Source organism: Paraburkholderia sp. EG287B, from assembly GCF_040965595.1.
In the GTDB taxonomy this organism is placed as follows: domain Bacteria; phylum Pseudomonadota; class Gammaproteobacteria; order Burkholderiales; family Burkholderiaceae; genus Paraburkholderia.
Genome location: NZ_JBFRCG010000018.1, coordinates 110,985 through 217,150, shown reverse-complemented (window position 1 = coordinate 217,150; position 106,166 = coordinate 110,985). Strand labels below are relative to the sequence as shown.

Below are 106,166 nucleotides of genomic sequence, written 5' to 3'. Positions count from 1 at the left end.
ACTACCCGGGTTACGACTGGCGCGTGCTTGGGCACTACGCCGCGAATGGTGCGAATGAATTCAACCGGATGCTGATGGAAGGCGCGCCGGTACTGCGCGAGATCCTCGAACTCTACGACTGGACGCCGGACGATGCGGTGCCGCAGCGCATTGACGCGATCAGGACCGTGCATTTTTCCCAGGACCAGGAAATCCTGCGAAGCGGCTATGTGTTGCGGATTGCATGTATCCACGTTGACCTTGACCCAGGCGGCTTCGATGGACCCGGCGACGCGGTGCTCTTCGGCGACGTGCTGAGATACTTCCTCGGGCGCTACGCAAGTATTCAGTGTTCCATGCAACTGGTGCTGAGCATCGGCGGCAAGGAGACGGTCTATCCGCGCACCGATTTCACAGGGGCGTCATTCTGATGTGTAGCAGGATCATACGGGCCGCGCTCGGCGTCGGCCTCGCGCTCGCCGTCTCGGCGTCCGGCATGTGGCAGTCCGTCAAGGACGGAACGGTCGCGGCGACGCAGGCCGTGTTCGAGACGAAGGTCAAGCAGATGAACCTCACCGTTGCGGCGCGTAGCGCGCTGAATCAGGATACGCGCGGCGTATCGCTGCCGGCCGTGCTGCGCATCTACCAGCTCAAGGACGACAAGCCCTTTGCGACGGCGACCTACGCGCAGTTACTAGCAGGCGGCGATGCGCTCAAGGCCGCGACGCTGTGGAGCCGCGACCTGACGCTCCGGCCGGGGCAGACATTGAAGGTGACGGCGAGGTAAGTTCGGCCAGACGGCTGAGCAGTTGAAAAGATTCAGCTATACGGCAAACACGCCGGCTGAGGGGGCGTCAACTCGTGCTCCGTCGAATCCAATGGGACGACGTGTCGATACCGCACCGGACGTTCAGTCTTTCTCCAAACGACGATCCGCAAGTCATCGCACCGCCCGCCCAGCTCGCTGACCGATTCACCGGCCGCGCGCCTGCGGCTGAGTGCGCAAAAAGCCCGCTTTCCGCAAACAGCCTTCGACGACCCCGCCTCAAACCGTCGCCACCAGAATCGACTCCCCGCTAGCCGGCTTCAGCCCATCGCTTCGTCTTGCGAAGTAACGCGCAGTGAGATCCGCGGTCGAAACATGGCGCGCCGCGCGCAACCCCGCTTCGCTTGCCAGCGCAAGCATCTCGTCCGGCGCAAAAAAGCTCACGAACGGCGTACCCGCCGCCTTCGCGCGTTCATACACGGCGGCATGCTGCGAGCGCTCGGGCTCGTCGATGAGTTCGAGCGGCAAAAGGAAGGTCATGACGAGCGTCGAGCCCGGTGCGAGCTGCGCGATCTGCCGCAGCGTCGCGAGGTTCGCTTCGCGCGTGAGATACATGGAAACGCCCGTCGAGGCGATCACCGCGGGACTCGCGGCATCGAACCCGGCCGCGGCGAGCCGATCCCACCACGTTTCGCCGCCTTCGAAATCGACCGGCACGAAGCGCAGCCAGGCCTGCTCGCGATACCCCAGCTCCATGAGCCGCTGACGTTTCCATGCCTGCGTGCCCGGCTTGTCCACTTCGTACACGTGCAGGCGCGAGGCGATTTCGGGGTGGCGCTGCGCGAACGTGTCGAGTCCCGCGCCGAGAATCGCGTACTGCCGCGCGAGCCCCTTCGCGGTCTGCTCGGCCACGAGGTCCTCGACAAACCGTGCCCGCCCGACGATCGAAGCACGATAGCCGCGCGTCCCTTCCGGGTGCATATCGGGCCGCTCGCGCCAGTTCGTTTCCGGCGCGGCGATCTGCATGCCGGTTTCGTCTTCGAGCACGTGGGGCGCATCGTCGACCTGGACGTGCAGCGCGCGCCACAGCGCGACGCGAATGGCGGTGCTGTCGGGAGCGGCGGGATGGCTGGCGGGCATGGTTCGGTCCTCTAGCGCGGGTTTCGTCGCACGATTATCGCGCGCCTGGCTCGCCGCCGTGCGTGCCGTAAATGTCGGCGCTCACCTGCCGCAGCGCCTCGATCATCACGCTCGCCGCCGGCGTGAGGAGGCCGTCCGCACGCGTGATGATGCCGAAGTCGTCCATCTGGCAATCCATCGGCACGGGCAGGATCGCGACCATGCCGTGCGCCGCGTAGTAGCGCGCCACGTCCTCGGTGAGCACGGCGATCATGTCGCTTTGCTCCAGCACGCGCGTGATGAACAGCAGCGCGGGCGTCTCGACCACGTTCGATGGGGGCGCGAGGCTCGCACGCTGGAACATCAGCTCGAAGCGGTGGCGCAGCACGCTGCCGACCGGCGGCACGACCCAGGTGGCGCGCGCGATGTCGGCGAGCGCAATCGGCCGGGCTTCGTCCTGCGCCGCCGCGAGCATGGGGTGCCCGGGGCGGACCACGGCGCACACGGGCTCGCCCGCGAGCGGCTCGTAACGCAACTGGAGCTTGTCGTGCTCGGCGGCAAGGCGGCCCAGCACCACGTCGAGCTTGTCTTGCGCCAGGTGTTCGAGCAGCACGTTGCTGGCGTCGATCTCCACGGAGACGCGCAGGTTCGCATGCGTGCGCTTGACCGCCGCAACGGCCGCCGGCAGCACGCGCACGCCCGGCGAGGTGATCGCGCCCACCGCCACGTGGCCCAGGCGCCCGGCCTTGAGCGCGCTCAGTTCCTCCTGCGCCTGGTCCAGGCTGCCGAGCACGGCGCGCGCGTGGCGGATCAGCGCGTCGCCGTATAGCGTGGGCCGCATGCCGCGCGGCATGCGCTCGAACAGCACCGCGCCGAGCATGTCCTCGAGCTCGCGCAGGAGCTTCGAGGCGGCGGGCTGCGTCATGTTCAGCGCCGCCGCCGCGCGGTGAATGTTGCCTTCCTCCGCCAGCGCCACGACGAGGAGCAGTTGCCGCGTTTTCAGCCGCGTGCGTACGTACCAGGGGCTCGTATCCAGCATGTCTCCGCCTGATTTCCCAAATAGTTTTAGGTGTTTATACTAATGCCGATTTCGATATCGGAAGCGTCCATTATTTCATTAGAAGGTTATCAGACTTCTCCCTAGACTGTCCCGAATCCATCGCTCTAAGCACTCGGCGAACTAACTCGCTCTACACAACGAACACGATGTCGGATACCAAACCCAAACTGCGCTCCCAAGAGTGGTTCGGCACCACGGACAAGAACGGCTTCATGTACCGAAGCTGGATGAAGAATCAAGGCATTCCCGATCACGAATTCGATGGTCGCCCGATCATCGGCATCTGCAACACCTGGTCGGAACTCACGCCCTGCAATGCGCATTTCCGCAAGCTCGCCGAGCACGTGAAGCGCGGCATTTATGAGGCGGGCGGCTTCCCGGTCGAGTTTCCGGTGTTCTCGAACGGCGAATCGAACCTGCGTCCCTCGGCCATGCTTACGCGAAATCTCGCCTCCATGGACGTGGAAGAGGCGATTCGCGGCAACCCCATCGACGCCGTCGTGCTGCTGTGCGGCTGTGACAAGACCACGCCCGCGCTGCTGATGGGCGCGGCGAGCGTGGACGTGCCCGCCATCGTCGTGACCGGCGGCCCGATGCTCAACGGCAAGCACGAAGGCCGTGACATCGGCTCCGGCACGGTCGTCTGGAGGTTGCACGAGGAACTGAAGGCGGGCGAGATCAACCTGCACCAGTTCCTTTCGGCCGAAGCGGGCATGTCGCGCTCGGCGGGCACCTGCAACACCATGGGCACCGCCTCGACGATGGCCTGCATGGCCGAATCGCTCGGCGTTTCGCTGCCGCACAACGCGGCGATTCCCGCCGTCGATTCGCGCCGCTACGTGCTCGCGCACATGTCGGGCATCCGCATCGTGCAGATGGCGCTGGAAGACCTGAAGCTCTCGAAGGTCCTCACGCGCGAAGCGTTCGAGAACGCCATTCGCACCAATGCGGCGATTGGCGGCTCGACCAACGCCGTGATTCACCTGAAGGCGATTGCCGGGCGCATCGGCGTCGATCTCGAACTGGAAGACTGGCAGCGCATTGGCCGCAACACGCCGACCATCGTCGATCTGCAGCCGTCGGGCCGCTTCCTGATGGAGGAGTTCTATTACGCGGGCGGCCTGCCGGCGGTGCTGCGCCGGCTCGGCGAAGCGAACCTCCTGCCGCATCCCAATGCGCTCACGGTCAACGGCAAGTCCATCTGGGACAACGTGCGCGAGGCGCCCAACTACAACGACGAAGTGATCCGTCCGCTCGACAACCCATTGATCGCAGACGGCGGCATCTGTATCCTGCGCGGCAATCTCGCGCCGCGCGGCGCCGTGCTCAAGCCTTCGGCGGCCACGCCCGAATTGCTCAAGCATCGAGGCCGCGCCGTGGTGTTCGAAAACTTCGACCACTACAAGGCGACGATCGCCGACGAGTCGCTCGATGTCGACAAGGACTCCATCCTCGTGATGAAGAACTGCGGCCCGCGCGGCTACCCCGGCATGGCCGAGGTCGGCAACATGGGCCTGCCGCCCAAGCTGCTGCGCCAGGGCGTGAAGGACATGGTGCGCATTTCCGATGCGCGCATGAGCGGCACGGCTTACGGCACGGTGGTCCTGCACGTGGCGCCCGAAGCGGCGGCGGGCGGGCCGCTCGCGGCGGTGCGCAACGGCGACTGGATCGAGCTGGACTGCGAATCGGGTCGCCTGCATCTGGACATCAGCGACGAGGAACTCGCGCGCCGTCTGAGCGATGTCGATCCGGCGGCCGCGCCCGGCGTGGCGGAGCAGCTGGGCAAGGGCGGCTATGCGCGCCTTTACGTCGATCATGTGCTGCAGGCCGACGAGGGTTGCGACCTCGACTTCCTCGTGGGCAAGCGCGGGGCGGCGGTGCCGCGGCATTCGCACTGAGCGGTTGATGCAATGAGTCAGGGCGCGCCGGCGCCCTGAGCGCGGCAAAAGAGAAGAAGCGAGCTTGGAGACACGATGACGAACCCGCAGGTGCTGCAACACGAAAGCCCCGCTGCACTGGCAAGCGCCAGCAGCGAGGAAAGGCACATCGTCGGCCATATCGCGCGCCGGCTGCTGCCTTTTCTCGCGCTGATCTACGTGGTGGCGTACGTCGATCGCACCGTGGTCGGCTTCGCGAAGCTGCACATGAACGCGGCCGTGGGCCTTTCCGACGCCGCCTACGGCCTGGGCGCAGGCCTCTTCTTCATCGGTTATTTCCTCTGCGAAGTGCCGAGCAATCTCGCACTTGCGCGCTTCGGCGCGCGCGTGTGGTTCGCGCGCATCCTCTTCACGTGGGGCGTGATCACGATGCTGATGGCGCTCGTGAGCGGCCCGAAGAGCTTCTACGCGCTGCGCTTCCTGCTGGGCGCGGCCGAAGCGGGTCTCTACCCCGGCATTCTGTATTTCCTCACGCAGTGGTTTCCCATGCGCCACCGCGCGCGCGTGATCGGCATGCTCGTGCTCGCGCAGCCCATCGCCGGCATCGTCACGGGCCCGATCGCGGGCGCGCTGCTCGAAACGCACGGCTTTTTCGGCATGTCGAACTGGCAGACGCTCTTCGTCGTGAGCGGCCTGCCCGCCGTGCTGCTGTGCATTCCCACGCTGCGTCTGTTGCCCGAATCGCCCGCGCACGCGCGCTGGCTCGACGACACCGAGCGCCGCTGGATCGCGCGCGAACTCGCCGCCGACCAGCGCGCCTACCAGCTCGACACGCATCGCAACCCGTTTAGCGCGCTCAAGGACCGCCGCGTGCTGCTGCTTGCGCTGCTGTTCCTGCCGTTTCCGCTGTGCATCTATGGTTTGTCGCTCTGGTTGCCTACCATTATCAAGGCGTTCGGCGTGAGCGATTCCACGGCGGGCCTGCTTTCCGCGGTGCCGTATCTGTTCGCGGTGGTGGGCCTGCTGATCGTGCCGCGCCATTCGGACAAGCATCGCGAACGCTACGGCCACATCGTCGTGGTCTCGGGCGTCGCGGCGCTGACGATGGCCGCGAGCGCGTGGTTTCACGCGCCGGCGCTGCAACTGCTGTTCATCTGCCTGACCGCTTTTTCGATCTACTCGATTCAGGCCGTGGTCTGGGCGCTGCCCGGCGAGTTCCTCACCGGCGCGAGCGCGGCCGTGGGGATCGCGACGATCAACTCGCTCGCGAACCTCGGCGGCTATCTCGGCCCCTATGGCATCGGGCTCATCAAGGACGCGACGGGCAGCCTGGCGGCCGGGCTTTACTTTCTCGCGGCCACGCTGGTGTTCGCGGTGCTCGTGACGTTCGCCGTGCGCGCGGTGCTGCGCAAGCCCGGGCGCGGCGCTGCAGAGCTGGCGAGCGAATCGTGAAGGCGCGGCCTGACACCCTTTCTCAAGCAGGACTGAAGACATGACTACGAGCCGTACGCCCCGCTTCCGGGGCATTTTCCCCGTCGTGCCGACCACGTTCACCGAAACGGGCGAACTGGATCTGGCAAGCCAGAAGCGCGCCGTCGATTTCATGATCGAGGCCGGTTCCGACGGCCTGTGCATTCTCGCGAACTTCTCGGAGCAGTTCTCGCTCTCCGACGACGAGCGCGAACTCATCACGCGCACCGTGCTCGAGCACGTGGCGGGCCGCGTGCCCGTGATCGTGACGACCACGCACTACGGCACGCCGGTTGCCGCCGCATGCAGCAAGCGCGCGCAGGAGCAGGGCGCGGCGATGGTGATGCTCATGCCGCCGTATCACGGCGCGACCTTCCGCGTGCCCGAGCAGCAGATTTACGACTTCTACGCGCGCGTGTCGGATGCGATCGACATTCCGATCATGATCCAGGACGCGCCCGCGAGCGGCACGGTGCTTTCCGCCGCGTTCCTCGCGCGTATGGCGCGCGAGATCGGGCAGGTCTCGTACTTCAAGATCGAAACCCCGGGCGCGGCAAACAAGCTGCGCGAGCTGATCAAGCTGGCGGGCGAGGCCGTCGAAGGCCCGTGGGACGGCGAAGAAGCCATTACGTTGCTCGCGGACCTGAACGCCGGCGCGACCGGCTCGATGACGGGCGGCGGCTTCCCGGACGGCATTCGCCCGATCATCGTCGCCCACCGCGAAGGCCGCGCCGACGACGCATTCGCGCTTTACCAGAAGTGGCTGCCGCTCATCAATCACGAGAACCGCCAGGCGGGCATGCTCGCCTGCAAGTCGCTGATGAAGGAAGGCGGCGTGATCGAGTGCGAACTGCCGCGCCACCCGCTGCCCGCGATGCATCCCGCGACGCGCGCCGAGCTGATCGATATTGCGCGCCGCCTCGATCCGCTCGTGCTGCGCTGGGGCAAGTAAATCATTCGTCATGCAGAATAAAAAATCTCCCTGAAAAGAAGGGGCGGAGATACGTCATGAAAGCGTCCTATACGTTGGGTATCGTCGGCGTCGGCAAGATTGCGCGCGACCAGCATCTGCCCGCCATCGCGGGCAATTCGGGCTTCGAACTCGTTGCGGGCGCGAGCCGCAACGCGCAGGTCGAGAACGTGCGCAACTACAAGGACATCGGTGCGCTGCTGGCCGCCGAGTCCGATCTCGACGCCGTCTCGCTGTGCGCGCCGCCGCAGGTGCGTTACGCGCAGGCGCGCGCCGCGCTCGAAGCGGGCAAGCACGTGATGCTCGAAAAGCCGCCCGGCGCGAGCGTGAGCGAAGTCGAGGCGCTGCGTGAACTCGCGCAAAAGCGCGGCCGCACGCTGTTCACCACGTGGCATTCGCGCTGCGCGAGCGCCGTCGAACCCGCGCGCGCGTGGCTCGCCGAGCGCACCATTCGCGCCGTGCACGTGCGCTGGAAGGAGGACGTACGCCGCTGGCATCCGGGTCAGCAGTGGATCTGGGAACCGGGCGGCCTCGGCGTGTTCGATCCGGGCATCAACGCGCTGTCGATCGTCACGCGCATCCTGCCGCGCGAAGTGCTGTTGCAGGGCGCGACGCTGCATGTGCCGAGCGATTGCTCGACGCCCATCGCGGCGGAACTCGATTGCATCGACACCGATGGCGTGCCCGTGCGCGCCGAGTTCGACTGGCGCCACGGTCCGGTCGAGCAATGGGAAATCGATGTGGAAACCACGGACGGCCTGCTCTCGATCGCGGAAGGCGGCAAGCGCCTCGCGATTGCGGGCGAGCCGGTCGCGCTCGACGCGGAACGGGAATATTCGGCGCTCTATGAGCGTTTTCACTGGTTGATCGCCCACGGCACCGACGACGTGGACGTGCGCCCGCTGCGCCTCGTGGCGGACGCGTTCCTGCTCGGCAGGCACGTCGAAGTCGAGGCCTTCGGCCACTAACGACGCTTCTTTCAAGCATTACACACGCAGCACACCACACCTGAGGAGACAGGAGCATGACCAGCAAGATTCGCCGTTTGACCCTTCGTGCCGCATTCGCGGCGATGTGCATTGCCCCGCTCGGCATGAACGTGGCGGCGCACGCCGACTCGCCCGTGAAGATCGGCTTCCTCGTGAAGATGCCGGAACAGGCATGGTTCATCAACGAGCAGAAGGCCGCCACGGCGCTCGGCCAGAAGGAGAACTTCTCGGTGGTGAACATCGGCACGCCGGACGGCGAGAAGGTGCTTGCCGCCATCGACAACCTCGGCGCGCAAGGCGCACAAGGCTTCGTGATCTGCGCGCCGGACGTGCGTCTCGGACCGGCCATCCAGGCGCGCGCCAAGCGCTACAACATGAAGTTCGTGACGGTGGACGACCAGCTCGTCGACTCGTCGGGCAAGCCGATCGCCAGCGTGCCGCACCTCGGCATGTCGGCGCTCAAGATCGGCAATCAGGTCGGTCAGGCGATCACCGACGAAATGAAGCGCCGCGGCTGGAAGCCGGAAGAAGTGGGTGCGCTGCGTATCACCGACTATGAACTGCCCACGGCGAAGCTGCGCACGGACGGCGCGACGCAATCGCTGCTGGCCGGCGGCTTCAAGAAGGAAAACATCTTCGACGCCCCGCAAAAGACCACCGACGACGAAGGCGGCTTCAATGCGGCGTCGCCGGTGCTCGCCCAGCATCCGAACATCAAGAAGTGGGTGGTGTTCGCGCTCAACGAAGAAAGCGTGCTGGGCGCCGTGCGCGCGACCGAACAGCTGCACATCCCGTCGGCTGACGTGATCGGCGTGGGCATCAACGGCGCAGGCGAAGCGTTCGCCGAGTTCCAGAAGAAGCAGCCTACGGGCTTCTACGGCACGATCGCCGTGAGCTCGACGAACCACGGCAAGGAAAGCGCCGAGAACCTCGTCGAGTGGATCCGCGACGGCAAGCAGCCGGCCGCCGACACGCAGACCACCGGCAAGCTGATGACGCGCGACAACTGGACGGCCGTGCGCAGCGAGCTGGGTATCTAAGCACTGCGTAGAAGACTGAGGCGAAGCAAAGGGCAGGGATGCAATGACTGAAACCATGACTGACGCGAACGTGCAGGCGAACGCGGTGAAGGGCGCTCAACAGGGGAATCGCGCGTATCTGGAGCTCGACGGCATTACCGTGAGCTTCCCGGGCGTGCGCGCGCTCGACCGCGTGGCGCTGGAAGTGCGTGCCGGCGAAGTGCACGGCTTGATGGGCGAGAACGGCGCGGGTAAATCCACGCTGCTCAAGGTGCTCTCGGGCGTGAACCAGCCGCAGGAAGGCACGCTCGAGCTGGGTGGCGTGGAGCACCGCTTCACGACCACCAAGGCGGCGCTCGAAGCGGGTATCGCGATCATCTATCAGGAACTGCATCTCGTGCCCGAGCTGACGGTGGCGGAAAACCTGATGCTCGGGCAGTTGCCCAACCGCCTCGGCGTGCTCGACGAAGGCACGCTCGTCAAGCGCGCGATGGATGAACTCAAGCGGCTTGGCGAGCGCATCGATCCGCGCATGCCGGTGAAAAACCTCTCCATCGGCCAGCGCCAGATGATCGAAATCGGCAAGGCGCTCATGCGCGACGCGCGCGTGATCGCCTTCGACGAACCGACCAGCTCGCTCTCGGCGCGCGAGACGGAGAACCTCTTTCGCATCATCAACGCACTGCGCGCGGATGGCCGCGCGATCATCTACGTCACGCACCGCATGGACGAGGTCTATGAGCTCTGCGACCGCGTGACGGTGTTCCGCGACGGCAAGCGCATCGAAACGTTCGACTCGGTGGCCGATCTCGACCGCAATCGCCTGATCGCGGCGATGGTGGGCCGCTCGATCGAGGACGTGTACGGCTATCGCCCGCGCCAGGCGGGAGACGTGCTGCTCGAAGCGAAGGGCCTGCTGGGGCCTGGACTGGCCGAGCCGGTGTCGTTCGCGGCGCGGCGCGGCGAGATCGTCGGCTTCTTCGGGCTCGTGGGCGCCGGGCGCTCGGAACTCATGAAGCTGATCTACGGCGCGACGCGCGCCAGCGCGGGCCACGTCGAACTCGACGGCAAGCGTGTCAATTTCGCAAGCCCGCGCGACGCCGTGCGCGCGGGCCTCGCGCTCTGCCCCGAGGACCGCAAGCAGGAAGGCATCGTGGCGATCGCCTCGGTGGCCGACAACCTCAACATCAGCGCGCGCCGCCACTTCAGCCCCGCGCGCTTCCTGCTCGATGCGCGGCGCGAGCGCGATCTCGCGCAGGACTACATCAAGAAGCTCGCGATCAAGACGCGCAACGGCGACACGGCCATCGGCACGCTTTCGGGCGGCAACCAGCAGAAGGTGATTCTGTCGCGCTGGCTCGCCGAACGCATCGAGGTGTTCCTGATGGACGAGCCCACGCGGGGCATCGACGTGGGCGCGCGCGCCGAGATCTACAACCTGCTGTACGAGCTCGCCGAAGCGGGCAAGACCGTGATCATGGTGTCGAGCGATCTGGCCGAGGTAATCGGCGTGTCGGACCGCATCATCGTCATGCGCGAAGGCCGGATCGCGGGCAGCCTGCCGAAGGCCGAAGCCTCGCCCGACGAACTGATCAAGATGGCGCTGCCGCGCTGAAATCCCTTTTGTAACGATGAACCAGAAATGAGTGAAGCCATGCAGCCACAGGGCACGCCTACCGTCAACGAAGCCGCCGCGCCGATTACCCCCCAGCGCGCGCGGGCCTGGGACATGATCAACAAATCGGGCATCGCGGTGGTGTTCGTGGTGCTGTTCGCGGTGCTATCCGCCACGGTGCCCGACTTCCTCACGACCCGCAACATTCAGGGCCTGCTGCTCTCCGTCACGCTGATCGGCTCGATCGCCGTCACGATGATGTTCGTGCTCGCACTCGGCGAGGTCGATCTTTCGGTCGCCTCGATCGTGGCGTTCGCGGGCGTGGTGGCCTCCACGGTCATCACGCAGTCGCATAGCGTGCTGCTCGGCATTACGGCGGGCGTGCTCGCGGGCGGCGCCGTGGGGCTCGTGAACGGCGTGCTGATCGCGCGCTTCAAGATCAACTCGCTGATCGCCACGCTCGCGATGATGGAAGCGGTGCGCGGCCTCGCGTTCCTCACCTCGAACGGCGACGCCGTGATGATCTCCGAAGAGCGCTTCTTCGATCTGGGCGGCGGCTCGTTCCTCGGCATCTCGTTCCCGATCTGGAGCAACATCATCGGCTTCGTGGTGTTCGGTTTCCTGCTCAAGAAGACGGTGTTCGGCAAGAACGTGCTCGCGGTGGGCGGCAATAGCGAAGCGGCGCGGCTGGCCGGCCTGCCGGTCACGCGCATCAAGATCACGGTGTTCGTGCTGCAAGGGCTCATTACGGGCTTTGCGGGCGTGATGCTGGCCTCGCGCATGAGCCTCGGCGACCCGAAGACCTCGGTGGGTCTCGAGCTCGGCGTGATCTCGGCCTGCGTGCTGGGCGGCGTGTCGCTCACGGGCGGCGTGGCGACGATCTCGGGCGTGCTGGTGGGCGTGCTCATCATGGGCTCGGTGCAGGACGCCATGAGCCTCATGAACGTGCCGACGTTCTATCAGTACCTGATTCGCGGCGGCATTCTGCTGCTCGCGGTGCTGTTCGACCAGTACCGCCGCAGCAAACGCGCAGTGTGAGGGAAGGGCACGTCGACGCGCCGCAATGCGCCGCTGGCGCGGCGGCGCGTCAGTAGTCGGCGGGCCTCAGGTTTCCAGCCCCGCCCCGCCCAGAATCGACTTGGCGTCGGCGCGCGCATTGTCGAGCTGCACGACGCTCGCCTGCCGTGCCGCAAGCGCGTCGCCGTGCTCGATCGCCGTGAGAATCGCCTTGTGGCGCGGCAACGAAAGCGCATGCGTGTTGGGATGGCGGCTCGTGAGCTTGATCGACTCGGAAAGCGCGAGCGAGAGCATGTTGCCGATGTACGCCAGCATGTTGTTGTGCGTGGCCGCCATGATCGCGCGGTGGAATTCCAGATCGGGCTCGAGCAGGTCGGCAGCGGTTTGCGCCTGCTCCATGCGCGCGTAGGCCGCGGTAATGCGGGCGCGGTCTTCGTCGTTCGCTGAAATCGCGGCGAGCGCGGCGGCGGCGGGCTCGATGATCTGCCGCACGGTCATGAGCGAGCGGAAGAACTCGCCTTCGGGAATGCTGTTGACGGTCCAGTACAGCACGTCGGGGTCGAGCATGTGCCATTCTTCGCGCGGCCGTACGACGCTGCCCACGCGCGGCTTCGAAACCACGAGGCCCTTGGCGACCAGCACGCGCGTGGCTTCGCGCAGCACGGGGCGGCTCACGCCGTAGGTTTCGCACAGCGTGGGTTCGGGCGGCAGGCGCTGCCCTGGGGCGAGCGTGCCGCCTACGATCTGCATGCCGAGCTCCTGCACGATGCGCGCGTGCATGCTCTTGCGTTTCTCTAGATTGCGGTAATCCATGATTGTCCGGCCGGGGGCTACCCGATCGGAGCGTCCCCCTGATTGTGGGAACCACTACGCGCTGGTGGCGCGCATGGCCCGATATTCCCGCCGCACGATATCCATCAGTTCAGCCACCGATGTATTGGCGCTGTGCTGCTCGTATGTCACGCGGCCTCGCTGCATCAACATGATGCGATCCGCAATATCGAGCGTCTGCGCATAGTTGTGCATGATCATGATAATCGATAGGCCGCCTTTTTCCTTCAAACGCATGATGAGATCGATGATCAGACCCGCTTCGCGCGCTCCCATCGCGGCGAGCGGCTCGTCGAGCAACAGGATCTTTGCGTTCGAATGCACGGCGCGCGCCACCGCGATCGCCTGGCGCTGACCGCCCGAAAGCCGCTCCACAGGCAGGTCCACGGAAGGCACGTGCACGCCGATGTCGTCGAGCAGCTGCGCCGCGCGCTGGCGCATCTGCTTGTGGTCGAGCAGTCTGAAGGGCCCGCGCCGCACGATCTCGCGGTTCAGGAACATGTTGTGGTAAATGCTCAGCGAATTGGCGAGCGCGAGGTCCTGATAAACGCATTCGATGCCGAGCGAGCGCGCATGGTCCACCGAGCGCAGCAGCGTTTCGCTGCCGTCGATCTGCAGCGTGCCGCTCGTTTGCTGGTGAAAACCCGTGAGGATTTTCACGAGCGTGGACTTGCCCGCGCCGTTGTCGCCGAGAATGCCGAGGATTTCGCCGCGGCCTAGCGTGAGCGACACGCCGTCGAGCGCCGTGACCGCACCGAAGCGCTTGACGATGTTGTCGCCCCGCACCGCGAGCGGCGCGTTGGCCGTGGCGGTCGCGCCGCCGGGGGAGGCTTGCGATTCGTCCATCATCGGCTCCCTTTGCGGCGCAGGCGCCCAACGTGGATGTTGAAGACCATGGCGGCGAGAATCGCGGCGCCGAGGATGATGTTGAAGGTGAACGCGTTGATGCCGATGAGCGTGAAGCCGTCGTTGAGAATGCCGAGCACCGCCGCGCCGATCAGGCCGCCCACGATCGTGCCCGAGCCGCCCGTGAGCGGCGTGCCGCCGATCACGGCCGAAGCCACGGCGAGGAACATGATCTGGTTGCCGCCCGCCTGCGGGTCGATCGAGGTGATGCGAAAGCCTTCCAGAATGCCGGTGAAGCCCGCGAGCACGGCGGCAATGATGAAGTTGCCGAGGCGCAGCCGGTTCACGTGAATACCGGCCTCGCTCGCGCCCAGCGGATTCGCGCCGGCCGCTTGCGTATGCAGGCCCCAGCGCGTGTGGCGCAGCAGCACGTGCATGGCAAACGCGATCACGATCGTCCAGAGGATCTCGCTATAGCCCCACGCGCCCATGAAGGCCGCGAATTCGGGCGAGCCCGGCGTCTGCACCGGCGTGCCGCGCGAAATGGTGAGCGTGATGCCGTTGATGAGGAAGAGCGTGCCGAGCGTCGTGACGAACGAGGGCAGGCGCAGCCACACGGTCACGGCCCCGTTCACGAAGCCGACGATACCCGCGGCCACGAGCCCCGCGATCACGGCGAGCCACATGGGCGCGCCCGCATCGTTGGCGAACACCATCATGAACGGCGCGAAGGCGAACACCATGCCCGCCGAGAGATCGATGTCGCCGCCGATCATCAGCATGATTTCGCCGAATGCGATGATCGCCACCGGCGCGATGAACTGCGAGAGGTTGACGAGACTCGCGTTGGTGAGCAGGAAATCCCGGTTGGAAAATTCGAAGTACGCCGCGAGGATCATTGCCACGAGCAGAATACGCAACTCGGGCGCCCACGCGGAGAGCCATTGCCCGCGCGGGCGGGCAGCAGCCCGCGCGGAGACTTCAGCCTTGCCAGTTTCGTTCACAGAGTTCATCACTCGTCGTTCGTTACGCGCTGTTTGTTAAGACTTGATCGCACCGCTCATCGGCACGATTTGCGGCTTGGTGGTCTTGCCTTCGAAACGCGTCGAGGTGTTCAGGTACGGCTCGACCGTTTCCTTCGTCACGAACTTCAGGCCCGTGTTGGTGTCGGCGGGGCCGACCAGACCGCCCGAGGCGAGTGTCACGAACGCCTGCATCACCGTGTAGAAGCCCTGCACGTACGGCTGCTGGTCGATCGTGAAGTCGAGATAGCCTTCGTGAATGAGCTGGACCGTGGTCGGCAGCAGGTCGAAGCCGCCGCCGTGCACGCCTTTCGAAGGCAGGTTGTTTTCCTTCATCACCTGCGCGACGCCCTGCGTGCTGCCCGCATCCACGGCGAACATGCCCTTCAGGTCCTGGTGGCCCAGGTAGAACGACTTGATCTTCGAAAGTTCTTCGTTGACGGTCGCGCCCGTGGCCACGGTCTGGATCTCGATCTTCTTGCCGGACTTCTTGATGGCGTCGCTCGCGCCGTCCAGACGCGGCTGGATATTGAGCTGGCCCGGGGTGGCGATGAACAGGCCGACGAGGCCGCTGTCGATCAGGCTCACGATGCGCTCGCCCATCTGGTAGCCCGAGAGATACAGGTCCTGGCCGATATAGGCGAGGCGCGGGTTCTTCTTGCCGCGCGGCGCGTCGGCGTTATAGGCGAACACCGGAATGCCCGCGTCGAGCGCCGCCTGAATGGGCTTGTCGAAGGCGGTGGGGTCGACGATCGGCACCGCGATCGCGTCGGCCTTCGCGGCGATGGCCGCGTTCACGGCACGCACCATTTCGCCCGCGTCGGACGTGGCCGAGCCGGTCCACTGGTAGTCCATGTTGAGCAGCGAGCATGCGTCCTGAATGCCGTATTGCGTTGGCACGAAGAACGGATTCGTGGTGACGTGATTGACGAACACGATCTTCCACTTCTTGTGCGAAGGAAAGCCCGATTCGGCGGCCTGCGCCGTGGAAATGAAGCCGCCGCCGCCCACCGCACCGAGCAGCGAAAGCGCCGCGCCCAGTCCCGCACCCTGCATCAGGCCGCGCCGGCCCGTGTCGATCAAGCTCTTACCGTCTTTTGCGTCATCCCGATCCTGCGCCATGTTTTCCTCCGGTCTTGTCATCGTGGTCGATGTAGGCGACTTTTCGTCGAAAAGCGTGCAGATACTGGCCAGTACCGGGGGAACGCGCGAGACATCCGCAGCGAACATGAGTTCGCCAGGCGCCGACGGTACCGCAAAAATCTTAGTGCAGCGTGATGAGGCCTCCTAATCCATGTATACCCCTAACTACTCCATAGGCCCTGCCGTGGCGAGGATCGTCCATGACAAGCGGCTTACGCACCGCCTTTCGCCTCCTGCATGTGCGGCGGCGGGCTGGCGAGCTTGGCCTGATCCATCGGCGCGGCGGCTTGCGGCCGCGTGGTGCGCGGCGCACCGCGTCCCGTGCCGGTGGACTTGCGGCGCGCGGCGTGGCGCTCGGTGGCGCGCTGCATGAGGCAGAACGCGCAGAGCAGCGCGCCGATCACGATACGCGTCCACCACGAGCTGAGCGTGCCGTCGAAGGTAATGAGCGTCTGGATCGTGCCCAGAATGCCCACACCGAACACCGAGCCGATCACATAGCCCACGCCGCCTGTGAGCAGCGTGCCGCCGATCACGGTCGCGGCGATAGCGTCGAGTTCCATCCCCTGCGCCTGCAGCCCGTAGCCCGAGAGCACGTAGAGCGTAAACACCACGCCGCCGAGCGCCGAGCAAAAGCCCGAGAGCGCGTACACGCCGATCTTGGTGCGCGCCACCGGCAGGCCCATGAGCAGCGCGGAGCGCTCGTTGCCGCCGATCGCATAGACGTTGCGCCCAAAGCGCGTGAAGTGCGCGATGACGATGCCCGCGGCGAGCATGGCGATGGCCGTGAGCGAACCCGTGGTGAGCGAGCCGCTGCCTACCGGAATGTTGAATTCGGAGAGCGCGTGGAAACCGGGGTCGTTGATCTGGATGGATTCGGTGGTGATGAGAAAGCAGGTGCCGCGCGCGAGGAACATGCCTGCGAGTGTGATGATGAAAGGCTGCAGCCGGAAGAAGTGGATCAGCGCACCCATTGCCGCGCCGTAGAGCGCGCCGCAGAGCAACACGAGCGGCACGACGACGAGCACGGGCCAGTGCAGCTTCTCGGTGCCCACGGCGCAGAGAATCGTCGTGAGCGCGACCACGGCGCCTACCGAAAGATCGATGCCGCCCGAGATGATCACGAATGTCATGCCGATGGCGACGATCAGCAGGAACGCGTTGTCGACCAGCAGCCCGAAGGCCACCTGAAGCGAGAAGAAGCCGGTGTACATGACCGAGCCGAAGCCGAACAGCACGGCAAACAGCACGACGGTCACGACGATGGGCAGCACGCGCGGATCGACGAAGCGGGTGGCGCCGCGCCGGCACGCTGCGAGCGTGTTCGAAAAGGACAGGGCAGGGCGGTTCATGCTCGGCTTCCCCCGAATGGGTGTATGGCGACTCAGGCGCGCGCGCGGCGCGCGAGCGCGATGCGTTTGAGTTGTTGAAAAGCGAAGGTGCGCGCGGCGGGCGACTGGATCAGGCACACCAGCAGCACGACCACGGCCTTCACGACGAGCGTGGCCTCGGGCGGCACGCCGATCGAATAGGTGGTGTAGGTGAGCGTCTGGATGATGAGCGCGCCGAGCACCGTGCCCGCGAGACTGAAGCGCCCGCCCAGCAGCGACGTGCCGCCGAGCGTCACGGCGAGGATGGCGTCGAGTTCGAGCAGCAGGCCCGCGTTATTGCCGTCGGCGCTGCGTACGTTCGAGCTGATGAGAATGCCCGCAATCGCGGCGGTCACGCCGCAGAACGCGTACGCGCCGAACACCACGGCTTGCGACGACAGGCCCGCAAGGCGCGCGGCCACCGGATTCACGCCGATCGAGCGGATGAACAGGCCGAGCGCCGTGCGGTTGACGATGAGGGCAGTGAGCACGGTCACGGCGAGCGCAATCCACACGGCGCACGGGATCAGCGCGAAATAGCCGCCGCCCGCGAACAGATAACCGGGCGCGCCGATGGGGATGATCTGGCCGCCCGTGAGCAGCTGCGCCACGCCGCGGCCCGCCACCATCAGGATGAGCGTGGCGATGATCGGCTGCATGCCGACGAACGCGACGAGCAGCCCGTTCCAGATGCCGGCGAGCAGGCCCACCGCGAGCGCCGCGCCGAACGCCAGGCCCACGCGCGAAGGATCGGCGGCGAGCACCGTGGCGGCCGCCGCACCCGCGATCGCCACGACGGCGCCCACGGAAATGTCGATGCCGCGCGTGGCGATCACGAGCGTCATGCCGAGCGACACCACGACGAGCGGCGCGGCGCGCATGAGGATGTCGATGGGCGCGCCGAACAGGTGGCCGCCCAGCATCGTGATCGAGAGGAAATTGCCGCGATGCACGACATCGACGACGAACAGCGCGATGAGCGTCACCGCGGGCCACACCAGCGGATGCCGGATGACGAGCGAAAGCCAGGCGGGCAGGGCGGGGCGCGTCATCGACGGTCTCCGGCAATGAGGTCGTAGACTTCGTGCTCCGAGCGCGCCGCGCCCGAAAGCTCGGCCACCTTGCGCCGGTCGCGCAGCACGGCGATGCGGTCGGAGACACGCACCACCTCGCTGATCTCCGACGAAATGAACAGGATGCCGAGGCCCTTTGCGCAGAGCGCGCGCACGCGGTCCATGATCTCGAACTTGGCGGCCACGTCGATGCCGCGCGTCGGTTCGTCGAGGATCAGCAAACGCGGTTTGGTCGCGAGCCAGCGCGCGAGCAGCACCTTCTGCTGGTTGCCGCCCGAAAGCAGGCCGATGGGCTGTTCGGCGTCGCGCGCCTTGATGCCGAGCTGCTCGATATATTCGTTGGCCAGTTCGCGCTGGCGCGAGCGCCGGATCATGCGCCACCAGCCGAGTTGCGCCTGCAGCGCCAGCACGATGTTTTCGCGGATCGACAGATCGGCGACGATGCCTTCCTTCTTGCGGTCTTCGGGGCAATAAGCCATGCCGTGGCGCACGGCGTCGCGTGGCGAAGAAAGCTTCACGGCCTTGCCGTTGATGTGCACCGTGCCCGCATCGGCCTTGTCCGCGCCGAACAGCAGGCGGGCGGTCTCCGTGCGGCCCGAGCCGAGCAGGCCAGCGAGGCCCAGAATCTGGCCGGGCTGTACTTCCAGATCGAGCGGATTGAGCACGCCGCGGCGCGCCACGCCTTGCGCCGCGAGATACGGCTCGGCGTTCGTCGCCACCGTCTCGCCGTGCGCCGCTTCGGCTTGCGTGAGCCGCTCGCCCGCGTTCTGCAGGCCTACCATCTTCGCGACCAGCGTTTGCACCGGTAGATCGACGGCGAGATATTCGCCCTCGCGCTCGCCGTTGCGCATCACCGTGATGCGATCGGAGATCGCGTAGGTCTGCTCCAGAAAATGCGTGACGAACAGGATCGCGATGCCCGACGCTTTCAGCTTGCGCAGCACCTCGAACAGGCGCGCGACTTCGCCTTCGTCGAGGCTCGAAGTCGGTTCGTCGAGAATGAGGATGCGCGCATCGACGGACACCGCGCGCGCAATCGCCACCATCTGCTGCATGGCGATGGGGTAGGTGTCGAGCGACTGCGTGACGTCGAGCGAAAGATTCAGTTCCGCGAGCGCTTCTTCCGCCCGGCGATGAATCGTTTTCCAGTCGATCAGGCCGAGGCCGCGCTTGCGCGGCTGGCGGCCCGCGAAAATGTTCTCCGCCACCGAGAGGTTCGGGCAGAGATTGACTTCCTGGTAGAGCGTCTGGATGCCGGCGGCCTCCGCCATCTGCGGCGTCGGGAAGTGCACCGCCTCGCCCGCGAGGCGTATTTCGCCCGCCTCGGGCTGGTGCACGCCGGTCAGCACGTTGATGAGCGTGGACTTGCCGGCGCCGTTCTGCCCCATCAGCGTATGGATTTCGCCGGGGTACAGACGAAAATCGACCCGGTCGAGCGCACGCACGCCGGGGAAGGTTCGGGTGAGACCGACGGTTTCGAGTATCGGGGAAACGCTCATGGGCAACCGTGAATGAGGCCAGAGCGCGCGGGGTGCTATGTAAACCCTTTAAATACTAAGGGTTACGAAGCACACCGCGCCGCTTGCAGCGAAGTTTAGTACTTGCGCGACGGGAGCACCTGCGCCGCCACGTCCTCCGGGAACACCGTTTCGTTCGTCACGATGCGCTTGGGCAATTGCTTGCCCGCCACGACGTCCTTCACGGCGCTCATGAGCTGCGGCCCGAGCAGCGGGCTGCACTCCACATCGACGTTCATCTTGCCGGCGATCATCGCCTGGAAGCCGCCCTTGGTGGCGTCGAACGACACGACACTGATGTCCTTGCCCGGCTTCATGCCGGCTTCTTCCATGGCCTGGATCGCGCCGAGCGCCATGTCGTCGTTATGCGCGTAGACGACGTTGATCTTGTTTCCATACGTCTTCGCGAACGCTTCCATGACCTGCTTGCCGCCGGCGAGCGTGAAGTCGCCGCTTTGCGACGCGATGATCTTGAACTTCGGATCGTTCTTGATCACTTCCATGAGGCCCGAGTGACGGTCGTTGGCCGGCGCGGAACCCACGGTGCCCTGCAGCTCGACGATATTGATCGGGCCGGGGTTGTCCTTGTAGTGATCCTCGAGCCACTTGCCCGCGCGGCGGCCTTCTTCCATGAAGTCCGAACCGATCATCGTCACGTAGAGCGACTGGTCCTTCACGTCGATGTTGCGGTCCGTGAGGATCACGGGAATCCTGGCGCGCTTGGCTTCCTGCAGCACCGGCTCCCAGCCCGATTCCACCACGGGCGAGAACGCGATCACGTCCACCTTCTGGGCGATATACGAGCGGATCGCCTTGATCTGGTTTTCCTGCTTCTGCTGGGCGTCCGAGAACTTGAGGTTGATGCCGGCGTCTTTCGCGGCCTGTTTGACCGACACCGTGTTGGCCGTGCGCCAGGCGCTTTCCGCGCCGACCTGCGCAAAACCTAGCGTGATCTGCTTGTCTTCGGCGTGGGCGACACCCGCCGCCAACGAGAAAGCGGCCGCCGCAGCGACCAACCCGCTTACCATGCGTGTTGCCAGTTTCATGCGTGTCTCCGATGTAGCTCTGCGCGTTGTATTTCTTTAATTCATGGCGCTACACCCGCGTCCATCACGGCCGGACAGTATCACGAGAAGTATCGCGCCATCCCTGGCCTCCGGTTATATCCTCTCGGTATACCGTTAGCCGCCCCTGCTGACCACAATAGACAAACTATATGCAACGGCCGGAACGGATTCGATTAGCGTTTTCCCGATAATCGCAGTCCATATAGTCATGCTATTTATAGGACTTTCTCACTAAGTGGGCAAAGCCATGAACACCCGTAAGCCCAAGCTTCGCTCGGCCGCGTGGTTCGGCACCACGGATAAAAACGGCTTCATGTACCGGAGCTGGATGAAGAACCAGGGAATACCGGATCACGAGTTCGCCGGCAAGCCGATTATCGGCATTTGCAATACGTGGTCGGAACTCACGCCCTGTAACGCGCATTTTCGCAAGCTCGCCGAGCACGTCAAACGAGGCATCTACGAAGCCGGCGGATTTCCTGTCGAGTTTCCCGTGTTCTCGAACGGCGAGTCGAACCTGCGGCCCACGGCCATGTTCACGCGCAACCTCGCTTCGATGGATGTTGAGGAATCCATACGAGGCAATCCGGTCGATGCCGTCGTGCTGCTGGTGGGCTGCGACAAGACCACGCCCGCACTGCTGATGGGCGCGGCCAGTTGCGACGTGCCTGCGATTGCCGTGACCGGCGGCCCGATGCTCAACGGCAAGCACGAAGGGCGCGATATCGGTTCGGGCACGGTGGTGTGGCAACTGAGCGAGCAGGTGAAGGCGGGCAAGATTTCGATCCACGAGTTCATGTCGGCGGAGTCGGGCATGTCGCGCTCGGCGGGCACCTGCAACACCATGGGCACGGCTTCGACCATGGCGTGCATGGCCGAAGCGCTGGGCGTCACGCTGCCGCACAACGCGGCGATTCCGGCCGTGGACGCGCGCCGCTACGTGCTCGCGCATATGTCGGGCATGCGCATCGTGGAGATGGCGCTCGAAGACCTGCGCCTCTCGAAGCTGCTTACGCGCGCGGCGTTCGAGAACGCCATCCGCACGAACGCGGCGATCGGCGGCTCGACCAATGCGGCGATCCACCTGAAGGCGATCGCGGGACGCATCGGCGTGCCGCTCGAACTCGACGACTGGACGCGCATCGGACGAGGCACGCCGACCCTCGTCGACCTGCAGCCTTCGGGCCGTTTCCTGATGGAGGAGTTCTATTACGCGGGCGGCTTGCCCGCCGTGCTGCGGCGCCTCGGCGAAGCGAACCTGCTGCCGCATCCCGATGCGCTCACGGCCAACGGCAAGACGCTGTGGGAAAACGTGCGCGAAGCGCCCATTCACAATGCCGAAGTCATTCGCCCGCTCGACAATCCGCTCGTGAAAGACGGCGCGCTGTGCGTGCTGCGCGGCAATCTCGCGCCGAATGGGGCGGTGCTGAAGCCGTCGGCGGCCACGCAGAAGCTGTTGAAACATCGCGGCCCCGCCGTGGTGTTCGAAAACTTCGACGACTACAAGGCGCGCATTGGCGACCCCGGTCTCGACGTCACGGCCGATTCCGTGCTCGTCATGAAGAACTGCGGGCCCAAGGGATATCCGGGCATGGCCGAGGTGGGCAACATGGGCCTGCCGCCCAAGCTGCTTGCGCAAGGCGTGACCGACATGGTGCGTGTGTCGGATGCGCGTATGAGCGGTACTGCGTATGGCACGGTGGTGCTGCACGTGGCGCCTGAAGCGCGCGCGGGCGGCCCGCTCGCGATCGTGCGCGACGGCGACTGGATCGAGCTGGACTGCGAGAAGGGCGTGCTGCGCGTGGATATCAGCGACGAGGCGATCGTCGCGCGACTCGACGAGTGGGCCGCGAACCAGCAGCCCATTCCCGCCGATCGCAGCGGGTATCGCAAGCTTTATGTCGAGCACGTGTTGCAGGCCGACGAGGGCTGCGACTTCGACTTCCTGGTGGGCTGCCGCGGCTCGGACGTGCCGAGCCACTCGCATTGAGATTCGGAATCCGTATCAAAGCGCGCGGCGCAGGCAAACGTAACCCTTAAGCTGCCTTCGGCGCGCGCTCGTCGGCGCCGAGGCAGTTCAGGCCCATGAGCGTCGCCTCGACGGCTTCGTCGAGCGGCGTATGCGGCTCGTGCCCGAGTTCGCGGACGAGGCGGGCGTTGTCGAGCTGCAACGGCTCGCTCCACAAATAGCGCATCTCCATCAGTTCGCGCAGCGTCGTCACGAACGGCGAGATCGCGCGCATGAAGGCCCAGGCGAAGGGCTTGCTTTGCGGCTTCAGACCGTGGCGCCGGGCGACGCGGCAGATCGCTTCGACGAACTGCGAGCCATCGGCATCCCAGTGGCCGGCCATGTGGAACACCGCGAACGCGGGCAGCGTGTCGCGCCGTTCGATCAGCTCGAGCATCGTGCGCGCGACGTCGGGCACGTACGACCACGCGTGGCCCACGCCGCGCGTCCCCGGCTGGCGCACGACCTGCACCGGCTCGTCACGCTTCACGATCCCTTGCGCAAACCAGCTGTTGCCCACGTGCGGCCCGAAAAAGTCGCCCGCGCGCACGACGATCGAGCGCACGCCATACTCGCTCGCGGCCCGCATGCGCCGCTCCAGTTCCACGCGAATCGCGCCCTTGCGCGTGAGCGGCTTTTGGGGCGAATCTTCACGCAGCACCGGGAAGCTGTCGGGCCCGAAGTTGTAGACGGTGCCCGGCAGCACGACGGTCGCGCCCACGGCGGCCGCGGCGGCGAGCGTGTTGTCGATCATCGGCAGCACGACCTGCGCCCAGCGCCGGTAGCCCGGCGGGTTGACGGCGTGCACGATCACCGCGCAACCCCGCGCCGCGCGTACCACCGCCTCGCGCGAGAGCACGTCGCCGTCGAGCCATTCGATGGCGCCGGCCGCCGCCGCGCCCGGCGCACCGCCGCGCCGCAGCGCGCGGACTTGCCAGCCGGCGTCGAGCAACTGGCGCGCGACTTCGCTGCCGATTCCGCCGCTTGCGCCGAGTACGAGTGCGCGGTTCTGTCGATTGATGGGGGTGGCGTTCATGCGGGTTCTCCTGACGGGTGAGCTGTGATGAGGGGCATTCTGCGCCGCTTGCCGTCAATAGAAAATTGGCGAAAATAGACCATGAGCTATACATTTATGCATAGCCTGCGATCTGAATTGGGGACGAAGTATGGCCGACAAGGAACCGAACTGGGAGTGGTACCGGAGCTTTCTGCAGGTCCTGGAAAGCGGCTCGCTCTCGGCGGCCGCCCGCGCGCTGGGCATCACGCAGCCGACCGTTGGGCGCCACATCGAAAGTCTGGAGGCGGCGCTGGGACTCACGCTGTTTACGCGCTCGTCCGATGGGTTCTCGCCGACCGAGGCGGCCAATGAGTTGAGGCCGTATGCCGTCGGTCTTGCGATGACGACGGCAGCCTTGCGCCGCGCGGCGAGCAGTCACGGCTCGGGCGTGCGCGGGACCGTGCGTTTGACGGCGAGCGAAGTCATCGGCGTCGAGGTCTTGCCGCCGATCCTGGCAGGCCTGCGCCACGACTATCCGGAACTGAGGATCGAACTCGTGCTGTCAAACAGGGCGGACGACCTGCTGCGACGTGAAGCGGACATTGCAATACGCATGTTCCGGCCAGTGCAAGAGGCGCTGATCGCCAAGCGTGTTGGCGCGATCGACGTCGGGCTGCATGCCCACGAACGATATCTGGCGCTTCATGGCGTGCCGAAGTCGATGAAAGAGTTGCCGCGCCATTCGCTCATCGGCTTCGATCACGAGAACGCGTTCATTCGCTCGGTTCAGCCCAGGTTCGCCGCCTACAGTCGCAATAACTTTGCATTTCGCGCCGACAGCGATCTTGCGCAGCTGGGCGCGATACGCGCTGGCTTCGGCATCGGCGGGTGCCAGGCGCCGTTGGCGGCCAGAGACCCGAAGCTGGTTCGCGTCCTGCCCGACGAGTTCTCGCTGAGTCTGGATACGTGGGTGGCCATGCACGAGGATTTGCGCACGAGCGCGCGCTGCACGGTAACGTTTGCGGCGCTGGCGTCGGGGCTTGGTGCCTATATACAAGGACAAGGCGCGTAACAACTGCCTCAACGCGGCGCACGGCCTGCCCGCGCAAACGAAGCGAGCATCGTCGCGAGTTCCTGTGCGGCAGGCGTGAGCGGCACGGCCGCGCGCTGCAGCAAACAGACCTGCTGCGCCGCCGGCCGCTCGGCGATTCTGATGCGCGTGAGCCGCTCGGCAAACGGGCCGCGCGTGGCGACCACCGACGACTCCAGCGCGAGGCAATCCGTCTCGCTGACCCAATGCAGCGTTTCGAACAGCCCCTCCACCGTTGCGACGATGCGCGGCGCCGGCAGGCCGTGGTCGGTGAAGAACGTCGTGAGCCGGCTCGAAGCGAAGGCGTCCGCAATATTGGGCGAGCGCGTCGCGAGCCAGTGGCAGTGCGTGAGCGAGCGCAGGGTGCGCGCCCCCGCCTTCGGATGGTCGCGGCGGCAGACGACGACCGGGTCGGACGGGTAAAGCTCCGTGACCGAGAGATCGGTCGTATCGGTCTGGTCCGAAACGAGGGCGAGCGCGAAATCGAGCGTGCCTTCGCGTATCCACGAAATCATCATGCGCGAGGTTCCCGTGCGCAGGCGCAGCGCCACGCGCGGAAACCGCGTGCTGTACTGCCCGAGCACGGGCACGAGCGCGTCCATGAGCGGATCGGTCGTCAGGCCGAACGCGACTTCGCCCGCGTAATCGCCGCGCAGTTGCTGCGCCTCTTCGCTCGCACGCTCGCACTCGCCGAGAATCGATGCCGCGCGCACCAGCATGCGCTGCCCGAGCGCCGTGAGCGTCACGCCGCGATTCGTGCGTGTGAGCAGCGGGCCGCCCAGTTCGACTTCGAGATTCTGCAACTGCTGCGTCACGCCGCTCTGCGCCACGCCGAGCGCGCGCGAGGCCGCCCGCACACTGCCACGCTGGGCGACGGCGACGAAGACGCGCAACTGGGAGAGCGTGAGACTCATGGGCGACGACTGGCTGTGATCGGTATGAGTGATCATGATAGACGAATTCGAGCTTTTCCCGAACGCAGCGTCGTCCTACCATCGGTCGGCAGGAGACCCCCACGTTCACTGATCGCTCATCATGAAAAAAATCCCGTCGATCCTTCTTTCGCTCGCGCTGGCCCTGAGCAGCAATGCCTTCGCGCGCGAGGGCGACATCGTGCGCCTCGGCATCGATCCGACCTATCCGCCCATGGACGCCAAGGCGCCCGACGGCTCGCTCAAAGGCTTCGACGTCGATCTCGGCAACGAGATCTGCCGCCGGATTCACGCGCGTTGCCAGTGGGTCGAGCTGGAGTTCTCGGGCATGATTCCGGCGCTGCAGGCGCGCAAGATCGACGCGATCATGTCGTCGATGGCGATCACCGCGAAGCGCGAACAGCAAATCCTCTTCACGTCGAAGCTGTTCCAGTTCAAATCGCGGCTCGTCGCGCGCAAGGGCGCCCCGTTCGGCGCCACCGCGCAGTCGCTGGCCGGCAAGTCGGTCGGCGTGCAGGCGGGCACGCAGTTCGAGACCTATGCGCTCGCGAACTGGGCGCCGGCGGGCGTGCACGTCGTCACCTACAAAAGCCAGGACGAAGTGTTCGCCGACCTCGTCAACGGGCGGCTCGACGCCGCGCTGCTGGGCTACGTCGAAGCGGATTACGGCTTCCTGCGCACGCCGCAAGGCGACGGCTTCGCGTTTGCCGGCGGCCCGCTCTCGATGGGCGACCGCGGCACGGGCATCGGCATGCGCAAGGACGAAACCGCGCTGCAGGCGCAGATGAACGACGCGATCGCGTCCATGCTCAAGGACGGCACCTACGCGCAGATCGCGCATCGCTATTTCGACTTCGATCCGTACGGAAACTGAGCGGCAACTGAGCCGCCGCACACATTTTTGAAACCGCACTGAATTCATGAACCCGCAATCGATTCCGCTCCTGAGCGCCACGCCGGGCACACACCGCGAACTGACCAGCTTCCATTTCGGCCCCGCGGATGCGCCCCAGAAGGTCTATATCCAGGCGTCGCTGCACGCCGACGAAACGCCCGCCATGCTGACGGCCGTGCTGTTGCGCACGCAACTGGCGGAACTCGAGGCGCAAGGCGCGCTCGCCGCGCAGGTAGTGCTCGTACCGCTCGCCAATCCCGTGGGCCTGAACCAGCACGTGCTCGGCCAGTTCGTCGGCCGCTTCGATCTCGCGAGCGGCAGGAACTTCAACCGCCATTTCCACGCGTTTCCGAAGCTGCTCGCGCGCGCGAAAGAGATGCTCGGCGCGGACGTCGAGCGCAACCGCGAGCTGATCCGGCAGTTGATGCGCGAAGCGCTCGACGCGCAGGGGCCGCTCACGGAATTCGATTCGCTCCAGCTGGCGCTGCTCAGGCTCTCGCACGACGCCGATCTCATCATCGACCTGCATTGCTCGCTCGAGGCGGTCATGCACGTGTACACGAGCGAGGCCGGCTGGCCCGATGTCGAGCCGCTCGCGCGCTACCTCGGCTCGCGCGCGCAACTGCTCGCCACCGATTCGGGCGCGCAGGCGTTCGACGAGGCGCATAGCCTGCTGTGGTGGCAACTGCGTCAACAGATGCCGGCCACGCAGCCCGTGCCCGCCGGACCTACCGCGGTGACGATCGAGTGCCGCGGCCAGCGCGACGTGTCGTGGGAAAGCGCGCAGCAGGACGCCGACGCGCTGATCGATTATCTGCGCTGGCGCGGTGCGCTCACCGGCGGCGACGTGAAGCCGCTGCCGGAGCTGCTGATGCCAGCCACGCCGCTCGCCGGCAGCGCGCAATTCTATGCGCCGTGCAGCGGCATTCTCGTGCACCGCGCGCAAATCGGCGCGTGGATCCGCGAAAACGACCCGCTCTTCGACATCGTCGATCCGATGACGGGCGCAACGACGACGGTGAAGAGCACCGCGGAAGGTGTTTTCTATATGCGCAGGGCGATTCGCTTCGTCACGGCCGGCGCGCCGCTCGGCCGCGTCACGGGCACGCGGCCGATACGCAGCGGCGTGCTGCTGGGGGCTTGAGGGGCGGGTGTCGCGTCAGGCGTGGCGCGCTTTGTCCATCGGCACGATCACGCGCACCCAGAGGCCGCCCTCGGGATGATTGCCGATCTTGAGCTTCGCGTTGCACAGGCGCGCGAGCCGCCGCACGATCGACAGGCCCATGCCCCAATGCGAGTCGAGCCGCAGGCTCGCGGCGCGCGAGGCGGGCAACGGCGACGCCGGCGCGCCACCCTCGGGCAGACTCGCGGCTACGCCTTCGCCGTGATCCCGCACGCTCAAGGTCCACGAGCGCGGCCCGCGCGCCGTGCAGATCTCGATGGGCGGCATGCCGTGCGCCTGGGCGTTGCCCACGAGATTGTCGACGAGCCGCACGAGCGCGGAGCGCGGCAGCGCAAACGCCTCGCCGGCGTCCAGCCGCAGCACGATGCTCGCGTCCGCGTTCGCGCCGTAGACGAAGCGGTCCTTCAGATACGCGTCCACGTTCACGGGCGCATGATTCGCGCCGCCCTGGCCGGTCGCGTCGACGAACTGGCGCGCGAGGTCCTGGAAGAGGTCGATGTCCTCGACGAGCGCCACGCGCAAGTTCCAGCGCGTGACGTTCATGGCATAGGCGCGCAACCGCGCCACCCGCGATTCCGTCTGCCGCAGGAAAACGGCGAAGGTAGCCGACTGGTCTTCGACTGCGCCGGTGCGGCGGCACAACAGATCGCCGATCGCGCGGGCGAGGTCATGCAGCTTGCGCGGGCAGTCCACGAGCGCGAGCGCGGGTGCCGGGCCGTCGCCGCTCGACGCGACGCGCAAAGTGGCGATCATGGCGAGCAGATCGTGGCGCACCGTCCGCAGCCACCAGGCGCGCAATGCGAACAGCAGCACGCCGAGCGCCAGCATGAGCGCCGCGAATCGCGCATCGAACCAGCGGGCGGCCATCTTCAGGCGCGTGACGCCGGACGAACAGGCTTCACGCAGATAGGCGGCGTTCGAGGCCGTCCCGGCAGGCGGCGCCCAGATGGCATCGCGCAGATGGGGCGCCACCTCGGGGCCGAGATTGACGATGTCCGGCTTGATCGAGACCAGTGGGGCGATCCCACGGATGCTCGCACCTTGCGCGGCCAGCTCCAGTTCCAGTTCGGCGTCCTGCTGCTGGGCGGCCTGCGGCGCGGAAGCCGGTTCGAATGCCGTGTCGCCGAAATAGAGCAGCGATTCCGCATCGAGATATCGAAAACCGACTTGCACCAGCATCAACGACGCCATCCACAGCAGGAATATCCGGGCAAACAAAACAATCACCTTTCTTTTTTTGACATCGAAGTTTGACTTGCGCCCGCGGGCGCACGGTTGAAACAGCCGCAAATCGGGCTATGACCGGCATTGTCCGCGAAGTGCACGATTTTCTATTCGTGGAAAAGCGCCGGAATTTGCGCCGTTTTTTCCGGTTGAGCGATGCTGGCGGCCTCGCGTTGTGCAGTATTTGGGAGAAGGGGCGGCCGTTGTATCCGTCCGTCGCACGGGCGCTCCGTGGCCTTTGCCGCTGGCGATAGCGAGAGCCTTCGGAGTCCTTGGTAAAATCGTCGGACACCCGAAAGCTCACGCGTGCGGCATTGCGGCATTGCGTCAGGCGGGCTGACGCAGCGTCCTGAAGGTCGCGCGAACTTCTTCCGTGAACGCGGCAGGCTGCTCCCATGCGGCGAAATGGCCGCCTTTCGGAAGTCGATTGTAGTGAACCAGCCTGGGGTAGGCGCGTTCTGTCCAGCTCTTCGGCGCGGCGTAGATTTCGTCCGGGAAGACGCTCACGCCAACCGGCAGCTCCACATGCTTGGGCTCGAAAAAGTTGAGCTTGTTTTCCCAATACAGGCGCGCGGAGGAGACCGCCGTCTTCGTCAGCCAGTAGAGCGTGACGTTGTCGAGCACGTCGTCCTTCGTCAGGCCTTCGGGCTGGCCCGCGAACACGCGCGCGATCATCGCCTGACCGCTCGCGTCGTGGTCGAGCATCCATGCAGCGAGGCCGACTGGCGAATCCTGGATGGCGTAGAGCGTTTGCGGGCGGTTCGCCATTTCGAGCGCGTAGCCCAGACCATGCTTGTAAAAGTAATCGAGCTGGTCGTACGCGTGCTGCTCTTCCGGCGAAAGCCCGGCCGGCGGCGGCGTGCCGTCCTTGAGCGACTTGGCGACGGCGTCGGGCACGGTCGCGGGCATGTTGGTGTGAATGCCCGCGAGTCCTGCCGGCTTGAGCAGCGCGAGCTGTTCCGTCACGGCATTGCCCCAGTCGCCCCCTTGCGCGGCGTAGCGCTTGTAGCCGAGCCGGTCCATCAGCACGACCCAGGCGCGAGCGACACGCTGGGGGTCCCAACCGGTCTTCGTCGGCTTGCCCGAGAAACCGTAGCCCGGCAGCGAGGGAATGACGACGTGGAATGCATCGGATGCGCTCCCGCCATGCGCGGTCGGGTTGGTCAGCGGTTCGATGATCTTCAGCTGCTCGATGATCGAGCCGGGCCAGCCGTGCGTGACGATGATCGGCAGCGCGTTCTCGTGCTTCGAGCGCACGTGGATGAAGTGGATATCGAGCCCGTCGATTTCCGTGACGTATTGCGGCAGCGAGTTGAGCCTCGCCTCCACCTTGCGCCAGTCGTAGTCGTTGGCCCAGTAGCTGGCGAGCCGTTGCATGGTCGCGAGTTGCACGCCTTGCGAGGCGTCGTCGACCGTTTCGCGCTCGGGCCATTGCGTCGCGACGATACGGCGCCGCAGATCGGTCAGCGCCGCTTCCGGCACCTGCACGCGCAGCGGACGAATCGAAGACGGATCGCCGGCGGCAATCTGCGTGAGTCCGCCGGCCGACGGCTTCGATTCAGCGAAGGCGAAACGGCTCATTGCGGCGCCGGCAAGCGTGACGGCAGCGGCGCCGATGAAACGCCGGCGCGAAAGCGGGGTGGGACGAAGATCGTTTGACATATCAATTCCTGATGGTGACGTTGGACCGTGGCGAGCAGGACGCATTGGACGTGCGTATGCCTTCCTTTAACCACGGTATTTGTCGTAGTCCTGACTATTGATGATCGAAGCCGGTCCGCAAAAAACGTGGGCGCGGCTGCGACGGCTATTCGGTGTCGAGTGAACGAATCAGATTGGCGCGCAGGTTCACGATCGCCTTTTGCAGTTTCATGAATTCGTCATGGCCCAGTCCGGTCGCGTCGGTGAGATCCGCGGCTTTCAGGCTCTTTTCGCGCAGCTTCCGGCCGCTCGCGGTCAGGCTCACACGCACCTGGCGCTCATCCTCCGGATCGCGCCGCCGTTGCACATACCCCATCGCTTCGAGCTTTTTCAGCATCGGCGTCAGCGTGTTGGATTCGAGAAAGAGTTTCTCGCCCAGGCCGCTCACTGTCTGGTTGTCTTGCTCCCAGAGCGCGATGATCGCGATGTACTGCGGATAGGTCAGCCCGAGTTCATCCAGGATCGGCTTGTACGCCTTGCCGAACGCCAGATTGGTCGAGTAGACCGCGAAGCAAAGGTAGTCTGCGAGCGGCGCGGGCGTGGCGCCCTGCGCCGGGTGGTCCGTCGATTTCATGGTCATCCTCTTCAGGCAAAGGCCTCAATGGCTCGCAAACTTGAATAAATCGCTTGCGATTATATCGTAGGCCGACACCGGTTCCGCCGTACATCGCCATCGCAATGCCCGGCGAAACAGCCACGACGCGGTGGCGCAATCAATGGTGGGCGAAGAGGCTGTTTCGCTCCATCGAGACGCGGCTGCCCGCGGCTGAGGTGGCGTCGGCCATGCCGCCGTATGCCGTCGCGGCGGTGCCGCTTTCGGCGCGCTCGGCCGCGAGCGTTTGCACGCTCTGGCCGCGTTGCGATGCCGGTGCGCCGACTTCGGGCCGATAGGACGGGGCCGGGCCGTAGCCGCTGGCGAATGCGGGGGCGGCTGCGCCGATAGAAAGGGCGATGAGGAGCTTGGCGATGAATTGGGTCTTCATGATGGGATCTCGCTAGGTCAATGTGAATTGCAGTGAATTTGGGTGAAAGCGTGAATTGCGGTTGCCGGTTACGCGGTGACGACGGTGAGGCTCACGTCGATGTTGCCGTGCACGGCCTTCGAGTACGGGCAGATCTGATGGGCGCTGCGTGCGATGGCCTCGGCCACGTTTTGCTCGATGCCCGGCAGCGTGACCGTGAAGTGCGCGCCCAGGAACCAGGCGGCGCCGGTCTGGCCGACGTCGACCTGAATGTCGACCGAAGCGTCCTCCGGCAGGGCGACCTTCTTCAGCGAGGCCGCGATGGCGAGCGCGGAGATGTAGCAGGCCGACCATGCGCCGGCGAACAGTTGCTCGGCGCGCGGATGCGGTTCGGTCGCGACGATGTCGAGGGTTTCGCCGCTTGAAGACGTCAGTTCGAGGTCGACGACGCCGAATTCACCGCGTTGGGCCGCGGGGTCGTGATTGATGGTGGTGTGGGTGTTGCCCGAGAACAGCACTTTGTCGATCGTTGCCATGTTGCACTCCTTGATGGATTTCAGGTTTGGGTCATATGCGTCGCATAAGATCGAATCGCATGCGATGCATAATGGATGAGAAATTCCCCCTTGTCAAGCGCATAAGATTAAATCGCATACGAGTTATTTGAGCATGCTTCGCAGGGGCGATCGGACGTAAGGACGTTATCTATCGTTTCGCGTGGGAATTCGTGATCGAGACCTGTTTGCCGGCACTCGCGGGAGTGCCGGCATGGCCGGCGGAGCGGCCTCGGGCGTTCGCGAGCCGTTACGCAGCCAGTTCGATGGTCGGCTCGCAAACGATGGGGAAGTTGACCGAATTGGCGATATAGCACTGCTCGTGCGCCGCGTGATGCAGCCGCTCGGCGAGGCTGCGGTTATCGCTCGCGCGGATCGTCACGTGCGGGCGCAGCACGATCTTCGTGAAGGCGCCGCGCTGCGGCGTATCGGCCATCGTGCCTTCGGCCTCGTCTTCGTAGGCGAGCACCGCGATGCCCGCCTCGGCGCACAGGTGCAGATACCAGAGCTTGTGGCACGCCGAAGCCGAAGCCACCAGCAGATCCTCGGGGTTCCAGCGTGAGCCGTCGCCGCGAAAGGCCGGATCCGACGAGCCCGGAATGTCCGGCTTGCCGTTCGCGCGGATCACGTGATCGCGGTCGTAGTCGCGATAGCCCGAGGTGCCGCTGCCGCGATTGCCCGTCCATTGCACCGAAACGCGGTAGGTGTGTTCGCCATGCGCCATGCTGACTCTCCGTCCGTTCGAAAAGGGGGTACGTCATTATGAACGCATTCGGCATTTTGGTATACCATTATGCCGAAATGGCTCAGATGAGAACCGGACGCGAACCGGACATGACACGCATGGAAACAAAATTCGACTCCACGGCGGACGCGGTTGCGTCCGGCTTGCGCGACCTGATCGTCAGCGGCGAACTGGGCGGCGGCGAGCGCCTCGTCGAGCGCGATCTCGCGGAGCGTTTCGAGGTGAGCCGCATTCCGCTGCGCGAAGCGATCCAGCGGCTCGCGCGCGAGGGGCTCGTCGAGATTTTCCGCAATCGCGGCGCGGTCGTGCGCCTGCTCACGGTGCAGGACGTGGAAGAAATCTACGGCCTGCGCGCGCTGCTCGAAGGCGACGCGATCTTTCACGGCGTCAAGCGCCTCGACGCCGAAACGCTCGCCCGCGCGGAACTCGTACACCGGCTGCTGGGCGAGGCGCTCACCACGCAGAAGCAGGGCGAACTCAACCGCGAGTTTCACGAACTGCTTTACGGCGCGTGCGGCAACGCCCGGCAACTGGCGGCGATCCGCGAACTGCGCGCGCAGGTGGAGCGCTACGAGCGGCTGCAGATTACGCTGCTTGCGGATACGCCCTCGTTTCAGCACGAACACGAGGCCATCCTGGAAGCCTGCCTCGCACGCAACGCCCGCAGCGCGCGCGCCTCGACCGTGGCGCATATCGACTCGGCGAAGCGCATCGTGCTCGCCGTGGTGGAGCGCATGGCAGCGCAAGGATAGCGCGCAATCGCCCCTGCATTCACACCATTCGCGCCGATTTTTACGAGATTTTTTCTTGTGGCCCTTACGGGTCAACCCTAGACTAGGGGCATCGAAACGACAGGAGACGCCATGTCGATCTCGCGTGCAACCCAGCGCCCGGATGAGCAGATCACTTCCGTGCAGCCCGGCCTCGGCCGGCTCGTGCTGAGGCGCTTCGATCCGCGCCACGACTCATGGGAAGCGCTCACGCGTTTGCTGCATCGCGCGTTCTCGCGGCTCGCGTCGCTCGGATTGCACTGCTCATGCGCCGATCAGGCGGCGAGCCTCACGCGTGAACGCGCGCTGGCTGGCGACTGCTTCGTCGCCATCTGCAATGGCAGGATCGTCGGTACGCTCACGGTGGAAGGTCACAACAGCCATTCCCAGTGCGAACATTATCGCCAGCGCAGTGTGGCTTCGGTCCATCAGTTCGGCATCGAGCCCAAATGGCAAAGCCGCGGTATCGGCCGTGCGCTGCTCGCGTTCGCGGGGCGTTGGGCGGCTGCGCGCGGCTACACGCAGCTCGCGCTCGACACGCCGTTTCCCGCCGCCCACCTGATCGCGTTCTATCGCGCACAAGGCTTTAGTCTCGTCGATGTCGTGCGCTTTGCGGGTCGCGGCTACGACAGCGCCGTGCTCAGCAGGGCCGCCGCGGCGCGCTGCGGCGTGGCATTCCCGGACTTGCCCGGCGGGCTGCCGCACGCCGCGTCGCCGGGTTCGTTCGCCTGAGCGTGCGCCGCGCTCACGCTCACGTCTCGCGTGTGCGCGCCGCTTCACGCTCCAGGTAGCGCAGGAATTCGTCGGCGGGCATGGCCTTCGCATAGAGCCAGCCCTGCGCAAACTGCACGCCGCGCTCGCGCAGATATTGCGCCTGCGCCTCGGTTTCCACCCCCTCGGCGACCATCAGCAGGTCGAGGCTGCGCGCCATTTCGATGATGTGCGGCACGATCTTGTTCATTTCCTCGCCGCTCGCCAGCGAGCGGATGAACGCGCGGTCGATCTTGATGCCGTCCACGGGCAAGTCTTGTAGATACGAGAGACTCGAATAGCCTGTGCCGAAATCGTCGATGAAAATGCGGTGGCCGGCCGCGCGAAACGCTGCGAGAACGGGCGCGGAGCTGGCCGTATCCATGAGCGTGCGCTCGATCGCTTCGAACCAGATTTGTTCGGCGTGCACGGCATATTTCGCGAGATTGCCCTTGAGGGTTGCGAGCACGCGTGTGCCGGCGAGATCCTTGCCGGCAAGGTTTACCGAGACATGCAGATCGCGGCGACGCGCGAGCACGGCGCCCACGCCCTCGAACACGGAACGGATGACCTGATCGGTGATGGGCTCGATGAGACCGAGCGATTCCGCCATGGGAATGAAGGTGTCCGGCGCGACGACGGTGCCGTCTTCGAGCTTCCAGCGCACGAGCGCTTCCGCGCCGACGCAGCGCCCACTTTCCAGCGAGACGAGCGGCTGCAGCCACGCCACGAACTGGCGCCGCCGGATGCCCTGCAGCATCGCGTTGCGCGGCGTGCGCAGCTTGCGGCGCCAGCGCAGGACGAGCCACGTGCCGATCGCGCTCAGGACGAGCGCGGGCGGGATCACGGTCCTCAGTTGCGCGGGCAGGTTGCGGCGCATGCGTTCCTCGGGCTCGTACGCGACCACCGCGATGGGATAGCGCTGCGAGCGCTCGACGACGTAATAGCGTCCCTCGAAATACGGGCTCCCGCTGGTGCGCTGCAGCGCTGCGCGTACGAGGGCGTGGTCGGCGTTCGTCCAGCTTGAAATCACGGCGCCGTCCTGCGTTTCGAGCACGGTCAGCTCGATGGTATCGTCGAGCGGCACGATGTCGAGGTAGAAGCGCGGATCGATCACCACGACGTGATTGCCGAGGCGCATGTTGAGCATGCGCCGCTCGCTGCCGGGCCTGCCGACTTCGGTATGCCAGGCGGTGAAGCTTTGGGCATAGGTCCATTCGGGCGGCGGCAATGCGGTATCGATGGTGCCGCGTTGCGAACTGCAGTGCAGCCGTACGCCATCGGTCGTGGCGACTTCGCGAATGTATCGATACTGTTCCTCGACATGCCGCAGGCGTTGCGTGTGCTCGCTCGTGCACGGTGTGTCGGGGTATGGCGTCAGCTCGCGCAGGGCGGACTCGGCTTCGGCGGTCACCAGTTCGGCGCGCAGCAGCGCGCGGTGCGAAAAGACGTCCACGTGCTGGCGCTGCTGGCGTTCGAACACGGCATCCGACGCGTACACCGCGGCCGTGAGCGTTGCCAGGACGGCGAACGCCACGACACAGAACGTCGTCAGGGCGGTGAGTCGGCTGCTCATGGTGTACGGTCGGGCTCCGGCGTCGCGGATGTCGGCGACGCGCGGCCTTCGTCGATCGCCGCTGCCGATGGTAGCGTCTTTCCGCTGACGGCGACGCGCTGCTGTCCGGCGCGCGAGCGCAATCGCCGTGGCCGCCGGCGCTCACGCTCATGCGTTTCGCATGAAAACGGCCAGCGGGCGTCAAGCGCACGTCAGGCGCGGGCGGGATCGATCGATCGGGAATCCTCTGCAACGACGCGATTGCGGCCGCTTTCCTTTGCGGCGTAGAGCCGCCGGTCGGCGACCTGCATGAGCGCTTCGTAATGGGCGGGGCAGTCGGCGGGACTGGCCGCTACGCCAATCGAGACGGTGAACGCAATCGCATCGGGGTTCGCGGCCTCGCCCGGCGCGCCGGCGCCATGCGCCGCATCCGCGGCGTGCGCTTCGACGGCGCGGCGGATGCGTTCGGCCACACCCGCCGCCGTGGCGAGATCGGCGCCGGGCAGCAGTGCCGCGAACTCCTCACCGCCCACGCGCGCGGGCATTTCCGCGCTGCGCAGGTTGTTGCGCAGGATCTCCGCGAAGATCACCAGCACGCGGTCGCCCGCCGCGTGGCCGAAGCGGTCGTTCACGCGCTTGAAGTAGTCGATATCGAGCATCAGCATCGCCACGGCGGGCGCCGCCGCTTCACCGCCTTCGCGGGCGGCGCGCTCCAGCGTCTCGTCGAACACTTCCTGGAAGCGCCGCCGGTTCGCGAGGCCGGTGAGCGGATCGCTGCGCGCGAGCGTTTCGAGCCGCGTACTCGCCTCGACGTACTGGCCGAATATGTGCGTGACGATGCGCAGCGTGCCGACGAGCAGCACCGCGATCGCCAGCCAGGCGACGATCAGCGGGCTGTTGAACACGCGGCGCGCCGCCGCGAGCGTGAGTTCCGAGTCGTCCGTGTCGGTGAGCAGCATCCAGTGCGTCTCGCCCACGTGCTGGAACAGCAGGTAGCGGCCCGAGCGTACGGCGTAGCCCTTGCCGCGCTTCATCCATGCCGCCGCCGACCCGCGCGCCACGTCGAGCAGATGCGGATCGAACCGCGCGGGACGCTGCGCCGTGATCTCGCCATTGACGAAATAGACGAGGTCGCCGTTACTGTTCAGGAGGCCGAACTCGACAGGCGCCTCGTCGTCGGTCAGGTTCGAGGTGGCGAGCTGGAGCGCGAGCAGGCGCGAGGGCGCGACGTCCATCACCACGGCGCCGCGAAACTGGCCGTTCGCGTAGACGGGCGCGCTGAGCGTGGCGATCGCCTCGCTCTTTTTCGATTCCGTATAGATCGGAGTCCAGACGATATCGCGCCCCCGGTTCTGGCCGGTGACATGCAGGCGGTAGTAGGGCATGGTGCTGAAGCGTCGCAACAGGTCGGACGCGTGCGCGTCGGGGCGTTCGGGCGAGAGCACGTACAGGCCGTTGGCCGAGATGTACGCGACCGTGCTTTGCACTGCGTCGGCGTGCTGGCTGATTGCGAGGAGCGGGCTGATCGCGCGCGCGAGCACGATGTCGGCGGGCAGCGTGGCGTCGTCGCGGTGAAACCCCTCGATGCCCGCGAGCCCTTGCGCATTGGTGCCCAACACGAGCGGTCCATCCATCGCGCCGGGAGCCGTCCATTGCAGCTCGCCGCTGTCGCGCAGCGCGACCTGCGCCTTCGGATTCTGCAAGCCGGCGCGCTGCTGGCTCTGCGAGGCGAGGATGCGTTCCGCATAGTCGCGCAGGAACAGCAGGCGCCGGCGCTCCGCGGAGATCAGCGCGTCCACGCCCACGGCGCGCACCTCGAGGTCGCGCTGGCGGCTATGGAGGTCGTAGCGCGTCATCTGGTACAGCTGGCGCAGGCCCACGCCGCTCACCAGCGCCATGGCCACAAGAAAGCACACCGTCACCACGAGGTGCGGGCGTTTCATGACCATGCTGGAGAAGCCGTGCGGCCGCGTGCGGCCTCGCGTGTGCTGCATGAAGCCCTCGGGGGACTGCGACTGGACGCGCGCATCGCGTTGCGGCGTGGCCCCGCAGCGCGTTTCCGGACATCGCGATGAGCATAGCATCGCCTGTCAGAATCGCACCGCATGCCGCGTCAGACGTCCCGGATCATCCCCGGTGTCACTCACCCGCGCCAGGCGGAATGGCGGATCACGCTGCAGAAGTTGCCGGCATGGAAGTGCGGGTCCTTGTCCGCGAGCACGTCGGCCTTGACGTTGCCGAACGTCGTGGCGGGCTTGTGCTTGATGCCGTCATAGAAGGTCTGGATGATGTCCTCCTTGAAGTGCTCGCTGCGCGGGTGCGCGTGCACCACGGCCTCGCGCTCGGTGTCGCTGAAGCGGTCGTAGGCAATGCCGAGCACATCCATTTCGACGCCTGCCGTGACGAGCGCGATCACCGGATCCATGTGCTGCGGGATGCCCGGCGTCGTATGCAGCGCGATGGCGGTCCACACGAGGTCGATGTCGTGCTGCGAGATGCCGTGGCCGCGCAGGAAGTCGCGCGCGGCATTCGCGCCGTCCACTTCGAAGCGTTCGTGCTCGCTGCTGTGCGCGTGCGTGAGGCCCATGTCATGAAACATTGCACCGGCGTAGAGCAGTTCGCGATCGAACTTCAGGCCGAGCCGGCGGCCGGCCAGCGCGCCGAAATAATAGACGCGGCTCGAATGATGGAACAGCAGCGGCGATTCGGTGTCGCGCACGAGTTCGGTGATTTCGCGGGCGAGCTTGCTGTCGGGGATGGCGACATCGGCGAGGGTCGGGGTCATCTGGGTGCTCCGTCGGGGTGGGTGATGACCTCTATTCTGGGTGGCGCCAGGGTTGTCCTCAATCGACGGATGGCGTGGTTTTCTGCCAATTCGACCGAATTTGGGCCATCGCGGATTCGCGGCGCATGGCGGCGTCGCCGATACCGGCAAAATTTCGCCGCAACGAGGGATTAGCGGCGATAATCGGCAAAATCGATTCGATCGGCGCGCATTTCATGCGCCCTGCATCGGGCGGCGAGAGCCGCCCCGTGAATCGCAGATTGGGCGCACGGGGAACGCTGCAGGGAACGCGCCGCGCCAACCAGGTCGGAACAAGAACCCACGCGACAGACTATGTATTCGATCCTGCCAGCGTTCGTGTCCGCATTATTTCTCGGATTCGGCGTCTACGTGCTCCTGACTGAGGGCTTCACGCGCCTCTCGGTGCCGTTCGCCCTGATGTGCGCGACCACGTTCTTCTGGCAGGGCACCTGGGCGTTTCTGTTCCAGACGTCCGACCCCGAGCTGTCCGCCGTGCTCGTCAAGGTCGGCTACTTCTTCATCCTGTTTCTGCCCACCACGTTCTATCACTTCGTGACCGAAGTGAGCGCCCGGCGCGGCGAACGCCCGCTGCTCATCGCCTCGTACCTGCTCAGCGTGCTGCTCGCGGCGCTGCTGCTGCTGAGCGACGCCGTCGTGGACGGCTACGGCACGTTCTTCTTCGGCAAGTATCCGAAGGCGGGCATGCTGCATCCCGTGCACGTGGCGCAGACCGTGCTGCTCGCGTGCCGCAGCGCCTGGCTGCTGTACGCCGCGCGCGGCCAGACGCACGCGCACGACCGCCGCAAGCTGCTCGACCTGTGCTTCGTGAGCCTCGGCCTGTACGCGCTCGCCGCCACCGACTACGCAGTGAATTACGGGCTCGCGTTCTATCCCGTGGGCGCCGTGTTCATCGCGATCAGCCTCGGCATTCTCGCGGTCACGATCGTGCGCTACGGCCTCATGCGCCCCTACCTCATCGCGGCCACGGTGGCGCACGAGGTCGCCACGCCGCTCGCGGCCATCGGCATGCATGCCGAGGAAATCGGCAACGTGCTGCCCGAACTCATGCGCGGCTACCAGCTGGCCGTGCAGCACCAGTTGTGCGTGGACGGCCTCTATCCCGGGCAGTCGGAGCGCCTGTCCTCGCTCGCCACCTCGATACGCCGCCAGGTGGACAGCACGAGCACCGTGGTGGAAATGTCGCTGGCTTCGTTCACGCTCGACCGGCTCGACCGCCGCAGCTTCGAGACCTACCCGGTGCGCTCCTGCGTGAATGCCGCGCTCGAGCGCTTTCCGTTCCGCACCGGCGAGCGCGACATGGTGGAGGTGGCGCCCATCGACGCGCAGCTGAGTTTCTCGGGTTCGGATTCGCTCGTCGTGTTCGTGCTGTTCAATCTGCTCAAGAACGCGCTCTTCGCGATTCACGCGGAAATGGCCGAAAGAAGCGACAGGGTGAGCGATTACGTGGGCCGCGTTCAGATCGGCGCGACGAGCGAAGCGGGCTTTTGTGTGCTGCGCTTCATCGACAACGGCTGCGGCATTCCCGCCGATGTCCTGCCGCGCGTGTTCGATCCGTTCTATTCGACCAAGGCGCATGGGCGCGGCGCCGGCATGGGCCTGACGTTCTGCCGCCGCGTGGCCGAGGCGCTGGGCGGCACGATCGCCTGCGAGTCCGAGCCGCACGTGCACACCACCTTCACGATCCGCCTGCCCGAGCCCGGCACGAGCGCCGACCGCGCGCTGCACGACGCACCGGCGAAGCCCCGCCGCTTTCCGGCGGGGCAGGACTTCGCGGGCTAGTTCAGATAGCCGGGTTCATTACGCTCAGTTCGAGCCCGAAGGCAGGACCAGCTCGTATTCCTTCACGCGCTCGATGATGCCGGGCGGAAAGCGGCGAATGCGCTTGTCGGTGCCGGCAAAGAGAATCTGCTGATAGCCGAGCGAAACGGGCCGCCCGTCCACGCAAAAGCGGAACACGAGATACGCGGAGCACTGACGCACCTGGAAGGTGTTGAGGTAGCAATCCACGCGCTGGAACGGAAAGGTTTCCTGCACGTATTCCTGGTGTGCGCGCTTGGTGACGAACACGCCGCCCGAGGCGAGCAGATTGTTGTGAATGCACTCGTGAAACCAGCGTTCGCGGCAAATGCCCTGCCATTCGAAATAGCGGGCGAAATACGTGTTCATGAACGCGTTCGAGTCCTTCAGGTAGATGTCGATGACGTGATGGAACGTTTTGGTCGGCGTAGCTTCCATGATTTCGTCGGAGAATCCGGCGGTGCCACGGGACAGGAAGGCGGGAATGGATTCGCGTGCGTACATCAGAGTGACTCCAGATAGGGGCTGCAGGCGGCAGCCGCGCGTGCCTCCGGAGAAAGGGAGGCATGCACCATTCTCTTCGTGTTCCTCTTCATCCAATACCGTGCTCCCCACATACGCAAACCGCTTCATGCTCGCTGGGTGCGATAACGTTTGCGCGTGTTTGATTGACCGCGCACCTGCGGCTTCGGGTTGCTGTGTCCAGGCGAGACGCCGCATAATCCACATGTTTTCCTCGCGGTGCAGCTCCGGGTGGCGGGCGCGCCGCATGAGGCGCAGCGCGCTTACCGAGATCCAGCATGAGTTCCATCGTCAGACAGCCGGTTTACCATCCCGTCTCCGTCGTTTTTCTCGACGACAGCCCCGACTTTCTCTACGCGCTGCGCGGCCTCTTTCCGGGCGCGGGCACGGACCGCTACTTCACGAGCGCGAGAGAGGCGCTGGCCTTCGTCGCTTCGCACGAGGCGCGGCAGAGTGCGCGCAATCCCGCAGCGGGCGCGGCATGGTCGGAGTTCGAGAAGCGCGGCGGCAACGCGCTGGGCGAGGACGTGATGACGGACGCGGCGCGCTTTGGCGATATCGCCGCGCTCGTCGTGGACTACGAAATGCCGGAGATGACCGGCGTCGACTTCCTGGCTGCCGCGAAGGACGTGGCGTGCACGCGCATCCTGCTCACGGCCACGGCCGACGAATCACACGCGGTGGAGGCGTTCAACGCGGGGCTGATCGACTTCTACGTGAAGAAGTCCGATCCGGCCATGACACGCAAGCTGCGCGGCGCGATCGACGACGCCAAGCGCAAGTTCTGCGCGCGGCGCGGCCATATCGGCGTGCATGGCGTGGGCGCGATTTACGCGAACCGGCGTATCGCCGACGTGCTGCACGAAGTCGCGCTGCGCGAGCGCATCGTCGAGTACTACTGGCGCCCCGAGCAGAACGCCGTGCTCACCTTCGACGTCGAAGGCAACGCCGGCGTGTTCCTCGCGTGGGACAGTCACGACTGGGCGGCGCAATGCGATGTCGTGACCGACGAAGGCGGCCCCGAAACGTTGCGCGAGGAAATGGCGGCGCGCCGCGTCATGCCGGTGTACTGGCCGAACGAGGCGTATCGGCCGGGCATGGCGCGCGTGGAGTTCGCCACGCCGCAGCCGGTGGCGGGACTCGACGACACGCATACGAGCTGGACGCGTATCGGCGATCCGGGACTTGCGCCCGGGTTGATCACGTTTGCCGCATGGCGGGCGGAGCAAGGCGCGCCCGGTGAGGGCGCGCGCCTTGCGTGATCACATCGCGACCGACGATTAGAACGTTTCCCAGTCTGCCGCTTCGTGAGCGGCGGTGGCCACGGGGATGGCAGATGCCGCCTTTGCTGTGACCGCGGGCGCTGGGTTGGCGGCCTTGCGGGCCGGCGTGGTTTGCGCGGCCTTCGCGGGGGCAGGGCGCTTGAGCGGTGCGGCCGGGCGCACGGCGCGCGCGCGTTGAGCGGGCGCTGCCGCCGCGGACGCAACCGTCGACTCGGCCTGCGCCCCGACCCGGAATACCGTCACGACGTCGCGCAAGCCGTTCGACTGCGCCGCCATCGACTGCGCCGCCGCCGATGCTTCCTCCACGAGCGCCGCATTCTGCTGCGTCACTTCGTCCATCTGGGCGACGGCGCGGTTCACCTGCTCGATGCCGGTGTGCTGCTCCTCGGAAGCCGCCGCGATTTCGCCCATCAGGTCGGCCACGCGGCGCGCGGAAATCACCACCTCGTCGATGGTCTTACCCGCTTCGTCGACGAGCTTCGTGCCTTCCGACACCTGCGCCACCGACTGCCCGATCAGGTCCTTGATCTCCTTGGCGGCGGTCGCGCTGCGCTGTGCGAGGCTGCGCACTTCGCCCGCCACGACGGCGAAGCCACGGCCCTGGTCGCCGGCGCGCGCCGCTTCCACGGCCGCGTTGAGCGCGAGGATGTTGGTCTGGAAGGCGATGCCGTCGATCACGCCGATGATCTGCTCGACGCGCTGCGAGCTGCTCGAAATCTCGTTCATCGTTTCGACTACGCGGCGCACGACCTCGCCGCCGCGCGCGGCGACTTCCGACGCGTTCACCGCGAGCGTGTTGCCCTGGCGCGCGTTGTCGGTGTTGTGCTTGACCGTGGTCGTGAGCTCTTCGATGCTGGCGGCCGTTTCCTCGAGCGAGGCGGCCTGCTCTTCGGTACGCGAGGACAGGTCCAGGTTGCCCGCCGCGATTTCCTTGGCGCCCGTCGTGATCGATTCGGCCGAGGTCTGGATGCGCTGCACGGTGTCGACCAGCTGGCGCTGCATCTGCTGCATCGAATGGAGCAGGCTGTGCTGGTCGCCGGACGCGAGATTCACGTGGGCCGTGAGATCGCCTTCGGCGATGCGCTGGCAGATCTGCGAGGCGTATTCCGGCTCGCCGCCCAGGCTGCGGCGGATCGTGCCGATGAGCCACATGAGGCCGAGCGTCACGGCCGCGCCGATCACCGTCACGAGCAGGAGGTTGCTGATCAGCGCGCTGCGGAAGGCGTCGTCGATGTCGTCGGTATAGATGCCCGTGAAGATGTGCCAGTCCCAGCCCGGCACGAGGGCGGAATAGGTGATCTTTTCGACCGGCGCGCTCTTGCCGGGCTTCGGCCACCAGTAGCTGCTGTAGCCGTCGCCGCCCGTGGACGAGCTCTTGACGATCTCGAGCGCCACATGCGTGCCGCGCGGGTCCGTCATGTTCGCCTGGCTCTTGCCTTCCATCTCCGGCTTGGGCGGCACGAGCAGCGCCACGGCGTTGCTGTCGTAAATGCCGAAGTAGCCGCTCTGGTCGTCGCCGTAGCGCGTGCCGCGCAGCGTGGCGATGGCGAGGCGCTTCGCGTCGTCGGCGCTCAGGTGGCCGGCGGCGGCTTCCTTCTGGTAGTACGAGACCACGCCCAAGGCGGTTTGCGTCTCCTGCTCGACGAGGGTCTTGCGGTCCGTCACCATGCCCGAGCGCGTCATGAAGGCGTTGGCCACCACCAGCACGACGAGCGAGATCCATAGCAGCCCGACGATGCCCCAGGCTTTCTGATTCAACGTTGTTCGCTTCACGTTCGTTTTTCTCCAGCCATCTTCGATTTGTATTTTTCGCGGCGGTGCACAGGTGCAGCGCCATCGTGTTTAACGGATGGTTTGGAGGGAACCTTAACGTTTGCGTATGGGTTCTTTGCGCTGGGTGGGACTTGACAGGCTAATGCTTTCGTTAGCCTTTCGCCCGCGGCGCCGCCGTCGAAGCCCGCACGACCAGCCGCGGCGCCGGGACTACGCATACGCGCGCCGCCGCGCCGGCGGCCGAATCGGACGCTTCGACCAGTTCCGTGAGCAGCTCGACGGCCAGCTCCGCCGCCTCGGTCGTTGCGACCGCAACGGTCGTGAGCGCGGGCCGCGACTCGCGCGCCAGCTGAATATCGGTGATGCCGACCACGGAAAGCTCGCGCGGCACGTCGAGCCCGAGATCGGCGGCGGCCTGCATCGCGCCGAGCGCGGGCAGGTCGTTGGTTGCGAAGATCGCGGTGAGGTCGGGATGCCGCGCCAGCAACTCGCTCGTGGCCGCATAGCCGCCTTGCGTCGTATCCGGCGCGTAGCGTACGGGCGCGCCCGCGCCGTCGAGCCCGGCGGCCTGCATGGCCGCGACGAAGCCGTCATAGCGCGCCGCGTGAATGCCCGAAACCTTGCTGCCGACGATCGCCCCAATGCGCCGATGCCCGAGTGTCAGCAGATGCTGCGCGGCAAGCTCCCCCGCGCGCCGAAAGTCCACGGCCACGCACGGCAGGCCCGGCGGGTCGAGCGGCCGCTCCCACATGCACAGCACGACCGGCGCGCCGCGCCGCACGGTGGCGCGCAGGTCGGCAAAGTCGAGATTGGCGTTCATCACGAGCACGCCGGCGGAGAGCGTGCCCGCGATCTGTTCGAGGTAGGCGCGGCCCGTTTGCGGGTCGCCATCCGTATTGCAGATGATGAGGAAGCGCCCGCTGCGCCGCAGCGCATTTTCCACGGCGAGCGCGAACTCCGGATAGAACGGGTTCGCGATGCTCGACACCATGAGCGCGATGGTGGGCGGCCGCCCTTCGGCGAGCGCGCGGGCCGACAAATGCGGGCGATAGCCGAGCGCCTCGACCGCTTCGAGCACGCGTTGGCGCGTGGCTTCGCCCACGCGTCCGCGCCCGCGCAAGACGTTCGAGACGGTGGCTGGCGTGACGCCGGCGCGGTGCGCGACTTCGTTCAGGGTCGGCATGGGTTCTCAAACGTCGATCTCAAAATATGGGAAGGCGATTCAACATTTGCATGATTGTGACGGGCACTGCAACATTGGCCCGACAATCAAAGCGAATATCGGAGACAAGGCAGCCAGATCGCATCAGCGGTCGCTTTTTTATGGGCTGCTGATTAAGCGCTTAATCTCCGTTTCGTGCTGATTAGAACATGGAGACGGGACGATGGCGAGCATTTCGTTGCGCGGCGTTCAGAAGGCATACGGCGAGAATGCGCCGGTGATTCGCAACGTCGATCTGGAGATCGGCAGGAACGAGTTCTGTGTATTCCTCGGCCCTTCGGGCTGCGGCAAGTCCACGCTGCTGCGCATGATCGCGGGCCTGGAAGACGTGACCGACGGCGATATTTCGATCGGCGGCAAGCTCGTGAACGACGTGAGCGCCGCGCTGCGCGGCGTGGCCATGGTGTTTCAGAGCTACGCGCTGTTCCCGCACATGACCGTGTACGAGAACATGGCGTTCGGCCTCAAGCTCGCGAAAACGCCGAAGGCCGAGATCGATCGCAAGGTGCGCGAAGCCGCACGCATTCTGCAGCTCGAGGCGTTGCTCGAGCGTCACCCCAAGGCGCTTTCGGGCGGGCAGCGGCAGCGCGTGGCGATTGGCCGCGCGATCGTGCGCGAGCCCGGCGTGTTCCTGTTCGACGAGCCGCTTTCCAATCTCGACGCCACCTTGCGCGGCCAGACGCGTATCGAGATCGCGCGCCTGCATCGCCAGTTCGAAGAGGCGAGCGTGGTGTACGTGACGCACGATCAGATCGAGGCGATGACGCTCGCCGACAAGATCGTCCTGCTGCATAGCGGTAAGGATACCGAACGGTACGGCAGCATCGCCCAGGTGGGCGCGCCGCTCGAGCTTTATCACCGGCCCGCGAGCCGCTTCGTGGCGGGCTTCATCGGCTCGCCGCGCATGAATTTTCTGCCGGCGCGCGTGGCCGCCATCGAGGCGAACGGCGTGAGCGTCACGCTCGACGAAAGCGGCGAAACGGTACGGCTGCCGGTGCAGGGCGCGCGGCTCGCCGTGGGCGCGCCGGTCACGTTCGGCGTGCGTCCCGAGCATCTCGAACTGGTGGTGGATGGCATCGCCTCGCGCACCTCGCGCGATGCTCAGGATGCCTTGACGATTGCGCGCGCCATCACGCTGGTCGAGGAGCTCGGCGAGCACAGCTATGTGCATCTCGAGCAGCCGGGCGGGGCGGTGCTCGTCGCCAAGGCGCCCGGCGATGCCCGGCTGGGTAGCGGCGACACCGTGCAGTTCCGTGCGAACGCGAGCGCCTGCCATCTGTTCGCGGAAGACGGCTTCGCCGTCGCGCCGCTCGCTACCGCCGATCAACCCGCATGACAACAACGAGCGAGGACACAGGGATGCGTCTTGGAGTCTGCTATTACCCGGAGCACTGGCCGGAGGCCATGTGGAAAGACGACGCCGCGCGCATGAAGGCGCTCGGCATCGCGCAGGTGCGTATCGCCGAGTTTGCGTGGAGCCGCATCGAGCCGACGCCCGGAGAATTCGACTGGGGCTGGCTCGATCGCGCGATCGACACGCTCGGCGACGCCGGCCTGCAAGTGGTGATGTGCACGCCCACGGCCACGCCGCCCAAGTGGCTGATCGACCAGCATCCGGACATCCTGCCCGTGGGCGCCGATGGCCGCGTGCGCGGGTTCGGCTCGCGGCGCCACTACGATTTTTCGTCGCCGGCGTATTACGAGGCTTCGCGGCGCATCTGCGAGGCGGTCGCCGCGCGTTATGGCCAGCATCCCGCCGTCGCGTACTGGCAAACCGATAACGAGTACGGCTGCCATCAAACGGTGGTCAGCTACTCGCCGGCGGCGGTGCAGCGCTTTCGCGAATGGCTCAGCGTGCGTTACGGCAGCATCGACGCGCTCAACACCGCCTGGGGCACCGTGTTCTGGAGCATGGAGTACCGCAGCTTCGACGAAATCGAGGCGCCCGTTGGCACCGTGACCGAGGCGCATCCGTCGCACCGGCTCGACTACCAGCGCTTCGCCTCCGACGAAGTGCAGCGCTACAACCGCATGCAGGTCGATATCCTGCGCGCGCATTCGCCGGGCCGGCCCATCGTGCACAACTTCATGCAGCTCTTCATGGAGTTCGATCACTACAAGGTCGCCGCCGATCTCGACGTCGCGGCGTGGGACAGCTATCCGCTCGGCGCGCTCGACCAGCAGTGGTACGCGCCCGACGTGAAGGCGCGCTATCTGCGCACCGGCCACCCGGACTTCGCCTCGTTCAATCACGACGTGTATCGCGGGATGTCGAAGCTGCCGTTCTGGGTCATGGAGCAGCAGCCCGGTCCCGTGAACTGGGCCCACTGGAACCCCGCGCCGCTGCCGGGCATGGTGCGCCTCTGGAGCTGGGAAGCGTTCGCGCACGGCGCGGGCTGCGTGTCGTATTTCCGCTGGCGCCAGGCGCCGTTCGCGCAGGAGCAGATGCACGCGGGCCTGAATACGCCCGACAACCGCCCCGACCTCGGCAGCGCGGAGGCGGCGCGCGTGGCCGAGGAAATCGAGGCCGTGCTCGCGGCGGCGAAGGGCGGCCGCGATTTCGACGTGAAGACGCCGGTTGCGCTCGTGCTCGATTACGAGGCGAAGTGGCTGTTCGAGATTCATCCGCAGGGCGCAGATTTCCACTATCCGCGCTTCGCTGTCGAGTACTACTCGGCGCTGCGCGCGCTCGGCTTCGACGTGGATATCGTTTCGGTGCACGCGCCGCTCGACGGCTACCGGCTCGTGGTCGTGCCGCCGCTGCCCGTCGTGCCCGACGACTTCGTGCAGCGCCTCGCCAGTTCGGGCGCGCAAGTGGTGATCGGCCCGCGCACGGGCTCGAAAACCGCCGATCTGCAGATTCCCGCCAACCTGCCGCCCGGGCCGCTCGCGGCGCTGCTGCCGCTGCGCGTGTGGCGCGTGGAGTCGCTGCGGCCCAACATCAGCGAGCCGGTGCGCTTCGAGCTGGACGGCGCGCACGAAGGCCACGCGCGCCACTGGCGCGATCTGATCGAACTCGGCGCCAACACCGGCGAAAACGAATGGGCCGTGCCGGAAGTGCGCGCGACGTTCAGCGACGGCCATCCCGCTTATGTGAAGAGCGGCGCGGTCCACTACCTCGCGAGCCTGTTCGACGAAGCGAGCACGCAGGCGCTCTTTGCGCGCGTGGCGCGCGAGGCGGGCCTCACGCCGCAGCCGCTCGGCGACGCGATCCGCGTGAGCCGGCGCGGCGGCTTCACCTGGGTGTTCAACTACGGGCCGGGCACGCACACGCTTTCTGCGGATATTCCCGACGATGCATACGTGATCGGCTCGCGTACGATAGAGCCGCAGGGCGTGAGCGCTTACCGTTCGCAATAGACGCATATGTGCAGTTCCTGACGATGCAGCACCGACAACGACGTATAACCAAGGAGACACGCATGATCGGCAAGACCTTCAGACCACGCACCCTGCTCGTTGCTGCGATGCTGGCGGCGGGCGCGCTTGCAGGCACGTTTGCGAGCGCGGCGCAGGCCGGCACGCTCGAAATGAACATTGCCTACAAGGGCGCAAGCCAGCGCGCCGTGTGGGAACAGGTGATCGACGAGTTCAAGAAGACGCACCCCGGCACCGACGTGAAGGTGTCGTTCGTCGACGAGGAGGCCTACAAGGTCCAGTTGCCGAACTGGCTTACGACCGCGCCGCCCGACATCGTGAACTGGCACGACGGCGAACGCATGGCCTACTACGCGAAACGCGGCCTTTTCGCGGACCTTTCGGACGACTGGAAGAAGAACAACTGGGACAGCATGTACGCCTCGACGAAGGAAGCGTCGTCGTACCAGGGCAAGCAGTACGCCGCGCCCACGGTCTATTACTCGTGGGGCATGTTCTATCGCAAGGATCTGTTCGACAAGGTGGGTATCAAGAGCGAGCCGAAAACGTGGAATGAATTCCTCGATGCCTGCAAGAAGCTCAAGGCCGCGGGCATCGCGCCGATCGCCGTGGCCGGGCGCGACGCGTGGACGCTGGCGGGCTGGTTCGACTATCTGGACCTGCGCCTGAACGGCAACGCGTTCCACCAGAAGCTGATGGCGGGCGAAGTGCCGTATACCGACCCGCGCGTGAAAAAGGTCTATGTGACGTGGAAGCAGTTGCTCGACGACGGCGACTTCATTCCCAATTCGCTCTCGTACGATCTCGATGCGGCGCAGCCGTTCCTGTTCCAGGGCAAGGCCGCGATGATGCTGATGGGCACCTTCATCACGGGCGGTTTCAGCCCGACGGTCAAGCAGCAGATGGGCTACTTCCAGTTCCCGATCATCGACCCGAACGTGCCGACCGCCGAAGACGGTCCGGTCGAATCGCTGCATATTCCGGGCAAGGCGAAGAACAAGGCCGAAGCGCGTGCGTTCCTCGCATTTGCGGAGACGCCGGATGTCGGCGCGCAGCTTGCCAAGGGGCTGGGTTCGCTTTCGGCCAACAGCAAGTCGCCGGAGCCCGAAGACCCGATTTCGAAGATCGGCTTCCAGATCCTCTCGAACACGAAGGGCGGCATCGCACAGTTCTATGACCGCGACATGACGAAGGAGATGGCCGACGAAGGTATGAAGGGCATGCAGCAGTTCGTGTCCGATCCGACCAAGCTCGACTCGATTCTCGCGCAGCTCGAGCAGACGCGTCAGCGGATCTACAAGAAGTAAGGTGTTCGAAGCGAAGGCGGGCGGTGCGTCGGCGCTACCCGCCGGGTAATCAAGTGGAGGTTTTTGCCGTGAGACAGGCAGTGAGTCACACCGTTGCGCATCGCGTGGACGGCGCCGCGCCGGCAGATGGCGAGAACGGCGGCATGCCGCACGCAAGTCGCAGGGGCATCCAGCCGCGCCGCCGCGCGTCGCCCACCGCGCGGCGCCAGCGCCGTGCCGCGTGCCTCTTTCTCGCGCCCGCGGTCATCATGTTCGCGGTCTACGTGATCTGGCCGATTCTCTCCACGCTGCGTCTGTCGCTCTACAACTGGGACGGCATGACCGAAGCGAGTTTCGTGGGTTTCGCGAACTACATCGAGCTGTTCCACTCGCCCACGTTCTACACGGCGCTCAAGAACAACGTGATCTGGCTGGTGCTGTTCCTGCTCGCGCCGCCGATGGGTCTCGCGATCGCGCTGTACCTCAACCAGGCCGTGGGCGGCATCCGCATCGTCAAGTCGCTGTTCTTCGCGCCGTTCGTGCTTTCGGGCGTGGTGGTGGGCCTCATCTACTCGTGGTTCTACGACCCCACGTTCGGCCTGCTCGCGCTCATGCTGGGCCGCGGCATTCCCGTGCTCGGCGACCCGAACTACGCCACGCCTGGCATCATCTTTGCCGCGCTCTGGCCGCAAACCGCGTACTGCATGATCCTCTATCTCACGGGCCTCACCACGCTCAACAGCGAGCAGATCGAGGCCGCGCGCATGGAAGGCGCGAAGGGTTGGACCATGCTCTGGCACGTGATCCTGCCGCAGCTGCGGCCCGTCACGTTCATGGCCGTGGTGGTCACGGTCATCGGCGCGCTGCGCAGCTTCGACCTCATCTCCGTGATGACGGGCGGCGGGCCGTTCGAAAGCTCGACCGTGCTCGCGTATTACATGTACGACCAGGCGATCAAATACTACCGGCTCGGTTATTCGGCCGCGATTGCCGTCGTGCTGTTCGCGATCATGCTGCTCTACATCGTCTATCACCTGCGCCGGCTGCTGCGCAGCGAGCACTGAATCTGCCACGAGGAGCCCCCATGTTTCCGATTCCGGTCGACAAATGGAAGCCCGCGTCGCGCCGCCTGTACAAGCTCTCGCTGCCGGTGGCGCTCGTCATCTGGCTGCTGCCGCTGATTGCCGTGCTGGTCACCTCGGTGCGCTCCACCGAAGAACTGAGCGAAGGCAACTACTGGGGCTGGCCTCGGCACTTCGCGATGATCGAGAACTATCGCGACGCGCTCACGACGTCGCCGATGCTCCACTACTTCTGGAACAGCGTGCAGATCACGCTGCCCGCCGTGGCCGGGGCGATCGCGCTCGCGGCGCTGGCGGGCTATGCGCTGGCCATCTACCGCTTTCCGGGCAATGCGGCGCTGTTCGCGACCTTCGTTGCGGGCAACTTCGTGCCGATCCAGGTGCTGATGATTCCGGTGCGCGACCTCACGCTCAGGCTGGGGCTCTACAACACCGTTGGCGGCCTGATCCTGTTCCATCTGTCGTTTCAGACCGGTTTTTGCGCGCTGTTCCTGCGCAACTTCATCAAGCAGCTGCCGTTCGAACTCGTGGAGGCCGCGCGCATCGAGGGCGCGAACGAATGGACCGTGTTCGTGCGCATCGTGCTGCCGCTCATTCGCCCGGCACTCGCCGCGCTCGCCATTCTCGTCTTCACGTTCGTCTGGAACGACTACTTCTGGGCGCTGTGCCTGACCCAGGGCGACGACGCTGCGCCGATCACGGTGGGCGTTGCGGCCCTCAAGGGACAGTGGACCACGGCATGGAACCTCGTTTCCGCAGGCTCGGTCCTGGCTGCCTTGCCTTCGGTGATGATGTTCTTCGCAATGCAGAAGCACTTCGTGGCGGGGCTCACGTTCGGCGCGACCAAGGGCTGAACGGTTGCTGAAAGGCGGGGCGATTTGACTTCGGCGCAGCGCTACGGTCCAATTTCAGACGACCCGACGCAAGTCACGCCCGCAAGGAACGCCCCATGCAGCAAAACGAACCGGCCCCGCGGCCGACGCAGCCCGCATCGCCCACGCAACTGCCCGCATCGCTCGTGCGCGAATTCGACGGCGAGCACCTCGAAGCGCGTCTTGCCGATGCGGTTCGCCTTTCGACCGTCAGCGAGGACGGCTGGCCGCACGGCGCGCAACTGAGCGCGGGAGAGATCCTGGCCGTGGACGCGACCACGCTGCTCATCGCGCTCTGGCCGCAGTCCAGCACCACCGCCAACCTCATGCGCGACGGCCGCCTCACGCTCTCGCTCGTGCATGACGGCGCGCTGCTGGAGATTCGCGCACGCTCACACGCCGTGGCCCAGCGGCAAACGGCGCTCGGACTGAGCGTATTTCGCGTGGAAATCGAATCTGTCACCGGGCATCGCGCGAAGTATGCCGAGGTGCTGAGCGGCGTGACGTTCCGGCTCTACGAGCCCGAACAGGTGCTTTCGCGCTGGCGCGAGCAGATCGCGATGCTGCGTACATTCGCCTGAGTTTGCACGCCGTGCATGGCGAAACCTTCGTGATGTTGTCATTGTCGATGTGCTAGCGTGTCCAGCGGGGCGCGTTTCGCGCGACCCGGCGCAACGCAACGACAAACGCTACCGGAACCACGATGCAGACCACGGTACTCACAGACTGGCAGCAATTCATGGCGCTGACCACGCAGCTCGACGGCTGGGCGTTTCGCGGCCAGCAGAACGCGCAGTGGCACCTCGAAAGCTCGCTCACGCGCTATATGCGCGACTACGTGGGCGACCGGCTGCAATGGCGCCAGCGCGAGGAGCGCGCCATTCGTGTGTTTCGCCGCAAGGCGCACAACTTTCTCGCGCATCCGGACCTGCTCAAGGACGACCTGCGCTGTCTCGCGCTCATGCAGCACCACGGCGCGCCCACGCGGCTGCTCGATTTCACCAAGAGCCCGTTCGTCGCGGCCTTCTTCGCGCTCGAGCGCGCAACCGGCGACTCGGCCGTCTACGCGCTGAACACGCCTGCGCTCTGGAACAGCCGCGCGCTGCCCAAGGCCAATCCCACTCTAACGCGCGACGTGATCGACCCGCGCGCACACGACAACTTCGAGCGCTACTTCTTTAGCAACACGAACGAAATTCTCTGGTCGGGCGAACCCACGGAGATGGACGACCGGCTCGTCGCGCAGTCGGGCACGTTCGTCGTGCCGGGTGTGATCGACAAGCCGTTGCAGGCCATTCTGGAAGGCTACGAGAGCCACGAGGAACTGCTGCACAAGATCGTGCTGCCCGAGCGCATCCGCATGGACGCAATGAAGTGGCTCTACCGCATGAACATCACGAATGCGTCGCTGTTTCCGGGGCTCGACGGGCTCGCGCGATCCATTGCGGTGGAACTCGAGATCGTGTGGTCGGGCATGATCGTGCCGGTTGCGGGCTCGGCAAACTGAACCGGCGCTAGCCCGCAACGGCGGCATTCACGGCGTTTCGGGTCGCGGCAGATTGAGGCCGGGCGCGAGGCGCGTGGCCTTGAATTCCGTCACTTCGTAGTTGGCGACGCCCTGCTGCGCGAAGGGATCGGCGGCGAGCAACGCGTCGAGCCGTTCGCGCGGCATGTGCGAGGCGATGATCACGCCGCCGTCGCGCGGCATCTTCGGGCCGGCGGCAATGAAATTGCCGGCTTCGAACTGCGCGTCGAGGTACGCGCGATGCGCGGGCAGGGCGTCGTCGATGCGTTCGAGCGAAGCGGAATAGAACAGCGAAACGATGTACATGGATGATCGAAAAAAAACGGGCGAAGCGTCATGTTAGCGCGCGAGACCGCGCAACGCCGCGTGCTGTAGCAGCATGATCGTCTTGCCGTCCATAATCTCGCCGTGCTCGATCATCCTCAGCGCCTCGCCAAGCGGCACTTCGACCACTTCCAGATCCTCGCCTTCCTCCTCGACGCCGCCGCCTGCGCCGGGCCGCTCGGCGGGGTCGTATTCGCCGAGGTAGAAATAAAGCTTCTCGGTCACGGAGCCGGGGCTCATGTACGCCTCGAACACCTTGCGCAGGTTGCGCACGCGGTAGCCCGTTTCTTCCTCGACTTCGGCGCGAATGCGCTCGTCGGGCGCGGCGTCGTCGAGCAGGCCGCCCGGGGCCTCGATCATCATGCCGTCGTGTCCGTTGACGAACGTCGGCATGCGAAATTGCCGCGTGAGCACGACGTTGCCGCTGCGCGGGTCGTGCAGCAGGATGGTCGCGCCGTTGCCGCGATCGTAGGTTTCGCGGCTCTGGCGCTGCCACGTGCCGTTGCTGCGCAGGAAATCGAAGGTCACCTTGCGGAGCACATACCAGTCGTCGGACAGCACGGTGGTTTCGATCATTCGCACGCGGTCTTTCGTTGCAGTCATCTCGTTCCCCTTGGTCAGCATTCGCCATCCATGGTATCGTGCAGTTTCGTGCAAAATCAAGAAAATTCGTGCAAACCCGTGTAACCCGGTGCGGGCCATTCTCATGCTCACAGATCAACGAAAGAAAGCGATACTCGCGGCGCTCAAGCGCGACGGGCAGGTGCTCGCTGGCGAACTGAGCGCGCAATTCGGCGTTTCCGAGGACACGGTGCGGCGCGACCTGCGCGAACTGGCGGCCGAAGGCCTGTTGCAGCGCGTGCATGGCGGCGCGCTGCCGGCTTCGCCGGCGGTGGCGCCGATTGCCGAGCGACGCGGCATGGAGGTGGCGGCCAAGCGGCGCATCGCGCAAAAGGCCGCGGACATGATCGCGCCCGGGCAGGTGGCGATCGTCGACGGCGGCACGACCTCGGCGCTTCTGGTCGAATGCCTGCCGCGCGACCTGCAGGCGACCATCGTCACGCATAGCCCCGGCGTCGCGGTGGCGCTCGCCGAGCATCCCGCCATCGAGGTCGTGCTGATCGGCGGGAAGCTCTACAAGCATTCGGTGGTCACCGTGGGCGCGGCGGCCGTGGAGGCGATCGCGCATATCCACGCGGACCTGTACTTCATGGGCGTGACGGGCGTGCACGTACAGGCCGGGCTCAGCACTGGCGATTTCGAGGAATCCTATGTAAAACGCGCGCTAGCCGCGCGCGCGGCTGAAACGGTCGTCCTGGCGTCGGCTGCGAAGCTCAATGCCGCGTCGCCGTATTGCATCGGTCCGGTCGACATGGCGCAAACCATCGTCGTCGAGCGTTCGACGGACGCGAAGCTGATCGAGCCGATCGAAGCGGCCGGCGTGACGGTGGTGCGCGCTTGAGTGCGTGAGCGCGCCGTCACGCTAGGCGTGCAGCACCAGCTTCTGCACGCGCCAGTTCAGCAGCTCGGCGACGAACAGCACGTTTTTCGCGGGGCACGCCATTTCGTGGATCCAGCCGAACTGCTTCAACTGCTTGCCCGATTCGCCCAATACGCCGAGCAACTCGCCGTCGAGGCTCAACTTGTAGATGCGGCCCGGGTAAGCGTCGGAGCTGTACAGCACCTGATCGGGCCCGGGCGAGATGCAGATCGCCCATGGCGAGCCCGGTGCGAGCGTGCCCGCGGCAATCGTCGCTTCGTCCGGCACGTTGCCGATGGCGGGCCGCGCACCGGGCGGCACGGGAACGTCGATCGTGAATTGCCGCAGGAACTTGCCATCCGTGTCGAAGACCTGAATCCGGCGATTGCTTCGGTCTGCGACATAAATGCGGTCCTGCGCGTCGACCGCAATGCTGTGCGGCGTATGGAACTGTCCGGGCCCGGTGCCGCGCTCGCCCCATGACTTGAGCCAGTTGCCGTCCTTGTCGACCTTCGCCACGCGCGAGTTGATATAGCCGTCGCTGATGTAGGTGTTGCCGGCGGCGTCCCAGGCGACGTCGGTGACCTGTCGAAAGCGTCCGGGCTCGGCCGGCAAGGGCGGGTTCGGATGCTTGAGCGGCGCCGTCTCTTCGTCGGCCGCTTCCTGCTTGCGGCCGAACACCATCGCGACGCGGCCATCCGGCGTGAACTTGATCACCATGTCCGAGCCCTTGTCCGTCACCCAGATGTTGTCCTGGCGGTCGACCTTCACGGTGTGGGCAAACGACCACGCGTAGAGGTTGTGGCCGATTTCCCTGACGAACTGTCCATTAGCCGAAAATTCCAGCAATTGCGCGGCGGCGGCGCCATAAGCCGGCCCCGTGGTATTGCCGCGCGAGAGCACGAAAATGTGTCCGTGCGAATTCACCGCGACGCCGGAGCATTCGCCGAAATACATGTCTACCGGCAGTCGCACCGGGTTGGCAATGGAATCGTAAGCGATGGACGGAACCGTTTGGGTCTGGCCGAAAGCCGGCGCGGTGGCCAGGGCGGCGCTTGCCGCGAGGAACTGGCGACGCGTGAACGCACCCTGTAACAGGCCGCCGCAGCATGGACAGCCGATCGAATGAAGCGGGCTCATCGAACCTTCCTCCTCTTCGCCGAAGACGGCGGCGAGCGTTGTGCATTGCAACCCTTTCGGCGCGTCGGACGGCCGCCCGTCCTGCGCCTGGCAAGGCGCGTTCCCCCTACTCGTTATTCCTGGTCGCGCCCCCCTAAAGAATATGCCCGCGCAACCGATAGCGCAGTAGTCGAGTGGAGGATACCCATCCCATAGTCGTTTCGCATACCACGGTGGCCCATGAGCCCAACGCCCAATTCCCTGCCTCATTCCGCGTTCGATACCAGCGTCTTGCCGCGCGACCAGCAGTTTTCCGCGTGGCGCGAGGCGGTGAGCGTCATCTTCGACACGCAGACCGCCGAATCGCGCGATGCGGGATTCGGCACCAGTGTCACCGGCTATCTGTTCGGCGACGTGGTGCTGGGCTCGATACGCACCGGCGCGCAGCGCTACGACCGCTCGAACGCGAAGATCGGGCGCGACGGCCACGATCAATATATTCTGCAGTTCTATCTAGGCGGCCATTGCCGCGCACGCGACGGCGGACCGGAAACGTGTACGCAACCGGGCGACATGTTCATCGTGGACGCGGCCCAGCCGCTCGCAACCGACACCACGCAGAGCGAATTCCTCAATCTGGCGGTGCCGCGGCGCTTGCTTGCCCCTTTGCTGACGGCGCCCGACCAGCAGAGCATGCGGGTGATACGCGGCGCCGATCCCACGGTTGCGTTGCTGCGCGAGCACCTGGGCGCGCTTTATCGGCACGCCCCGCAGATGACGCTCACCCACGCCCAGGCCGTCATGCCCGCAACGCTTCAGCTCGCGGCCAGCGCGCTCAACGCGAGCGTGAGCCCGGAACACGTGCCGGCCGTTCAGCAGTGCGCATTCGTGTCGATCTGCCGCTATGTGGAGAAGCGCCTGACCGATCCGCAACTGAACGCGGAATCCGTTGCGCATGCCTTCGGCATCTCGCGTGCCACGCTGTACCGCCTGTTCGAGCAGGAGGGCGGCTTTGCGACTTATGTGCGCGAGCGCCGCTTGCGGCGCTGCCGCGAGATGCTCGCCGACCCGGCGCGACGCACCATGACGATTGCCGACATCGCCGCCGCACACGGATTCACCGACGCGGCGAATTTCACACGCGCATTTCGCCGCTCGATTGGCCTCTCGCCGCGGGCGGTACGGATGCTGGCGCTCAATGGCGATACCGAGGTGGCGAAAGAGGCGAGCGCGGACGACTGGCGCTACTGGATGGCCTTGATGCGTTGAGCATGAAACGCGCGGATCGTGCAAGCCGCGTGTGAGACAAAACAACAAGTATTTGAGACATAGCGACAGATTTGGCCCCAAACACTGCCGATTCATTGCCGCGTCATGCGCCGCCTGCAAAGATGCAGACGCCTGCGAGATCCAGGCAAACGGGGGAAACATGAAAAAGGCCCATAAAAGGCCGCGACAAGGCGGCCTGTACTACTACGAAGCGGCGTATTCGCTCGAACTCGCGCGCGGCGCGTCGCACATTTCCAGCATGCTTTCGGCGGCGACACAGGAAGGCGCCGTGCAGGAAGTGATGCGCGAATTCATCGCGACGCACGGCAGGACCGCGCTGGACGCGTTTAGCTGGCTGCTGGCCGAGCGGCTGGACAAGCGTGGCTGCGCTGCGGCTGCCATGAAGGCCCGGGACTTCGACTCGTCCCGCCGGATGCCTGCGTTGGCTTGCGCAAGCTGAGCCGCAAACGGCTCGAAAGACACACGTGCCCGTATGGACAGGTGTAAGGTCAACCTAAAGATTTCGTAATACCTGACGATAGAGCGATAGAGCAGTTGGCCGCGCCGGCATGCTGGCGCGCGGCGCCTTTTTGCGAACGGCCAGGCGTGCAGCCTGGCAAACAACAAGAACGCATCGAGAGCGGCGTGAGCGCAACGGTCGTGGCGGCATTCAGGGACGATAGCGTGGTCATGGCTGCTCACGTCGTCGAGAGATTGGCAGAACTACGATTACGTGCGGATCGACGATAGCGCCGAAAGCACGGTGCAGATGGCGACGGCGCGCGGCGTACTGCTGAATGCCACGCTACAGCAGTCGTCGGCGCAGGATACGCGTGATTCGAAGTACGAACGAGGTTTGCTCGTCTCCGACGTGAACACGCCGGAAAATACCTCGCGCTCGACGGACCTGCTTTCGATGCTCGAACCGCTGATCGACAAAGGCGACGCCACGCGCGACACCGCCGCATGGCAGCAGGCGCTCGCAAAGATCCACGCGATGATCTTGTTGAACAACGCATAGCATCAAGAGGCGGCCGATTCTCACCGGCGGCGCCTCGATCGATCGCCTCTAGTACCTCTAGCGCTTGTCCTGCGCTCAGTGCGCGAGCCTGAACGCCCCAACGGCGTCGCGCAGCGAGTCGGCCTGCTCGCTGAGCGCCATGGCCGCCGCGGCCGCCTCTTCCACGAGCGCGGCGTTCTGCTGCGAGACCTGGTCCATCTGCGAGACCGCGAGATTGACCTGCTCGATGCCGTCGCGCTGCTCCTCGGATGCGTTCGCGATCTCGCGCATGATGGTCGTCACGCGGCCAATCGACTCGCCGATCTCGTTCATCGTCTCGCCGGCCGAGCGCACATACTCCGAGCCCGACGAAACGTGCTCGACCGATTCGGCGATCAGTGTCTTGATCTCTTTGGCGGCCGCCGCCGAACGCTGCGCAAGCGAACGCACCTCGCTCGCGACCACGGCGAAGCCGCGGCCCTGTTCGCCCGCGCGCGCGGCTTCCACCGCCGCATTGAGCGCGAGGATATTGGTCTGGAACGCGATGCCTTCGATGATGCCGGTGATATCGGCGATCTTCTGCGAGCTGCCGTCGATGCGCTCCATCGTCTGCACCGCGTTGCTCACCACTTGCGAGCCGCGATCGGCGACTTCCTGCGCACTGTTGGCGAGCGTCTGCGCGGTGCGCGCGTTTTCGGCGTTCTGCTTGACCGTGGCGGTGAGCTGCTCCATGCTCGCGGCCGTTTCCTGCAGCGAGGCCGCCTGTTCTTCGGTGCGCTGCGACAGGTCGTCATTGCCGGCGGCGATCTGGCGCGTCGCCGTGGAAATGGACTCGGAGCTGTGGCTGACCTTGCGCACCGTGTGGGAGAGCGCGTCCTGCATGGCCTTGAGGCTCGCCACGAGGCGGCCCATTTCGTCGCTGGAACGCGTTTCGAGGTTGGCGGTCAGGTCGCCGTCCGCAATGCGCTGGAGCGCACCCTGCACGTTCTCGAGCGGGGCGGCGATGGCGCGGTGCAGTCCCGCGGCGCACACGCCCGCCACCGCGAGGCCGAGCACGATCAGTGCGATGCTGCCGGCCCGCAGCCACGAATAGCGGTCCTGCGCGCGGTCGAACGCCTGCTCGCCGTGCGCCTTCTGCCATGCCTCGAGCGCGGTCGAGGCCTTGGTGAGCGCCACCGAGAGCGGCGGAATCTGCTTCATCGCAATGTCATCCTGAGCCTGGCGGTCGCCTTGCTTGATCGCGGCCATGAGCGGCTGGATGCCTTGTTCCAGCATGCCGGTGAGGGCGGCCTGAACGCCGTCGGCGAGCGCCTGTTCTTCGGGCGCGTGCGGCAGCGAGCGGTAGACCTCCCAGGCCTTGTTCGAAGTGGCGAGATAGTTCTGCGCCTTGTCGAGCAGAGGCTGAACGTCGGGTGCGTCGGGGTGCAGGAGGATGCGGTCGAGCGTCGTGCGCGCGATGGTCAGATTCAGGTTCGTTTTGCCGATGTTGATGGCGGCGGCCAGCTGGTTCGAGTAGGCATAGCCGAGCGCCGTATTGGTGCGCGACATGCCTGCAAGGCCGGAAACGCCGGCTGCCACGATCAGCAAGGCCAGCACTCCGACCGCGATGCGCAGACGGACAGAGATAGAGAGTCGTGCAAACACGAAGAGGGCTCCAGAACGCAAGGGGCTACGTAGCAGAAAAACGGTCGTGCTTCGCGCGTGAGACGGCAAAGCACTGAACATGTTTACGGCGCTGGGCGAAGGAACTGAAGGTCGGCGCGGGAACCCTTGCGCAATGGTGGTTTTCCCCAGTCAAGCGGGAAAAATTGTGTGCGCCTCAGGGCGCCACGGAGCTACCCAGTATGCGCTGACGAACTCTCAGTCGCCGTTGATGGCATTTCGACGACCGGGCGGTTGTCCGTTCAGTCGGTTGTCGTGGGGCACGACGCGACGAAGCCGCTGGTTGCCGTTGGTCACTCGGCCACGTTGACGAACGAGCAGGGTATGGGTGGCGTCGTCGTGTTGCAGTGCCAGTGAGGCGCCTGGGCACGGCATTTTAGCTGCGCCCCGAATGCCTGAGGCGCTTGAGCACGAGCACGCAGAGGGCGGGCAGATGCACGACGCCCATGCCGCACGCGATCACCGCCCACGGCGGCGCGACCGTGCCGGACATCATCGCGCCGATCACGCCGAAGCACAGGCCGGCCAGCAACAGCGTGGCGTGGGCGATGACGCGCTTCGGGCCGCGCTCGGTGAAGCGCGGAATGTTCGCGTGGACATACACGACGATCAGCAGGGCGGCGGTGGCAACGGCGGGGAACAGCATGTTCGAATCCTCGATTCCAGCAACGATGACGGTAAAGTCTTCGACTGTAGTGGAGGATTGCCGTTGCGTCGATGGCTAGAGGGTTGCGGAAGGGGTTAGCACCACACCACGCTGTCGTACGCGACCGTACGGCGATAGACGTTCTTGCCGCGCCAGCTGGAAAACTCCATATACGCGCATTCCAGCACCAGAATCCAGTTCGTGACCCGCATCGCCGCCCCCAAAGGTGTTCCCGGTTGTTCGTTCGACTGCGAGACCAGTCTATGACCCGGGAGCGGCGGACAATGCGGCGAGCAAGGCGCGATATCGCGTCCAGTTCGCCGCATTGCCGGATCAGGCGGGCGGCGCGAGCGGCATGAGCACGAAGTCGAACGTGGAGCACCAGGGCGTGGCGCTGTCGGCCGCCCGCTCGTACGGCGCGACGAGCGATGCTTTCACGCCGAACACAGCGTCCGACTGCAGGTAGGGATCGTCGCCCACGAAGGTATGCGTGACCACCTTCTGGAAGCCCGGTGCGGTGATGAGGAAATGCATGTGCGCGGGCCGGTACGGGTGGCGGCCGAGGTTTGCGAGCATCTTGCCCACCGGGCCGTCGTGCGGGATCGGGTACGAGACCGGCTTGATGCCGACGAAGCGATAGGCGCCGTCCGCGCCGGTCGTGAAGATGCCGCGGTTGTTCCACCTGGGCTGCACGCCGGGCTGCTGCACGTCGTAGTAGCCGTCGGCGTTGTCGGACCACACGTCGATGCGCGCGCCCTCCACCGGACGGCCTTCGAGATCGAGCACGTGGCCCTCGAACAGGCAGCGCTCGCCTTTACCGTCGGCGGTGATGCACGCGCCCATCTCGCGCTCGGGCGCGCCGGCCACATGGAACGGGCCGAACACGGTGTTTTCGGTGGCGGCGGCCGGGCGGCGGTTGTTGATGGCGTCCACGAGCATGGAAAACCCTAGCGTGTCCGAGAGCAGGATGAACTCCTGGCGCTCGGCGCTGCAGAGCTGGCCGGCCGTGGTGAGGAAGTCGATGGCGGCTTCCCATTCCGGCTGGGTGAGCTGCACTTCTTTCGCGAATGCGTGCAGATGGCGCACGAGCGCGCTCATCACCTCGCGCAGACGCTCGTCGGCGTCTTCGCCGATACGCGCATTGACGGCCTCGGCGGAGGCGGCTTCGCTGAAGAACTGGGTCATGGTTCGGGGTTACCTGTAGGGTTGCCAGGCGGGTTGCCAGTCGTTACCTGGTGTTGCCTCGTGTTTTCTGATCGCAGTGACATCGACGTCGTGCTGTAACAGCGCGTATTGTGCGCCTGTCGCCATCGGGAACCAAAATCTGGTCCAATGAGCCGATTCGACAGCCGTTCCCCGTTCCCATCCGTCATGCTGAAAAACCTCTGGTACGTCGTGGCCGCCGCCGCGGACCTGCGCGAGCAGTGGCTGCCGGTCACGCTGCTCGGCCACCGTTTCGTCGCGTTTCGCAATCCCCTGTTCGACGGACGCTTTCGCGCGCGCAATCTGCGCATTTTCGAGGAAGACCACGCGGTGCTGCGGCGCATCCGGCCGGTTCGCGTGCCGGAGAGTTGGCAGAGCGATGTGTCGGTGAAGTCGGATGCCCTGCAGATCGCGTTCAGGCAGCGCGTGCGGGCGCTGGCGGAGGGCGGCTGGAGCGTGCCGGAGGCGGCGCAGGCGAGCCGCGTGGCTAGGGTGATTGCCTGCCCGATGCGGCGCACGGTGAACACGTGGGCGCTGGAGGCGGCCCTGGCCCCCGAGGCGCCGCCGATCGCCGCGATCGCCGCGACCACGCCGCGCTGAACACGGGCGTGCCCTGGATGCGATGCGCGGCTCCGAACGCCCGTTTGCCCGCTCGGAGCCGTGCGCCGGGCTACTACGCTCAGTGGCGCGGCGTCACCGGCTCGACCGCTGCCCAGTACGGCTCGGCGCCGTAATACGCGTGCAGCGTGCTGCCCCAGCTCGCGTCGGCCATGGCGGGCCAGCTGTCCCGGTCGAAGCCCGGCGCTTCCTTCACGCGCTCGGACGACACGTTGAGCAGGAAGCACTTGCGGCTCGTGTCGAGCATGAGCGCGCTCCAGGGAATGGCGAGCAGCTTGTCGCCGATGCCGAGAAAGCCGCCGCTCGACATCACCACGTAGGCTACGCGGCCGCTCTGCACGTCGAGCATGATTTCCTTGATCTTGCCGACTTCCTGGCCGTCCGAACTCAGCACGCGGTCGCTGTCAAGCGTGCTGGCGGCCATCACATCGGGGCCCGGCCCCGCCGCGCTCACGCGGCCCTTGCCGACGATGCGCACGCCATTGCCGGTCGGCATGGGCGGAGGAATGAAGGTGGGCATGTTGGTCTCCAGACAGGAAGGGAACAACGTTGAGTCCGGCCAGACTCCCGACGATTCCCGTGTCAGGCGGCAGGCGATGCCGCGGCGGTCTGGCCGCCTGCTGTTGATAGAGCAAACGGCGTACCGCGTCGCGCCCTCGATTCGATGCGCCGGCGCGAGGCGCATCGGGGGCGTTCCTGCCTGGTTGGAGACCGCTTTGGAGGCCCGCTTTGGAGATCCACCCTGGGCCGCGCCGTCGATGCCTTATGAAGCCGGCGTGGCCGCCTTTTGCGGGGTGTCGACGTCGTAGCGTTTCGCCTGCTCGAAGAACGCGCGTTCGGCGGCCTTGTTCATCACCAGAATGCTGATGCGCCTGTTCAGCGGGCTGTCCGCCGTGTCGTGGTCGAGCGGCAGGACGTCGGCGAGGCCGCGCACCTGGAGCAGTTTCTCCTCGCTCAGGTGGCCGGCTACCAGCGCGCGGCGCGCGGCGTTGGCGCGCTCGCTCGACAGCTCCCAGTTCGAGTAGCCGGCGAGGCCGCCCGAGTAGGGCACCGAGTCGGTATGCCCCGCGATCGATACGCCGCTGTCCACGTCGTTCAGCGCGCTGCCGATCTGCACGAGTATCTCGTAGGCGTAGTCCTCGAGCTTCGCGCTGCCGGTCGCGAACATGGGGCGCTTGAGCGAATCGACCAGCTCGATACGCAGGCCTTCGTCGGTGATCGACATGCGGATCTGGTCGCGGGACGCGCGCAACTCCGGCTTGCGCTCGATGAGTGCCGAGAGCTTTTCCTTGAGCTGTGAAAGGCGCGACTTGTCGACCGCCTCTACGGGCACGGCGTGCGAGAGCGTGGGCTGCGCGTTCGAGCCGCCCACGGCCGGCGTCTTGCTCGACAGGTCACGGCCGCCGCCTTGCACCACGCTCGGGTTGGGGTTCGCGGCGTCGGGCTTGCTGCCGAGCATGGCCGAGAGCGGCGTGTTGAAATACTTCTCGATGCCGTCGCGATCGTACTGCGACGTCGAGCCGAGCAGCCACATCAAGAGGAAAAACGCCATCATCGCGGTCACGAAGTCGGCATAGGCGATCTTCCATGCGCCGCCGTGGTGGCCCTCGTGGCCGCCTTTCTTCACGCGGCGCACCACCAGCGTGGTCTTGCTGCCCTCGGTGTCGCGCGCGGCGCGCGAGCCTGGAGTACGTTCGGCCATCTCGGGACTCCTAAGCGGCCTTCGGCGTCCTGGTCGCGCGCACCGCTTCGTCGAGCTCCTGGAAGCTCGGGCGGTCGGCGGTGAACAGCACCTTGCGGCCGAATTCCACGGCCACGGGCGGCGCATAGCCGGCGAGCGACGCGAGCAGCACGGCCTTCACGCACTGGAACGGCTTGCTGGCGGCGCGGCCCTTGGCGTTGAGCAGGTCGGCGATCGGACCGACGAAGCCATAGGCGAGCAGAATGCCGAGGAACGTGCCCACGAGCGCACCCGCGATCATCTCGCCGAGCACGGCGGGCGGCTTGCCGACCGAGCCCATGGTGTGCACCACGCCCATCACGGCGGCCACGATGCCGAAGGCGGGCAGGCCGTCGGCCATCTTCTGGATGGCGTTGGGCGCAATCGACACCTCGGAGTGATGCGTGTCGAGTTCTTCGTCCATGAGGTCCTGCATTTCCATCGGATTCACGTTGCCGCTCGACATCATGCGCAGATAGTCGACGATGAAGTCGAGCAGATGATGGTCGTCGAGCACGCGTGCGTATTTCTGGAAAATCGGGCTGTTATCGGGTGCTTCGATGTCGGCCTCGAGCGCCATCATGCCTTCCTTGCGCGCCTTTTGCAGCAGCTCGTAGAGGAGGGCGATCAGCTCCAGGTATTGCGCCTTCGTGTAGCCGCCGCCCTTGAAGCAGGTGGGCAGCGCCTTGAGCGTCTTGCCGAGCGTGGCGGTGGGGTTGCTCACCACGAACGCGCCCAGCGCCGCGCCAAAAATACACAGGAGTTCGAACGGTTGTACGAGCGCGGGCAGGTGTCCCCCGACGCCCACGAAGCTCCCGATCACCGATCCGAGCACGACGATCCAGCCAATTGCTACAAACATGATGTCTACCTTTTCATTCTCAAAGTGCTACGGGTCAACCTGGTCAGGCCGGCTCGACGAGACGCTTGAGCCGCGCCTCGTTCGCCGCACGATCCACGTTCAGCAAGGCGTCGATTTCGCGCGCCGCCATCGCCTTGCCGAAGAAATAGCCTTGCGCGTAGTCGCAGCCCTTCGCCGCCAGCGTGCGCGCGAGTTCCGCGGTCTCCACGCCCTCGGCCACGGTGCTCATGCCCAGGTTCGAGGAGAGCGCGATGATCGCGTCGACGATCTTGACGCTCTCGTTGCACGAGGACATCGAGAGCACGAAGGAGCGGTCGATTTTCAGCTTGTCCACCTTCAGCTCGCGCAGGTGCTGCAGGCTCGAATAGCCGGTGCCGAAGTCGTCGAGCGACATGCGCAGCCCCGCGTTGCGGAAGTCCGCGAGCACGGCGCGCGCAGCGTCGAAGTCGTACATCAGCGCCGATTCGGTGATCTCGATCTCCATGCGCTCGGGCGGCATGCCCTCGTCGGCGAGGATCCTGAGCAGCAGCGCCGCGAGTTGCGTGTCCTTGAACTGCGCGGGCGAGAGATTGAGCGCGAGGTGGTAGCGCGAGGGCCAGCCCAGCGCATCGCGGCACGCGCGCCGCAGGATCGAAGCCGTGAACGCGGGCGAAATGCCCATCTGCTCGATGAGCGGCACGAACACCTCGGGCGAGATCCAGCCGCGCTGCTCGTGGTGCCAGCGCGCGAGAATCTCGAAGCCGGTGGTCTGGCCGTCGGCGAGGCGCACGAGCGGCTGGTAGAACGGCCGGATCTCGCCACCCGCGAGCGCGCGGCGCAGGTCCGATTCGAGCGAGGCCTGCAGGCGCAGCTCGTCGTCCATCTTCTGCTCGAAGAAGCGGTACGTGCCCTTGCCTTCGCACTTGGCGCGGTACATGGCGATATCGGCGGCGCGCAGCAGCGCGTCCGGGTCGCCGCCGTCGCGCGGGCAGCATGCAATGCCGATGCTCGCGTCCACGTTGATACGCAGCTTGCCGATGTCGATGGGCGCGCGCGTGGCGGCGAGCAGGCGCTGCGCCAGCTCGCTCGCGGCCTCGATGTGGTCGTCGCGATGCACGCGGGCGAGCACGGCGAACTCGTCGCCGCCCAGGCGCGCGACCGTGTCGCCGTCGCGCACTACGCGGCGCAGGCGCGCGGCGATCTCGCACAACACCGTGTCGCCCGCGGCGTGGCCGTGAAAGTCGTTGACGGGCTTGAAGCGGTCGAGGTCGATCACGAACACGAGGTAGTCGGGCGCGCGGTGCTGCGTGCGCTCCAGCGCGGCGCTCATCTCCGCCGCGAGCAGACGCCGGTTGGGCAGGCCCGTGAGCGGATCGTGGCGCGCCAGCGCCTGGGCGTGGGCCTCGGCGGCGCGCGTGGCTTCGTGGGCGAGATGCAGCTCGCGGGACTTTTCGCATAACGTATCGAAGGCATGCGCCATCGCGCCGATCTCGTCGGTGCGGTTCATGTCGGGCAATGCGCGCATGTCTTCGCCGTGCGCGAGGCGCACGAGCGAATCGGTCAAGGTATGCAGCGGACGCAGCAGCGTGCGCTCGAGGTAGTGCAGCAGCACGAGGCCAAAGGCGAGCGTGGCGAGCGCGATGGCAAAGGCGGCTTCGAGCGTGTGATGCACGCGCAGGATGCCGCGCTGGACCTGGTTGTGCAGCCGTTCGACAGCGAGCTCACGCGGCGCGGCAGAGTCGGCTTGCCGCTGCGGCGCGTCGCCTTCCTGCGCGGCGCTTTCATCGTGCCAGCTCGTATCCACACGTTCGAAGGCGTGGCCAAATGCGATCAATTGGCTTGCCAGCAGCGTGGTTTGCGTGGCGAACAACGCAAAGAACAGGCCGATGAAAAACTTCGTGCGTGCGCGAATCGAGGCGCGCAACGTTGCGCGCGCACGTACTAGCCAGGGAAGCGCCGCCGGGGGATTCAAGGCAGCGGCGGGATCGGGCATGGCCGCCACGGTTTCCTGTCTCATGTCTCGATGTCCGTGTGGCGTTAGATTCTGCGTGTGCGCACCTGCGCCGCGAGGCGGCGCACGGCGTAGTGGCGCGACGTGCCGGCAGGCGCATGAGCGCTGCGCGACGGCGCGCGACGCGCACGGGGTGCCGCGCTCATGCGCGCGCTGGCGCCGCAGCCGGCGGCAATGCGCGCCGCGGTGGCGATGCGGGTGGTCAATTTCAGTCGCAGGGTTTGCGCGGGGGTTCTCATGGTGACACCGGAAGGGTGGAGCTTTGCCCTTTTTACGGCGGTGAAAAAGCGTTGCTGAAGTCGCCAGACATGTTTTTTTTGAGGGCTTGATCGATTTCTCAACACGTTAACCGGCCGGTTAAAAATGGCATGTATTTCGGATGGCGAAGCAATTTATCCACAGTGAAATTTGCGGAGGGAAGATGCGCAACGCCCGTGTGGCCGGGCCACGCGAGCAGCACGGATATGACGGCCGTGGCGCTCGATGATTGCGCATCCACACGTATACCGAACTTTCGTGCGCTTAAATTGCGATTCCTGCATAAGGGAAAGGCCTGGCGCGCAAGGCTAGCGCGATATGCGCGGTGCGCGCATTCCCGCGCTTCAGTTTTTGCTTGATCCGGCCGTAAACCCAGGTAAGGCGCGCCGGTGCGGAAAGCGCCACGCAAACCGTATCCGTCCTGCCGGGCCCCCCACACGATGATCACTGCTCCGCTTCCTCTGGATGAGGACGTCCGCCTTCGGGCGTTGCGGCAACTCGACATACTCGACACCGATCCCGAAGAGGCATTCGAGCGCATCTCGCGGCTCGCCGCGTTCGCGTTCGACATGCCGATCGTGCTGATCTCGCTCGTGGACGAAGACCGCCAGTGGTTCAAGTCGCACCACGGGCTGGCCGCGTGCGAGACGCCGCGCAGCGTGTCGTTCTGTGCCCACGCCGTGCTGAGCAAGCGCATGCTCGTGGTGGAAGACGCGCTCGACGACGAGCGCTTTCTCGACAATCCGCTCGTCACGGGCGCACCGAACATCCGCTTCTACGCGGGTTCGCCGCTATGCCTCGCCGACGGCCAGGTGGTCGGCACGCTGTGCCTGATCGACGAAAAGCCGCGTTCGTTCGACGCCGCCCAGGCCGCCGTGCTCGCGGATTTCGCGCACCTCGTCGAACGCGAGCTGGAATTGCGCCGGCAGTTGAACCGCTCGCGTACTGCGCACGAGCGCGACCGCCGTTCGCTCGCCATCAGCGAGGCGCGCTTTCGGACCGTGTTCCAGCAAACGCCGATCGGCAAGGCCGTGGTCGATCTCGACGGCCGCTTTCTCGACGTGAACCAGAAGTTCTCGGAGATCATCGGCTACGAGGAGAACGAGTTGCGCCGCCGCACGTTCGCCTCGGTCACGCATCCGGCCGACATCGCCGCCGATCTCGCGCAGGTGGCCGAACTGCTCGCGGGCCGCCAGGCCACGTATGCGATCGAGAAGCGCTATCTGCGGCCCGACGGCCAGGCCGTGTGGGTCAATCTCGCGGTGTCGCTCGTGCGCGACGTGTCGGGTACGCCGCTACATTTCATCGCGGCGGTGCAGGACATCACGAGCCGCAAGAAGAGCGAAGAGGCATTGCGCAACTATCACGTCGAGCTCGAAGAGCGCGTTCGCGAACGCACGGGCGAGCTGCGGCGCAGCCGCGACGCGCTGCAAACCATCACCGACAACGTGCCGGCGCTGATCGCCGTGGTCGATCGCGATCTGAACTACCAGTTCAACAACGAGACCTTCAAGCGCGTGTTCGGCGCGGAGCCGGCGGCGCTGCGCGGGCGCAGCCTGAGCGAGACGCTGCGCCCCGAAGTGTTCGAGCAGTTGCAGCCGCTCTTCGCACGCGCGCTGGCCGGTGAGCGCGTGACCTGCGACGAGGTGCGCTATCGGGCCGATGCCGACCGCGTTTGGTCTGCCACCTACATTCCGGCCAAGCGCGAAGGCAAGGTGACGGGCTTCTACGTGATGGCGCACGACGTGACCGAGCAGCGCCGTACCGAGCAACGTCTGCGCGAGGGCGCACTGATCGACCCGCTCACGGGGCTTGCGAACCGGCGCGCGCTGGAGGAGACGCTGTGCGAACTGCGCGCGAGCGGTGAGCCCTTCGCGCTCTTCTTCATGGACATGGATGGCTTCAAGTCCATCAACGACCGCCACGGCCACGACGTGGGCGACGCCTTGCTCAGGGAGGTCGCGCGCAGGCTCGTCGCCACCGTGCGCACGGGCGACGTGGTGAGCCGCCTGGGCGGCGACGAATTCGTGGTGGCGAGCCGCGGCGTGAGCGACGCGCGCACCGGCGAGCGCATCGCGGCGGCCATGTGCCGTGAAGTGTCGAAGGCGTTCGTCGTCGCGGGCCGCGTGATCGAGACGAGCGCGAGCGTGGGCGTCGTGCTGACTGGCGTGACCGGCGCGGCTGGCGTAGTGGACGCAACGAGCGCGATGCCCTCGGTCGAAGCCGGGAACAGGGCGCTGGCCGACGATCCGCTGTGTCTCGCCGATGCGGCCATGTACGAAGCGAAGCGCGCGGGGCGCAATACGTGGCGCGTGGCGCCGGGCGCTGAAGCGATGGCGGCGTCGTAAAGCTGCGCACACCGTTTTCATGTGACTGATTCGATCGCCGCTGGCGTCTGGCTGGCGGCAAGTACCGCGCTGCTCTCCACGCGCTGCCGCGCCCCTTGTCTCGCCTGCGGGCGACCTGTCTTTCCGGCTTCTGCTTCTACTTCTGCCGGCTTCTCCCTCCAAAATCCTGCAACGTGTACGCGGCGCGCAGTTTCGCGCCTCGTTGTGCTCGATCAAGCTAAATTTCCCCTCGCTATGCTCGAATAGGGTAAACCCATGGCGCGATGAAAATAAATTTTCACTAAGATCCGCCCATGTAATTCCATTTACGGCTGTGCCGTCCCAACTCCCGCTCACGCATGTCAACCCGATCGTCAACTCCCGACACGCCCGAAGCCGAGATCGTCGCGCGCATCACCGCCGCGATGCCCGTTCTCACACCGGGCCACCGGCGCATGGCCGAGTACGTGCTCGCGAACCTGTTTCATGCCGCGACCATGCGCATCGACGAACTCGCGGACGCGGTCGGCGCTTCGGTGGCCACGGCCAACCGCTTCGCGCGCTCGCTCGGCTTCGACGGCTATCCGCAGTTTCGCGAGGCGCTCGTGCGCGGCTTCGAGGCCACGCTCGCGCCGGTCGAGCGGCTGCGCAGCGCGCAGGAATCGCCGACCAGCGGCGCCGAGCTGTTCGGCGCCTCGCTGGAGCAGGCCGAGTCGAACCTGCGTTTGTCGCGCCAGTCGATCGACAGCGCAGCGGCCGCCGCAGCCGTGGACGCGATTCTCTCGGCGCGCCGCGTATACATAATCGGCTCGGGCACGAGCGCGTTTCTCGCCGGGCTCATGGAGAACGCGCTGCTGCCGTACCTGGACAACGTGCAGGCGCTCGCCTCGGTCGGCGGCGCCACGCATTCGGCGCGCAGGCTGCTTGGCGCGAACAGGGACGATCTGGTGATCGGCATCGCGTTTCCGCGCTACGTGGACGACACGATCAAGCTCTCGCGCCACGCCGCGAAGCTGGGCGCGCGCGTGCTCGCGCTGACCGACAGCATCGATTCGCCGCTCGCGCGCTTCGCCGATCTCACGCTGCTGATCCGCTCCGAGCGTCGCCTCGCGGCGAACTCGGAAGCCGCGGTGCTGGCCGTCATCGAAGCGCTGTGCGACGCCGTGGCGTTGCGCGCGAAGGATTCCGTCGTCGCCGCGGCGGCCATCACCGAATCGGTGCTGCCGTGGCTCAGTTCGACCTCGGCGCAGGCGCCTGCCGCGCCTGCGGCACCGTCTTCCCCAACGAAAAAGAAGTCATGAAATCGAACGCAGTCATTGCCATTCACGGCGGCGCCGGCACGATCCTGCGCGCATCGATGGCGCCCGAAGTCGAAACCCGCTATCTCGACGCGCTGAGCGGCATTCTCGCGGCTGGCCAGCGCATCCTGGCCGAAGGCGGCAGCGCGCTCGACGCCGTCGAGGAAGCGGTGCGCCTGCTCGAAGACTGTCCGCTATTCAACGCGGGCCACGGCGCGGTGTTCACGTCCGCGGGCACGCATGAACTCGACGCCTCGATCATGGACGGCCGCTCGCTCGAAGCGGGCGCCGTGTGCTGCGTGACGCGCGTGCGCAATCCGGTGCTGGCGGCGCGCCGCGTGCTGGAGCAGAGCGAGCACGTGCTGTTCACGGGCGAAGGCGCGGAAGCATTTGCGGCGGCCCAGGGCCTCGAATTCGTCGATCCCGGCTATTTCCACACCGATGCGCGCTACCGCCAGTGGCAGCTCGCCCGCGGCGAAGCGCGCGCGATGCTCGATCACGATGGGGCAACGCTCGAAGCGAAGGCGGCAGCAAACGCATCGGGAGACAGCTTGCCGCACGAGCCGATCGACCCGAATCGCAAGTTCGGCACGGTGGGCGCAGTGGCGCTCGACGCATACGGCCACCTCGCGGCGGCGACTTCGACGGGCGGCATCACGAACAAGCAGGTGGGCCGCGTAGGCGACGCGCCGCTGATCGGCGCGGGCTGCTATGCCGACGACGCCACTTGCGCGGTGTCCACCACAGGATCGGGCGAAATGTTCATGCGCATGGTCGCGGCCTATGACGTGGCGGCGCAAATGAAATATCGCGGTGTTTCGCTCTCCGAAGCCGCGACGAATGTCGTGATGGAGCAGTTGCCGCGCATCGACGGCCGCGGCGGCCTGATCGCCGTGGACGCACAAGGCAACGTGGTCCTGCCGTTCAACACCGAAGGCATGTATCGCGGCTATGCGCGCGTGGGCGAAGCGCCCGTTGCGTCGATCTACGCTTAAGCGGCGCATCGTTTTGCGCACCAAACAAAGGAATCCTCATCGTGCCGATGTCCTCGCACTCTCCTGATATCGCGCCGGCCGGCGAACAGGCCGCGCTGCCGCCGAACCGCGTGATCGACGTCCGTAACCTTTCCGTGTCGTTCAGGCGCGGCGCGGGCACGTTCGAAGCCGTGCGCAATCTGTCGTTTCACGTCGACCGGGGCGAGACGCTCGCCATCGTCGGCGAATCGGGCTCGGGCAAATCGGTCACGTCGCTTTCGCTGATGCGGCTCGTCGAGCACGGCGGCGGCAGCATAACGGGCGGCCGCATCGACCTGCGCCGCCGCAACGGCAGCGTGCTCGATCTCACGCGTGCCAGTGCCTCGACCATGCGCTCGGTGCGCGGCGCGGACATCGCGATGATCTTCCAGGAGCCGATGACCTCGCTGAATCCGGTGTTCACGGTGGGCAACCAGATCAGCGAGGCGATCGCGCTGCATCAGCAGATGAACGCCGCGCAGGCGCGCGCCGAAACGCTGCGCCTGCTCGACCTCGTGCGTATTCCCGAGGCGCGCCGCGTGATGGACCGCTTCCCGCATCAGCTTTCGGGCGGCATGCGCCAGCGCGTGATGATCGCGATGGCGCTCTCGTGCAAGCCCGCGCTCCTGATCGCCGACGAGCCGACCACGGCGCTCGACGTGACGATCCAGGCGCAGATCCTGCAGCTGATTCGCGGCCTGCAGGACGAGATGGATATGGGCGTGGTCTTCATCACGCACGACATGGGCGTGGTGGCCGAAGTGGCGGACCGCATCCTCGTGATGTATCGCGGGGAAGCGGTGGAAGAGGGCGCATCCGATACGCTGTTCGCCGCGCCTTCGCATCGCTACACGCAAGCGTTGCTCGCCGCCGTGCCGAAGCTCGGCGCGATGCAGGGCACCGACTTGCCGGAGAAGTTCCCGCTGCTGTCGATGAGCGAGGCGGCGCGCCCCGTCGCAACGTCAACGCTCCCGGCGAACGCGCCGAAAACGCAGGCGGCGCCGGTCCTGCGCGTGCGCGACCTCGTCACGCGCTTCCCCGTGCGCAGCGGTTTGTTCGGCAAGGTCACGGGCCGCGTACATGCGGTCGAAAAAGTCAGCTTCGATCTTCACGCCGGCGAAACGCTCGCGCTGGTGGGCGAGTCCGGTTGCGGCAAATCGACCACGGGCCGCTCGCTGCTGCGGCTCGTCGAGAGCCAGAGCGGCACGATCGAATTCGGCGGCCGGAATATCAGCACCCTCACGGGCCCCGCGCTGCAGACGTTGCGCCGCGATATCCAGTTCATTTTCCAGGACCCGTTCGCCTCGCTCAACCCGCGCCTCACGGTGGGCTTCTCGATCATGGAGCCGCTGCTCGTGCACGGCATCGCGAAGGGCGCAGAGGCGCAGGCGCGCGTGGAGTGGCTGCTCGATCGCGTGGGATTGCCGAAGTCGGCGGCGGGCCGCTATCCGCACGAATTCTCGGGCGGCCAGCGTCAGCGCATCGCCATCGCGCGGGCGCTGTCGATGAACCCGAAAGTCGTGATCGCCGACGAATCGGTGTCGGCGCTCGACGTTTCCGTGCAGGCGCAGATCGTCAACCTGATGCTCGACCTGCAGCAGGAGCTGGGCGTGGCGTACCTCTTCATCTCGCACGATATGGCCGTGGTGGAGCGCGTGAGCCATCGCGTCGCGGTGATGTATCTCGGGCAGATCGTTGAGATCGGCCCGCGCCGCGCCGTGTTCGAGAACCCGCAGCACGCCTATACGAAGAAGCTCATGGGCGCGGTGCCGATTGCCGATCCGGCGCGCCGCCACGCGAAGCGCGTGCTCGCCGCCGACGAACTGCCGAGCCCGATTCGCGCAACCGGCGACGAGCCGCAGGTCCTGCCGCTCGTGGCGGTCGGCCCCGGTCACTTCGTTGCGAAGCATCGGGTGGGCGGCGCTTACTGAGCGCGCCGCCATGCCACGCAATCGTTCGCAGTCCAGCTGGAATATTTCGCCGAGTCGTCAAGATTCATTGCTATGGAGACCTGATTGATGAAAGAAGTCAAAACATGGATGAAGGGCAGCGCGCTCGCACTCGCGCTGATCGCGGGCGCGCCTGCCGTACAAGCCGCCGGACAGCGCGCGGTGATGGCCGTCGATTCGACCTTCTCGACGCTCGACCCGTACGACGCCAACGACACGCTCTCGCAGGCGGTGTCGAAGTCGTTCTACCAGGGCCTGTTCGGTTTCGACAAGGACCTCAAGCTCACCAACGTGCTCGCCACGAGCTATGAAGTGAGCGGCGATGGCCTCGTCTATACCTTCAGGCTGCGCGAGGGCGTGAAATTCCAGGACGGCACCGACTTCAACGCGGCGGCGGTGAAGGCGAACTTCGACCGCGTGACGGACCCGGCGAATCACCTGAAGCGCTACAACATGTTCCGCCGCATCGCGAAGACCGAAATGGTCGATCCGTACACGGTGAAGGTCACGCTCAATGCGCCGTTCTCGGCGTTCGTGAACGTGCTCGCGCACCCTTCGGCGGTGATGATCTCGCCGGCGGCCATGAAGAAGTGGGGCAAGGACATCGGCCTGCATCCGGTGGGCACGGGCCCGTTCGCATTCGTAAAGTGGGACCCGGCCGGCGACCTCGTTGTGCACAAGTTCGACGGCTACTGGAAGAAGGGCTACCCGAAGATCGACGAGATCGACTGGAAGCCGGTGGCCGACAACAACACGCGCGCGGCGCTCATGCGCACCGGCGAAGCGGACTTCGCCTTCCGCATTCCGTTCGAGCAGGCGAGCGCGTTCCAGTCGAACCCGAAGGTGGACCTGATCGCCACGCCCTCGATCATCCAGCGCTACATCAGCCTGAACACGGCGAAGAAGCCGTTCGACAACCCGCTCGTGCGCCAGGCGCTGAACTACGCGATCAACAAGGACGCGCTGGCGAAGGTAGCGTTCGGCGGCTATGCGCTGCCTTCGGACGGCGTGCTGCCGCAAGGCGTGGACTACTCGGTCAAGCTCGGCCCCTGGCCGTACGATCCGGCCAGGGCGCGCGAACTGCTCAAGCAGGCCGGTTACCCGAACGGTTTCGAAACGACGCTGTGGTCGGCGTATAACAACTCGACCGCGCAAAAGGCCATTCAGTTCGTGCAGCAGCAGCTCGCGCAGGTGGGCGTGAAGGCCAACGTCGAAGCGCTCGAAACGGGCACCGCGGTCGCGCGCGTGGAAAGCGCGCAGGACCCGGCAACGGCCGGCGTGCGCATGTATTACATCGGCTGGTCGTCGTCCACGGGCGAGGCGGACTGGGGCATCTCGCCGCTGCTCGCTTCGGCATCGTGGCCGCCCAGGCTCATGAACACGGCGTACTACAAGAACCCGGCGGTCGACGAGGACCTCGCAAAGGCGCTCGAAACGACGGACCGCGCGCAAAAGACGGCGTTCTACGCCGATGCGCAAAAGCGTATCTGGGCCGACGCCCCGTGGGTGTTCCTCGTGAAGGAGAAGGTCGTGTACGCCCGCAGCAAGCGCCTGGCCGGCGCGTATGTGGCGCCCGACGGCTCGTTCAACTTCGACGAGATCTCGATTCGCTAATGCGTTGCGCGGCGCGCCGGAACCGTTGGGTCCGGCGCGCCGCGCACGCCCCGATGCAGTAACGCGCTCATGCTGAATTTCATTGTCAAACGCTCGCTGGGTCTGCTGCCGACGCTCCTGATCGTCGCGGTCCTCGTGTTCCTGTTCGTGCACCTGCTGCCGGGCGACCCGGCGCGCCTCGCGGCCGGTCCCGAAGCGGACGACGCCACGGTCGCGCTCGTGCGCGCCGACCTCGGCCTCGACCGGCCGCTGCCGCAGCAGTTCCTCCACTTCTTCGTGCGCATCGCTCACGGCGACTTCGGTGTCTCCATGCGCAGCAAGCGCCCGGTCGTCACCGAAATCGGCGAGCGCTTCATGCCCACGCTGCTGCTCACGCTCACCAGCATGGTCTGGGCCGTGGTGTTCGGCATGGCGATCGGCATCGTTTCGGCCGTGTGGCGCAATCGCTGGCCCGATCGCATCGGCATGGCGCTCGCGGTGTCGGGAATTTCGTTTCCGGCGTTCGCGCTCGGCATGGCGCTCATGGAGCTGTTCTCGGTGCACCTGGGCTGGCTGCCCGTGGTGAGCGACGGTTCGTGGCGCAGCTACGTGCTGCCGTCGGTCACGCTCGGCGCGGCCGTGGCGGCGGTGATGGCGCGCTTCACGCGGGCGTCGTTCGTCGAGGTGCTCAACGAGGACTTCGTGCGCACGGCGCGCGCGAAGGGCGTGGCCGAGCAATGGGTGGTGATCAAGCATTGCCTGCGCAACGCGATGATTCCGGTCGTCACGATGATGGGCCTGCAGTTCGGCTTCCTGCTGGGCGGCTCGATCGTCGTGGAGGTGGTGTTCAACTGGCCGGGCCTCGGGCGGCTGCTCGTCGATTCGGTGGCGATGCGCGATTACCCCGTGATTCAGGCAGAAGTGCTGTTGTTCTCGCTCGAGTTCATCGTCATCAATCTGATCGTGGACGTGCTGTACGCGGTCATCAATCCGACCATTCGATTCAGGTGAGCCCGCCATGAGCACGACCCTAAACGAAGCCGTACGCGCAGAGGACGACGCGATCCGCACGCCGTGGCGCGAATTCTGGCGCAAGTTCCGCAAGCAGCATGTCGCGCTCGGCGCGGGCGCATTCGTGCTGCTGCTGGTGGTGATCGCGGTGTTCGCGCCGCATCTCGTGCCTTACGATCCGGAAAATTACTTCGACTACGACTCGCTCAACGCGGGTCCTTCGGCGGCCCACTGGTTCGGCGTGGACGCGCTGGGCCGCGATATCTTCAGCCGCATTCTCGCGGGCACGCGCATCTCGCTCGCGGCGGGCTTTCTTTCGGTGGCGCTGGGCGCCTTGGTCGGCACGTTCTTCGGCCTGCTCGCGGGCTACTACGAAGGCTGGTGGGACCGCATCACCATGCGGGTGGCCGACGTGCTGTTCGCATTCCCAGGTATTCTGCTCGCCATCGGCGTGGTGGCGATCCTCGGCAACGGCATGATCAACGTGGTCTGTGCGGTGGCGGTGTTCAGCATTCCGGCATTCGCGCGGCTCGTGCGCGGCAATACGCTCATGCTCAAGCACCTCACGTATGTCGAGGCCGCGCGCAGTATTGGCGCGTCGGACTGGACCATCATCATGCGCCATATTCTGCCGGGCACCGTGTCGTCCGTGATCGTGTATCTGACCATGCGGATCGGCACGTCGATCATCACGGCGGCGAGCCTGTCGTTCATCGGCCTCGGCGCGCAGCCGCCCACGCCGGAGTGGGGCGCCATGCTCAACGAGGCGCGCGCCGATATGGTGACGGCGCCGCATATCGCGCTGTTCCCAAGCCTTGCCATCTTCCTCACCGTGCTCGCGTTCAATCTGCTGGGCGACGGCTTGCGCGACGCACTCGACCCGAAGCTGGACCGCGCATGAGCATCGATCGTGGAGATACCGCGCCGCATGTCGGCACACTGCCGAGCGGCGCGACGGGAACGATTGCCGACGTCAGCGGCGTGCGTGTCGGGCATTGCACGCTCGACTCTGGCGAGGTGCAAACCGGCGTGACCGTGCTGCTGCCGCATGGCGGCGACCTGTTTCGCGAGAAGGTGCCGGCGGGCGCCTGTGTGATCAACGGATTCGGCAAGAGCATCGGGCTCATGCAGCTCGAAGAGCTGGGCGTGCTCGAAACGCCGGTCGCGCTGAGCAACACGTTCGCGGTGGGTACGCTCGCCCAGGCGCAGATTCGCGCAGCGGTCGCGGCGAATCCGCAAATCGGGCGCGGCTTGCCGACCGTCAATCCGGTCGTGTTCGAGTGCAACGACGGCTATCTGAACGATATCCAGGCGCTGGCGGTGCATGAGGCGCACTATCTCGCGGCCTGCGCGGCGGCGAGCGCCGACTTCGCGCGCGGCAGCGCAGGCGCGGGTCGTGGCATGTCGAGCTTCGACCTGAAGGGCGGCATCGGCACGGCGTCGCGCGTGGTGCAGGCGGCGGGCGCGCAGTACACCGTGGGCGCGCTCGTGCTGGCGAACTTTGGCCGCTTGCCGATGCTGACGATCGGCGGCGTGCCCGTGGGGCGCGAGCTGGCGGCGCGCGCGGCGTCGAACCGCGCGAGGCAGGAGCCCGAGAAGGGCTCGATCATCATGCTGATCGCCACGGACGCGCCGCTCGACGCGCGGCAGCTTCGGCGCGTTGCGATGCGCGCGGCGGCGGGTCTCGCGCGCACGGGGTCCGTCTATGGACACGGCAGCGGCGATATCGCCATGGCGTTCAGCACCGCATACACGTTGGCGCACGACGCGCCGACCCACGCGTTGCCGCCCCTGCTCGCCGACTCGCAGCTCGATCCGCTGTTTCAGGCGAGCGCCGATGGCGTCGAGCAGGCGATTCTCGACGCCTTGTGGAGCGCGAGCACCGTGCACGGCCGCGACGGCCACGTGCGTCTCGCGCTGCGCGACGCGGCGCCCGATCTCGCCGCTCTGCTTTCAGGCGGGGCGCAAGCATGAAGGTCCTCATTTCGGTCGATATCGAAGGCATCGGCGGCGTCTTCAACGTTCAGCAAACGCGCGCAGGAAACGCCGAGTACGAGCAGGCGCGCCGCTGGATGACGCTCGAAGCGAACGCGGCCGTGGAAGGCGCGTTTTCGGGCGGCGCGAGCGAGGTGTGGGTCAATGACTCGCATGGCGGCTTCAACAACCTGCTGCTCGACGAGATCCACGCGCGCGTACGCGTGATACTCGGCAAGCCGCGCATGCTCGGCATGATGGCAGGCCTCGAGCACCGGCCCGCGCTCGTGTTCATGATCGGCTATCACGCCATGGCGCAAAGCCGCGGCATGCTCGCGCACACCATCAACAGCTTTGCGTTCGCGCGCGTGCTCGTCGATGGCGTGGCGACGGGCGAGGCGGGGCTGTATGGCGCGCTCGCGCAGGAATACGGCGCACGCGTGGCGCTGCTCAGCGGTGACGATGTATTCGAAGGCGAAACGCGGCCCGCTTTTCCCGATGCGAAGTTCGTGGTCGTGAAGCGCGCCGGCGGCCACGCGAGCGGCGACCTGCTGACGCCCGCCGCGAGCCGCGAACGGATCCGCGAAGCGGCGCGCGAAGCGGCCGGGCAGGTCGCGCGCGACGGCGCTTGGTGGGACCGCGCGTGTGCCGTGCCTCGTGTGCTCACGTGCGAGCTGCATACGCAGACCAGTGCGCTGGCCGATCTCTTTGCGCAGTGGCCCGGTGTCGAGCGCACGGCGGGCTGCGTGATCCGGTTCGTGGCGCCAACCGCCGAGGCCCTCGTGCGCACGCTCAATAGCCTGTCGGCGATGTCGGCGGTGCTGCGATGAGGCGGCCGCTGTTCTCCGTATTGTGCAACTAACTGTCGGGCCCGCCACGCATCAAACAACGGATCGGTGGCTTCGCCTCCAATCCGCGAAAAAGCCTGTCGCTCACCCCGTGAGGTCTTCCTCCAGCCGGTCGAACACCCGCTGCGTCGCGCCACGCGCGTGCAGCGCGAACAGCAGCAGCGAACGGCCCGTCACCTGGTAGATATCACCCGCCTCGAATTCGGGCAGTTCGTCGCGCACGGGCATGTTCGTGTCGATGAGGCAGCTCCACTGATCGTTGCCCGGTACGGAGGGCAGCGTGAATTCCACGACGTCGTGATAGGCGTTGAACACGATGAGCATGGTCGCATCCGAGGCGAGGCGCATGATGCCGCTCGTCTGCGATCGTCCATCGATCAGCATGCCGAAACAACGCATGGCCGAATCGTCCCACTGCTCCTGAGCGAGCGGTACGCCGGCGGGCGAGAGCCATTCGACGTCGGTGACGTCGAGGGTGGCGTTGTGCTCGCCGATGAGAAACCGGTTGCGTCGCAGCACCGGCAGCGCATGGCGCAGCGCGGTGAGCTTGCGCACGAAGTCGGCGAGCGCGCGGCCCGTGTCGTCGATGCCCTCCCAGTCCACCCAGCTCACGTCGTTGTCCTGGCAATATGCGTTGTTGTTGCCGCGCTGCGTGCGGCCGAACTCGTCGCCTGCGAGCAGCATCGGCGTGCCCTGCGAGAGCAGCAGCGTAGCGAGGAAGTTGCGCTTCTGGCGCTCGCGCAGCGCGCGGATCTCGGGGGCGTCGGTCGGGCCTTCCGCGCCGCAGTTCCACGAGAGATTGTCGCCGTGGCCGTCGCGGTTGTCTTCGCCGTTGGCTTCGTTGTGACGGTCGTTGTATGAAACGAGATCGTTCAGCGTGAAGCCGTCGTGCGCGGTGACGAAGTTCACGCTCGACCATGGCCGCCGCCCGCGCCGGTTGAAGCTGTCGCCCGAGGCGCACAGGCGCGTGGCGAGCTCGGGCGCCTTGCCCTCGTCGCCCTTCCACCAGGCGCGCGTGGTGTCGCGAAAGCGGTCGTTCCATTCCATCCAGCCGGGCGGGAAGCCGCCCACCTGGTAGCCGCCCGGCCCGCAGTCCCACGGCTCGGCAATCAGCTTCACGCTCGCGAGAATCGGGTCCTGGCGGCAGCTGTCGAGAAAGCCGCCGCCTTCGTCGAAGCCGTAGGGCTCGCGCCCGAGGATCGTCGCGAGGTCGAAGCGAAAACCGTCCACGCCCATTTCGAGCACCCAGTAGCGCAGGCTGTCCGTGACCATCTGCAGCACGCGCGGGTGCGAGAGGTTGAGCGTATTGCCCGTGCCGGTGTCGTTGATGTAGTAGCGCCGGTCTTCGGGTAGCCGGTAGTACGAAGCATTGTCGATGCCGCGAAACGAGAGCGTGGGACCGAGTTCGCTGCCTTCGGCCGTGTGGTTGTACACCACGTCGAGTATCACTTCGAGACCCGCCTGGTGCAGGCGGTCCACCATGTTCTTGAACTCGTCGATCGAGCCGTGCGCGCCCACCGAGTAGCGCGGGTCCGGCGCGAAGAAGCCGATGGTGTTGTAGCCCCAGTAGTTCGTGAGACCGCGTTCGAGCAGGTGGGAGTCGTTCACGAAGGTGTGGATGGGCAGCAGCTCCACGGATGTCACGCCAAGGCCGCGGATATATTCGAGCACCGGCGTCTGCGCGAGCCCCGCGAAGGTGCCGCGCTCTTCGTGCGGCACGTCGGGATGGCGGATCGTGAAGCCGCGCACGTGCGTTTCGTAGATGATCGTGCGCTCGCGCGGCACACGCTCGCGCATCGGGTGGTGCCATGTGAAGCCCTGATCGACCACGCGGCAGCGCGGCACATAGCGCGCGCTGTCTCGCGTGTCGAACGAGAGATCGCCGTCGCGGCTGCCGATCGTGTAGCCGAACACGGCGGGATGCCAGCGCAGCGCGCCCACGTGCGCCTTCGCATACGGATCGAGCAGCAGCTTGTGCGGATTGAAGCGATGGCCCGCCTGCGGCTCGTACGGCCCATGCACGCGATACCCGTAGATGGCGCCCGGTTCGAGTTCGGGCAGATAGACGTGCCACACCTCGTCGGTGTATTCGGGCAACTCGATGCGTTCGAGTTCGCGCAGGCCGCTCTTGTCGAACAGACACAACTCGACCTTGGTAGCGTTCGCGGAGAAGAGCGCGAAGTTCACGCCGCGGCCGTTCCAGGTGGCGCCGAGTGGGAACGGCTGGCCTTCTACGATGCGGGTAGCGGTTTTTTTCTTCATGGGCTCGTCGGTTGGGGACGCGATGGCGCGCGCCGCCAACACCGTTGCGCGCGAGGGCGGGGGCTTGAATCAAGCAAGCTTTGGGCCTGAGCGCCCAACGCAGGGGGAAGACGAGGGGAGAGGGGCCGGATGCGCGGGGCACCGCGGTGGTGCGCGCTGCGAGCGTGTAGCTTTGGCGCAGCGCGTGCACAGAATTACCGATTCTTTTGATGACTTCGCGTGCAGCGCCTACTTCACGGTTTGCACGACCTCGAAGCCTTCGAACTCGGGATGGCTCAAATAGACCGGACGGTTTGCACCGCCCGCGTTGCCCGCGTTCCGGTGCGCCGCGCGAAAGGCGTCGGAGCGCGTCCAGTCTTCGAAGTGCGCGTGGCTCGCCCAGATCGTGTGGCTCGCGTAGAGCACATGGTCTTCGCGCTGCGGGCCTTTGAGCAGATGAAATTCGATGAAGCCGGGCACTTGCTTCAAGTGCGTGTCGCGCGTGGCCCAGACTTCCTCGAATGCGGCCTCGGAGCCCGGCGCGACCTTGAAGCGGTTCATGGCGATATACATGCGGCGTTCCTCTTCGCGTACGGAAAATCGATTCGCAAGGCGGCGGGTGACTGCGGCCGCCGCTGCTTCGAGTTCCGATTATAAGAGGCCGTGAAAGCGCCTGCGCCGCGTCGGTCCATCGCCCTCAGGCCACGCGGAACACCTGCACGGTGCCGGCAAGCTTCGTGGATTGCGTGTCGAGCGCCTGGGCCGCGGCGGTCACCTGCTCGACGAGCGCCGCGTTTTGCTGCGTGACTTCGTCCATCTGCGTGACGGCGGTGTCGACCTGTTCGATGCCGCTTTGCTGCTGCTCCGAGGCGGAGGCGATCTCGTTCATGATGGCGGTCACGCGCTGCACCGATGTGTGCAGCTCGGCCATCGTCGCGCCCGCCGTGGAAACGAGTTCCGTGCCGTGCGAAACGGTGGCCACCGAATTCGTGATGAGGTCCTTGATCTCTTTGGCCGCCGCGGCCGAGCGCTGCGCGAGCGAACGCACCTCGCTCGCGACCACGGCGAAGCCGCGGCCTTGCTCGCCCGCGCGCGCCGCCTCGACGGCCGCGTTGAGCGCGAGGATATTGGTCTGGAACGCGATGCCTTCGATGATGGCCGTGATCTCCGAGATCTTGTGCGAACTGCCTTCGATCTCGCTCATCGTGCTCACCACGTCCTGCACGACATCGCTCCCGCGCGACGCCACGTTGGCCGCCGTTTGCGCGAGCGTGCTGCCCTGGCGGGCGTTGTCGGTGTTCTGCTTCACCGCCGACGTCAGCTCGTTCATGCTCGCGGCCGTCTCCTGGAGCGACGCGGCCTGTTCCTCGGTACGCGCCGAAAGGTCGATCATGCCCGCCGCGATCTGCCGCGTGGCCACCGAAACCGATTCGCTGCCGGAGCGCACGGCGCCCGTGACGGAGCCCAGTTCCTTGCGGGTCTTTTCGATGTTTTCCAGCAGCAGGCCCATTTCGTCGCGGCGCTGCGCGCGCACGGCCTGGCTCAGATTGCCCGAGGAGATTTCATCGAGGCTCTTGAGCGCGTAATTGAGGGGCTCCATGATCGCGCGGCGCAGCATCACCCAGCCGAGGCCCGCGCCGAGCAGGCCGAGCACGACCATGGCGGCGCTCACGCCCGAGAACAGATGGAAATTTGCTTCGGCCTCCTCATAACGCACCTTCGCGTTGTTGTAGAGGTGCTTCTTGACCTCGTTGTTCGCGGCGCTCATGGCGCTGTAAAGGTCGGAGAGCTGCGTCATCGCGATGTTGTCGGCGCTGGCCTTGTCGCCCGATTCGAGCGCCTTCGTGAAGTCCGACACCGCGTTGCGCATGGCGGTGCGCCGCTCGGTGGTCGCCGCGATGAGCGGCAGCTCGTCGCTCTCGTGCGGCATCTGCGTGAACTTCGTCCACCACTCGTCGGAGTTCTTGAAGAAGCCGGCGGCGCGCTGCAGCTGGTCGGGGACCGAGGGCGCGTCGGGGTGCAGCGCCACACGGTCGAGCACGAGGCGCGTGCGCGCGATATAGATTTCCGCGTTGTCGATGGCCGTGGATTCGGCGAGCTTGTTGCGATAGGTGTCGCGGTTGGCGCTATTGGCCTTTTCGGTGCTGATGAAGCCGAGAACGCCGGAAACCGTGAGCAGGAGGGCGAGAAGCGCGAACGTGAGGGCGATGCGCGCCCGAATGGTGAGTGTCATGCGTCGGTACCGTTTTGACCAGGGGCAACGCAAGCGGGGCGGCCCATCTCCGCGGGCGGCCGCCGACGGGCGTCACCTTACATATCGACAGCTGGCGGTCGGGGTTTAGGGTGAACCCGGATATTTTTAAGAAACTACAGAATTTTTTGACCGGGCCCCTGTCACCACGGCCGGAGCACGGGCGCTCGCGCGGCGCGGCGTGAGCACGGCCAGCACGGCGGCGACGATGAAGAGGGCAGGCACGTCGCCGAGCAGATGGCCGAGATGGCCGGGCGACGCCAGCGACTGGACCGTCATGATCGCGCCGTGCACGACGCTCGACCACACCGTGAACCCGCGCCGCGAACACGCCCAGCGTGGGCGCGCACGCGGTGCCTCGCGCAAGTCCCTTGCAACTAGCGCGCGAGTTCGTGCGTTTTCGCGGCGTGATCGGCGACGTTTGCCCCAACGCCGCGCGCGCATTGCGATTGTGAGCTGAAAGCCATCCGTCAAAAATCTCCTTCCCAATTAGTAATGTTATAACGTAACATTCGCGTCGAGCTGCAGCCACAACTCCTGCGCGGCGTGCGTCCACCCTGGGCCCCGGACGTTCGCCGCGCATCACTCCAACGACGCAAACAAGAAACCATCGTGGCGACCATTCCTTTTACGTCCTTGTCCGCGCTGCTGGCGGGGCTGCGCTTCGCGCGCGTCCTGCCGCTCGCTCCCTTGCCGCTCGCGCTCTGCGGTGCGCTGGCTCATGCCCAATCGCCGGCTACGAACGATGCCAATGCGGTGGCTGGCGACACCCAGCAGGGCGCAACGACGCTCGCGCCGGTGTTCGTCACCGCGAACCCGCTCGGCAACACCGCCCTCACGGCGCCCTCCACCGCGCTCTACGGTGACGCGCTCGTCCTGCGCCGCGCCGACTCGCTCGGCGAAACGCTCAACGGCCTGCCGGGCGTTTCCACGACAACGTACGGCCCCATGGTCGGGCGTCCGATCATTCGCGGCATGGACGGCGACCGCATCCGCCTGCTGCAGAACGGCGTCGCCGCGTTCGACGCTTCGTCGCTGTCGTACGACCACGCGGTGCCGCAGGACCCGCTCTCGATCGAGCGCGTCGAGATCGTGCGCGGGCCGGCCGCGCTGCTGTACGGCGGCAATGCGATCGGCGGCGTGGTCAACACGATCGACAACCGCATTCCGCGCGAGCCGGTTTCGGGCGTGACCGGCGCGGTGGACGCGAGCTACGGCGGGGCGAACGACGCGCGCGCGGGCGCGGCGCAGGTGGAAGGCGGCAACGGCGGCTTCGCCTTCCACGTGGACGCCTTCGCCCGCGACACGAGCGACCAGCGCATTCCCGGCTACGCGCACTCGGCGCAGCAACGTGCGCTGGACGGTCCCGATGCCGAAGAGCCCTACGGCAGCATCCCGAACAGCGACGGCCGCTGGCACGGCGGTGCGGTCGGCTCCTCGTACACCTGGGCCGACGGCTACGCGGGCATCTCGTACAACGGCTTCGACGCGAACTACGGCTCCGTGGCCGAAGACGACGTGCGCCTGCGCATGCATCAGGACCACGTGGCGCTCGCTTCCGAAGTGCGCAACCTGCAGGGGCCGATCAGCCAGCTCAAGTTCGATTTCGGTTATACGGACTACGAACATCGCGAGATCGACAACGGCGAAACGAGCACGACGTTCCGCAATCACGGCTACGAAGCGCGCCTGGAAGCGCGCCACGCGAAACTCGGGCCGCTGGAGGGCGCCTTCGGCGTGCAGGTGAGCCAGAACACCTTCTCGGCGCTGGGCGACGAGGCGCTCGTGCCGACCACGCAAACCACCAACGTCGCGCTGTTCGGTCTGGAAGAATGGAATGTGACGCCGGCGCTCAAGCTGAGTCTGGGCGCGCGCATCGAGCATGTGAAGCTCGATCCGGTGGCGGGTGAAGACGGCACGAAGTTCGCGGGCGTGCAGGCGCGCGACTTCAACGCGGGCAGCCTCTCGGCGGGCGCGCTCTACACGCTCACGCCGGTGTGGTCGGTGGTCGGCAACGTGGCGTACACCGAGCGCGCGCCGACCTTCTACGAGCTCTACGCAAACGGCCCCCATGACGCGACCGGCCAGTATTTGATCGGCAACCCCGACGCGCAGAAGGAAAAGGCCGTATCCACGGATCTTTCGCTGCGCTACGCGAGCGGCCCGAACAGGGCGAGCGCGGGCGTGTTCTACAGCCGCTTTCGCAATTACCTCACCGAGTACAACACGGGCCGCCTCGTGGACGACGACGACACGCCCGTGCCCGCCGGCACCGCGGATGCGCTCAACGAGGCCGTCTATCGCGGCGTGCCCGCGGAATTTTATGGTGTGGAACTGGAAGGGCGCTGGCGCGTGCTGGAGCGCGGCGCGCATCGGCTCGATATCGGCCTGGCCGCCGACTACACGCACGCGCGCAACGTAGATACGGGCGCGCCGCTGCCGCGCATTGCGCCGTTGCGGGCGACGCTGAACGCCGATTACGGCTACGGCCCGTTCGGCGCGCACGCCGAACTCGTGCACGCGTGGGCGCAAAACCGCGTGCCTGAAGACGATTTGCCGACCGCCGGCTACACCACGCTCGCGCTGGCACTCACCTACAAATTCCATGTGGGCGCAACGAACTGGCTCGCGTACGTGCGCGGCGACAATCTCACGAATCAGGACGTGCGCTATGCCAGTTCCGTGGTGCGCGACATCGCGCCCGAGGGCGGGCGCAGTGTCATGGTCGGATTGCGCACCACGTTCTAGCGCGTCAAGCCGCTCACACGGCGGCAGCCGCCGGCCGCGCCGCCGCGCTCGGCGGCTGTCCGGTCTGCTGGCGCGAGCGGCCCGAGCTCAGATAGTCGGCGATCGAATCCTGCGTGATCTCGCCCACGTAGGCGCCCTCGGCGTCGAGCACCGGCATCCACGAGGCGCGGAACTGGTACATCTTCGAGAGCACGATGCGCAGGTTGTCGTCGACCGACACGGTGGCGGGGAAGGGCGTGATGCGATCGCCGCACGCGCCTTCGGCCCCGCGCGCGGCGCGGCGCGCCACGAAGCCGAGCGCATGCTGCGCGTCGTCGAGCACGGTGAGGTAGCGCGAGTCGCTTTCGTCCATCGCGGCGAACGCGTGCGAGAGCGGCGTTTCGGCACGCGCCGTTTCGGGCTGCGTGGCGGCGTCGCCCGCCTTCACGAGCAACAGGCGCTTGAGCGTGCTGTCCTGGCCCACGAACTGCGCGACGAAGTCGTCATGCGGGCGCGCGAGCAGCGTATCGGGGTGATCGTACTGCACGAGCTTGCCGCGCCGGAACACCGCGATGCGGTCGCCCAGCTTGATCGCCTCGTCGATATCGTGGCTCACCATGATGACGGTCTTCTTCAGTTGCCGCTGCATCTGGAAGAACTCGTTCTGGATGGCCTCGCGATTGATCGGATCGACCGCGCCGAACGGCTCGTCCATGAGCAGCACGGGCGGGTCGGCGGCCAGCGCGCGAATCACGCCGATGCGTTGCTGCTGGCCGCCCGAAAGCTCGCGCGGATAGCGCTTCAAATACAGCTTCGGGTCGAGCGCGACCATCGACATCAGTTCCGCCGCGCGTTCGGCGCAACGCTTCTTGTCCCAGCCGAGCAGGCGCGGCACGACGGTGATGTTCTCCGCGATCGTCATGTTCGGAAACAGGCCGATCTGCTGGATCACATAGCCGATGCGGCGGCGCAGGTCCACTTCGTTCAGGCCCGTGGTGTCCTCGCCGTTGATGAGCACACGGCCCGAGGTCGGCTCGATCAGCCGGTTGATCATCTTGAGCGTGGTGGTCTTGCCGCAGCCCGAGGGGCCGAGGAACACGCAGATCTCGCCTTCGGCCACCGAAAGGCTCACCGAATCGACGGCGCGCACGGCCTGGCCGTCTTTCTGCGTGAAGGTCTTCGTCAGTTGGTCGAGTTCGATCATGTCTTCTGTACTCCTTTCGGTGTCAATGCGCGCTGCAGCATCTGCAACAACAGGTCGGCGACGATCGCGAGCACGCTCACGAGCACGGCGCCCACGAGCAGCTTCATCATGCTGCTCTGGCCAATGGCGCGAATGATCAGCGTGCCGAGGCCGCCCGCGCCGATCACGGCGGCAATGGTCATCACGCCGATGTTCATTACGACCGCCGTGCGCACGCCCGCGAGAATCACGGGCACGGCCAGCGGCAAATCGACGAGACGCAGCCGCTGCCACGACGTCATGCCGATGCCGGTGCCGGCCTCCTTGATGCCCGCGTCGACGTTGCGCAGCGCGAGGTAGGTGTTGCGCATGATGGGCAGCAGCGAGTAGAGGAACACTGCGGTGATGGCGGGCACCGCGCCGATGCCCTGGCCGAAGCGCGAGAACACCGGAATCATCAGGCCGAACAGCGCGATGGAGGGCAGCGTGAGGATGATGGTCGCCAGTCCCAGCAGCGGCGCGGCGAGCCAGTCATGGCGGCTGATGAGCACGCCGAGCGGCACGCCCGCGATGATCGCGCAGCCCACGGCGATGCCCACGAGGTAGAGGTGCTGGAGCGTGAGCTGCAGCAGCTCGGGCCAGCTCGAAGCGAGATAGTCGAATACGTTCATATGGCCTGGCCTCCTTCAGGGGAGCGAATGCGTGCGCAGGAACTCCGCCGCCACCTGCTGGGCGGGCTTGCCGTCCAGATCCACGGCCTTGTTCATGTCTTGCATCACGTCGTTGTTGAGGGCGGCGGACAGCGCGTTGAGCTGCGCGGCCAGTTTGGGATTGCGCTCCAGCACTTCCTTGCGCACCACGGGCGTGGCGTTGTACGGCGGGAAGAAGTGCCTGTCGTCTTCGAGCGGCACGATGCCGAAGCCCTTCACGCGGCCATCGGTCGTGTAGACGAGGCCGATCTTCAGCTGGTTGTTATGCAGCGCCGTGTAGACGAGACCGGGGTCCATCTGCTTCATCTGCGAGCGGTGAAAGCTCATGCCGTAGGTGGCGAGCAGCGGCTTGAGACCGTCCGGACGATTCGCAAATTCGGCGTCCATGCCGAACACGTAACGCTTCGCGTCGGGGTCCGTCTTCAACCTTTGCGCAAGCTGCGAGACCGTGGTGATGCCGGTTTCCTCGGCGAATTTGCTCGGCAGACCGATTGCATAGGTGTCGTTGAGCGGCGAGGCGTTGAGCCAGACGAGACCGCGCGGCGCATCGAGCGCCTTCACGCGCTCGTACATCGCTTCGGGCGCAAGCTTCTCGGTCAGCTTGTCGTAGACGAGTGCCGCCGTGCCCGTGTAGTCCCATACGAGGTCGAACTGGCCGTTCTCGAGCGCGCTGCGCATGAGCGTGCTGCCGAGGCCGGAGCGCACCTCCACGGTATAGCCGCGCGAGCGCAGGTATTGCGCGGTGACTTCGGCGAGCACGTATTGCTCGGTGAAGTTCTTCGCGCCGAGTACGAGCTTGGGCTGCGCGAACGCGGGCGTGGCGGCGGCAACGAGCGCCGTTCCGATCACGCAGGCCCGAACGAAGCGGCGCAGGGACTTGAAAGGTGACGCGAACATCATGCGAGCCCTCCGTGACGCGAGAGCCACTGATGGCTGCCGGCGGCGACCATGCCGTCGAGTACGAGCGCGAGCGCGGCCGTGAACGCGGCGCCGAGCAGCAGCAAGGGCTGATCGTTCAGATAGATGCCGGGGAAAATGAGCGAGCCGAGGCTGTCCGCGCCGATCAGATAAGCGAGCGGCGCCGTGCCCACGTTGATGGCGAGCGCGGTGCGCACGCCGCCCACGATGATGGGCAGCGCACCCGGCAATTCCACGCGCGTGAGCGATTGCCAGCCCGTCATGCCGATGCCGCGCGCGGCTTCGCGCAATGCGGCTGGCACGTTCTTCACGCCCTCATACGTATTGCGCGTGATGGGCAGCAGCGACGCGAGAAAGAGCGCGACGATGGCGGGAATGTCGCCGATGCCGAACACGCCGAGCGCAATGGCGAGCACCGCGAGCGACGGAATCGTGTTGCCCACGTTGAAGATCTGCATGAAGCGTTCGGCCTGGCGCGCGAAGCGCGGCCGGCTGAGCAGCACGCCGGCGGGCACGCCGACCACGATGGCGAGCGCCATCGAATAGCCGACGAGCAGCAGGTGCCGCCCGGTGTAGTAAGCGAGGTCGCCTGCGTGGCTTTGCCACGTATCGGCGCCGATGGCGCGCGAGAGGGCCCACGCGATGACGGCAAGGGCGATCAGGCTGCCCGCGAGCAGGGCAGAGCGTCGAGTCATGAAGGTACGCCTCCTTGTTTTTGTGCCGCGCGGCGCAACGCTGCGCAGCGGGGACGCCCATGAGGATGCTCAAGGCGCCGCGAAGGAAGTTCGTGATCCCGGCATGGCCGCGATTGGAACCGACTAAAACAACGGACAGAAAATCGGGCAAAAGCGCGGGCAAAAACGCGGACAAAAACCAGTCCGCCCGCGCACGATGGCGACGTGGCCGCAGTGGTATGAACGCACTTTTATGGCGTTCTTCTGGTTATCATGTTCAGCTCAACGGCACCGAGCAGATCGATGCGCGCTGGAGCAGGAAACCGCCGGATGACGGCTTGGATGCGGCGGCTTTGAACCGCTACGCGAGGGCCGGAGGCCCATTTGAACGGCGCTTGCGACAGAGCGGCCCTTTAGCGTGGACCGGGTATCTCAATGCGCACGAGAACGACTTCGTTGTGATCGAAACGAGATGAGTATAGATCATTCGATTAGGTGCGTCTACCTTGGGGAACGATCGCGAGTTGACGTATAACAGGTCGGGTTGCATTCGGTATGTCATTTCGGGAAATTAATAAGTTATCCGGATAAAAAAACTTCGGTAGCATTTCCCGTTTTTTAAAGGCGACAGAAAGTGATGTACAGGTACGCTTTTTCTGCATCGTGGGCTTTAGCAAGCGGCGTTCCCGGTATTGCATCGAGGCGCTGCGGCAGAATGTTCCGCTCTTTGCGCTTTCTTAAGTTTCGTTTAAGAAAGGCCATTTAATTTGAAGCGCTTCGCATCATCGATGCTCGCCGGTTCAACGATGCGGCCATCGATCTCACTTCCGATTTCACCTCGAGAAGCGCGGCACGCGTGCGCGTTTCTCTGCTCTGCAATCCGTCATTCGATTCATGGCTTTTCGTGCAATAGCGGCCTCCCCGGGCCTCGCGGGGAAATTCATCGTTGTGTCAGCAATCGGTTTGACGAGCGCCGCGTGGCTCGCCCATCGACATGCGAACGTTGCTACCGACGATCCGCTTGCCGACGCGGCGACGGCGACGCCCGCGACGCCGGCGCAGGATGCGGCGTCGCAGGCGGCGGCCAGCGCGGCGCCCGCGAGCGAAAGCGCGCCGGCGTTTCGCGTGGAGACCGCCGTGGTCGAGCACAGCTTCTCCGAGGCGGCCCAGCGTCTCGGGGTGGATGCGGCGACGACAGCGAGGCTGGCGCGCGCCTTCTCGGGCCGGCTCGATTTCCGGCGCGATCTGCAACGCGGCAGCGAAATACGCTTCGTGTTTCGCGATGACAAAGACGGTGCGAACGGCGCGAGCGAAGCAAACGATGCAAGCGACGTGAGCGCGGCGAATGCCGGTACACCACAGAACACAGCGTCTTCAGACGACACGCCTGTCGCGATCCGCATCTCGAACGGCAACGTCTCGCACGATCTCTTTCTGTACCGGAACCTCGCGGGCAAGGCGTTCTACTATTCGGCCGACGGTCATGCTGCCGCGCCATCGTTCCTGCGCTATCCCGTGAGGTTCTCGCGCGTGTCTTCGCATTTCTCGATGCGACGGCTCGATCCGGTCACGCATCGCGTGCAGCCGCACGAAGGGGTCGATCTCGCGGCGCCCGTCGGCACGCCCGTTCACGCGACCGCGCGCGGCACTGTGAAGTTCGCCGGCTGGCAGACGGGCTACGGCAAGGTCGTGAAGCTCGAAAACTTCGGCCCTTACTCCACGACCTTCGCCCATCTTTCGCGCTTTGCGAAGCACTTGAAAGTGGGGCAGACGGTGAGCAAGGGGCAGGTGATCGGGTACGTGGGCGCGACGGGTTGGGCGACGGGGCCGCATCTGCACTACGAGGTGCACGTGGATCAGGTCGCGCAGGATCCGCTTACCGTCGACTTGCCGCATCGCGATCCCTTGCAGGGCGAGGACAAGCAGCGCTTCGCGCAGCAGGTCGCGCTCATCGACCCGCTGCTTTAGGCGCAACGCGCGAAAGGCTGCCGCAAGGAATCCCGCAATGGCCTGTGCTGCGCCGCAGGCACGATTTGCCGATTTTCGATAACACGTCGATTAATGACTCAATAGCATGGTTCCACTCAACCGAGGCGGCCAGGGCCGGCCGCCCGGGCCACCCAGAGGGAGAAAACCATGCAAGGCGAATCGAACGCACGTCCCGCTGCAGTTGGCACCGTAGTCGGCAAGGCAGGCGGCGCAGGCGCGCCGGCGCTCAATCAAACGCTCGGCACGTGGCAGTTATGGGGCATCGCAGTCGGCCTCGTGATCTCGGGCGAGTACTTCGGCTGGAGCTACGGCTGGGCCAGCGCCGGCACGCTCGGCTTCGTCGTCACGGCGCTGTTCGTCGCGGCGATGTACACCACGTTCATCTTCAGCTTTACCGAACTCACCACCTCCATACCGCATGCGGGCGGGCCTTTCGCCTACGCCCGCCGCGCGTTCGGCCCGCACGGGGGGTATCTGGCAGGGGCGGCCACGCTCGTGGAATTCGTGTTCGCGCCGCCCGCCATCGCGCTCGCCATCGGCGCGTACCTGCACGTGCAGTTCCCCGGACTCGAGCCCAAACACGCAGCCATGGGCGCGTATCTCGTCTTCATGGCGCTCAATATCGTGGGCGTGCAGATCGCCGCGACCTTCGAACTGATCGTCACGCTGCTCGCCATCTTCGAGTTGCTCGTGTTCATGGGCGTCGTGTCGCCGGGCTTCGCATGGAGCCACTTCACGAAGGGCGGCTGGTCGGGTAACGATCATTTTTCGCTGGGCTCGTTTCATGGCATGTTCGCCGCGATTCCGTTCGCCATCTGGTTCTTCCTCGCGATCGAAGGCGTGGCCATGGCCGCCGAGGAAGCGAAGAACCCGCGCCGCTCGATTCCCATCGCCTACGTGGCCGGCATTCTCACGCTCGTCGCGCTCGCCGTGGGCGTGATGGTGTTCGCGGGCGGCGCCGGTGACTGGACCACGCTCGCCAATATCAACGACCCGCTGCCGCAAGCCATGAAGTTCATCGTGGGCGAGCACAGCGGCTGGATGCACATGCTCGTCTGGCTCGGGCTGTTCGGTCTCGTGGCCTCGTTTCACGGCATCATCCTCGGCTATTCGCGGCAGATCTTCGCGCTGGCCCGCGAAGGCTATCTGCCCGCGTGGCTCGCGAAAATTCATCCGCGCTTCAAGACGCCGTATCGCGCGATTCTCGCGGGTGGCGTGGTCGGTATTGCCGCGATCTACAGCGACGAGCTGATCCAGTTCGGCGGGCAGACGCTCACGGCCAACATCGTCACGATGTCGGTGTTCGGCGCAATCGTGATGTACATTGTCAGCATGGCGGCGCTCTTCAGGCTGCGCCGCGTGCAGCCGGCCATGGACCGGCCGTTTCGCGCGCCGCTGTACCCGTTTTTCCCGGCGTTTGCGCTCGTCGCCGCGCTCGTTTGCCTCGGCACGATGGTGTATTTCAACGCGCTGGTGGCGGGGGTGTTCGTGGTGTTTCTCGCGCTCGGCTACGCGTATTTCCTCGCCACGCGCACACAGCGCGAGGGGGTGCCCGCCGAGGGGCTGCTCGAGGAGTGAGCCTCCAGATTCACAGGAGTCCAACGCATGAACTATACGGAGACGATCGGCGCGCGCACCTACCGCTTCGCGGACCTCAAGACGCTGCTCGCCAAAGCCAGCCCGCTGCGCTCCGGCGACCAGCTCGCGGGCGTGGCGGCGGCGAGCGAAGAGGAGCGCGTGGCCGCGAAAATGGCGCTCGCCGCGGTGCCGCTCAAGGCGTTTCTTGCGGAAGCGCTCGTGCCTTATGAAGACGACGAGGTCACGCGCCTGATCGTCGACGATCACGACGCCGCCGCGTTCGCGGCCGTCGCACACCTCACGGTGGGCGACTTCCGCGACTGGCTGCTCTCCGGCGCGGCAACCACCGAAGCGCTCGAGCGCCTCGCGCCGGGCCTCACGCCCGAGATGGTCGCGGCGGTGTCGAAGCTCATGCGCAATCAGGACCTGATCGCCGTGGCGAAAAAGCGGCCCGTGGTCACTCGCTTTCGCAACACCGTGGGGCTGCCGGGCCGCATGTCGGTGCGCCTGCAGCCGAACCATCCCACCGACGACGTGAAGGGCATCGCCGCCTCGATGCTCGACGGCCTGATGTACGGCTGCGGCGACGCGATGATCGGCATCAATCCCGCCACGGACAGTCTGGCGGCCATCGTGAAGCTGCTCGCGATGATCGACGGGTTTCGCGAGCGCTACCGCGTGCCCACGCAGTCCTGCGTGCTCACGCACGTTACCAACACGATCGCGGCTATCGAAAAGTGCGCACCCGTCGATCTGGTGTTTCAGTCGATAGCGGGCACGGAGAAGGCGAACGCGAGCTTCGGCATTTCGCTGGCACTTTTGAAAGAGGCGCGCGAGGCGGCGCTTTCGCTCAAACGCGGCACGGTCGGCAACAACCTCATGTACTTCGAGACGGGGCAGGGCAGCGCGCTCTCGGCGAACGCGCACTACGGCGTGGACCAGCAAACCTGCGAGGTGCGCGCCTATGCGGTCGCACGCAAGTTCGAGCCGTTTCTCGTCAATACGGTGGTCGGTTTCATCGGCCCCGAGTATTTGTACGATGGAAAGCAGATCATTCGCGCGGGGCTCGAAGATCACTTCTGCGGCAAGCTGCTGGGCGTGCCCATGGGTTGCGACATCTGCTATACGAACCACGCCGAAGCCGACCAGGACGACATGGACACGCTGCTCACGCTGCTGGGCGCGGCCGGCATCAACTTCATCATGGGCATTCCGGGCGCCGACGACGTGATGCTCAACTACCAGAGCACCTCGTTTCACGACGCGCTCTACGTGCGCGACCTGCTCGGCCTGCGCCGCGCGCCGGAGTTCGAGGAGTGGCTGGAGACCATGGAGATCGTCGACGCGAAAGGCGCGCTCCTGCCGGGCTCCGCGCGCGTGCCGCTGCTCGCGGGCGCGCACGAGTGGTTGGGGATCGACGCATGAGCGACGCCGTCGAAAAGAACCCGTGGGGCGGTCTCAAGGCGTTCACGAACGCGCGCATCGCGCTCGGGCGCGCGGGCAACGGCTTGCCCACGGCGCCGCTGCTCGCGTTCAATCTCTCGCACGCGCAGGCGCGCGACGCCGTGCATCACCCGCTCGACGCCGAAGCCTTGCGGCGCACGCTCGAAGCCGAGGGGTTCGCCACGCTCGGCGTGGAAAGCGCGGCGCCGGACCGGCAGCATTATTTGCGCCGGCCAGACCTTGGGCGGCGCTTGTCGGAGGCGAGCCGGACCGCGTTGGTCGAGGCGGCGGGTTTGGCCACGGCTGCGCGTGAGGAGCCGCCCGAAGTCGTGTTCGTGATCGGCGACGGCCTTTCGGCGATCGCCGCCGCGAAACAGGCCGCGCCGCTGCTCCTCGCCGTACGCGCGCGTCTTGCGGACTGGCGCATCGGCCCAGTGGTGGTCGCGCGCCAGGCACGCGTGGCGCTCGGCGACGAGATCGGCGAACTGCTGGGCGCGAAACTCGTGGCGATGCTGATCGGCGAGCGGCCCGGGCTCAGCTCGCCAGACAGCCTCGGCGTCTATCTCACCTACGCGCCGAAGGTGGGCTGCCATGACGCGCAGCGCAACTGCATCTCGAACGTGCGTCCCGAAGGGCTGCCGTATGAAGCGGCCGCGCACAAGCTCCACTACCTCCTCACGCATGCGCGGCGGCTCGGGCTGACCGGCGTCGGACTGAAGGACGATAGCGACGCGACGCTGCCGGGCGTCGGGGCGGCAGGGCAGATCACGTCTGCATGAGGGTCCGCACGCGCGGGCGGAGACTGCATCCGCCGCAACCGTTGGAGCAGGCGACGCACCGCGGCGGTGCTGCCGCCTGTGCAGGGATTGAGCACTCCGCTCGCCGCCATTGCGCCGCCGTGGAGCAGCGCGGCGCCCGGCATGGCCATGCCGCATACCGTTCTCGCTGGCGCGACTCTTGCGTCAATCGACGATCGATCGAAGCAAGCGCGTGCTGGGAGGCAATCATGAACGAAACGGCAGAGCGAACCGAAGCCACGGCCGGGCAGGCGCGATGCAACGCGCCTGGCGCCCGCACCGTGGTCAGCGTGGCGCACGACGCCGACGAGCAGGCGCGCAACCTCGTGGGCTGGCGGCAGACCTACGACCAGCTGGCGGCGGGCCGCTTCGTCGGCACGCTCACGGAACTGCCACTCGACACCATGAAGGTGTTCCGCGAGACCACGAGCCACACGTTGCGCCAGGCGTGCGAGGTGCGCGGCGACGCCTGGTGGTTCGGCATACCGGTCCCGCGCGAAGGCGAGGCGCGTGTCGACGCGCAGCCCATTGGCGCGCAGGCGTTTGCGCTGCGCCCCGGCAACGTAGAGTTCGAGTTGCTCACGCCGGCGCAATTTTCGATCTACGGCGTGGTCGTGCGCGGCGACGTGCTGCGCCACTATGCGGCCGCGGTCGAGCACACGGCGCTCGAAGAGCGTTTGCCGGCTGCCCCTGTCGTGCAGGCGGGCGCGGCGAGCATCGAACGCCTTTGCGCGCGGCTCGCGAGGTGTCTCGACGATGGCGGCCAGGCGCATGAGAACGTGCCGGACGCACCGCTTTCGGACCTCGAACGCAACGCATTGCAGGCGGAAGTGCTCGCCGCGCTGTTCGACGCCTGCGCGGGCAGCGGGGATGCGGTGATCGAGTCCGCCTCGCGGCGCCGCTGGATCGTTGCGCAGGCGCGCGACTACGTGCTCGCGCATCGCGCGCGGCCGGTCGGTGTGCCGGAGCTTTGCGAGCAGCTGCACGTGAGCCGGCGTACGCTCCAGTACTGCTTTCAGGACGTGCTTGGCATGGCGCCCGCCACCTACCTGCGCGCGCTGCGCCTGAACGGCGCCCGGCGCGACCTGTGCGCTCGCGCGGCCGGTTCGGTGCAGGACGTGGCCACCGCCTGGGGCTTCTGGCATTTGAGCCAGTTCGCCACCGATTACCGGCGCATGTTCGGCATGCGGCCTTCCGAGGCGTTGCGCGCGGAGGCAACGCCCTGAATTCGCGGACCGGAATATGAACCCGTTCACCACTGATGACAGAGGGCACATTCTTCGCTACCTGGATTTATTTTCCGGCACGCACTCCTCCGAGCCGCTTCTGTTCATTCATGGTTTGGGTTGTGCGGCCAGCAGCGATTACCCACCGGTAGTGGGCTCCCATGCATACCCGAAACGCCGATCGCTCCTCGTCGATCTCTTGGGAGCGGGGTTCAGCGACAAACCAGAGGACGGGAATTATGATTCGGAGACCCAGGCGAATGTCCTCTCAAACTTCGTCACGAGCGAGCCCTTCACGCGGGTGAATCTATTCGGTCATAGCGCTGGCGCGTTCATCGCGCTGAAGCTCGCGAAACGCCTGTCGGTCCAGGTGGGTACCGTGGTCTTATGTGCGCCCGGTCTGAACGATTACGGCAAAGCGATGTTGTCGGAAATAACGTCGATGACCGAAGCGCAATTCGTAGCCGTTGGGTTTTCGCAGCTGCTGGCGCAGTTGAAAGCCGCGGGCGGCAACGACGCCTGGCTGGGCCCGTTTGCCGTCGCATCGCCTCATGCCATTTACCAATGGGCAAAATCCGCGCTGGACGATAACGCGGAAGACTGGCTCGGCAATTTCGCCAGGCTGAATGCGAGAAAAGGGGTGATTCTTCCGGAAACGGCCACGAGTGGCGAACTTGCCCAATTCGACCAAGCCGGCTGCGCCGTCGAACTCGTTGCCAATACCGAGCACATGATGGCGTACGACAATCCCGATGGCCTGGCGCTCGCCATCAGCAACATGCTCGAACGAGGCGATTGAGGAAGCGGCGGCGCCTCACCGGCTCACCAGCTGCTTGTGATAGAACGTGGTGCCGCACAATGCGCCGTCCGGCATCAGCGCGTAATTCGGCACGCCGCCCACACGCTCCCAACCGGCGCGCGCATAGAGCCGTTCGGCCGCACCGCCCGTTACGGTGTCGAGCACGAGCACCGATTTTCCGGCTTGCCTTGCCGCCTCGTCGATCGCGAGCATGAGGCGCAGCCCGATACCTTGTCCGCGCGCGGCGCGGTGCACCAGCACCTTGGCGACATCGGCGCGATGCGGCTGGTTTTCCGGCTGCGCCGTCACGAGTTGCGCCGTACCCACGATGCGCTGCTGCGCGTCTTCGGCCGCGAGCAGAATGCGGCCGCCTCGCGCCACGTCTTGCGCCACCCCGTGCCAGAACGCAAGCGCCGTCTCGCGCGCAATCGGCAGCATGAAGCTCACGGAGGCGCCGCCCTCCACGCAGTCGATGAGTACGTCCGCAAGCGCGGGTGCGCAGGCTTGCGCCTGTTCGGCGGTGAGGCGGCGTACCTCGATGGCTTCGCTCATGGGATTGTGAACCCGGTCAGTTAGTGGTCCTGCAGAGCGCGACGACATAGCGCGCCGGCGCGTTCGTGGGATTGCGATAGGCAATGGGGCAGTCGAGGCGCATTGCGAGGCAGTCGCCGGTTTCGAGCCGCCACACGCGCTCGCCCACCGTCATCTCCATCACGCCTTCCATGACCCAGACCTGTTGATGAATTTCCGCGTCGTGCAGGCTCGTGTCGTAGGCCACGCGCTGGCCGGGAGGAAAGTGCACTTCCACGAGCTGGATGGGCGACCAGGCGGGCGGCGAGAGATTGCGCCGCACGTAGCCCGACTCGGGATCGGTCCAGACCGCTTGATCCCGGGCCGCGGCGTGTGGGGAAGGGGCCTGCCGCGCAGCGTCGCCCGGGGCCTCGAAGAGCGAGGCGAGCGAGACGCCGAGCGCCGTGGCGAGCTTGTCGAGCACGACGGCCGTGGGGCTGCTTTGCCCACGTTCGATGAGCGAGATGTTCGAGCGGCTCACCGAACTGCGCTCGGCCAGCGCTTCGAGCGACCAGCCTCTGGCGTCGCGCAGTTCGCGCAGGCGGCGGGCGATAGTGGTGTGGATATCCATGGCGTCCAGTTTAATGGATTTGTTCGTCTAGTAAACTAGATTATGCAATTCCGGATATAAAAGTTTATGCGCATCAAGTTTTGTCGCAGGCGTGCGACAGATGATGCCTCCCTGATATTCCGGTTAGCCGACGCGCAAACGTTTGCGCCGTCTCGGGCGTCAAAACCTTGATTTTCGTCAATTGAAGGCCTGCTGCCCGCTGTTAGTTTCCCGCTATCTCATAAAGACATCGCCGTGCGGTTCGGGACGCTACATGCAACACCACACGCTGGACCTGGAAATCGGGCAGCTACTTTCAGGGCCGCCGCTTGCCTGCGGGCCCGACGTGCCGATACGCGAAGCGGCGCGCATGATGAGCGAGCGGCGCTATAGCGCCATCGTCATTACCGAAATGGGGCGACCCGTCGGCATCTGGACCGAGCACGACGCGCTCGCGCTGGGCGAAGACGCCGCCGCGCTCGCGCTGCCCATCCGCCATGCGATGAGCCATCCGGTGCGCGCGCTGCCGGCGAGCACGCGTCTGCGCGACGCCGCTCTGCGCTTCAAGCGCGAGGGCATCCGTCATTGTCTCGTCGTGGACCAGTCGGGCCGCTCGCTCGGCATCGTCACGCAAACCGACCTGGTCATGAACCAGGGGCTCGAGTGCTTTCTGCGGCTGAAGACGGTCGGCTCGGTCAACGCGGCGATGCCGCTCGTGGTCGACGCGCGCATGGCCATGCACGAGGCCATGCAGCGCATGCGTGCGCGGCGTCTGAGCGCGCTCGTCGTGAGCTATCCGGAAGGCGACTTCGGCATCGTGACCGAGCGCGACGTGGTGCGCCTCGCTGCCGACGGCACGCTCGACGGTACGGTCGGCGCGCGCGCGAGCCGGCCGCTGCGCTCGCTCGCGCATTCGCAAAGCCTCTATGCGGCGCGTCAGTATCTCCTCGAGCACCGCATGCGTCACGTGGGGGTGATCGGCGAAGACGGGCGTCTCGCGGGCCTGCTCGACCTCTCGCATATCCTGCACGACATCGAAGGCGGCTTCGTGCGCGAGTTGCAGATGGCGCTGCGCGAGCGCGACGACGCGCTGCTCGCCTCGCGCGCGAACCTGCGCCTCGCCGACCAGGTGGTGGAGTCGACGCTCGACGGCGTGATGATCACCGACCTCGACGGCACCATCGAGCGCGTGAATCCCGCTTTTACGCGGCTCACGGGCTATACGGAGCACGAGGCGCTGGGGCGCAACGCGAGCCTGCTCAACTCGGGCCGCCAGGGCCCGGCGTTCTACGGCGCGCTCTGGCGCAGCCTGCAGCAAAACGGCCACTGGAAGGGCGAAATCTGGAACCGCCGCAAGGACGGCGCGCTTTACCTGGAATACCTGACGATTTCCAGCATCTGCGACCCGAGCGGCCGCTGCACGCATTACGCCGCGATCTTCGCGGACATCACGCAGCGCCGCGAGACCGAGGAGCGCCTGAGCTACCTCGCGACGCACGACGCCCTGACGGGCCTGCCCAATCGCACGCTCTTCACCGAGCGCCTCACGCTCTCGCTCGCTCGCGCGCGCCGCTCGGGCAAGCGCGTCGCGGTGATGTTCCTCGACCTCGACCGCTTCAAGCTCATCAACGACACGATGGGCCATGGCGTGGGCGACGAGGCGCTCACCGTGATCGCTGCGCGCCTGCGCGAAGCCGTGCGCGAGACCGATACGGTGGCGCGCCTCGGCGGCGACGAGTTCACGCTGCTGATCGAGGATATCGAAGACATTCGCCGCGTCGGGCAGATCGCCCAGGGGCTGCTCGCGCGCGTGGGCGCCGCGATGCACATCGGCGAGCAGCTGCTGTTCGTCACGCCGAGCATCGGCATCAGCATGTATCCGGACGACGCGCACGATCCGCGGCAACTGCTCATGCAAGCCGACCGCGCGATGTACGAGGCCAAGGACGCGGGCAAGAACAACTTCCGCTTCTTCGCCACGCCGATGACGTCGTCGGCAATGGAGCGCATCGTGCTCGAAAGCGAGCTGCACCATGCGCTCGAGGCGGGTGAACTCGTGCTCCACTATCAGCCCGAATTCGAGGTGGCGAGCGGGGCGCTCGTCAATATCGAGGCGCTCGCGCGCTGGCAGCACCCGCGCCGCGGCCTCGTGCCGCCGGACCAGTTCATACCGATTGCCGAGGAATCCTCATTGATCGTGCCGCTCGGTGCATGGGTGTTGCGTGAGGCTTGCCGGCAGGCGCGCGAGTGGCTCGACGAGGGCTTCGACTTCGGCCGTATCAGCGTGAATCTTTCGGCGCGGCAATGCCTGCACGACGGCTTTCTGCATCAGCTCACGACCATCCTCAGCGAGACCGGCCTGCCGGCCACGCGCCTGCAGCTCGAACTCGTGGAGAGCATGGCGATGACGTCGGGCCGGGGCGGCATCGAAGCGTTGCTGCAGGAGCTCGCCGCGCGCGGCATCAGCCTCGCGATCGACGACTTCGGCACGGGCTATTCGTCGTTCAAGTATCTGCAGTCGTTACCGGTCGACACGCTCAAGGTGGACCGTTCGTTCCTCGCGGACATGGCCGAACCGGGGGCCGGGATGTCGCCGCGTGTTAAGAAAAGCGCCGCGCGAGACCGCTCGATCGTGCGCGCGATCGTCGCGATGGCGCGCTCGCTCGGTGTCACGGTGGTGGCCGAGGGCGTCGAGACGCCGCGGCAACTCGAGTTTCTGCGCGAGATCGGCTGCGACCGCGCACAAGGTTTCCTGCTTGCGCGTCCCGCGCCGGCTGAATTGATGCCGCGCGCGCTCGAAGCGTGCGTGGCGGGCTGAAGACGGCCTTTGCTTTCCCCCTTTAGCCGAAGTATCCGGAGAATCCCGTGAGCACCAGTGACGAGATGCTGTTGAACTCGATGACCGCGCTAGTGAGCGCGCATGGCAAGGCCATCTCGCGCTTCGGCGCGAGTGTGGTGGTGATGACGAAGTTCGTCGAGGCGGTGCTGCCGCAGCTGTCCACGGCGCAGATCGAACGCACGATCCTCGCGTTTCGCGCGCAGCTTGGCGAAGCCATGGCCGTGGCCGACGACGTGCTGTTGCCCGGTGAATACCGTGCCACGCTGATCGAACAGGCGAACATGCTGCTGGCCCGGCTGGGCAGCGATGCCGTTCCCACCACGTTGAGGCCCTGAAGCGGAAATAAGGCAATGCGTAATCTGACGATTCGAAAAGGGCTGCTGCTCGTGCTCTGCACCTTTGCGGCGATGCTTGTGGTGGGTGCAGCGGTAGGTGTCCTGATGATCGGCCGCGCCGACGATTCGGCGCGTCACATCCACGAAGTTGCGCGCCAGGACGCGCTCGCGCTCGCCTTGCGCGAGGACGCGGCGCTTGCGCAAACGGCGCTGGCTCGCGCCTATCAAGCGAGGAAAGAGAATGGCGCCGCCGACACGCAACAGCGGGCGCAGCAGGACGCGCGCGATCTCTTCGAGCAGGCCTCGAAGCACAGCGCCGCGCTGCGCGAGAGCGCACCGTTCGACGCTGATGCGGCCCAGCAGCGCGACGCCTTGCTCGGCGCGTGGAGCGCGCTTGCGCAGTCGCTGCAGCGCGCGGCCACGGCGCTCGAATCCGGCGACACGGCAACCTATGCCGCGCTGGCCGCTGGAGATGTCGCCAGTGCGAATACGCAGTTCTCGGCCAGCGTGGCCGCACTGCGCGCGAACGCCGATGCCGCCACGCGCGCGACGCTCGACCAGTCCGCGCGCGAGCACAACTGGGTAATGGCGATGGTGGCGGTCGGTCTGCTGGGGGCGCTGGCGCTCGTCGTCGCGACGCATCTGGCGCTGCGCCGCCTCGTCACGGCGCCGCTCAAAGAGGCGGTGGAAGTGCTCAACCAGATCGCCGCGAACGATCTCTCGGTCCATATCGAAGGCGGCGGGCGCAACGAAATCGGCCAGTTGCTCGGCGCGATGCGGCGCATGCAGGGCGGCCTGAGCCATACGGTGCGCAGCGTGCGATCGAGCTGCGATGCGATCAACACGGGCGCACGCGAAATCGCGGCGGGCAATCTCGATCTGTCGAGCCGCACGGAACAGCAGTCTGCGTCGCTCGAGCAGACGGCGTCGAGCATGGAGCAGCTCACGTCGAGCGTGCGTCAGAACGCGCAGCATGCGAACGCCGCGAGCGCGCTCGCCACGGGCGCCGCCGATGTCGCGCAGCGCGGCGGACGCGTGGTCGAGCAGGTGATCGACACGATGGAGGAGATCAGCCGCAGCTCGGGCAAGATCGCGGACATCACGGGCATCATCGACGGCATTGCGTTTCAGACCAATATTCTCGCGCTCAACGCGTCGGTCGAGGCCGCGCGCGCGGGCGAGCAGGGGCGCGGCTTCGCCGTCGTCGCGGGCGAGGTGCGCATGCTCGCGCAGCGCAGCGCCGCCGCGGCGCGCGAGATCAAGTCGCTGATCGACGCCTCGGTGCACGACGTGCGCAACGGCCGCTCGCTCGTGGGCGAGGCGGGCGCGACGATGGCCGAGATCGTCGCTTCGGTGGACAAGGTGTCGGGCCTCATGAAGGAGATCGCCTCGGCTACCGTCGAGCAGAGCGCCGGCATCGAGCAGGTCGAGACGGCGGTGAGCCAGATGGATCAGGTCACGCAGCAGAACGCGGCGCTCGTGGAACAGGCGGCGGCTGCCGCCGAGTCGCTCGAGCAGCAGGCGAGCCAGATGGCCGATGCCGTGGCGACGTTCCGCGTGAGCGAGACGGCGGACACGCCGTCGCTGACGCCGCCCGTCACGCCGCCGGCGGTTGCGCACGAGGCAAGCGCGCTGCCTGCGGTGGCATGAGGGGCTAACGCCAGGCCTGCGTGAACTCGCCGATCACGCGTGCGAGATGCGCCTGCATCGCCGCACGCGCGGCGTGGGCGTCGCGCGCCATGATGGCCGAAAAAATGCGCTGATGGTCTTCCTGCGAAGCCGCGCGCAACGCGGGCGTATGGAAGTGCTCCTCGATTTTTTTCCACAGCGGGTCGGCGCGCGAGTTGTCCCACATCGCGCTCACAACGTGCCGCAGCATGTCGTTGCCGGTCGCTCCCGCGATCGCCAGATGGAACTCGCGGTCGGCGGCCTCGTTGGCGGCCTTGTCGTCCATGTTTTCGCGCATCGTGCGCAACGCGGCGAAGAGGCGATCGAGGTCCGCATCCTTGCGTTCGGTCGCGGCGAGCGCCGCGATGCCGCTTTCGATCACTTCGCGCGCGCGCAGCGTCTCGATCGGGCCCGGCCCGCGCGGCAGTTCGAAGGCGACGGTGCGCGTCTCCTGCGCGTCGGCCACATAGATGCCCGACCCCACGCGCACCTCGACCACGCCCTGCACTTCGAGCGCGATGATCGCCTCTCTGACCTGCGTGCGGCTCACGCCGAAACGCTCGGCGAGCGTGCGCTCGGAGGGCAGACGGGTGCGAGGCGCGCCCGGCGCGCGCCCGACGTCGCCTGCCGCGATCAGGTCGTAGATCTGTTTCGCGAGGCCGACGTAGGAGCGGTCGGTTGCGTCCGCATCGGCGGCGCGACCGGTTGGCGTGTGCGAAAGATCGGCCATCCAGGATTCTCGAAAGCGTCGAAGCCGCCGGGAGGCGGCTGAAGTTCGCCAGAATGGTACACCAGTTGCCGCGCCGCCAAGCGTCGAGGCGGCGCGGGTTTCCGCCCGCTTTCAGCACGCGCGGGGTCCAGTGGTAAACCACTATCGCGCGCCGATTGGTATGCCAGTACTGTCAGACGGGGAGGCGTTCACGCATGCCCGTCGTTTTGCTTCGAGGGGACGCCTTTGAAGAGGTCATTCCGCTGGTCCGGCGCGTCCGGTCCAGTCCCGCTGCAGCACATCCAGCAAGATTCCCTGCGTCACGCACACGGTGTCGGCCATTCCCGACGAACCCGGTGCGCCGGCAATCAGTAAGTTCTATCCGACAAAAAGGAGACAACATGCTTTCAGGAATCCAGGTGCTTCGAGCGGCGGCGACCGCGGCAATGGTGCTGTGCGCAGGCGCGGCTTTCGCACAGGCATCGATCGTTTCCGGCCCGTCCAGCGACCCAACGTGCATGGTCCCCTGGAAGACCGACACCAAATTCATCAAGTATCCGAAGAAGAGCGGGCCGTATCGCGTCGCGCTCGTGAACGGCTACATCGCCAACACGTGGCGCATCCAGATGATCAAGACGGCCAAGGCCTATACGGCGGAACCGGCCGTCGCCGCCAAGCTCAAGGAGTTCAAGGTCGTCTCGACGGGCGAGGACGTGCCCGCGCAGATCTCGGCCGTCAACAACTTCATCGACGCCGGCTACGACGCGATCATCGTCGACGCGCAGAATCCCGCCTCGTTCGGACCCGCGATCCGCCGCGCGAAGAAAGCCGGCGTCGTGCTGGTCGCGTTCGACAATACGCTCGACAGCGAAGACGCGATCAACGTGGACGTCGACCAGTACGGGCTTGGCGTGCTGTGGGCCAAGTGGCTCGCGACTCATGTGCCCAACGGCGGCAAGGTGCTGGAAGTCCGCGGCGTGGCCGGCACCTCGGTCGACACCGATCGGCACAATGGCTTCACGAAGACCCTCGACGAGACCGGCAAGAAGTGGAACGTCGTGCAGGTCTACGGCAAGTGGGACGACGCGGTCGCGCAGAAGGCCACCGCCGAC

Annotated in this window: 97 protein-coding genes (1 of these 97 only partly in view); 50 read left to right on the top strand and 47 right to left on the bottom strand. The window is 66.0% G+C overall.

Annotated elements, in window-relative coordinates; all coding sequences use genetic code 11:
• Both AB4Y40_RS31350 and tssJ read left to right on the top strand, forming a co-directional pair.
• Positions 1-410: type VI secretion system baseplate subunit TssF (locus AB4Y40_RS31350; protein WP_368691165.1), on the top strand; the 410-nt coding region annotated here is incomplete at its 5' end.
• A complete protein-coding gene (tssJ, locus tag AB4Y40_RS31345) occupies positions 410-766 on the top strand; it encodes a type VI secretion system lipoprotein TssJ (RefSeq protein WP_368691164.1) in 357 nt (118 codons plus the stop codon). The genes AB4Y40_RS31350 and tssJ, both read left to right, overlap by 1 nt.
• Before the next feature lie 258 nt (positions 767-1,024).
• On the opposite strand, the gene AB4Y40_RS31340 is transcribed toward tssJ, so the two are convergent.
• Positions 1,025-1,885, bottom strand: coding sequence for a class I SAM-dependent methyltransferase (locus tag AB4Y40_RS31340; protein ID WP_368691163.1), 861 nt, complete (start codon positions 1,883-1,885; stop codon positions 1,025-1,027).
• Positions 1,886-1,919: 34 nt separating this feature from the next.
• Positions 1,920-2,903, bottom strand: coding sequence for a LysR substrate-binding domain-containing protein (locus AB4Y40_RS31335; protein ID WP_368691162.1), 984 nt, complete (start codon positions 2,901-2,903; stop codon positions 1,920-1,922).
• Between the two features lie 167 nt (positions 2,904-3,070).
• Here AB4Y40_RS31335 and AB4Y40_RS31330 point away from each other — a divergent pair, with 167 nt between their 5' ends.
• The 7 genes from AB4Y40_RS31330 (at position 3,071) to araH (ending at position 11,902) form a co-directional block, all read left to right on the top strand.
• Positions 3,071-4,822: an IlvD/Edd family dehydratase gene (locus AB4Y40_RS31330; RefSeq protein ID WP_368691161.1), complete on the top strand. Its 1,752-nt coding sequence runs from the start codon at positions 3,071-3,073 to the stop codon at positions 4,820-4,822.
• A gap of 75 nt (positions 4,823-4,897) precedes the next feature.
• Positions 4,898-6,253 (top strand): MFS transporter, encoded by a 1,356-nt coding sequence (locus AB4Y40_RS31325; RefSeq protein ID WP_368691160.1) that lies wholly within the window; start codon positions 4,898-4,900, stop codon positions 6,251-6,253.
• Positions 6,254-6,293: 40 nt separating this feature from the next.
• Positions 6,294-7,223, top strand: a complete 930-nt coding sequence (locus AB4Y40_RS31320; protein ID WP_368691159.1) for a dihydrodipicolinate synthase family protein — start codon at positions 6,294-6,296, stop codon at positions 7,221-7,223.
• 56 nt (positions 7,224-7,279) lie between these two features.
• Positions 7,280-8,209 (top strand): Gfo/Idh/MocA family protein, encoded by a 930-nt coding sequence (locus tag AB4Y40_RS31315; protein WP_368691158.1) that lies wholly within the window; start codon positions 7,280-7,282, stop codon positions 8,207-8,209.
• A gap of 56 nt (positions 8,210-8,265) precedes the next feature.
• On the top strand, positions 8,266-9,270 hold the full coding sequence (locus tag AB4Y40_RS31310) for an arabinose ABC transporter substrate-binding protein (RefSeq protein ID WP_069265832.1): 1,005 nt from the start codon (positions 8,266-8,268) through the stop codon (positions 9,268-9,270).
• 55 nt (positions 9,271-9,325) lie between these two features.
• The gene (gene araG / locus AB4Y40_RS31305; RefSeq protein WP_368691157.1) at positions 9,326-10,864 is read left to right on the top strand and encodes an L-arabinose ABC transporter ATP-binding protein AraG; all 1,539 of its coding nucleotides are present in this window, start codon (positions 9,326-9,328) and stop codon (positions 10,862-10,864) included.
• A gap of 27 nt (positions 10,865-10,891) precedes the next feature.
• Entirely contained in the window at positions 10,892-11,902 is a 1,011-nt protein-coding gene (araH, locus tag AB4Y40_RS31300) for an L-arabinose ABC transporter permease AraH (RefSeq protein ID WP_254315920.1), read from the top strand.
• A 66-nt stretch (positions 11,903-11,968) separates the two neighbouring features.
• Here araH and AB4Y40_RS31295 read toward each other — a convergent pair whose 3' ends face one another.
• The 8 genes from AB4Y40_RS31295 to AB4Y40_RS31260 form a co-directional block, all read right to left on the bottom strand.
• Positions 11,969-12,694, bottom strand: coding sequence for a FadR/GntR family transcriptional regulator (locus AB4Y40_RS31295; protein ID WP_110854758.1), 726 nt, complete (start codon positions 12,692-12,694; stop codon positions 11,969-11,971).
• A 54-nt stretch (positions 12,695-12,748) separates the two neighbouring features.
• Positions 12,749-13,558: an ATP-binding cassette domain-containing protein gene (locus AB4Y40_RS31290; RefSeq protein WP_368691178.1), complete on the bottom strand. Its 810-nt coding sequence runs from the start codon at positions 13,556-13,558 to the stop codon at positions 12,749-12,751.
• Positions 13,558-14,571, bottom strand: a complete 1,014-nt coding sequence (locus AB4Y40_RS31285; RefSeq protein WP_368691156.1) for an ABC transporter permease — start codon at positions 14,569-14,571, stop codon at positions 13,558-13,560. Before AB4Y40_RS31285 ends, AB4Y40_RS31290 begins: the two co-directional genes overlap by 1 nt.
• A 27-nt stretch (positions 14,572-14,598) precedes the next feature.
• A complete protein-coding gene (locus AB4Y40_RS31280; protein ID WP_368691155.1) occupies positions 14,599-15,702 on the bottom strand; it encodes a sugar ABC transporter substrate-binding protein in 1,104 nt (367 codons plus the stop codon).
• A gap of 233 nt (positions 15,703-15,935) precedes the next feature.
• Complete coding sequence (yjfF, locus tag AB4Y40_RS31275; protein WP_133179089.1) at positions 15,936-17,075, bottom strand: galactofuranose ABC transporter, permease protein YjfF; 1,140 nt, start codon at positions 17,073-17,075, stop codon at positions 15,936-15,938.
• A 32-nt stretch (positions 17,076-17,107) separates the two neighbouring features.
• Positions 17,108-18,145 (bottom strand): ABC transporter permease, encoded by a 1,038-nt coding sequence (locus AB4Y40_RS31270; RefSeq protein WP_342922938.1) that lies wholly within the window; start codon positions 18,143-18,145, stop codon positions 17,108-17,110.
• Positions 18,142-19,665: a sugar ABC transporter ATP-binding protein gene (locus AB4Y40_RS31265; protein ID WP_368691154.1), complete on the bottom strand. Its 1,524-nt coding sequence runs from the start codon at positions 19,663-19,665 to the stop codon at positions 18,142-18,144. Before AB4Y40_RS31265 ends, AB4Y40_RS31270 begins: the two co-directional genes overlap by 4 nt.
• Positions 19,666-19,760: 95 nt before the next feature.
• Positions 19,761-20,711, bottom strand: a complete 951-nt coding sequence (locus tag AB4Y40_RS31260) for an ABC transporter substrate-binding protein (protein ID WP_368691177.1) — start codon at positions 20,709-20,711, stop codon at positions 19,761-19,763.
• Between the two features lie 286 nt (positions 20,712-20,997).
• Between AB4Y40_RS31260 and AB4Y40_RS31255 the strand changes: the two genes are divergently transcribed.
• Positions 20,998-22,740, top strand: a complete 1,743-nt coding sequence (locus tag AB4Y40_RS31255; RefSeq protein WP_368691153.1) for an IlvD/Edd family dehydratase — start codon at positions 20,998-21,000, stop codon at positions 22,738-22,740.
• Between the two features lie 46 nt (positions 22,741-22,786).
• Here AB4Y40_RS31255 and AB4Y40_RS31250 read toward each other — a convergent pair whose 3' ends face one another.
• Positions 22,787-23,794, bottom strand: a complete 1,008-nt coding sequence (locus tag AB4Y40_RS31250; RefSeq protein WP_368691152.1) for an NAD-dependent epimerase/dehydratase family protein — start codon at positions 23,792-23,794, stop codon at positions 22,787-22,789.
• A gap of 130 nt (positions 23,795-23,924) precedes the next feature.
• Here AB4Y40_RS31250 and AB4Y40_RS31245 point away from each other — a divergent pair, with 130 nt between their 5' ends.
• Positions 23,925-24,827: a LysR family transcriptional regulator gene (locus tag AB4Y40_RS31245; RefSeq protein WP_368691151.1), complete on the top strand. Its 903-nt coding sequence runs from the start codon at positions 23,925-23,927 to the stop codon at positions 24,825-24,827.
• Between the two features lie 8 nt (positions 24,828-24,835).
• On the opposite strand, the gene AB4Y40_RS31240 is transcribed toward AB4Y40_RS31245, so the two are convergent.
• The gene (locus AB4Y40_RS31240) at positions 24,836-25,759 is read right to left on the bottom strand and encodes a LysR family transcriptional regulator (RefSeq protein ID WP_368691176.1); all 924 of its coding nucleotides are present in this window, start codon (positions 25,757-25,759) and stop codon (positions 24,836-24,838) included.
• Between the two features lie 121 nt (positions 25,760-25,880).
• Between AB4Y40_RS31240 and AB4Y40_RS31235 the strand changes: the two genes are divergently transcribed.
• Both AB4Y40_RS31235 and AB4Y40_RS31230 read left to right on the top strand, forming a co-directional pair.
• Complete coding sequence (locus AB4Y40_RS31235) at positions 25,881-26,651, top strand: transporter substrate-binding domain-containing protein (protein ID WP_368691150.1); 771 nt, start codon at positions 25,881-25,883, stop codon at positions 26,649-26,651.
• Positions 26,652-26,697: 46 nt separating this feature from the next.
• Positions 26,698-27,816, top strand: a complete 1,119-nt coding sequence (locus AB4Y40_RS31230) for a succinylglutamate desuccinylase/aspartoacylase family protein (protein WP_368691149.1) — start codon at positions 26,698-26,700, stop codon at positions 27,814-27,816.
• A gap of 15 nt (positions 27,817-27,831) precedes the next feature.
• On the opposite strand, the gene AB4Y40_RS31225 is transcribed toward AB4Y40_RS31230, so the two are convergent.
• The 6 genes from AB4Y40_RS31225 to AB4Y40_RS31200 form a co-directional block, all read right to left on the bottom strand.
• Positions 27,832-29,034, bottom strand: a complete 1,203-nt coding sequence (locus AB4Y40_RS31225) for a sensor histidine kinase (protein ID WP_368691148.1) — start codon at positions 29,032-29,034, stop codon at positions 27,832-27,834.
• A 372-nt stretch (positions 29,035-29,406) separates the two neighbouring features.
• Positions 29,407-30,741, bottom strand: coding sequence for an epoxide hydrolase family protein (locus AB4Y40_RS31220; RefSeq protein WP_368691147.1), 1,335 nt, complete (start codon positions 30,739-30,741; stop codon positions 29,407-29,409).
• Positions 30,742-30,886: 145 nt separating this feature from the next.
• The gene (locus AB4Y40_RS31215; protein WP_254315907.1) at positions 30,887-31,354 is read right to left on the bottom strand and encodes a MarR family winged helix-turn-helix transcriptional regulator; all 468 of its coding nucleotides are present in this window, start codon (positions 31,352-31,354) and stop codon (positions 30,887-30,889) included.
• 139 nt (positions 31,355-31,493) lie between these two features.
• Positions 31,494-31,763: a hypothetical protein gene (locus AB4Y40_RS31210; RefSeq protein ID WP_368691146.1), complete on the bottom strand. Its 270-nt coding sequence runs from the start codon at positions 31,761-31,763 to the stop codon at positions 31,494-31,496.
• Positions 31,764-31,831: 68 nt separating this feature from the next.
• Complete coding sequence (locus AB4Y40_RS31205; protein ID WP_368691145.1) at positions 31,832-32,278, bottom strand: Ohr family peroxiredoxin; 447 nt, start codon at positions 32,276-32,278, stop codon at positions 31,832-31,834.
• Between the two features lie 268 nt (positions 32,279-32,546).
• Positions 32,547-33,020, bottom strand: coding sequence for an OsmC family protein (locus AB4Y40_RS31200; protein WP_368691144.1), 474 nt, complete (start codon positions 33,018-33,020; stop codon positions 32,547-32,549).
• A gap of 119 nt (positions 33,021-33,139) precedes the next feature.
• Here AB4Y40_RS31200 and AB4Y40_RS31195 point away from each other — a divergent pair, with 119 nt between their 5' ends.
• Both AB4Y40_RS31195 and AB4Y40_RS31190 read left to right on the top strand, forming a co-directional pair.
• A complete protein-coding gene (locus AB4Y40_RS31195; RefSeq protein ID WP_368691143.1) occupies positions 33,140-33,793 on the top strand; it encodes a GntR family transcriptional regulator in 654 nt (217 codons plus the stop codon).
• Between the two features lie 111 nt (positions 33,794-33,904).
• Positions 33,905-34,543, top strand: a complete 639-nt coding sequence (locus AB4Y40_RS31190; protein ID WP_368691142.1) for a GNAT family N-acetyltransferase — start codon at positions 33,905-33,907, stop codon at positions 34,541-34,543.
• Between the two features lie 19 nt (positions 34,544-34,562).
• Here the strand turns inward: AB4Y40_RS31190 and AB4Y40_RS31185 are convergent, their stop codons facing one another.
• From AB4Y40_RS31185 to AB4Y40_RS31170, 4 genes are all read right to left on the bottom strand, one after another.
• Positions 34,563-36,137, bottom strand: coding sequence for an EAL domain-containing protein (locus AB4Y40_RS31185; protein ID WP_368691141.1), 1,575 nt, complete (start codon positions 36,135-36,137; stop codon positions 34,563-34,565).
• 191 nt (positions 36,138-36,328) lie between these two features.
• Positions 36,329-38,110, bottom strand: a complete 1,782-nt coding sequence (locus AB4Y40_RS31180; protein ID WP_368691140.1) for a diguanylate cyclase — start codon at positions 38,108-38,110, stop codon at positions 36,329-36,331.
• 149 nt (positions 38,111-38,259) lie between these two features.
• Positions 38,260-38,901 (bottom strand): HD domain-containing protein, encoded by a 642-nt coding sequence (locus AB4Y40_RS31175; protein ID WP_368691139.1) that lies wholly within the window; start codon positions 38,899-38,901, stop codon positions 38,260-38,262.
• Between the two features lie 58 nt (positions 38,902-38,959).
• A complete protein-coding gene (locus tag AB4Y40_RS31170) occupies positions 38,960-39,118 on the bottom strand; it encodes a hypothetical protein (RefSeq protein WP_368691138.1) in 159 nt (52 codons plus the stop codon).
• Between the two features lie 116 nt (positions 39,119-39,234).
• Here AB4Y40_RS31170 and AB4Y40_RS31165 point away from each other — a divergent pair, with 116 nt between their 5' ends.
• Positions 39,235-40,722, top strand: a complete 1,488-nt coding sequence (locus tag AB4Y40_RS31165; protein ID WP_342922134.1) for an ATP-binding protein — start codon at positions 39,235-39,237, stop codon at positions 40,720-40,722.
• A 24-nt stretch (positions 40,723-40,746) separates the two neighbouring features.
• On the opposite strand, the gene AB4Y40_RS31160 is transcribed toward AB4Y40_RS31165, so the two are convergent.
• A complete protein-coding gene (locus AB4Y40_RS31160; protein WP_342922133.1) occupies positions 40,747-41,244 on the bottom strand; it encodes a thioesterase family protein in 498 nt (165 codons plus the stop codon).
• Between the two features lie 296 nt (positions 41,245-41,540).
• On the opposite strand from AB4Y40_RS31160, the gene AB4Y40_RS31155 reads away from it, so the two are divergent.
• Positions 41,541-42,524: a response regulator gene (locus tag AB4Y40_RS31155; protein ID WP_368691137.1), complete on the top strand. Its 984-nt coding sequence runs from the start codon at positions 41,541-41,543 to the stop codon at positions 42,522-42,524.
• Between the two features lie 18 nt (positions 42,525-42,542).
• Here AB4Y40_RS31155 and AB4Y40_RS31150 read toward each other — a convergent pair whose 3' ends face one another.
• Together AB4Y40_RS31150 and AB4Y40_RS31145 are read right to left on the bottom strand one after the other, a co-directional pair.
• Positions 42,543-44,318 carry a methyl-accepting chemotaxis protein gene (locus AB4Y40_RS31150; RefSeq protein WP_368691136.1) on the bottom strand — a complete coding sequence of 592 codons (1,776 nt, stop codon included), beginning with the start codon at positions 44,316-44,318 and terminating at the stop codon, positions 42,543-42,545.
• A gap of 151 nt (positions 44,319-44,469) precedes the next feature.
• The gene (locus AB4Y40_RS31145; RefSeq protein ID WP_368691135.1) at positions 44,470-45,501 is read right to left on the bottom strand and encodes a LacI family DNA-binding transcriptional regulator; all 1,032 of its coding nucleotides are present in this window, start codon (positions 45,499-45,501) and stop codon (positions 44,470-44,472) included.
• 202 nt (positions 45,502-45,703) lie between these two features.
• On the opposite strand from AB4Y40_RS31145, the gene AB4Y40_RS31140 reads away from it, so the two are divergent.
• From AB4Y40_RS31140 to AB4Y40_RS31110, 7 genes are all read left to right on the top strand, one after another.
• A complete protein-coding gene (locus tag AB4Y40_RS31140; protein WP_368691134.1) occupies positions 45,704-46,876 on the top strand; it encodes an ABC transporter ATP-binding protein in 1,173 nt (390 codons plus the stop codon).
• Between the two features lie 23 nt (positions 46,877-46,899).
• Positions 46,900-48,900 (top strand): beta-galactosidase, encoded by a 2,001-nt coding sequence (locus tag AB4Y40_RS31135; RefSeq protein ID WP_368691133.1) that lies wholly within the window; start codon positions 46,900-46,902, stop codon positions 48,898-48,900.
• Between the two features lie 62 nt (positions 48,901-48,962).
• Positions 48,963-50,225, top strand: coding sequence for an ABC transporter substrate-binding protein (locus AB4Y40_RS31130; protein ID WP_368691132.1), 1,263 nt, complete (start codon positions 48,963-48,965; stop codon positions 50,223-50,225).
• A gap of 143 nt (positions 50,226-50,368) precedes the next feature.
• A complete protein-coding gene (locus AB4Y40_RS31125; RefSeq protein ID WP_368691175.1) occupies positions 50,369-51,268 on the top strand; it encodes a carbohydrate ABC transporter permease in 900 nt (299 codons plus the stop codon).
• Between the two features lie 20 nt (positions 51,269-51,288).
• Complete coding sequence (locus AB4Y40_RS31120; RefSeq protein WP_324159796.1) at positions 51,289-52,140, top strand: carbohydrate ABC transporter permease; 852 nt, start codon at positions 51,289-51,291, stop codon at positions 52,138-52,140.
• Between the two features lie 95 nt (positions 52,141-52,235).
• Positions 52,236-52,739, top strand: coding sequence for a pyridoxamine 5'-phosphate oxidase family protein (locus AB4Y40_RS31115; RefSeq protein WP_368691131.1), 504 nt, complete (start codon positions 52,236-52,238; stop codon positions 52,737-52,739).
• 122 nt (positions 52,740-52,861) lie between these two features.
• Positions 52,862-53,665, top strand: a complete 804-nt coding sequence (locus AB4Y40_RS31110) for an FRG domain-containing protein (protein WP_368691130.1) — start codon at positions 52,862-52,864, stop codon at positions 53,663-53,665.
• Between the two features lie 27 nt (positions 53,666-53,692).
• Here AB4Y40_RS31110 and AB4Y40_RS31105 read toward each other — a convergent pair whose 3' ends face one another.
• Positions 53,693-53,989: a YciI family protein gene (locus AB4Y40_RS31105; protein WP_368691129.1), complete on the bottom strand. Its 297-nt coding sequence runs from the start codon at positions 53,987-53,989 to the stop codon at positions 53,693-53,695.
• A 33-nt stretch (positions 53,990-54,022) separates the two neighbouring features.
• Complete coding sequence (locus tag AB4Y40_RS31100; protein WP_368691128.1) at positions 54,023-54,610, bottom strand: NUDIX domain-containing protein; 588 nt, start codon at positions 54,608-54,610, stop codon at positions 54,023-54,025.
• Positions 54,611-54,713: 103 nt separating this feature from the next.
• Between AB4Y40_RS31100 and AB4Y40_RS31095 the strand changes: the two genes are divergently transcribed.
• Positions 54,714-55,469: a DeoR/GlpR family DNA-binding transcription regulator gene (locus AB4Y40_RS31095; protein ID WP_368691127.1), complete on the top strand. Its 756-nt coding sequence runs from the start codon at positions 54,714-54,716 to the stop codon at positions 55,467-55,469.
• Positions 55,470-55,490: 21 nt separating this feature from the next.
• Here AB4Y40_RS31095 and AB4Y40_RS31090 read toward each other — a convergent pair whose 3' ends face one another.
• Positions 55,491-56,627, bottom strand: a complete 1,137-nt coding sequence (locus AB4Y40_RS31090) for a peptidyl-alpha-hydroxyglycine alpha-amidating lyase family protein (RefSeq protein WP_368691126.1) — start codon at positions 56,625-56,627, stop codon at positions 55,491-55,493.
• A 219-nt stretch (positions 56,628-56,846) separates the two neighbouring features.
• Here AB4Y40_RS31090 and AB4Y40_RS31085 point away from each other — a divergent pair, with 219 nt between their 5' ends.
• From AB4Y40_RS31085 to AB4Y40_RS31075, 3 genes are all read left to right on the top strand, one after another.
• Complete coding sequence (locus AB4Y40_RS31085; RefSeq protein WP_368691125.1) at positions 56,847-57,875, top strand: helix-turn-helix domain-containing protein; 1,029 nt, start codon at positions 56,847-56,849, stop codon at positions 57,873-57,875.
• 31 nt (positions 57,876-57,906) lie between these two features.
• The gene (locus tag AB4Y40_RS31080) at positions 57,907-58,335 is read left to right on the top strand and encodes a hypothetical protein (protein ID WP_368691124.1); all 429 of its coding nucleotides are present in this window, start codon (positions 57,907-57,909) and stop codon (positions 58,333-58,335) included.
• Between the two features lie 273 nt (positions 58,336-58,608).
• Positions 58,609-58,896, top strand: a complete 288-nt coding sequence (locus tag AB4Y40_RS31075; protein WP_368691123.1) for a hypothetical protein — start codon at positions 58,609-58,611, stop codon at positions 58,894-58,896.
• A 75-nt stretch (positions 58,897-58,971) separates the two neighbouring features.
• Here AB4Y40_RS31075 and AB4Y40_RS31070 read toward each other — a convergent pair whose 3' ends face one another.
• The 3 genes from AB4Y40_RS31070 to AB4Y40_RS31060 all read right to left on the bottom strand — a co-directional run bounded on the left by AB4Y40_RS31070 (position 58,972) and on the right by AB4Y40_RS31060 (position 62,368).
• Positions 58,972-60,540, bottom strand: coding sequence for a methyl-accepting chemotaxis protein (locus AB4Y40_RS31070; RefSeq protein ID WP_368691122.1), 1,569 nt, complete (start codon positions 60,538-60,540; stop codon positions 58,972-58,974).
• Between the two features lie 373 nt (positions 60,541-60,913).
• Positions 60,914-61,183, bottom strand: a complete 270-nt coding sequence (locus AB4Y40_RS31065; RefSeq protein ID WP_368691121.1) for a hypothetical protein — start codon at positions 61,181-61,183, stop codon at positions 60,914-60,916.
• 333 nt (positions 61,184-61,516) lie between these two features.
• Positions 61,517-62,368 carry a dioxygenase gene (locus AB4Y40_RS31060; protein ID WP_368691120.1) on the bottom strand — a complete coding sequence of 284 codons (852 nt, stop codon included), beginning with the start codon at positions 62,366-62,368 and terminating at the stop codon, positions 61,517-61,519.
• A 186-nt stretch (positions 62,369-62,554) separates the two neighbouring features.
• Between AB4Y40_RS31060 and AB4Y40_RS31055 the strand changes: the two genes are divergently transcribed.
• Positions 62,555-62,986 carry a hypothetical protein gene (locus tag AB4Y40_RS31055; RefSeq protein WP_368691119.1) on the top strand — a complete coding sequence of 144 codons (432 nt, stop codon included), beginning with the start codon at positions 62,555-62,557 and terminating at the stop codon, positions 62,984-62,986.
• A gap of 79 nt (positions 62,987-63,065) precedes the next feature.
• On the opposite strand, the gene AB4Y40_RS31050 is transcribed toward AB4Y40_RS31055, so the two are convergent.
• From AB4Y40_RS31050 to AB4Y40_RS31030, 5 genes are all read right to left on the bottom strand, one after another.
• Positions 63,066-63,524 (bottom strand): PRC-barrel domain-containing protein, encoded by a 459-nt coding sequence (locus AB4Y40_RS31050; protein WP_368691118.1) that lies wholly within the window; start codon positions 63,522-63,524, stop codon positions 63,066-63,068.
• A gap of 243 nt (positions 63,525-63,767) precedes the next feature.
• Positions 63,768-64,706 (bottom strand): flagellar motor protein MotB, encoded by a 939-nt coding sequence (gene motB / locus AB4Y40_RS31045; RefSeq protein WP_368691117.1) that lies wholly within the window; start codon positions 64,704-64,706, stop codon positions 63,768-63,770.
• Positions 64,707-64,716: 10 nt separating this feature from the next.
• Positions 64,717-65,586 carry a flagellar motor stator protein MotA gene (gene motA / locus AB4Y40_RS31040; RefSeq protein ID WP_368691116.1) on the bottom strand — a complete coding sequence of 290 codons (870 nt, stop codon included), beginning with the start codon at positions 65,584-65,586 and terminating at the stop codon, positions 64,717-64,719.
• A gap of 43 nt (positions 65,587-65,629) precedes the next feature.
• Entirely contained in the window at positions 65,630-67,582 is a 1,953-nt protein-coding gene (locus tag AB4Y40_RS31035) for a putative bifunctional diguanylate cyclase/phosphodiesterase (RefSeq protein ID WP_368691115.1), read from the bottom strand.
• A gap of 20 nt (positions 67,583-67,602) precedes the next feature.
• Positions 67,603-67,815 (bottom strand): hypothetical protein, encoded by a 213-nt coding sequence (locus AB4Y40_RS31030; protein ID WP_368691114.1) that lies wholly within the window; start codon positions 67,813-67,815, stop codon positions 67,603-67,605.
• 459 nt (positions 67,816-68,274) lie between these two features.
• On the opposite strand from AB4Y40_RS31030, the gene AB4Y40_RS31025 reads away from it, so the two are divergent.
• The 9 genes from AB4Y40_RS31025 (at position 68,275) to AB4Y40_RS30985 (ending at position 79,829) form a co-directional block, all read left to right on the top strand.
• Positions 68,275-70,182, top strand: coding sequence for a PAS domain S-box protein (locus tag AB4Y40_RS31025; protein WP_368691113.1), 1,908 nt, complete (start codon positions 68,275-68,277; stop codon positions 70,180-70,182).
• A 338-nt stretch (positions 70,183-70,520) separates the two neighbouring features.
• Positions 70,521-71,462, top strand: coding sequence for a MurR/RpiR family transcriptional regulator (locus AB4Y40_RS31020; RefSeq protein WP_368691112.1), 942 nt, complete (start codon positions 70,521-70,523; stop codon positions 71,460-71,462).
• Positions 71,459-72,454 carry an isoaspartyl peptidase/L-asparaginase family protein gene (locus AB4Y40_RS31015; protein ID WP_368691111.1) on the top strand — a complete coding sequence of 332 codons (996 nt, stop codon included), beginning with the start codon at positions 71,459-71,461 and terminating at the stop codon, positions 72,452-72,454. Before AB4Y40_RS31020 ends, AB4Y40_RS31015 begins: the two co-directional genes overlap by 4 nt.
• Positions 72,455-72,501: 47 nt before the next feature.
• Positions 72,502-74,403 (top strand): dipeptide ABC transporter ATP-binding protein, encoded by a 1,902-nt coding sequence (locus tag AB4Y40_RS31010; protein WP_368691174.1) that lies wholly within the window; start codon positions 72,502-72,504, stop codon positions 74,401-74,403.
• 87 nt (positions 74,404-74,490) lie between these two features.
• A complete protein-coding gene (gsiB, locus tag AB4Y40_RS31005) occupies positions 74,491-76,035 on the top strand; it encodes a glutathione ABC transporter substrate-binding protein GsiB (RefSeq protein ID WP_368691110.1) in 1,545 nt (514 codons plus the stop codon).
• 69 nt (positions 76,036-76,104) lie between these two features.
• Positions 76,105-77,025, top strand: a complete 921-nt coding sequence (gene gsiC / locus AB4Y40_RS31000; protein WP_368691109.1) for a glutathione ABC transporter permease GsiC — start codon at positions 76,105-76,107, stop codon at positions 77,023-77,025.
• Between the two features lie 7 nt (positions 77,026-77,032).
• Positions 77,033-77,926 (top strand): glutathione ABC transporter permease GsiD, encoded by an 894-nt coding sequence (gene gsiD, locus AB4Y40_RS30995; protein WP_368691108.1) that lies wholly within the window; start codon positions 77,033-77,035, stop codon positions 77,924-77,926.
• Positions 77,923-78,999: a P1 family peptidase gene (locus tag AB4Y40_RS30990; RefSeq protein WP_368691107.1), complete on the top strand. Its 1,077-nt coding sequence runs from the start codon at positions 77,923-77,925 to the stop codon at positions 78,997-78,999. The genes gsiD and AB4Y40_RS30990 overlap by 4 nt, the downstream gene beginning before the upstream one ends.
• Complete coding sequence (locus tag AB4Y40_RS30985; protein WP_368691106.1) at positions 78,996-79,829, top strand: M55 family metallopeptidase; 834 nt, start codon at positions 78,996-78,998, stop codon at positions 79,827-79,829. The genes AB4Y40_RS30990 and AB4Y40_RS30985 overlap by 4 nt, the downstream gene beginning before the upstream one ends.
• Positions 79,830-79,931: 102 nt before the next feature.
• Here AB4Y40_RS30985 and glgX read toward each other — a convergent pair whose 3' ends face one another.
• The 4 genes from glgX to AB4Y40_RS30965 form a co-directional block, all read right to left on the bottom strand.
• Positions 79,932-82,109 carry a glycogen debranching protein GlgX gene (gene glgX, locus AB4Y40_RS30980; protein ID WP_368691105.1) on the bottom strand — a complete coding sequence of 726 codons (2,178 nt, stop codon included), beginning with the start codon at positions 82,107-82,109 and terminating at the stop codon, positions 79,932-79,934.
• Positions 82,110-82,337: 228 nt separating this feature from the next.
• The gene (locus AB4Y40_RS30975) at positions 82,338-82,661 is read right to left on the bottom strand and encodes an antibiotic biosynthesis monooxygenase (RefSeq protein WP_069265901.1); all 324 of its coding nucleotides are present in this window, start codon (positions 82,659-82,661) and stop codon (positions 82,338-82,340) included.
• A gap of 124 nt (positions 82,662-82,785) precedes the next feature.
• Positions 82,786-84,321, bottom strand: coding sequence for a methyl-accepting chemotaxis protein (locus AB4Y40_RS30970; protein WP_368691104.1), 1,536 nt, complete (start codon positions 84,319-84,321; stop codon positions 82,786-82,788).
• Positions 84,322-84,447: 126 nt separating this feature from the next.
• Entirely contained in the window at positions 84,448-84,783 is a 336-nt protein-coding gene (locus tag AB4Y40_RS30965; RefSeq protein WP_368691173.1) for a DUF6632 domain-containing protein, read from the bottom strand.
• Positions 84,784-84,960: 177 nt separating this feature from the next.
• Between AB4Y40_RS30965 and AB4Y40_RS30960 the strand changes: the two genes are divergently transcribed.
• The gene (locus tag AB4Y40_RS30960; RefSeq protein ID WP_368691172.1) at positions 84,961-87,087 is read left to right on the top strand and encodes a TonB-dependent receptor; all 2,127 of its coding nucleotides are present in this window, start codon (positions 84,961-84,963) and stop codon (positions 87,085-87,087) included.
• 13 nt (positions 87,088-87,100) lie between these two features.
• Here AB4Y40_RS30960 and AB4Y40_RS30955 read toward each other — a convergent pair whose 3' ends face one another.
• Genes AB4Y40_RS30955 through AB4Y40_RS30940 form a run of 4 tightly spaced genes read right to left on the bottom strand, consistent with a single transcriptional unit; the run spans position 87,101 to position 90,572 of the window.
• Entirely contained in the window at positions 87,101-88,270 is a 1,170-nt protein-coding gene (locus AB4Y40_RS30955; protein WP_368691103.1) for a betaine/proline/choline family ABC transporter ATP-binding protein, read from the bottom strand.
• Positions 88,267-88,920: an ABC transporter permease gene (locus AB4Y40_RS30950; RefSeq protein ID WP_069265903.1), complete on the bottom strand. Its 654-nt coding sequence runs from the start codon at positions 88,918-88,920 to the stop codon at positions 88,267-88,269. Before AB4Y40_RS30950 ends, AB4Y40_RS30955 begins: the two co-directional genes overlap by 4 nt.
• Positions 88,921-88,935: 15 nt before the next feature.
• Positions 88,936-89,859: a glycine betaine ABC transporter substrate-binding protein gene (locus tag AB4Y40_RS30945; protein ID WP_368691102.1), complete on the bottom strand. Its 924-nt coding sequence runs from the start codon at positions 89,857-89,859 to the stop codon at positions 88,936-88,938.
• A complete protein-coding gene (locus AB4Y40_RS30940; protein ID WP_368691101.1) occupies positions 89,856-90,572 on the bottom strand; it encodes an ABC transporter permease in 717 nt (238 codons plus the stop codon). The genes AB4Y40_RS30945 and AB4Y40_RS30940 overlap by 4 nt, the downstream gene beginning before the upstream one ends.
• Positions 90,573-90,631: 59 nt before the next feature.
• Here AB4Y40_RS30940 and AB4Y40_RS30935 point away from each other — a divergent pair, with 59 nt between their 5' ends.
• From AB4Y40_RS30935 to AB4Y40_RS30905, 7 genes are all read left to right on the top strand, one after another.
• Positions 90,632-91,027, top strand: coding sequence for a hypothetical protein (locus tag AB4Y40_RS30935; RefSeq protein ID WP_368691100.1), 396 nt, complete (start codon positions 90,632-90,634; stop codon positions 91,025-91,027).
• 472 nt (positions 91,028-91,499) lie between these two features.
• Positions 91,500-92,519 carry a peptidoglycan DD-metalloendopeptidase family protein gene (locus tag AB4Y40_RS30930; RefSeq protein ID WP_368691099.1) on the top strand — a complete coding sequence of 340 codons (1,020 nt, stop codon included), beginning with the start codon at positions 91,500-91,502 and terminating at the stop codon, positions 92,517-92,519.
• A 168-nt stretch (positions 92,520-92,687) separates the two neighbouring features.
• Positions 92,688-94,118, top strand: coding sequence for an ethanolamine permease (gene eat, locus AB4Y40_RS30925; protein WP_368691098.1), 1,431 nt, complete (start codon positions 92,688-92,690; stop codon positions 94,116-94,118).
• A 27-nt stretch (positions 94,119-94,145) separates the two neighbouring features.
• A complete protein-coding gene (locus AB4Y40_RS30920) occupies positions 94,146-95,543 on the top strand; it encodes an ethanolamine ammonia-lyase subunit EutB (protein ID WP_368691097.1) in 1,398 nt (465 codons plus the stop codon).
• Positions 95,540-96,340 (top strand): ethanolamine ammonia-lyase subunit EutC, encoded by an 801-nt coding sequence (eutC, locus tag AB4Y40_RS30915; protein WP_368691096.1) that lies wholly within the window; start codon positions 95,540-95,542, stop codon positions 96,338-96,340. The genes AB4Y40_RS30920 and eutC overlap by 4 nt, the downstream gene beginning before the upstream one ends.
• 227 nt (positions 96,341-96,567) lie before the next feature.
• Positions 96,568-97,584 carry a helix-turn-helix domain-containing protein gene (locus AB4Y40_RS30910; protein ID WP_368691095.1) on the top strand — a complete coding sequence of 339 codons (1,017 nt, stop codon included), beginning with the start codon at positions 96,568-96,570 and terminating at the stop codon, positions 97,582-97,584.
• Positions 97,585-97,600: 16 nt separating this feature from the next.
• On the top strand, positions 97,601-98,383 hold the full coding sequence (locus AB4Y40_RS30905) for an alpha/beta fold hydrolase (RefSeq protein WP_368691094.1): 783 nt from the start codon (positions 97,601-97,603) through the stop codon (positions 98,381-98,383).
• A gap of 15 nt (positions 98,384-98,398) precedes the next feature.
• On the opposite strand, the gene AB4Y40_RS30900 is transcribed toward AB4Y40_RS30905, so the two are convergent.
• A complete protein-coding gene (locus tag AB4Y40_RS30900; RefSeq protein WP_368691093.1) occupies positions 98,399-98,935 on the bottom strand; it encodes an N-acetyltransferase family protein in 537 nt (178 codons plus the stop codon).
• A 16-nt stretch (positions 98,936-98,951) separates the two neighbouring features.
• The gene (locus AB4Y40_RS30895; RefSeq protein WP_368691092.1) at positions 98,952-99,524 is read right to left on the bottom strand and encodes a helix-turn-helix domain-containing protein; all 573 of its coding nucleotides are present in this window, start codon (positions 99,522-99,524) and stop codon (positions 98,952-98,954) included.
• A 253-nt stretch (positions 99,525-99,777) separates the two neighbouring features.
• On the opposite strand from AB4Y40_RS30895, the gene AB4Y40_RS30890 reads away from it, so the two are divergent.
• Genes AB4Y40_RS30890 through AB4Y40_RS30880 form a run of 3 tightly spaced genes read left to right on the top strand, consistent with a single transcriptional unit; the run spans position 99,778 to position 104,327 of the window.
• A complete protein-coding gene (locus AB4Y40_RS30890; protein WP_368691091.1) occupies positions 99,778-102,321 on the top strand; it encodes an EAL domain-containing protein in 2,544 nt (847 codons plus the stop codon).
• A 47-nt stretch (positions 102,322-102,368) separates the two neighbouring features.
• The gene (locus AB4Y40_RS30885) at positions 102,369-102,677 is read left to right on the top strand and encodes a hypothetical protein (protein ID WP_368691090.1); all 309 of its coding nucleotides are present in this window, start codon (positions 102,369-102,371) and stop codon (positions 102,675-102,677) included.
• A 15-nt stretch (positions 102,678-102,692) separates the two neighbouring features.
• The gene (locus AB4Y40_RS30880) at positions 102,693-104,327 is read left to right on the top strand and encodes a methyl-accepting chemotaxis protein (RefSeq protein WP_368691089.1); all 1,635 of its coding nucleotides are present in this window, start codon (positions 102,693-102,695) and stop codon (positions 104,325-104,327) included.
• Positions 104,328-104,331: 4 nt separating this feature from the next.
• Here the strand turns inward: AB4Y40_RS30880 and AB4Y40_RS30875 are convergent, their stop codons facing one another.
• Complete coding sequence (locus tag AB4Y40_RS30875; protein ID WP_368691088.1) at positions 104,332-105,075, bottom strand: FadR/GntR family transcriptional regulator; 744 nt, start codon at positions 105,073-105,075, stop codon at positions 104,332-104,334.
• 380 nt (positions 105,076-105,455) lie between these two features.
• Between AB4Y40_RS30875 and AB4Y40_RS30870 the strand changes: the two genes are divergently transcribed.
• Positions 105,456-106,166, top strand: partial view of a sugar ABC transporter substrate-binding protein gene (locus AB4Y40_RS30870; RefSeq protein ID WP_368691087.1) — the 5' portion only. 417 nt of this gene lie beyond the right edge of the window; only the first 711 of its 1,128 coding nucleotides appear in the window; its start codon is at positions 105,456-105,458; the stop codon falls past the right edge of the window.

What these genes read in the sequence shown, in the direction of transcription:
- gsiD (WP_368691108.1), top strand. Translation starts at nt 77,033, where the DNA reads ATGAGCACGACCCTAAACGAAGCCGTACGCGCAGAGGACGACGCGATC.
- AB4Y40_RS31115 (WP_368691131.1), top strand. Translation starts at nt 52,236, where the DNA reads ATGCAGCAAAACGAACCGGCCCCGCGGCCGACGCAGCCCGCATCGCCC.
- AB4Y40_RS30935 (WP_368691100.1), top strand. Translation starts at nt 90,632, where the DNA reads ATGAGGATGCTCAAGGCGCCGCGAAGGAAGTTCGTGATCCCGGCATGG.
- AB4Y40_RS31110 (WP_368691130.1), top strand. Translation starts at nt 52,862, where the DNA reads ATGCAGACCACGGTACTCACAGACTGGCAGCAATTCATGGCGCTGACC.
- AB4Y40_RS31010 (WP_368691174.1), top strand. Translation starts at nt 72,502, where the DNA reads ATGTCCTCGCACTCTCCTGATATCGCGCCGGCCGGCGAACAGGCCGCG.
- AB4Y40_RS31030 (WP_368691114.1), bottom strand. Translation starts at nt 67,815, where the DNA reads ATGAGAACCCCCGCGCAAACCCTGCGACTGAAATTGACCACCCGCATC.
- AB4Y40_RS31210 (WP_368691146.1), bottom strand. Translation starts at nt 31,763, where the DNA reads ATGAAGACCCAATTCATCGCCAAGCTCCTCATCGCCCTTTCTATCGGC.
- AB4Y40_RS31055 (WP_368691119.1), top strand. Translation starts at nt 62,555, where the DNA reads ATGCTGAAAAACCTCTGGTACGTCGTGGCCGCCGCCGCGGACCTGCGC.
- AB4Y40_RS31325 (WP_368691160.1), top strand. Translation starts at nt 4,898, where the DNA reads ATGACGAACCCGCAGGTGCTGCAACACGAAAGCCCCGCTGCACTGGCA.
- gsiC (WP_368691109.1), top strand. Translation starts at nt 76,105, where the DNA reads ATGCTGAATTTCATTGTCAAACGCTCGCTGGGTCTGCTGCCGACGCTC.
- AB4Y40_RS30965 (WP_368691173.1), bottom strand. Translation starts at nt 84,783, where the DNA reads ATGCGCGCGCGGCGTTGGGGCAAACGTCGCCGATCACGCCGCGAAAAC.
- AB4Y40_RS31105 (WP_368691129.1), bottom strand. Translation starts at nt 53,989, where the DNA reads ATGTACATCGTTTCGCTGTTCTATTCCGCTTCGCTCGAACGCATCGAC.
- AB4Y40_RS31155 (WP_368691137.1), top strand. Translation starts at nt 41,541, where the DNA reads ATGAGTTCCATCGTCAGACAGCCGGTTTACCATCCCGTCTCCGTCGTT.
- AB4Y40_RS31135 (WP_368691133.1), top strand. Translation starts at nt 46,900, where the DNA reads ATGCGTCTTGGAGTCTGCTATTACCCGGAGCACTGGCCGGAGGCCATG.
- AB4Y40_RS30875 (WP_368691088.1), bottom strand. Translation starts at nt 105,075, where the DNA reads ATGGCCGATCTTTCGCACACGCCAACCGGTCGCGCCGCCGATGCGGAC.
- AB4Y40_RS31145 (WP_368691135.1), bottom strand. Translation starts at nt 45,501, where the DNA reads ATGCCGACCCTGAACGAAGTCGCGCACCGCGCCGGCGTCACGCCAGCC.
- AB4Y40_RS31230 (WP_368691149.1), top strand. Translation starts at nt 26,698, where the DNA reads ATGAACCCGCAATCGATTCCGCTCCTGAGCGCCACGCCGGGCACACAC.
- AB4Y40_RS31260 (WP_368691177.1), bottom strand. Translation starts at nt 20,711, where the DNA reads ATGGTAAGCGGGTTGGTCGCTGCGGCGGCCGCTTTCTCGTTGGCGGCG.
- AB4Y40_RS31205 (WP_368691145.1), bottom strand. Translation starts at nt 32,278, where the DNA reads ATGGCAACGATCGACAAAGTGCTGTTCTCGGGCAACACCCACACCACC.
- AB4Y40_RS31225 (WP_368691148.1), bottom strand. Translation starts at nt 29,034, where the DNA reads ATGCTGGTGCAAGTCGGTTTTCGATATCTCGATGCGGAATCGCTGCTC.
- AB4Y40_RS31195 (WP_368691143.1), top strand. Translation starts at nt 33,140, where the DNA reads ATGGAAACAAAATTCGACTCCACGGCGGACGCGGTTGCGTCCGGCTTG.
- AB4Y40_RS31200 (WP_368691144.1), bottom strand. Translation starts at nt 33,020, where the DNA reads ATGGCGCATGGCGAACACACCTACCGCGTTTCGGTGCAATGGACGGGC.
- AB4Y40_RS31160 (WP_342922133.1), bottom strand. Translation starts at nt 41,244, where the DNA reads ATGTACGCACGCGAATCCATTCCCGCCTTCCTGTCCCGTGGCACCGCC.
- AB4Y40_RS31100 (WP_368691128.1), bottom strand. Translation starts at nt 54,610, where the DNA reads ATGACTGCAACGAAAGACCGCGTGCGAATGATCGAAACCACCGTGCTG.
- AB4Y40_RS31320 (WP_368691159.1), top strand. Translation starts at nt 6,294, where the DNA reads ATGACTACGAGCCGTACGCCCCGCTTCCGGGGCATTTTCCCCGTCGTG.
- eat (WP_368691098.1), top strand. Translation starts at nt 92,688, where the DNA reads ATGCAAGGCGAATCGAACGCACGTCCCGCTGCAGTTGGCACCGTAGTC.
- gsiB (WP_368691110.1), top strand. Translation starts at nt 74,491, where the DNA reads ATGAAAGAAGTCAAAACATGGATGAAGGGCAGCGCGCTCGCACTCGCG.
- tssJ (WP_368691164.1), top strand. Translation starts at nt 410, where the DNA reads ATGTGTAGCAGGATCATACGGGCCGCGCTCGGCGTCGGCCTCGCGCTC.
- AB4Y40_RS30920 (WP_368691097.1), top strand. Translation starts at nt 94,146, where the DNA reads ATGAACTATACGGAGACGATCGGCGCGCGCACCTACCGCTTCGCGGAC.
- AB4Y40_RS31250 (WP_368691152.1), bottom strand. Translation starts at nt 23,794, where the DNA reads ATGAACGCCACCCCCATCAATCGACAGAACCGCGCACTCGTACTCGGC.
- AB4Y40_RS31190 (WP_368691142.1), top strand. Translation starts at nt 33,905, where the DNA reads ATGTCGATCTCGCGTGCAACCCAGCGCCCGGATGAGCAGATCACTTCC.
- AB4Y40_RS31180 (WP_368691140.1), bottom strand. Translation starts at nt 38,110, where the DNA reads ATGCAGCACACGCGAGGCCGCACGCGGCCGCACGGCTTCTCCAGCATG.
- AB4Y40_RS31165 (WP_342922134.1), top strand. Translation starts at nt 39,235, where the DNA reads ATGTATTCGATCCTGCCAGCGTTCGTGTCCGCATTATTTCTCGGATTC.
- AB4Y40_RS30945 (WP_368691102.1), bottom strand. Translation starts at nt 89,859, where the DNA reads ATGATGTTCGCGTCACCTTTCAAGTCCCTGCGCCGCTTCGTTCGGGCC.
- AB4Y40_RS30970 (WP_368691104.1), bottom strand. Translation starts at nt 84,321, where the DNA reads ATGACACTCACCATTCGGGCGCGCATCGCCCTCACGTTCGCGCTTCTC.
- AB4Y40_RS31280 (WP_368691155.1), bottom strand. Translation starts at nt 15,702, where the DNA reads ATGGCGCAGGATCGGGATGACGCAAAAGACGGTAAGAGCTTGATCGAC.
- AB4Y40_RS31065 (WP_368691121.1), bottom strand. Translation starts at nt 61,183, where the DNA reads ATGCTGTTCCCCGCCGTTGCCACCGCCGCCCTGCTGATCGTCGTGTAT.
- AB4Y40_RS31170 (WP_368691138.1), bottom strand. Translation starts at nt 39,118, where the DNA reads ATGAAATGCGCGCCGATCGAATCGATTTTGCCGATTATCGCCGCTAAT.
- AB4Y40_RS31095 (WP_368691127.1), top strand. Translation starts at nt 54,714, where the DNA reads ATGCTCACAGATCAACGAAAGAAAGCGATACTCGCGGCGCTCAAGCGC.
- AB4Y40_RS30910 (WP_368691095.1), top strand. Translation starts at nt 96,568, where the DNA reads ATGAACGAAACGGCAGAGCGAACCGAAGCCACGGCCGGGCAGGCGCGA.
- AB4Y40_RS31335 (WP_368691162.1), bottom strand. Translation starts at nt 2,903, where the DNA reads ATGCTGGATACGAGCCCCTGGTACGTACGCACGCGGCTGAAAACGCGG.
- AB4Y40_RS30940 (WP_368691101.1), bottom strand. Translation starts at nt 90,572, where the DNA reads ATGACTCGACGCTCTGCCCTGCTCGCGGGCAGCCTGATCGCCCTTGCC.
- AB4Y40_RS31015 (WP_368691111.1), top strand. Translation starts at nt 71,459, where the DNA reads ATGAAATCGAACGCAGTCATTGCCATTCACGGCGGCGCCGGCACGATC.
- AB4Y40_RS30905 (WP_368691094.1), top strand. Translation starts at nt 97,601, where the DNA reads ATGAACCCGTTCACCACTGATGACAGAGGGCACATTCTTCGCTACCTG.
- AB4Y40_RS30900 (WP_368691093.1), bottom strand. Translation starts at nt 98,935, where the DNA reads ATGAGCGAAGCCATCGAGGTACGCCGCCTCACCGCCGAACAGGCGCAA.
- AB4Y40_RS31285 (WP_368691156.1), bottom strand. Translation starts at nt 14,571, where the DNA reads ATGAACTCTGTGAACGAAACTGGCAAGGCTGAAGTCTCCGCGCGGGCT.
- AB4Y40_RS31125 (WP_368691175.1), top strand. Translation starts at nt 50,369, where the DNA reads ATGCCGCACGCAAGTCGCAGGGGCATCCAGCCGCGCCGCCGCGCGTCG.
- AB4Y40_RS30955 (WP_368691103.1), bottom strand. Translation starts at nt 88,270, where the DNA reads ATGATCGAACTCGACCAACTGACGAAGACCTTCACGCAGAAAGACGGC.
- AB4Y40_RS31035 (WP_368691115.1), bottom strand. Translation starts at nt 67,582, where the DNA reads ATGAGACAGGAAACCGTGGCGGCCATGCCCGATCCCGCCGCTGCCTTG.
- AB4Y40_RS31245 (WP_368691151.1), top strand. Translation starts at nt 23,925, where the DNA reads ATGGCCGACAAGGAACCGAACTGGGAGTGGTACCGGAGCTTTCTGCAG.
- AB4Y40_RS31025 (WP_368691113.1), top strand. Translation starts at nt 68,275, where the DNA reads ATGATCACTGCTCCGCTTCCTCTGGATGAGGACGTCCGCCTTCGGGCG.
- AB4Y40_RS31315 (WP_368691158.1), top strand. Translation starts at nt 7,280, where the DNA reads ATGAAAGCGTCCTATACGTTGGGTATCGTCGGCGTCGGCAAGATTGCG.
- AB4Y40_RS31265 (WP_368691154.1), bottom strand. Translation starts at nt 19,665, where the DNA reads ATGAGCGTTTCCCCGATACTCGAAACCGTCGGTCTCACCCGAACCTTC.
- AB4Y40_RS31295 (WP_110854758.1), bottom strand. Translation starts at nt 12,694, where the DNA reads ATGGATTACCGCAATCTAGAGAAACGCAAGAGCATGCACGCGCGCATC.
- AB4Y40_RS30990 (WP_368691107.1), top strand. Translation starts at nt 77,923, where the DNA reads ATGAGCATCGATCGTGGAGATACCGCGCCGCATGTCGGCACACTGCCG.
- AB4Y40_RS31310 (WP_069265832.1), top strand. Translation starts at nt 8,266, where the DNA reads ATGACCAGCAAGATTCGCCGTTTGACCCTTCGTGCCGCATTCGCGGCG.
- AB4Y40_RS31020 (WP_368691112.1), top strand. Translation starts at nt 70,521, where the DNA reads ATGTCAACCCGATCGTCAACTCCCGACACGCCCGAAGCCGAGATCGTC.
- AB4Y40_RS30895 (WP_368691092.1), bottom strand. Translation starts at nt 99,524, where the DNA reads ATGGATATCCACACCACTATCGCCCGCCGCCTGCGCGAACTGCGCGAC.
- AB4Y40_RS30890 (WP_368691091.1), top strand. Translation starts at nt 99,778, where the DNA reads ATGCAACACCACACGCTGGACCTGGAAATCGGGCAGCTACTTTCAGGG.
- AB4Y40_RS30985 (WP_368691106.1), top strand. Translation starts at nt 78,996, where the DNA reads ATGAAGGTCCTCATTTCGGTCGATATCGAAGGCATCGGCGGCGTCTTC.
- AB4Y40_RS31085 (WP_368691125.1), top strand. Translation starts at nt 56,847, where the DNA reads ATGAGCCCAACGCCCAATTCCCTGCCTCATTCCGCGTTCGATACCAGC.
- motA (WP_368691116.1), bottom strand. Translation starts at nt 65,586, where the DNA reads ATGTTTGTAGCAATTGGCTGGATCGTCGTGCTCGGATCGGTGATCGGG.
- AB4Y40_RS31235 (WP_368691150.1), top strand. Translation starts at nt 25,881, where the DNA reads ATGAAAAAAATCCCGTCGATCCTTCTTTCGCTCGCGCTGGCCCTGAGC.
- AB4Y40_RS31060 (WP_368691120.1), bottom strand. Translation starts at nt 62,368, where the DNA reads ATGACCCAGTTCTTCAGCGAAGCCGCCTCCGCCGAGGCCGTCAATGCG.
- AB4Y40_RS31090 (WP_368691126.1), bottom strand. Translation starts at nt 56,627, where the DNA reads ATGAGCCCGCTTCATTCGATCGGCTGTCCATGCTGCGGCGGCCTGTTA.
- AB4Y40_RS31255 (WP_368691153.1), top strand. Translation starts at nt 20,998, where the DNA reads ATGAACACCCGTAAGCCCAAGCTTCGCTCGGCCGCGTGGTTCGGCACC.
- AB4Y40_RS30880 (WP_368691089.1), top strand. Translation starts at nt 102,693, where the DNA reads ATGCGTAATCTGACGATTCGAAAAGGGCTGCTGCTCGTGCTCTGCACC.
- AB4Y40_RS31120 (WP_324159796.1), top strand. Translation starts at nt 51,289, where the DNA reads ATGTTTCCGATTCCGGTCGACAAATGGAAGCCCGCGTCGCGCCGCCTG.
- AB4Y40_RS31130 (WP_368691132.1), top strand. Translation starts at nt 48,963, where the DNA reads ATGATCGGCAAGACCTTCAGACCACGCACCCTGCTCGTTGCTGCGATG.
- eutC (WP_368691096.1), top strand. Translation starts at nt 95,540, where the DNA reads ATGAGCGACGCCGTCGAAAAGAACCCGTGGGGCGGTCTCAAGGCGTTC.
- AB4Y40_RS31140 (WP_368691134.1), top strand. Translation starts at nt 45,704, where the DNA reads ATGGCGAGCATTTCGTTGCGCGGCGTTCAGAAGGCATACGGCGAGAAT.
- glgX (WP_368691105.1), bottom strand. Translation starts at nt 82,109, where the DNA reads ATGAAGAAAAAAACCGCTACCCGCATCGTAGAAGGCCAGCCGTTCCCA.
- yjfF (WP_133179089.1), bottom strand. Translation starts at nt 17,075, where the DNA reads ATGAACCGCCCTGCCCTGTCCTTTTCGAACACGCTCGCAGCGTGCCGG.
- AB4Y40_RS31290 (WP_368691178.1), bottom strand. Translation starts at nt 13,558, where the DNA reads ATGGACGAATCGCAAGCCTCCCCCGGCGGCGCGACCGCCACGGCCAAC.
- AB4Y40_RS31330 (WP_368691161.1), top strand. Translation starts at nt 3,071, where the DNA reads ATGTCGGATACCAAACCCAAACTGCGCTCCCAAGAGTGGTTCGGCACC.
- AB4Y40_RS31340 (WP_368691163.1), bottom strand. Translation starts at nt 1,885, where the DNA reads ATGCCCGCCAGCCATCCCGCCGCTCCCGACAGCACCGCCATTCGCGTC.
- AB4Y40_RS31215 (WP_254315907.1), bottom strand. Translation starts at nt 31,354, where the DNA reads ATGAAATCGACGGACCACCCGGCGCAGGGCGCCACGCCCGCGCCGCTC.
- AB4Y40_RS31270 (WP_342922938.1), bottom strand. Translation starts at nt 18,145, where the DNA reads ATGACGCGCCCCGCCCTGCCCGCCTGGCTTTCGCTCGTCATCCGGCAT.
- AB4Y40_RS30950 (WP_069265903.1), bottom strand. Translation starts at nt 88,920, where the DNA reads ATGAACGTATTCGACTATCTCGCTTCGAGCTGGCCCGAGCTGCTGCAG.
- AB4Y40_RS31220 (WP_368691147.1), bottom strand. Translation starts at nt 30,741, where the DNA reads ATGTCAAACGATCTTCGTCCCACCCCGCTTTCGCGCCGGCGTTTCATC.
- AB4Y40_RS30975 (WP_069265901.1), bottom strand. Translation starts at nt 82,661, where the DNA reads ATGTATATCGCCATGAACCGCTTCAAGGTCGCGCCGGGCTCCGAGGCC.
- AB4Y40_RS31050 (WP_368691118.1), bottom strand. Translation starts at nt 63,524, where the DNA reads ATGCCCACCTTCATTCCTCCGCCCATGCCGACCGGCAATGGCGTGCGC.
- AB4Y40_RS31175 (WP_368691139.1), bottom strand. Translation starts at nt 38,901, where the DNA reads ATGACCCCGACCCTCGCCGATGTCGCCATCCCCGACAGCAAGCTCGCC.
- motB (WP_368691117.1), bottom strand. Translation starts at nt 64,706, where the DNA reads ATGGCCGAACGTACTCCAGGCTCGCGCGCCGCGCGCGACACCGAGGGC.
- araG (WP_368691157.1), top strand. Translation starts at nt 9,326, where the DNA reads ATGACTGACGCGAACGTGCAGGCGAACGCGGTGAAGGGCGCTCAACAG.
- AB4Y40_RS31185 (WP_368691141.1), bottom strand. Translation starts at nt 36,137, where the DNA reads ATGAGCAGCCGACTCACCGCCCTGACGACGTTCTGTGTCGTGGCGTTC.
- AB4Y40_RS31240 (WP_368691176.1), bottom strand. Translation starts at nt 25,759, where the DNA reads ATGAGTCTCACGCTCTCCCAGTTGCGCGTCTTCGTCGCCGTCGCCCAG.
- araH (WP_254315920.1), top strand. Translation starts at nt 10,892, where the DNA reads ATGAGTGAAGCCATGCAGCCACAGGGCACGCCTACCGTCAACGAAGCC.